This is a genomic window from Stenotrophomonas sp. 78350_Sma (assembly GCF_056482105.1).
The window spans coordinates 2,889,344-3,004,376 of the sequence record NZ_CM151182.1; the positions used below are offsets into that span (position 1 = coordinate 2,889,344).

A 115,033-nucleotide genomic window follows, 5' to 3' on the forward strand; every position below is an offset into this window, starting at 1 on the left:
TGCGCGTATTTCCTCCAGGCTGAAGCCGGCGCGCTGCGCACCGGTAATCAGCTCCAGCAGCAGCACCGCCTGCTCCGGGTAGTCGCGGTAGCCGTTGGCCTGCCGTTGGACCACCAGCAACCCGGCCTCCTCGTAAAAGCGGATGCGCGACGCTGCCAGGCCCGTGCGGCGGGCGAGCTCACCGATTTTCATCTGCCTGAATCCTCGACATCGGAACCTGTTGACCTTCAATCAAGCTTGAAGGTTAGCGTAGCGCCATTCCCCTGTCCTGGAGCTGTCCGATGTCGCTGTTCTCGCCCCTGGCACTACCCTCCGGTGCCGTCATCCGCAACCGCATCGCCAAGGCGGCGATGGAGGAAAACATGGCCGACGCCGACCACGCGCCCTCCGAAGCATTGCTGCAGTTGTACCAGCGCTGGGCCGACGGCGGCGCCGGACTGATCATCACCGGCAACGTGATGGTCGATGGACGCGCCATGACCGGGCCGGGCGGCGTGGTGCTGGAGGACGACCGCCACCTCGACCGCTTCACGGCCTGGGCGGACACTGCCCGCTCGCGGGGCGCGCAGATGTGGATGCAGATCAATCACCCGGGGCGGCAGATGCCGGCCGCACTTGGCCAACCTGCGCTCGCGCCGTCAGCCGTCGCGCTGCAGATGGGCGCGCTGTCCAAGCAGTTCGCACCACCGAAGGCGATGACCGGGGACGACATTGACGCGGTGATCGCGCGCTTCATCCGCAGTGCCGAGCTGGCCGAACGCGCCGGATTCAGTGGCGTGGAGATCCATGCCGCACATGGCTACCTGCTCAGCCAGTTCCTGTCGCCGCTGTCGAACCACCGCGACGACCGCTGGGGTGGCAGCCTGCAGAACCGTGCGCGCCTGCTGCTGGAGATCGTGCAGGGTGTACGCGCGGCGGTGGCGCCCACGTTCGTGGTGGCGGTGAAGCTCAACTCCGCCGACTTCCAGCGGGGTGGCTTCTCGCCCGAGGACGCGCGCGAAGTGGTGGAGATGCTGGCGCCCCTCGGCGTGGATCTGGTCGAACTGTCCGGCGGCAGCTATGAAGCACCGGCCATGACCGGCGCCGCACGCGACGAACGCAGCGTGGCCCGCGAAGCGTACTTCCTCGAATTCGCACGTGAGATCGCCACGGTGGCAACAATGCCGCTGATGGTCACCGGCGGCATCCGCCGCCGCGAAGTGGCAGAGCAGGTGCTGGCCAGCGGCGTAGCCATGGTCGGCATCGCCACCGCACTGGCAATCGAGCCGGATCTGCCGCAGCACTGGCAGCAGGGCCGCGACCCGGTGCCGACACTGCGCGACATCAACTGGCGCAGCAAGCCGCTGGCGGCCAGCGCGCACATGGCCGCAGTGAAGTATCAGCTGGGCCGCCTGAGCCGGCGCCGCCCCACCGCACCGACGGTCTCACCGGTATGGGCACTGCTGCTGGCACAGGCGGCCGCAAAGTGTCGGACCCGCCGCTACCGGCGCTGGATCGGCGCCCGCGCCATCGCACGTTGAGCCGCGCGGTCTTCTCATCGCCGCAGCGATGCTCCACCATCTGCAGGATCGGCGGCAGCTCCGCCGCCGGTCGCAGCATGGAGATGGAACCCACGTGGCAGCAGGATCGACCAAGAACCGCGAGAAGCTGCTCGACGACCTGCTCTCGCTGGGCCGCAACTGGGCACTTGCCATCGCCATCGCCGGTGCCGGCGCGGCCGTCCACTACAACGAATCGGTCTACGAGGCCGGGCTCTGGCGCGGCCTGCTGCCTACACTCTGTTTCCTGGTCGCAATCATCTGGATCGTGCTCAGCATCATCCGTTTCGACCTGACCATCCAGCAACACTTCGAGCGCAAGCTGTCACGCTGGCTCAGCCGCCTGCTCTATGTCGTGCTGCTCGGTACCGGCATCACCGCCGTGTTCTTCGTCACCGAGCTGGCAGAGAACAACCATATTGCGCGGATGTGCGACTCGGTAGCCAACGAACCCGGCAGCCGCATCCACAGGTCGGCCGAATGCCAGCGCCTGTATCAGCACCGCGCTGCCTACCGGCAACGGCTGGAATCGGCCGAGGGCGAATTCGACTGAGGCCTGCGCCGGCTGCGCATCGCGTGCGCGAAAAACACATGGCGTGGATATGCGGTCGGGCACAGTGGCTACGCGTCCCTTGCAACGAACGAACGCCGCCGACATGCACCACCCGCCCACCCCTGCCCGTCACGATGCCATCGCCCTGCAGGCAGGCGTGCTCGGCAGTGTGCTGGGCGTGACGTTGTTCAAGGCGATCGCACTGTCCGCACTGGCGAGTGGATCCTTGATGGTGATCGGGTTGTGGCTGCTGGCCTGCGCGCTGCTGGCCATCTGGGCACTGGCAGCCTGCCTGGCCTGCCTTGCGCTGAGCCGGCGCGTATTCGTGCTGATGCTGGCGCTCAGCATGATGCTGATGATCTGCGTCGCCTGACAGCAGGAGGCGCCGGACTATCGCGCATTCGTTACATAATAACAAGTGCGATTGGTCGGATTGTCTGCGCCAGGTGTCACGGATTTGAATTCCATGGCCAGCCCGGCACCACCCGAGACCTCCCCATGAACCTGCAGCCCCTGCTCCGCGCTTCCCTCACCGCCGTTGCCCTGGCCTCGCTCAGCGCCTGTGCCACCTATGACGACAGCAACATGCATCAGGCCTGCCAGGAGTCGCCGCATCTGAAGGACCTGCCGCGCGAAGTCGCTGCCCGCGAGAGCCGCTGCAACAAGAGCATGGAAGTGTGGTCGAGCGAGCGCAAGGGCAGTGACAGGCCGATCGACCGGAGCGGCAAGAAGAAGGACCTGTAACCGCACCCGGCGCAGCCCACATCGGCTGCGCCTCCACCCTGTGCGTCAGCCTGCTTCCGGCAGCCCGAACCCGCGCTGCAACGCTTGGCGCAACCCAGCCTGATCGCCTCCCGCATCGCAGGCCCACGCAACAACTCCATCAGGCCTCACCAACACCGCTCCCAAGCCCAGCGCATCGTCCGTCGCCGAGGCAATGCGGGTAATCGGCTGCCGCCAACGGTCGACGGGGTCGTACGAAGCGCCGTTCTCATCGAGCACAAGCAACACCCCCTGACCGTTCCTCAGCACCTGCCCCATGCGGCGACCATCGGCCAGCAGGAAGTCCGGCACGCTGCGACCGACCAGTGGATGGCCATCGCCAAGATCGAGCTGCTGCGACACGCCCCAGACCCGTTCGGCCAGATAGGTAGCGCCATCGCGGGTGCCGGCCAGATCGGCCATCACCGCCGTCAACGCGCGCGAACCGGCGCCAGGACGCATCAATGCAACCTGCGCGCGCGACCAGTCCAATACTCTGGCGCCAACCGGATGCCGTTCCGCGTGATAACTGTCCAGCAGCGCCACGCCAGCGTCACCGCGTACCACACTGGCCAGTTTCCAGCCCAGGTTCATCGCATCGCCGATGCCCAGATTCAGGCCCTGCCCTCCCAACGGGGAATGCACATGTGCAGCGTCGCCCGCCAGCAGCACGCGGCCGTTGCGATAGGCGCTGGCCTGGCGCGCGCCATCGGTCCAGGTGCTGTGCAGATGCAGCACGGTGATGGTCACGTCGCGGGCAGACACACGCCGCAGCAGCGACTGCGCTTCGTCCAGCGCGAGAGGCTTTCGATGCCCGGCACCGCCATCGAAATCGGCAAGCGCGAGCACACCGGGTGGATTGAAATTGCACATGCCCTGCGCGGTGTACTGACGGCCCGGGGTCAGCACGCCGGGATCCTCCAGATCGACCAGTAGCGAATGACCGGTGAATTCGGGATCGGTGCCGATGAAACTGAAACCGCATTGCTTGCGGACCGTGCTACGGCCTCCGTCGCAACCTACCAGCCAGCGACCACGTACCACTCCGTCAGCGGTCTCTATCTCCACTTCGGTTGCACCGGCGCGCACCGCCTGTACCGCACGCCCGCGTTCGATGCGCACGCCCAGCCTGGTCGCACGTTCGGCCAGCACCGTTTCCAGGGCCTGCAGCTCCACCGCCATCTGGGTGCCCACCGGCGTCGGCAGGCGCCAGGTCCAGCGCGTGCGGTCGACGTCGTTCAACGCAAACGGAATGCCGGCGAAGTGGCCACCCAGCGCCCGCGGTTGCGCCAGCCAATGGGCGGTGCCGGGCGGCGGCGCGCCCTTGTCGGGCTTGAGGACCTGTGTCGCGGCGACCGCGTCCAACAGGCCGCGCCGATCCAGTGCCTCCAGCGTGGGGGCGTTCAGGCCGCGCAGCCCGAATGGCAGCCGCTTCAACGGCGAATCAGCGGATCCGGCCTGTTCCAGCACCAGCACCGAACACCCAGCCTGGGCCAGTTCGCAGGACAGGAACAAGCCAACCGGGCCAGCACCGGCAATGACAACGTCGTACAGCATGGAGATTCCCTGTGAGCACCGGGTCGGCGCTCTGGCCGGCCAAATGTTACACTCGGTGCACGTTTTCACAAGTGAACCGCCCATGACCTCGCCCCCTGGTCGTCGCGAACAACGCAAGGCCGAGACCCGACAAGCGATTTCGGACGTCGCCACCGAGCTGATCATCCGGCGCGGCTTCGAGGCCGTCTCCATGTCCGAGATCGCCGAAGCCGCGGGCGTCTCACGCAAGACGGTCTTCAACTACTTCGCCAGCAAGGAAGACCTGGTGTTCGATCGCGATGAGGAGGCGCGCATGCTGCTGCGCGAGGGCATGATGGCGCGCGGCGGCATGACCCCGCTCGCGGCCTTCCAGTCACTCGTTCGTGAGTTGCTGGAGGCCGGCCATCCGCTGCTGCGCATCAATACCGGCGCTGCCGCCTTCTGGGGCACCGTGGCAGAGAGCCCGGTACTGGTCGCGCACGCGCGACGGCTGCAGGCGCAGTTGACTGACGATCTGGCGCGATTGATGGCCGACGCTGTCGGCCGGCCTGCACATGACGCCGAAGCGCGATTGGGCGCGGCCATGCTGCTGGCGTCGATGGTGGCGGCCTATGAGAAAGGACTGGCAAGCCAGCTTCAGCACGAGGACCCGCGCGAGGCCATGCTGCAGCTGATCGTGCGCGGTGCCACCGGGGTACTGGTGGCCCTGGCGGGCACCCCGTATACGGATCCCGGCGCGCGTCCATAGCGCATTCGGGGGATAGGTTTCGAAGTGTTGCAAATGCTAATCTTTCTCATTTGCAGACACATGACCTTCCCCCAATGCCCCTTTCCACGCCCCTGCAGCGCACCCTGTGCCTGGCACTGACCCTGCCCCTGGCCGCCCTTGCCCATGCTGCCGAGCCCTCGACTACCGCGCCCAAGGACCTGGACAAGGTCGAGGTCCGCGGACGTGCACAGACGCTGTATCGGGTAGACGATGCCGCGGTCGGTACCCGCACGGATACGCCGCTGGAACTGGTCCCGCAGTCGATCCAGGTCATCCCGCGTGAACTGATCGACGACCAGGCTGCGCGTCAGGTGACCGACCTCTATCGCAGCATCAGCGGCATCAGCTATTTCAGCTATGCCGGGGTGACCCTGCGCGGCTTCCGCCAGGAGAACGTGCTGTATGACGGTCTGCGCGGTGACCCGTATGCAGGATTTTCGGTGCCGCAGCTGTTCAACATCGAGCGCGTGGAAGTGCTGAAGGGGCCGGCAGGTGCACTGTATGGCGGGGGTGATGCGGGCGGTGTCATCAACTACGTGACCCGCAAACCGAAAGCCAGCGCCGAACGCCGCATCGAGGTCCAGCTGGGCGACAAGGACTTCCGTGCCGGATCGATCGAGGGTACCGGGCCATTGAATGCCGCCGGCAGCGTGCGCTATCGCGCCGGGCTCTATGCCGACAGTGAAAAGGGCGTGCGCTGGAACACCGACAGCGAGAGTGTGATCGGCGACGCCTCGCTGGCCTTCGACGTCGGCCAGACCGGCGAACTGGTGCTCCAGTTCACCGACATCACCCAGAACCTTGGCGGCAACCGCCTGCGCGGCGTGCCGGTCAACGATGCAGGCGCGTTCCTGACCGACCGGCGCTGGAACCACAACGAGGCCAGCGACTTCCTCGACATGCGCGCCAAGGTGGCGCTGGCGCAGTACCGTTTCGCGCCGAGCGACACTCTGGACCTGGACTTCGCCGCCCGCTGGTTCAGCAACAACGAGCACCAGATGTACCACGAGCCGATGGGTCTGATCGATCGTGACCGCGATGGCGTGGCCGAATGGATGACCCGCCAGCTGCGCAACCAGATCCGTGACAACGAAGCATTCACTGCCAACGGCAATGCAGTCTGGCGGGTGACCACCGGCGCAGTTGAGCACAAGGTGCTGTTCGGCGCCGATGTGTACCAGCTGGATGCGGATTTCACCGCACAGACCGCCAACAGCGCTGACCTTGCGCGTGGTGCCGGGCCGGTGCGCGGCATCGACCTGTTCAATCCCGTGTACGGCGCCAGTACCTGGCACGACTACAACCTGGCTGCCCTGCCCTGGCGCAGCACGTCCACCCGCAGCAAGCGCTATGGCGGCTACCTGCAGGACGAACTGGCACTGGGCCCGCGCTGGCATGTGCTGGCCGGGCTGCGCTGGGATGGCTTCAAGGATGAGGATCGCATCACTGGCACGAGTGTGGATGGCAACGATCTCAGCTGGCGGCTGGGCAGCACGTTTACCGTGCGCGAGGGCCTGAATGTCTACGCCAACGTCGCCAGTGGTTTCGTGCCGCAGAGTGCCGCCAACCAGAACCCAGCCGCCGGCGGACCGTTCGATGCCGAACGCAGCAAGCAGTGGGAGGTGGGCCTGAAGTCCCTGCTGGCCGACCGTGTGACCTTGAACATGGCGGCCTACCGGATCGACCGCAGCAACATCGTGCAGGCCACCGGCGAGGTGATTGGTGGCGTGAACCAGTTGGCCGCGCTGGGCCTGGTACGCAGTACCGGCATGGAGCTGGACCTGTTGGCCGATCTCACCGAGCGCTGGGTGCTGAACCTGACCTACGCCTACAACGATGCGCGGGTGAAGGACGCCGGCCCGAATGGCATCACCAACGCCTCCGGCGACCGCTTCGCCAATGCGCCGCGCAACAAGCTGGGCCTATGGACCCGCTACGACCTGCCGGCAATCAACTCCGCCATCGGCTTCGGAGCAGACCATGTGGGCGAGCGTGTCAGCCTGGACGGGCAGACCGTCAAGGCCTACACCGTGTTCGACATGAGCTGGAAGACCACGTGGAAGCAGTGGCAGTTCCAGGCCAACGTCAAGAACCTGTTCGACAAGGTGTACGCGGCCAGTGGCTTCATCGAACGCAACGGGCACTTCCCTGGCGAGCCCCGGCGGGTGTATGTGCAGGCGGCTTACAGCTTCTGAGGCAGGGCTGCGAACCATGATGACAGGGGGAGGTGGCAACCCACCTCCCCTCCCGGCGTCAGTGCGAGCAGGCCACCAGCATCGAGCGGGTCGCCATCTGGGTGGAGGTGAAGCCGTTCTTGTTGCCCACCGCGATGGCATTGCCGTCGTCGCCATCCTTGCTGAAGACCACATAGCCGCCTGGGCACATCTGCCCGGCCTTTTCGTAGCAGCCACTCCAGGAGCTGGAGCCACTGCAGTCGATGGAGACGCCGCGCCGGCCATCGGGGGTAACGGTCATCCTGGCGGTGGTACAGCCACTCAGCGCGGCCACGAACAACAACGGAACAAACAACTTCATGGGTACTCCAAGGGGTTGGGGATCAGCGGAAGGGCGCCAAGGCTGGAGTGCCCGGATTGCGCGAACCTTGCGCCCATGCCCTCTTTCATGCGGCATCAGGGGCCTACGGGGCATCCGGACGGCACGCCATGTTCACGCAATGTTCCTGTAATACGGTGCCGGCGCGTGCCGAACCGCCCTGCCACGCCCCCTTCCTGCGCAAGCCCTGCCGATGCACATCCTGCTGATTGAAGACGAGGCCGAACTGGCCGCCACCCTGAAGTCCGCCCTGCAGCGCGAGCGCTACGTGGTGGATCTGGCCAACACGCTGGCGCTGGCCCGCGAAGCAGCCCTGTACGGATCGCACGACCTGGTATTGCTGGACCGCACCCTGCCCGACGGCGATGGCTTGGGATTGATTTCGCTATTGCGTGAGCGCAACCCCGGGGTGCCGATCATCGTGCTGAGCGCGCTGGGGCAGCTGCCGGACCGCATCGCCGGCCTGGATGAGGGCGCGGACGACTATCTGGCCAAGCCCTTCGCACTCGAAGAGCTGTTCGCCCGCATCCGCGCTGCCGGGCGCCGCCCGAGCGGCATGCAGGTGGAACTGGTGAGCATCGGCCGGTTGGTGTTCGATCCGGCATCGGGCGAGGCCAGCGTGGGCGGGCAACGGCTGGAGCTGCCGCGCCGTGAGATACGTGTACTGGCCGCGTTGGCCCGGCGGCTGGGCCGCACCGTGCTGCGCGAGTCGATTGAAATGGCGGTGTATGGATTCGATGACGGCATCCATTCCAACACGCTCGATTCACATGTCTCGCGCCTTCGCCGCAAGCTGGCCGATGCCGATGCCGGAGTAGAGATACACGCCATCCGCGGCGTCGGCTATCTGATGCGGGAAGCCAAGTAATGGCGCGTCGTCCATCGCTGAAGCGCCCGTTGATCGTCAAAACGCTGATCTATCAGCTGCTGGCGTTGCTGGTGGCGTTCTTCGCGCTGCTGATGGTGCTGATACGTGCCGACAGCGGTGGCTACTACACCATCCAGACCTTCGCGCCGGTGGCTGCCGACGCGGTGCACCGCGACCGCAATGGCGAACTGTACGTGCAGAACACGCCGGAACTGGCCGAACTGCTGAAGATCGTTCCCGGTGCATGGTTCATCGCCGAAGATGAGCACGGCCACCACGTAACGTTCGGGCCTGTGCCGCCGGCCTATGCCTCGCTGGTAGGCGCACTGGATGGCATTCCCTTTGGCGACCTGCGCGGGCGCGACCGCAGCGATGGCCTGGCCGTCGTGGTCCGCCAGCACAGCGGCCCGGCCGGCAAGCTGACCATCATGGCCCACGGCGAAACCGATACGCTGACCTGGCAGATGGCGCTGGCGGCACACATCATCACCCTGCCGATCTTCCTGCTGCTGGGCCTGGCCACCATCGTCCTGACGCCGGTCATCGTAAGACGAGCCCTGGCCGGGGTGGAGCGCATCGCGCAGGAAGCCCGCAACATCTCCGCCAGCCGCCGCGGTGTCCGCCTGACGGAAACCGCTGTACCGGTAGAGATCGCTCCGTTGGTGACAGCGGTGAATGAGGCGCTGGACCGGCTGGACGAGGGACATGAACGGCAACGCCGCTTCATTGCCGCCGCCGCACATGAGCTGCGCACACCCATCGCGATTCTGGGGGTAAAGGTCGATGCGGCCGACGATGCCACCTCGCGCAGCCTGGCCGTGGAAGTGGCACGGTTGGCGACGCTGGCAGAGCAGCTGCTGGATCTGCACCGCATGGACGAGGACGGACCGAAGGAAACCATCAACCTGGCGCGGGTGGCCAAACGGGTGGCCGCTGATCTGGCGCCGCTGTTGATCCAGTCGGACAAGGCGGTAGCCGTGGCGGTGGAACCCCACTTCCCGGTGCTCGGCGAGACCGGCGCGGTGGAACGTGTGATCTCCAACCTGGTACTCAATGCTGCCGAACATGGCGGACGCCAGGTCGTCGTGCGCGTCCAGGGCAGCTGCCTGGAGGTTGAGGACGACGGCCCCGGCATACCCCTCGACCAGCGCGAACGCGTCTTCGAACCCTTCCAGCGGCTGAGACCGAGGCAGACCGGCGCGGGCCTGGGGCTGAACTTGGTGCGCCAGGTGATCGACCGCCACGGTGGCCGCGTCACGATTCTGGATGCGCCTGGCGGTGGTGCACTGATCCGTGTTGAGTTTCCTTTGCATCCAGGCGTGACCAGCGCGCCACCGCTGGAGCACTGAACACATCGCATGCACCTGTGTAACCGGCTCCTGTCCATGCGTGGCCAGCAGCGAGGACAGGCAAGGTTGCGGCAATGTTCGCTGGACAGCATCGGGGGGTGGCACCTGCCGTGCCACCGCGTTCCGATCTGACAGGAAGCCTGCATGTGACCCAGGGAGCTCCTCCACCGTCCTCTTCCAGGCGCACTGTGCCACCACGGAGTTCGCCGGGACTTACCGCTGCCGCATGGAATCGCCGCCCGCGCGATGGCCGCGCGCCCGGCCTGCAACATTGGCCGCGTTGGCTGCGGGCAGTTCCTGATACCGAGCGCGCTGGCGTGTTGATACGGCTGTTCGGCGCTTTGTTCCTGCTGCTGCCCGGCATTGCGCTTGCGGCTTCAACGTATCGGCATGCGAGCACAGCGGCGGCGGCGGCCGTGCTGTTGTTCGTTGGCTTGCACGCTGCGCTGCACGGGTTGGCGGCATGGCGCGCGGCAACCTCGCGCCCGACGCCACCATTGCTACGCGTCCTGGATGGACATGCCGCTGGGATAATGATTGCCAGTGCGCTCCTGATCACCATCGTTGCAGGGATGACGAATCTGCCTGCTCCAACGTTCTTCTGGTTGGTGGCCGGCGCGGCGAGTCAACTCTGCGGTGCGCGAATGGCAGGTCACCGGCTGCGCAATGCACTGCTGGTTCTCGGTAGCGCCCTGCAGTTCATCGCCGTGGCACTGCTCGCCCTTCTTGCCGCCCGCTGACACAACGACAGTCCCGCAAGGTTCGCGCAACCCAACGCATCGAGACTCGACGGCCAACCACGTCTGCCACGACAGACGTGCGTCTCTTCTGCCGCGAGGACCCCGATGACCTGTCTCTTCTGGATGCTGCACCGATGAGCGCCGTACCGCGCAAGCGCCGTCGTGCACTCATCATTGCTGCCACCGTGCTGTGCAGCGCGCTGACGCTGCTTGCATGGCTGCGGCCCACGCCACCGCCGCAACTCCAGGTTGCGCCGGTCGTTCGCGGCAACATCGAACAGGTGGTGGAAGCCACTGGCACGCTGAAGCCCTCGCGACTGGTAAGCGTTGGTGCGCAGGTTTCCGGCCGCATCGAGACCCTGCATGTGAAGCTGGGCGACAAGGTGAAGGCTGGCGATCCCATCGCCGATATCGACTCGCGAACACAGCGCAATGCACTGCTGAGCGCGCAGGCTGCACAGCGCACTGCGCGCGCCAACCGCGATGCACTGGCCAGCGACCTGCGCCAGTTCGAGCTGGCACTGCATCGCCAGCAGCAACTGGTGGCCACGCAACTGGTGGCCCGCGCCGACTTCGATGCGGCCAAGGCCAAGGTCGATGCCACCCGGGAACAGATCACCGCGCTGGAAGGAGAGATCGTGCAGCGGCAGACCGACGTGGATATCGCACAGACCAACCTGGAGTTCACCCGCATCACCGCGCCCACCGACGGCACCGTGCTGGCCGTGGTGGCACGCCAGGGGCAGACCGTGAACGCGGTACAGAGCGCACCGACCATCGTGATGCTGGGCAACCAGGACGTGATGACGGTATATGCTGAAATTTCCGAGGCCGATGTTGTGCACACGTCGGTTGGCCAGGAAGCGTTCTTCACCATCCTGGGAGACAGTGGCCGACGCTACAGCAGCAGGCTGCGCGACATCGCACCGGCACCCGAATCGATCACCCGGGAAGATGCCTCCGGCCTGGCTTCTCCCGCGACCGCCGGTGGCAGCCGCACGGCCATGTACTACAACGGGCAGTTCGACGTGTCCAATGCAGATGGCCGCCTGCGCAGCTACATGACCGCACAGGTGCGCATCGTGCTGGGGCATGCGAAAGGCGTACTGATCATTCCTTCGGCAGCACTGGGTGCACGTGCCGCCGATGGCCGCTACAGCGTGCAGGTTCGCGGCAAGGATGGCCACCCAGCCCCACGGAGCATCACCACCGGGCTGGACGACCAGATCAACGTGGAAGTGCGTAGCGGCCTGCAGGAAGGCGAGCAGGTGGTGCTGGCCCAGACCGGCGATGCTGCCGCCTCAGTTCCCGCACAGCCATGACGGGCAAAGAAATGGACGCACCGCTGCTGCGCGTTCGCGGCATCCGCCGCGAGTTCGCGGCCGGCGAACAGACCCTGGTCGTGCTCGATGGCATCGACCTGGATATCCGTGCCGGTGAGCTGGTGGCCATCGTCGGCCAGTCCGGCTCGGGCAAGTCCACGCTGATGAACATTCTCGGCTGCCTGGATCGCCCTTCTGCGGGCCAGTACCAGATCGGCGGGCGCGAAACCGCACGGATGTCGCCCGATGAACTCGCCGAACTACGCCGCGAGCACTTCGGCTTCATCTTCCAGCGCTACCACCTGCTGACCGATCTGACCGCACTGGGCAATGTGGAAGTGCCCGCGATCTATGCGGGGATGCCGGCCAACGCGCGCCACGCCCGGGCGGGCGAACTGCTGGCGCGGCTGGGCCTGGGTGAGCGCCTGCGACATCTGCCGGGCGAACTGTCAGGCGGCCAGCAGCAGCGCGTTTCGATTGCGCGCGCACTGATGAACGGCGGCGCTGTGATATTCGCCGATGAACCCACGGGTGCACTGGACACACACTCCGGCAAGGAGGTGATGAAGATCCTCGGCGAACTGCATGCCGAGGGCCATACCGTAGTGCTGGTAACGCATGACATGGCCGTGGCCGAGCATGCCCAGCGCATCATCGAAATCCGCGACGGCCGGATTGTCGATGATCGTGCCACGGGCAGGGGCCCGGCCACAGAAGCGCCAGTAGAGGCCCTGCCGCTGCGCGGCCATGGCAGCAGCCTCCAGGCGATGCGTGACCGCTTCGCAGAGGCGTTCCGGATGGCCCTGCGCGCAATGAATGCGCACCGCATGCGCACCTTCCTGACCATGCTCGGCATCATCATCGGCATTGCGTCGGTCGTGTCGGTCGTGGCGCTGGGCACCGGGGCGCGGCAGGCCATCCTGTCCAACATCTCATCGCTGGGCACCAACACCATCGAGATCTATCCCGGATCCGGTTTTGGCGACCTGCATTCGGCACGCGTGGAAACCCTCACCCCCGGCGACAGCGTGGCTCTGGCCCGGCAGCCGTTCGTGGACAGTGCCACGCCCGGAGTGGCTACCAGCGGAACCGCCCTGCGCGCCAACCGCTCGGCCAGCGTGCAGGTGCAGGGCGTCAGCGAGCAGTACTTCCGCGTACATGGCCTGAAGCTTGGCGAAGGCGCCTTCTTCGGGCCACCCGCCGTGGCCGGCTACCAGCAGGTGGTGGTGATCGACGCCAATACCCGCGCCCGCTTCTTCGCTGCGGCGGACAATCCCATCGGCCAGAGCCTGCTGCTGGGCAACGTGCCGGTACGCGTGGTGGGCGTGGTGAAGAAGGACGCCGGTGCGGCCGGCGATGCCTCGCTACTGCGGGTGTGGCTGCCCTACACCACCACCATGGCGCGCATGCTCGGGCAGCGGCATGTTTCCAGCATCACCGTGCGCGTCTCCGATGCGATCAGCATGCAAGCGGCCGAGCAGGCCATCGCACGGTTGCTGACGCGGCGCCACGGCAGCACCGACTTCTACATGAGCAACAACGCGCAGATCCGTGAATCCATCGAACAGACCACCGGCATCCTGACCATGATGATCAGCTCCATCGCCGCCATCGCACTGGTGGTGGGCGGGATCGGCGTGATGAACATCATGCTGGTCTCGGTGACCGAGCGCACCCGCGAGATCGGCGTACGCATGGCGGTGGGCGCGCGTCGCAGTGACATCCTGCAGCAGTTCCTGATCGAATCGGTGCTGGTGTGCCTGCTCGGTGGCGTGCTCGGCATCGGCGTGGCCCTGGCGCTGGGTGCCGCATTGGCGTTGGTCAACGTGGGCTTCAGCCTGGTGTTCTCCGTCCACTCGATTCTGGCCGCCTTCGCCTGTTCCAGCCTGATTGGTATTGGCTTCGGCTTCCTGCCCGCACGCCGCGCCGCCCAGCTGGATCCAGTGGAGGCTCTGGTTCGATAGCCACAGCATCTGCCAGCAGTGACCGCAGGTTCGCGCAATGTCTGCGCGGTCTACTGCAGCTACCCACAATGTCTGCACAGGAGCCGGACGATGTTTCTGAAACCAGGAAGAACCGCATTACTGCTGGCAGCAACCGTACAACTGGTTGTGCTGTTGCCCTACTCCGGCGACGCCCATGCGCAGCGAGGCGATCGCTACGCCCCGCAGTGGAACCAGGACTACCGTGATCGCGATCGTGATGCCTGGGAGCGGCGCGAACGTGAGCGGGAACGCGAGCGCCGGCACGACGCCAAGACCGCCGGCGTGGTGGTGGGCGTGGTTGGTGCAGCAGTGGTGGCCGGCGTGATTGCCGCTGCTGCCAAGCGCGAACGGGAAGTCCGCGAGCGCGCCGACTACTGCATGAACCGCTATGGCAACTACGACCGCCGCAACGATACCTATCGCGGCGCCGACGGCTACACCTATCCCTGCCGCTGATTGACCCTCAACAAGGACAAACACCCCATGACCAGAACTGCTCTGTTGATTGCCCTGTGCGCTGCCCCATTGCTTGCCGGGGCCGCACCGGCCGACCCGAAACAGGCCTACATCGATTCCACGTTCACCGCGATGGATACCAACAACGACGGACGCGTCGACAAGGCCGAGTACACGAGGTTCCAGCAGGGACGCTTCAGCAAGCAGGCCGATTCGATCGACGCCGCGTTCACTGCCATGGACAAGAACAAAGACGGCAGGATCAGCAAGGAGGAAGCCACCGTGGTGCCGGAGATCGCGAAGTACTTTGCGGGCCTGGACACCGATGGTGACGGCTATCTGTCGCTGAAGGAGATGCAGCAGGCCATGGTTGCCGCACAGACTGCAGATACGCCAACAAAGTAGATCCAGGGCCAGGCACTGAAGATGGATGCTGATCCGGGCGCGGTGCGGGTTGAATGCACCCTCTTCCCGCGTTAGCCTCCGAGGTGCCCAAGGAGGGCTATCAACGGAGTGAAGCATGAAGATTGGATTCAAGCTGTCTGTTGCTATTGCGGCTGCTGCACTGACCCTGGGAATCGGCAGTGCCTCCGCGCAGTCCCGCTGTACCCCGTGCTACACCGCCTACGATGCATGCCTGGCGGCGGGCAATGGCGAAAACGTCTGTTACCCGGCGTTCGCCCGTTGCCTGAGAAACAGCGGCTGCACCATCCCGTAAGTCACGCGTTGCCGTGACGTGTGCCGGCCCCCATCCGGGGGCTGGCATTGGCATGCGCCAGATTCGATGCCCAGTCCGCAATCAACTCAGGAAGAACGCTGGAAACCGCGATAGGTTTCACCCCACTCGCGCATGGCCAGCAGCACCGGAACCAGCGTGCGCCCGAACTCGGAAAGCTCGTACTCCACCTTCGGTGGCACCTCTGCATAGACATGGCGGATCACCACGCCGTCAGCCTCCAGTTCCCGCAACTGGCTGGTCAGCATGGACTGTGTGGCGTTGGGCACACGCCGCGTCAGCTCCATGAAGCGTCGCTTGCCTGTCATCAGGTGAAACAGAATGATCGGCTTCCACACGCCGCCCATGACCGACAGCGTGACTTCCACCGCGCAACCGCTCTTGCCGTCCCAACGCCTGCTACGCATGCATACTCCGGAAAACCATAGTACCTACGGAAAATCATCGTTCTTGTTGCGATAGTGGTGCGAGCCTAGCATGGGCTCATCCACTGAACGTGAGACCGCACCATGAGTTTCAAGGCACTGCTGACCCGCAAGACCCACGCCGGCGTTTCCACGGAGCTGGTCGATTTCGACGAGGCCAACCTGATGGATGGCGACGTGCTGGTGCAGGTCGAGTATTCCACGCTGAACTACAAGGACGCGCTGGCCCTCACCGGCACGCGCCCAGTGATCCGGACGTTCCCATTGATTCCTGGCATCGACCTGGCTGGTGTAGTGCTGGACTCCAGCAGCGTCGACTTCAAACCCGGTGACCGCGTTGTGCTCAACGGCTGGGATCTCAGCATGGGCCACCACGGCGGCCTCGCCCAGCGTGCGCGCGTGCGTGGCGAATGGCTCAACAGGATTCCCGACAACCTGAGCACCCGCGACGCCATGGCCATCGGCACCGCCGGCTACACCGCGATGCTGTGCGTGCTGGCACTGGAAGACGCCGGCGTGACGCCTGACAAGGGCGATGTGCTGGTCACCGGCGCCAACGGTGGCGTCGGCTCGATTGCGGTAGCGATCCTTTCAAGGCTGGGCTATCGCGTGGTGGCCGCAACCGGGCGCCCCGAACACGCCGGGTATCTGCACAGCCTGGGCGCCGCCGAGATCATCGACCGCGCGCAGCTTTCAGAACCGCGCGAGCGGCCGGTGAGTGCCGAGCGCTGGGCCGGTGTGATCGATGTGGCAGGCGGCCCCACCCTCGTCAACGCCATTGCCGAAACGAAGTACCGCGGCGCGGTGGCCGCCTGCGGGCTGGCGCAGAGTGATGAGCTGCATGGCTCGGTGCTGCCCTTCATTCTCCGCAACGTAACGCTTGCCGGCGTGGATTCGGTGAATGCGCCGCAGGCCGTCCGCCAGCGTGCATGGGACCGGCTTGCCACCGACCTGGACCCGCAGAAGCTGGAAAGCACCGTACAGTTGATCGGGCTTGCCGGGGTGCTGGACGTCTACGACCAGATCATTCCGGGCAAGGTGCGCGGGCGGATTGTGGTGGATGTGAATGCGTGAGCGGATCGTCTGGATCAACTGCAGTTGATGCAGCTCCCATGCTGCGGCGAATGGTGAACACGCGGTGAAACGACGCGGGCGGCGGTGACCTCAAGCCAACGCCGCTCGCATACGCTCGGGTTCCCATCGCCGCCTGGACACCCGACATGCCAATGACCGCGTTCGCACTTGCCGCTGCGCTTTCGGGCCTGCCCGACATCACCTGGGAGCGCGAGCGCGCCAAGGATGCGCACCAGCTCACGCTGTGCCAGATCCATCGTGATGCGCTGAAGCAGAACGAGGGCAAGGACGATGCCTATCCGCGTGCCAAGGCGGTCTGCGATCTGCTGGCACGCGAGTACAAGGACAAGTGGGATTTCGATGCACAGGATGCCCTGGCCGCTTCGGCGGTGGATCTGGATGAGCTGATCCGGCGCGGAGATGTAGTCGAAGTACCGCCCACGAAGCAGGATCGCGCCTACGAGTGACGCCGTGCCTGCAGGCAAGGCCGCACGCATCGTCAAGGGCCCTTATCATGTGGGCTTGGGGGCCCAATACGCCCTATTGACGCTTGCAAGGCAGTATCTGGATGTCTATGGAATGGTGCCCCTCGGGCTGGGGCCGACGCGTGACCCGTTCGCCTCATTGGTCGCTGCGGCTTGATGGCGAGCATGTTGAACTCAGTGTCTCCGGCCAGCAGTACCGGCTGCGCGTGGATGATGATCAGCGGGTGCAGATCCATCCAGGGATCTTCTGGTCACGGGTCGAGCTGCAGACCGGCGATGCTGCTGGGCTGTGCGTAGACGGGCTCCCCAATGGACAAGCGTCCCGGCTTGCGGCTGAGCTGCAACACGTGCTCTTTGTGCGCACCACGCGAGGGCGCAAGGCCCTGTTCGACACGATTCTGGAGCAGGTCCAGTCGTGGCTGAACGACGCGGACGCCCTCATTGACCGAGGCAATGCCGGCCGCCGCTGGATCACCCACGAACAGCAGCAGGCGCTGCTGGCTGAGCGTTGCGCCCTGCCCCTGCAGCCGCCGGAGCTGGAGCAGCTGTTCCGCGATGAAAACGTGCATGAAGACCTGCGCGCGGACAGCCATCGTGCAGCGCTGGACGCCCTGCGCGACTGGAACCTGGATTGGTCCGCTGCCTGGGCCGAAGCCAATGAAGCCATGACCCAGCGCGAGCTGGCGTTGGCCAAGGACTTCCTGGACCGGGTCGAGAGCAAGCCGCTCACCGAAGAACAGGCCCGCGCCGTCATCTGCCTCGACAACCGGGTGCAGGTCGTAGCCGCGGCCGGTTCCGGCAAGACCTCCACCATGGTCGCCAAGGCCGCTTATGCCATTGATCGGGGCTTTGTCGAACCCGAACGCATCGTGATGCTCGCCTTCAACAAGGACGCTGCCAAGGAGCTGGAGGAGCGCGCGCAGCGATCCTTCGATCGGCTCGGCATGGGCGACACCGTGGTTGAGGCGCGGACCTTCCACGCCCTGGGCCTGGCCATCATCGCCAAAGCCACCGGGCGCAAGCCCGATATCCCGGAATGGACCACTGACGCCACATTGGGCTTCAACAAGCTGGCCGAACTGGTGGACGACCTGAAGGACCGCTCGACCTACTTCCGCACCCAATGGGACATGTTCCGCCTGGTGTTCGGGCGCGACTTGCCGCCACTCGGTGCGGAAATGGAGGCCGACGGCTACGACCGCGATGGCACGCCCTACATCCGCGCCCTGCAGGGTGAGCGGGTGAAGAGCCTGGAAGAGTGCGTCATCGCTGACTGGCTGTTCTACAACGGCGTGACGTACGACTACGAGCGGCGCTACGAATTCGATACGGCCACCGACACCCATCGCCAGTATCGCCCCGACTTCTATTACCCGGACGCCGGGCTGTATCACGAACACTTTGCGCTGGATGCCGATGGCCAGCCGCCGGCGCATTTCGCCCATTACGCCGAGGGCATGCACTGGAAGCGCCAGCAGCATGCGGCACGCGGCACCGCCCTTGTCGAGACCACCTCGTTTGGTCTTCGCAGTGGATACGCCCTGCAGGATCTTGCGGAGAGGCTTGGCGGGTCGGGTGTCGAACTCGACCCCAACCCCGACCGCGAGCTACCCGAGCAGGGCGCAAAGCCGATGCCGGACGCGGACCTGATCGGGCTGATGCGCACATTCATTGCCCACGCAAAGAGCAATTGCCTGACGCTGGATGACATGGCCGAGCGCCTGCGGCAGACGCCCGAAGATCAGTTCAAGGAACGGCATCGGCGCTTCCTGGAAATCGCCAGCCCTGTTTTCCAGGCTTGGGACAACGCACTGGCTGACGAGCACGGCATCGATTTCGAAGACATGCTCAACATGGCGGCCGGACTGCTGGAGCAGGGCCGCTATGAATCGCCCTACGAACTGGTGATGGCCGACGAATTCCAGGATGCCTCGCGTGCCCGCGCCCGGCTCTGCCGCGCCTTGGTCAGCAAACCAGGGCGCTACCTGTTTGCGGTAGGCGATGACTGGCAGTCGATCAATCGCTTCGCCGGCGCCGACGTCTCAGTGATGACCGGATTCCGCGAATGGATGGGCCAGGGCCAGGTGCTGAAGCTGGAGCAGACATTCCGCTGCCCGCAGGCGCTCTGCGATGCGTCCAGCCGCTTCATCAGCCGGAATCCAGCGCAGATTGCCAAGGCGGTTCATTCGGCTGCACCGGCGCTGGGCCCGGTGTTGCAGGCGTTCCAGATGAACCGACGCGAAGAAATGCAGGATGGTGTTCGCCAGTACCTCGCCAGACTGCATCAGCAGTTGTTGTCCGGGGCCTTGCCGCAGGGACGCAACGGACGCGTGACGGTGTTTATCCTGGGGCGCTACCGCGCGGATCGCAGCACAGTACCTTCAGACTGGAAGACTGCGTTCGGCAGCACGATGGACGTCGAGTTCCTGACCGCACATCGATCGAAGGGGCGCGAGGCGGACTATGTGATCCTGCCTGGCATGGTCAATCGCGGCTTCCCGAGCCTGCGCTCGGATGACCCGGTGCTTTCCCTGGCAATGCCGGATGGAGACAGCTACCCATTGAGCGAAGAGCGGCGGTTGTTCTATGTGGCGCTGACGCGTGCGCGACGGTCGGTAGCCATGTTCACCCTGCAGGGCAAGCACTCGCCGTTCCTGGATGAGCTGGTGAAGGACCGGGCAGTGGAAGTTACCGCTATTTCAGGCGTGGCCATCCATGAAGAGCGCTGCCCGGTGTGCAAGGTGGGCGTGTTCGTGGACCGCAATGGACCGCATGGAGTGTTCCGGTCGTGCTCGAGCTACCCGTTGTGCCATAACAAGCCGAAGGGTGCGCGTCGGGGATGAATGCATTCCGCTCCCTCCACATGTGCCTGCCTGTATCAGGGCGCACAGGCACCGCCTCGGTTTGGTCCCCGGCATGATGCGCGCCATGGCGTTTCCGGAAACGAAAAAGCCCCGGCAGGACCGAGGCTTTTGTCTGGATGGTGGCAAGGTTGCAGGGTATCGCAAGGTCCCCACACGTCCCCGCCGCGCCCTGCTACGGGATAATGCAGCCGTTCAGACGCAAGCATTGCATATAGTTCCGGGTACAGATGCTCAAGTCTGTACCCGACGCCTCGCATGCAATGTATTGGACCTCGCAGACGGAACAAGGGCCGGGGGCTTTCGCCGTGGCGCTGCCGATTCCAAAGGTCAACGCACAGGCCGCAACAGCAACAGAAAGCTTGAATCCAATCTTCATGCCATGACTCCGTTGGTCGCCCTCCTTGGGCATCCGAAGCCTAGCGCGGGTGTCTGGCACATTCAAATTTCCTGCCGCCAGCGTCAGCGCTTGGGTACCTGGAACGATTACCGTCCTTGAATGAAGCAATTCCCTGCAGCCAGAGGAATGCACCGGTTTATTTTTTCACCTGACCCTCGTGACCGGATGGCTGGCCCGCAAGAGCTGTAGAAACAGAAAAGCCCCTGTTTCCAGGGACTCTTCTGAACTTCTTGGCTGAAAAAGTGGGATTCGAACCCCTCAGATTTCACGCAGCTGCAGTTGATGCCCCTCCATCCTGCAAAGAGCGGTGAACGCGCAGCGATGCGCCACGGGCGGCGGCGACCTCAAGCCACCACCACGCTCATGCGTCGGGTTCCCATCGCTGCCGGAACACCCGAGCTGTCAATGACTGCATTCGCATTTGCCGCCGTGCTTTCAGCGCCTGCCCAGCATCAACCAGGAGCGCGATCGCGCAGAGGATGCGCACCAGGCCATGCTGCGAGGAACCCATTGCGATGCGCTGAAGCAAAATGTGGAGAAAAACGATGCCCGTCCTCATGCCAGGGCGGTCGGCGATCTGCTTGCGCGAGGGCGCAAGAACAAGCGGGAGTTCGATGCGTAGGTTGGGCGCACTGCATCAACAGTCGATATGAACGAGCTGATCCAACCTGGCGCGCCGGTGGAAGTGCCGCCGACGAACCACGATGGCACCTACGTGCAATGGCGCGCCATCCTGACTCCGTGATCATCTCAGGCTGCCCTGAGCTGCGGAGTGACGAGCACGCCCCAGTACCCACACCTCATCCACCTTGAACCCTCCCTGGCATCCCGCTCTCGATCTGCTCGACCAGCTCATTGAAGATGGGTCTCCTCTTCATTATCTCCAGCACCGAATCGCCCACCTCATCCAAGATCATGGGGTCCGCACCACAGGAAAGAAGATAGACAACGGCCTCGAAACCTTCATTAATCACCGCGTTCGCCATCGGCGTCAGCCCAATATCTCCGAGCACGTCAATATTGGTCACGAACGGCATCAGCTCCTTGAGCAGCTCCACGTCATTGTTGAACGCCGCTATATGCAGTGGCGTATCGTCGTCGATTCCATGGCTTTCAGGACACGTCAACTCGCAGCCTTCGAAGGCGTGGTAATCATCGAACCTCGCAAGCAGCCTCTTCAGTTCCGGATCAGTTGCACTCATCGGGACACTCCCTACGAAGTCTCTCTTCAAGGATCTTCAGCTCCGCCCAATCTCTGGCGTTCACCGCAGCGTGGCGACCCCCAGGGTACTTTGGCGTCATCCACCGCATGTCCCATGAGTGCCTCGCTAATGCGAGCTTTTTCATGTACTCGATTCTATTCCTAAGATTCTTGCATGGATCCTCATCCCGCTTATATCCCTGCTGATTCAACTCTTTGTACTTACGGTACTCGAGGTCCCTTCGTTCCTTATCGGTCAACCACGCCGAATTCATCAGCGCCCCCAACAGCGACGCGTTGCCGCTTGTCGGATCGAGCCACGCACCGAGATCCATGAACTGCGCTGCCGTTGCACTCGATGCCACAACGCCTGCGGCATCCATCTCCGAGCTCCGCCCTGTATCGGCCAGCTGTCCAGCCAAGCGCTGCAGCTCGCGAAGACCCTTTGGGTCAACGCGCTGGACAGGCCGAGCACTTACATAACTGAATGTTGAAATACCCCCAGCGAGCCCAATCGGATCGCTTTGGGAGTAGCGCCCCACTGCTGGGTCATACTCACGTTGATAGTTGTAGAACAACCCGGTCGCTTCCGTCGCCTGCTGCCCCGGGAAACGAAGTGAAAGGTCAAATTTAACGCCGTCACCGTCAGGATCCGGGTTCGGCATCTGATTACCGAATACTTCGCTCCTGCTGCTCCATTCCCATATGGCAGTGTCTCGAACAGGATCGACCACGACGCGCGGCGTTCCGAGGTGATCGGGCTGGATGTAGACCAACTCCGGAGAACCAGCGTCTGCTGAGCTGATCAATGCCACTGGATAGTCATCAAGCCAGATCGCCTGCTGCGACCGCCCTGATTCAAAGTGGTCGCCCAGCCATTGCCCGGCTTCGTCATAGAGCGTGATCTGCTTATCACCGCCGAACGGAACGCGAAGAATGCGTTCCCCTAAGTGATTGTACGCGTAGCCCTCAAGCACATTCCCGTCCTGCTTCACCGCTGCCATGCGATTGGCGTCGTTATACTCGTATTCCTTGCCTTCCATGCGGACGGTGTTGCCGGAGGCATCATGATCGCGCCCCACACCATCCACGGCCGTCAGGTGATGACTCGTCGCGGGATAGGTGTAGAGCGAGAGGCCACCCGCGGTCTTCAGCGACGTGCGATTGCCGGTGGAATCGTATGCATAGGTTTCGATGGGCGTTGCGGTGAGCCCATCCTGAGTCTGCGTGAGGCGCCCCAGGGCATCATAGGCATAGCGGGCCATCACCTGCGAGCCACTGCCATTCTTCAGCGCAACGATGGAGCCGACGGGATCGTAGCTGTAGCTCTGGGAGAGCCCCCCGGGGGTCGGATCATTCACAGCCTGTGCGCGATAGTCGAGATCCAGAGGACGATCCAGCCGCCGACCATTGCCATACGTCCAGCCGATCACCGGACCGAAGGCGGCGTAGGCTACGTCGTTCACCACGACCTGCCGGGCCTGACCAGGCCGGGTCAGGCCGATTTGATTCACACGATCAAAGCCATCCCGGACGTAGTCGACGATGCTCCCGTCCGGGTACACCAGTGTCGCAAGGTTTCCGGATGGACTATAGGAGTATCGCACTGTCCGTGTCAGACCATTGATGGTCTGCACCTTCCGGGTGATCTGGCCAAGGCGACCGTAGCAATACAGCGTACTGCCACCAGCATGCTGCACCTGGCCGAGCCTCCCCTTTGCAAATCGCTCGTCGGCAGGGCACGACTCTGGCGCCAGGTCATAGCTGTAGCTCACGTCAAGACCGGCATCCGGGTAGGCAATTCCAATCACCCGATCCAGAGCATCGTACTGATACGAAGCAGTAACGCCACGGGCGTCGGTGAACGTCCGACGGTTCCCGCCAGAGTCAACCGTGTACTGACTGGCACCGCTGTCTGGACTGACTTGCCCAGTCAGGTCGCCAAAGGCGTTGTAGGAATAGGTTGTAGACAGCCCCTTGGGATCAGTTACCCGGATCACCTGGTCCATGGCGTTGTAGTGCGTACGGACTTCCACATCCAAACCGCCAACGTCCTGAAGGGACAGCACAAGGCGATTCAATGGATCGTATTGCTGCCGGCTCTTGCGACCCAGAGCATCGGTCCTGGAAGCGATGTTACCGTTGGCGTCGTAGGAATAATCGGTGGGGTTGGCGCCGGAATCTGCCTCTGTGGTCAATTGCCCGAACTGGTTGTAGATCCGGCTGAGCGCCCGCTTCAGCACGCCATTGACGTCCCGCGTCTCTTCCACGACTCGATTCCCTGCATTGTCCAGGACGAATGTGATTGAGTTTCCTTGGCTATCGGAAATCGCCGTCAATCGGTGGGCTACGTCGTAGGAGTAGGAAACAGAGGATCCATCTGGCTGCGTTACCCGCTTGACGAGGCCTGTGGGCCAGTAGTCGAGGCGAGTGGTGCGTGCGCCAGCGCCGGATGCCGAATCAAATCTGACAATGGTTGGCCGGCCACGTGGATGGTACGCAATCTCGGTAACGATGCCATTGGGGTCTTTGACAGACGTCGGTCTTCCAGCCCCGTCATAGGCGAGCAGCTCGGAGATGTGACCCGCTGCATTGATGACCTTCCAGAGGTCGCCTTTCCTGTAGAGGCATGAGCCGGAGCCCGTGGCGCAGCCTGCATCACTGCTGGGATAGTAGATATAGGACGTCGTGTCAGTGACATCCAATCGGGGTCCGTCGACCTGGGTAAGCAGACCGAGCAATGGGCACCGCCCTGCCGCCACATCGTCCGCTTCGCAGTAGGTGCTCGTTGTGGTTCGCGCCTCGCCCGTCGCCGGATCGACCTGCGTAGCAGCGAGCGCTTGCCCCCGTGCGTTATAGGTCCAGGTGGACCTGGATACCAATACGTTCGCCGCATCAAGAATGCGGCGCTCGACCGGCACCCTCAAACTTGGATGCCAGTCGGTCTGCACGATTCGCCGCAGACCCGTTGCATCGTTGGCAGCTTCGACACGCTGGACTTCGAGCAGGCGCGCGTTGTGACTGAATGTTGTCTCGTTACCGGCAAAGTCCACCGATGACTGCACCATGCCATTCCCATCATAGGTCTTGGCCCTGGCGGTGTTGCTGCACCCCAGACACAGCTCATCGAGGGACGCGAGCCGGGCGACACGATGCTTCACATCGAAGCCATAGTGGCGCACCTTCCCCAAGCTGTCGGTGACAGTCGTCGTGCCATCGTCATTGAACGCTAGCAAGGTTCTATCGATGGTACCCGTCGCGTAGTCACCGTGGACACTCAAAACACCACGCCGATAGCCATCGTAACCCCAGCTCGCGTAGCGCTGACCACTTTCATCGGTGATGCCCGTCAACGCGTGGGGCTGGGAAACACCAGTCGTCTGATCCAATTCGTTGTAGTGGTAGCGACGGACGGACTCACCGGCTGGCGCTTCCGGATAGGAAACGCTGACCAGATCCCCATCGGCGTAGCCATATCGGATAATACGCCCGGTTGGCAACGTGACCGATGCGACCATTTGATCCTTGTACGTGAAGACCAGACTTCGCCCTTCGGGGTCGGTTACCTTCTCCAGCCTCTTGATGCCATCCGCATAAGCATTGGACAGTACCTGTCGATGACCGCCAAGATCGGTGATCGATGTGAGCAGACCATCACGATCATAGGTTTCTACAGTGCCGTCGCCGCGCGAATAGGTGAACGAGCTGAGTGCCCCTTCACTCATGAAAACACTGATCCTACCTGCAACATCTGCATCGCTCAGCCACTCATCGCCAACGCGAGTGAAGCTCTGCCGCGCTCCATTTGAGCGCCGCGCAATGATCCGATACATCACATAGTTGCCATCCGTCACCGGATAAAGGCGTGCTGAGTACGAATGCGTCCAACCCGCCCCCATCGGCAGAGGATCACCTTCAAGCGCCCGACCGCTGTTGTATGTCCTCTCCAGGCTCAGCGGGAAGACGCCCGCACCAACAAAGTCGACTTCATGCTGCCGCTTGTTGCCGGTGGCGCTGTCAATGGGATTGCTTCCGTTGCCTCCCGCAATGAGACAATTGCTGTCGCATTTCGGTGAGCCGTACTCGCCAGTTTCAGGATCCTCGAGACCGGGAAGCGGATACTCGGGTGGGCCGTCTTTCTGAACGCATCGCCCTGCGCGCCTGCTCCATTTCTCCTCGGAAGGACACCCAAACCCCCAAGCTGCCACATGCAATCGTGACTGCCCCACAGGACGCATGAAAGCGTGAGGTCCAGGCGGGTTTCCGATCCAACCGACCCCATATCCAGGTGCGCAATAGTTGTGCCCAGCGTATGCAGGCAGTGTTGCCTGGCATGTAGCCATTGCCTGCTGCATAGACGTGTATGCACGCGCTGCAGGGGACATCGCACAGCCCGCCACAAAGAGAAGCGTAATCATCAGCCGAGCGGCAAGCCAGCTGATACCTGCTTCAGAAAGAAATGTACCCGGACTTCCCCGTCGGATCTTCCTCATGACCTTACCTCTTCCTTGAAATTGCCGATCGAACTTGCCTAGCAACAGCATTTCGCAGCGGGTACGGAGGCTTCGACATGTACATAGGACCATATCGATGCAGCGCTGCCCGTCGCTCCGATCCAACTGTGCTGCTATCCATTGCCAACCATCAGCCGATGCTTCCAGTCGGCAGGCGGGGCAACAAGCATCTTGAGGAAGCTACACGATGCCCGCATCAATGACATTGCCCATAAGCGTCAACTGAGACAATTGGCAGCGAATCTGGGCATAGCCGAACGAGATCGACCCACCAGCTTCGCGCAGCAACATCCGGCACAACCGGAGTCAGACTGATGACACGAGCCCTCAACTGACGGCATTCGCCCAAGGGATCCGTCTCGCACTGCTCGGAAAAACAGAAGAGCCCCTGCTTCCAGGGGCTCTTCTGAACATCTTGGCGGAGAGAGTGGGATTCGAACCCACGGAAGGTTTGACCCTTCGCCGGTTTTCAAGACCGGTGCCTTAAACCGCTCGGCCATCTCTCCAATCAGGTCCCGGTCGCCCGGGCAGCGCCGTATTCTCGCACGTGAAGGGCATTTGCCCAAGACCACCCTTGCCCCCGCCCTTCGCATCCGGCACGGTGGGGCCTCCACTGCAATCGGAGCCCCCATGGCCCATCTCGATCTGGCCAACCTGCGCACCACCCTGCTGGACGACACCCAGCTGGCCGCAGTGGCCCTGCACCGTACGTTCGCCGGGCACCTGCCGGTCAGCAGTGGGCATCTGGTGGTCTGCGATCCACTGGTCCAGGCCGAGGCGCCTGCGCTGGCCGACTACACCGCCCCGCTGGGCCGGCATCCGGTCGAGATCATCGTGCACAGCGGCCGCCCGGCGCTGGCCGTGGTCTGGTTCAAGCCTCGCGAATCCCTCACTGCGTCTGCCCTGCACTGGCAGATGGCGCGCTGGACCACGCAGGACCTGACCGGATTGGATGAGGACAGCTTCATCGGCTACCCGGTCGACGCCGGCATCGGCTGCTTCATGGATACCGGCACCCAGCAGGCACTGCTGGCCCTGATCGAACAGGCCAATGGCGACGAAGACAGCGCGTGGTCTGATGCACTGATCGACCATGACGGCCTGGATGAGGGCGCCGAATACCGCCCCTGGGGCGAGGACTCACCACACGGCCTGGTCGTGTTCACCAGCGGCTGGGGCGACGGCGTCTATCCCAGCTACTGGGCGCTGGATACGTCCGGCATTCCGGTCGCTCTGGTCACCGATTTCCTGTGCATCCAGGGCGGTGATGGGCGCGACGAGCGCGAGATCGCCGACCAGGCCTATCGCGACGGTCTTCCGCCCGAAGAAGCCGAAGCACTGGCACGACTGGTAGCGGCGGTGGAACGCGATGACGCGAACGTACTGCGCGACCTGCTGAAGGATGCGCCACAGCGTGCCAACCAGATCGAGCCCGGATGCGGCGGCACCGCCGTGTTCGAGGCGATCCGTCTGGACCGCCCAGAGGCATTGCGGGTGCTGCTGCAGGGCGGCGCGTTGCCGGCAATGCCCGAGCGCCTGCACATGAGCAAGGTGACCAGTTACCTGGACTACGCGCGCTTCCTGAAGAAGCCACGCAGCGCGGAACTGATGGCGGTGCTGGAAGCACCGGTCATTGCCGAGCCCACACCGGCCGCACCGCTGCGGCGCGGCTTCTGGGACCGGCTGTTCGGCCGGAACTGACCGGGGCCGGAAAGCAGCAACGCCGGGCATGGCCCGGCGCTGCCGTTTCACAGATTGGCAGTGCAGGTGCGGGGAGGTGCCTCAGCCCGCATCCACTGCCAACGCGCCCAATGCACTGGCCTTGATCCGCTCCTTGGCCTTCTCACAGGCACCATCGCAATGCAGGCGCGAGGCCTCCAGCTGCGGCGGCAGGTGCTCGGCCAGGAAGTCGATGAACACGCGCACCGCCGGCAGCAGGCCACGGCGCGAGGCGAACACGGCATGGCACACGCCCTGCGGCAGCGACCAGTCCGGCAACACCACTTCCAGCTCGCCATTGCGCACGGCATCGGCGCACACGGTTTCCGGCAGCATGGTGATGCCGAAGCCGTCCTTCACCATGCTCTGCAGCAACGGGAAGTCGAAACCGGCCACGCGCGGCTGCAGGTCGACCCGGCGCACTTCGCCTTCGGGGCCGTGCAGCTCCCAGCGCTGGCGGGCTTCGTCTTCGCTGATGCTGAGGGTGACATGCTGGGTCAGCTCTTCCGGGTCCTTCGGCCGACCGGCGCGGTCCAGGTACTTCGGGCTGGCCACCAGCAGTTCCTGCACCTGGCCGAAGCTGCGCATCACCAGGCTGCCATCGTCGTCCAGGCGCGAACGCACGCGCAGGGCCACATCGTAGCCTTCGTTGATGATGTCCACGCGGCGGTTGCTGATGTTCAGCTGCAGGCGCACCTTCGGGTACTGCTCAAGGAACTTGGGCAGCAGCTTGGGCAGCTGCATCTGCGCCAGCGACACCGGCACGCTGGCACGCACCACGCCGCGCGGTTCCGCGCTGAGGCGGTCCACCACTTCACGTGCGGCCTGTGCCTCGGCCAGCATCGTCTGCGCGTGGCGGTGCACGCTGGTGCCGACATCGGTAACCGCGAAACGACGCGTGGAGCGCTGCAGCAGGCGTACGCCCAGGTCGGTTTCCAGCTGGCTGATGCGGCGGCTCAGGCGCGACTTGGGGATACCCAGTGCGCGCTCGGCGGCGGCGAACCCGCCGTGGTCGACCACCATCGCGAAGTAGTACAGATCATTCAGGTCATGCATGCCCGAGTTCCATATCTAGAACAATACGTGGCATTCAACCACCTTTATTCCGTCTTTGCAACAACCTATCGTTCTCTCCGTCGGCGGCAAGCCCGCCACCTCTCCCGAACATAGGTACTGCCATGAAGCTTCTGCACATCGACGCCAGCGTGCTTGGCGACAACTCCGTCTCCCGCCACCTGACCGCCGCCGTGGTGGCCCAGTTCACGCAGCAGATCGACGGCCTGCAGGTTGATTATCGCGATCTTGACGCCAATCCGGTACCGCATCTGCGCAGCGGATCGCTTGCCAAGACCGACGCTGCCGAAGCCGCCGATGCTGAACAGGTACTCGAGCAGTTCCTGGCGGCCGACATCGTGGTGATCGGCGCGCCGATGTACAACTTCAGCATTCCGTCCACCCTGAAAGCCTGGATCGACCGTGTGGCCGTGGCCGGGCGCACCTTCAAGTACACCGAGAACGGCCCGATCGGCCTGGCCGGTGGCAAGCGGGTGATCATCGCCAGCAGCCGTGGCGGCATCTACACCGATTCGCCCGCGGACTTCCAGGAGCCGTTCCTGCGCCAGACGTTTGCCTTCTGGGGCATCAACGATGTCGAGTTCGTACGCGCCGAAGGCATTGCCTACTCGCCGCAGCACCGCGAAGACGCCATTGCTGGCGCACTGGCTGCGCTGCCGTCGCACGAAGCGGCCGAAGCCGCCGCTGCATAAGCGTTCCAGCGTTCGGCGCCGCTCTCTCCTCGTCGAGGCGCTGAACGCGGGCCGGGATCCCCTCCCCCATCCCGGCCCACCCTGGCGGCCCCGCTTTGCGGGGCCGTTTTTTCTATGGGGTATGGCGTGGCTGCTGCGCCATCCACGCATGGCGTGGATCTACTGTCCGTTCGCGTGGATTCCGTGCCATGCGCGACGCTCACCAGGGCGTTAGGCTGAGTCATGAACTACATCGTGACCGCTGCACACCGCAGCGAATTTCCGCACCCGATCACCCTGAGCCGTGGCCAGGCACTGGTGGTGGGCGAACGCTATGAAGGCCCCGAGGGCTGGGAAGACTGGTTCCTGTGCGAAGCCGAAGGGCAGCAGCCTGGATTCGTACCGGCGCCGGTAATCGGCCGCGACGCGCAGGGTGGCGCATTTGCCACGGAGGACTACTGCGCGCGGGAACTGGATGTGGATCCCGGGCAGCTGCTGCGCGGTGAGCGCACGCTCAATGGCTGGGCGTGGTGCGTACCGGCGGCGGGCGAACCGGGATGGGTGCCGTTGGAGAAGCTGCGCGCTGTGGAGTGATCACGGTGGTTCATCCACGCATGGCGTGGATCTACTGGGGCATCGGTGAATTCATGCCGGGCGCGTGCAACATCCTCCAGTAGATCCACGCCATGCGTGGATTCGGTGCGCCATGCGTGGATTCGGTGCCATGCAAGCATGGCACCCGCCCGATCAGGGAATCAGGCGATGGTTTCCAGGCCGCCCATGTACGGGCGCAGGGCCTCCGGCACGGTGATGCTGCCGTCGGCGTTCTGGTAGTTCTCCATCACCGCGATCATCGCGCGGCCAACCGCCACGCCCGAGCCGTTCAGCGTGTGCGCCAGTTCCGGCTTGCCCGTGGCGGGGTTACGCCAGCGCGCCTGCATGCGGCGGGCCTGGAAATCACAACAGTTCGAGCACGAGGAAATCTCGCGGTAGGTCTCCTGCGACGGCAGCCAGACTTCCAGGTCGTAGGTCTTCACCGCCGAGAAGCCCATGTCGCCGGTGCACAACAGCACCTTGCGGTACGGCAGGCCCAGCTTTTCCAGCACCACTTCGGCGCAGCGGGTCATGCGCTGGTGCTCGGCGTCGCTGTCTTCCGGGCGGCTGATCGAGACCAGCTCGACCTTCTCGAACTGGTGCTGGCGGATCATGCCGCGTACGTCGCGGCCACCGCTGCCAGCCTCGGCACGGAAGCACATCGAGTGGGCGGTCATGCGCAGCGGCAGGCGCTCGGCATCGACGATCTCGTCACGCACGATGTTGGTCAGCGGCACTTCCGAAGTCGGGATCAGGTAGCGCGTGGAGTCGCCCACGGCGGTCTTGAACAGGTCGTCCTCGAACTTCGGCAGCTGGCTGGTGCCGCGCAGCGAATCGGCGTTGACCAGCAGCGGCACGTTGGTTTCCTCGTAGCCGTGCTCACCGGTGTGCAGGTCAACCATGAACTGGGCCAGCGCACGGTGCAGGCGCGCGATCGGGCCGCGCAGCACGGTGAAGCGCGAGCCGGACAGCTTGGCGGCAGTCTCGCCGTCCAGCCAGCCGTTGCGGGCGCCCAGTTCGACGTGGTCCAGCACCTTGAAGTCGAACTGGCGCGGGGTACCCCAACGCGCCTGCTCGACGTTGTCGTTCTCGTCGGCACCGGCCGGCACGTCATCGGCCGGCAGGTTCGGTATGCCCATCGAGATCGCTTCGATCTTCTCGCGCAGTTCGTCCAGCGCCACTTCCGAGGCCTTCAGCTCGTCGGCGAAGGCGGCAACCTCGGCCATGATGGCCGAAACGTCCTCGCCCTTGGCCTTGGCCTGGCCGATGGCCTTGGAACGGCTGTTGCGCAGGCTCTGCAGCTCCTGGGTACGCACCTGGATGCGCTTGCGATCGGCCTCCAGGGACTCCAGGGCAGACACGTCGAGCTCGAAGCCACGGCTGGTGCGCAGGCGTTCGGCGAGGTCGGCGGGCTGGTGGCGGAGCAGGGCTGGATCAAGCATGGCAGGTGTCGTGGTGGGTATCAGGGATGGGATTATCGCTTGTTATACGGATTTCTGCCGCCCGGTTCATTCCCGCCGTGGCAGAATCGAGCCATTCCGTACTGGTCCGGTCCATGTCTGCACCCCGCTCGTCGTCCGCCAAGTCGTTCACTGTGCATATCCCGCGCAATGCCCTGAAGATCGCCGGTATCGCCTTCGGGGTGGGCGTGCTGCTGTTCGTGCTGGTCTGGCTGACCGGTCGCGACAAGGAGTTCTTCCGCGCCGATCCTGCCGCCCAGACGCCGCAGGAAACCGCCCAGATCGAGCCCCTGCCGGAGCCGTTGGCCGCTGCGGCCGGTTCCAGCGACATGCCCGATGCCAAGCCGGCCCCGGTCGAGGAAGAAGCGCCGAAGCTGGTCGAAACCGCTCCCCCGCCGCCCGCCCCCGTGGCTGAAGCAGCCCCGGCTGCGCCGGGCCCTGCACCTGCGGCCACCGGCAACAGCCAGCCGATGCCGATTGCCGGTCAGTCGCCGCCACCGGCCTACCCGGCCGCCGCGCTCCGCGCCGGCGAGACCGGCACCGTGGTGGTGCGGGTGGACGTGGACGCCACTGGCTACCCGAACAACGCCACCGTGATCCAGCGCAGTGGCTCACGCGAGCTCGACCGTGCTGCCACCGACGCCGTGCGTCGCTGGCGCTTCACTCCGGCGCAGAGCAACGGCCAGGCCGTACCCGGCAGCATCGAAGTGCCGTTCGACTTCAAGACGCAGTAACTGAACGCTTCCCGGCAGGCAAACTGAACCCTGCCGGTGGCGTTGACGCAACGCTGACACTTCTCGTCCGTGGCTCGCGCAACACTTCCTACGTCGTCCATTGACGGAAGGAGTTAGCGATGACTGCCACCATCCACGAAGACCTTCATTCGCCGCATCTGCAGGAGGATTCCAGCCTGCAGCACAAACCCACGTCGCCCTGGATGTGGATCGCGCTGATCGTAGCGATGTTTGCTGCCGCCCTGCTTTGGCTGCGTCATTCGAACCAGGAAGACGTGGCACCGGCGCCGGTCGGTGAGCGCATGCTTCCAGCCCCCGAGCAGGCAGTGGTGACAGATGCGGCGGCTCCTGCCGCGCGCCAGGCAGCCCCGGCTACAGCTTCGCGGAAGGCCGCGCCGGCAGTGCGCAATCGTGAGGCCCGCCCGCTCGCCAGCAACCGCATGCCCACCTACCCCGCCGCCGCGCTGCGTAGTGGCGTGCAGGGCAGCGTGATCGCCAGCCTGAGTGTCGATACCCGCGGCAACGTCGCCAATGCTGCGATCATTTCGCGCAGCGGCGAGCGCAGTCGCGATCTGGACCGCGCGGTGCTGGGCACTGTGCAGAACTGGAAGTTCCAGCCGGCGATGCACGAAGGCCGTGCCGTCGCCAGCGTGGTGCGGGTCCCGGTGGATTTCCGTACCGAGCAGCGTTGATCGCGGACGAGGGGTTCGTGATGTTTAGACGGAGGCTTCGGCCTCCGTCCTTTTATGCGGAAAAGCGTGCCAACCAAGGTTGGCACCTACCGGGAGAAGTGAGCGTGCCGACCAAGGACGGCACCTACCGGGTGATGTGAGTGTGCCGACCAAGGTCGGCACCTACCAAGACGCGCGATCCGCTGGGCATGGCCCGGCGGACGCGGTGACGATCAGGCCAGGTTGAACCCGGCGCTGCGCGCCAAGCCGTCGAAATCCGGAAAGGACGTGGCGACGTTGGCGATATCGTTGATGCGTACTTCGCCGTCGCTGATCTGGCCGGCGATGGCAAACGCCATGGCGATGCGATGGTCTCCGTGGCTTTCGATGGTGCCGCTGCCCAGGCGCACGCCGCCATGCAGGGTGGCACCGTCTTCGGTTTCGTCCACCTGCATGCCCAGCGCACGCAGGCCGGTGGCCATCGCCGCAAGGCGGTCGGATTCCTTCACCCGCAGCTCGGCCGCACCGCTCACCACGGTCTGCCCTTCGGCGGCGGCAGCGGCCACGAACAGCGCCGGGAACTCATCGATCATGTCCGGCACCAGTTCTTCCGGAATACGTGCGCCCTTCAGCGGTGCATAACGCACCACCAGGTCCGCCACCGGCTCACCGCCCTGCTCGGCCGGATTCTCTTCGGTGATGTCCGCGCCCATCAGGCGCAACGCATGCAGCAGGCCGGTGCGGCGTGGATTCAGGCCGACCTGCTTCAGGCGCAGGGCAGAACCGGGAATGATGCTGGCGGCGACCAGATAGAACGCCGCAGACGAGAAGTCGGCCGGCACCACGATATCCGTGGCGCGCAGGCGCTGGCCACCGCGCAGGCGGGCCTTGCCCGGCGAGAATTCGATGTCCACGCCGAACGCCGACAGCATGCGCTCGGTGTAGTCACGGGTCGGATGCGGTTCGGTCACCCGGGTTTCACCCTGCGCGTACAGGCCGGCCAGCAGCACCGCCGACTTGATCTGCGCGCTGGCCACCGGCGAGGCGAAGTCGATGCCCTGCAGCGACTGGCCGCCATGCACGTGCAGCGGGGGCGTGCCGTCATCCTGGGTATCAATCTTCGCGCCCATCTGCGACAGCGGGCCGGTGACGCGGCGCATCGGGCGGCCGGACAGCGATTCATCGCCGATCAGTGTGCAGTCGAACGCCTGGCCCGCCAGCAGGCCGGCCAGCAGGCGCATGCCGGTACCGGCGTTGCCGCAGTCCAGCGGTGCCTCCGGCGCTTTCAGGCCGTCGATGCCGACGCCATGCACGACGCGCTGCGACGGGCTGGGCGTTTCGATGCGCACGCCGAGCTGGCTGAAGATGCGCGCAGTGGCTCGGGTGTCTTCGCCTTCCAGGAAGCCTTCGATATGCGAGGTACCATCGGCCAGCGCGGCGAACATCACCGAGCGGTGCGAGACCGACTTGTCGCCGGGAATGGTCAGGCTGCCCTGCAGCGGCTGGCCCTTGCGGGCGATCCAGTGTTGCGCGTTGCTCATCGTTCGATCATTCCGTAAACGCCGGCAGCGCCGGCGATGCATCAGGGAGCGGCGGCCAGGGCCGCCGCAGCAGCACTCAGGGCACGGCCACCGGATAGGAGCCCAGCACCTTGATCTGCGCCGAGTGCGCTTCCAGTTCGGCCAGCGCGGCCTGCATCGGCGCATCGTCGATGTGGCCGGCCAGGTCGATGAAGAAGCCGTACTCCCACTTGCCGTGGTGCGACGGCCGCGACTCGATGCGGTTCATGCTGATGCCGTGGCGGGCGAACGGGCTGAGCACGTCGAACAGCGCACCGGGCTTGTCGTGGATGAATACCAGCACCGAGGTGCGATCGTGGCCGGAGGTCGGGAAGATGTTGCGGCCCACCACCAGGAAGCGGGTGGTGTTGTCGGCATCGTTCTGGATCGGCTTGGTGACCACCTTCTTCAGGCCGTACACATGGCCGGCGCTCTCGCCGCCGATGGCCGCCGCGTCGTCGGCGTTGCGCGCACGGCGTGCACCTTCGGCATTGCTGGATACCGGAATTTTCTCGGCCTTCGGCAGGTTGGCGCGCAGCCACGCCGAGGTCTGCATGAACGACTGCGGGTGTGCGTAGATGCGCTCGATATCCTCGATGCGGCCGCTGCGCGACATCAGGTACTGCTGCACACGCAGCTCCACTTCGCCACAGATCTTCAGGTTCGAGGTCAGGAACATGTCCAGGGTGATCTGGATGGTGCCCTGCCCCGAATTCTCCACCGGCACCACGCCGAAATCGGCGTTGCCCGCTTCCACTTCCTGGAACGCTTCCTCGATGCTGGCCATCGGCAGGCCCAGCGCGGAGCGGCCGAAGTGCTTGAGCACGGCCTGCTGGCTGAAGGTGCCTTCCGGGCCGAGGTAGCCGATCTTCAGCGGCTCCTGCTGGGCCAGGCAGGCCGACATGATCTCGCGGTAGACGTGCACCAGCAGCTCGTCGCTGAGCGGGCCTTCGTTGCGGTCCACCACCATGCGCAGCACCTGCGCTTCGCGCTCGGGGCGGTAGTAGTCCACGGCGGCAGCCAGCTTGCCCTTGGCCTTGCCGACCTGGTGGGCGAAGCGCGCGCGCTCGGCGATCAGGTTCTGGATGTCGCGGTCGATCTGGTCGATCTTCGAGCGCACATCGGCCAGCGCCAGCGGCGCCAGGGTGGGCGCCGGGTTCGACGCGGCCTTGGACGTGCTCTTGCCCTTGGCCTTGGTGGAGGCGCTGTCCTTGGCCGGTTCGGCCTTCTTCGGCGCCTTCTTGCTGGATTTGCTGCTTGCCATCGGAATTCCCTGTTGCGGGGCACGCACCCGACGGTGCGCGCCGTTCATTGCTCAACCGTGACGCTTCTGGAAATCGGCCATGAAGGCGACCAGCGCCTCGGCCCCCGCCAGCGGCATGGCGTTGTACAGCGAGGCCCGGATGCCGCCGACCACCTTGTGGCCCTTCAGCGCCAGCAGGCCGGCGGCCTTGGCTTCGGCGACGAAGCGGGCATCGAGCTCGGCATCGGGCAGGAAGAACGGGATGTTCATCCGCGAACGGGCCGCGTGTGCGACCTCGTTGCGGTAGAAGCCGCCGGAGCCGTCGATGGCGCCGTACACCAGTGCTGCCTTGGCGGCATTGCGCTTGGCGAACTCGGCCACGCCGCCTTCGGCCAGCATCCACTTGAACACCAGGCCGGCCAGGTACCAGTTCCAGGTCGGTGGCGTGTTGAGCATCGAATCGCGGGCGACGTGCGAGCGGTAGTCGAAGATGTCCGCGCGCGGCTGGCCACTGCGCTCGAGCAGGTCGCGGCGGATGATCATCACCGCGATGCCGACCGGGCCGAGGTTCTTCTGCGCGCCGGCGTAGATCACGCCATAGCGGCGCACGTCCAGCGGCTCGCTGGCGATGGACGAGCTGAAATCGGCGATCAGCGGGACGTTGCCGGTGTCGGGTACATCACGGAACTCGACACCGTGGATGGTCTCGTTGGCGGTGATGTGCACGTAGGCGGCATCGGGAGACAGCTGCCAGTCGGCACGCGCCGGCAACTCGCGGTAGCCGTTGGCCTCGCTGCTGGCGGCAATGTTCACGTCTGCATAGACGCCAGCCTGCTTGACCGCGGTCTTGCCCCAGTGGCCACTGACCACGTAGTCGGCGCGCTGGCCGGGGGCTGCGAAGTTCAGCGGGATCAGCGCCTGCTGGGTGGTGGCACCACCGGACAGGAACAGCACCGCATAGTCGTCGGGGATATCGAGCAGGCGACGCAGATCGGCCTCGGCCTCGGCGGCCACGGACATGAATTCCGCGCCTCGATGGCTCATTTCCACGATCGAGGCGCCGGACCCGTGCCAGTCCAGCATTTCCGCCTGCGCCTGGCGCAGGACCGATTCCGGCAAGGTCGCAGGGCCGGCACTGAAGTTGAACGCGCGCGTCATGTCACACCTGTGGGGCAAGACCCCTAGTATGCCGCAGTGCACCAGCCTTGCGGCCTTGTGGCGCAAGGGAAATTTGGTTTCATTGGAATCCATTGGCCGCGCGCACAGCACCGGTAGCCGCCAACCTTGGTTGGCGTACGCCGCAAGGCGTCATGCGCGGGTGGAGCCTGCCAACCAAGGTTGGCATCTACCACAGCGAAGGCCCGTAGCGCCGGGCCATGCCCGGCGGAAGCAGATCAGCGCGCGCCGAACCAGAGCAGCAGGCTGAGCAGCGCGGCCAGCAGCAGCGCACTGACCAGCAGCCACGGCCAGCGCCGGACCTTGCGCGGCACGGCCGGCAGCACAGGCGCCTGTTCCGCGTCCTCGCTGGACTCGTCCTCGGCTGGCAGCGGCCGCCGACGTGGGTCATGCGGCACTTCCAGCACGAACCGGTGCTGGCCATCGAACACCACCTGGTCGCCCGCCTGCAGCCAGCAGTGGCGCACGGCCACACCGTTGACCCGGGTGCCGTCGGCACTGCCCAGGTCACGCAGCAGCACGCGCTCGCCATGCACTTCCACACGGGCGTGCTGTTCGGCGAAGGCCGGTTCATTGATCTCGATGTCGGCGTCGCCGCCGCGACCGACCAAGCGGGTTCGCGACAGGGTAAAGCTGCGGCCATGGTGCAGTCCGCCGACGCCGCGCAGCAGACGCTGCTGCTCATCGGAGCCATCGTCATTCTTCGGTGCAGGCGCCTGCAGCAGGCTCTCCACCTCACCCTGCAGGACCATCTCCACGCCATCCACGTACACCGCATCGCCTGCACGCAGCAGCGCCATGCGCCGCACCGGGCGGCCGTTCACGTGGATGCCGCGGATGCCGTTGCCGACCTGCAGCCAGAGACCGCGATCGTCCATGCAGAACTGCGCCAGCAGCAGGGCACCGTTGCCGGCATCGCCGAGCCGCACACTGCCGTTGGCCTGGCGCACGATGCGTTGCACCCCGGGCCTCAGCGGCTGGTCGGGCTGTTGTTGTTGACTGAAGTGAACAAGCAGGTTCTGCACGCGGCGCAGCCTAGCAGGTTGGCCGCCAACGAAGAAGAACCTGCGATGAGTGCTTGGCGCGACGGCCCTCGATGCGCACAATGCTCGCCCTCATTGACCATCCCCGCCCTGCGCCAGGAGCCCGTATGTCCACCATCGATGTCCGCCACGCCCACGCCCTGCCCGACGCACAGGCGCGCGCCGCGATCGAACAGGTTGCCGCCAAGTTGTCCGAGCGCTTCGGCCTGAAGTCGTCCTGGACCGCCGACGTGCTGAACTTCTCCGGCAGCGGCGTGGATGGTGCGATCGAGCTGCAGCCGGGCGCCGTGCGCGTGACCGCCAAGCTGGGTTTCCTGCTGTCGGCGATGAAAGGCATGGTCGAAGGCGAGATCCAGCGCGTGCTGAAGGAAAAGCTGGGCTGAACCCCGGCGGCGGCCGTCACGGCCGTGCAACGCCAACGCGCGCTACTCTCGGGACAGGCCCAACTCCCACGGGAAGTGCGATGAACCAGTACGAAAACGATGACCGCCGCAACGACGACGCCTCGTTCGGTGACCAGGCCGAGCGCTTCTCGCGCAAGCTGAGTGACTCGGCGCAGCAGGTCTGGCTGGCCGGCCTGGGTGCCCTGGGCCGCGCACAGGCCGAAGGCAGCCGCTTCTTCGATGGCCTGGTGAAGGAAGGCGAAGCCTGGGAAGCCCGCCGCCGTGAGCGCAATGGTGAACAGGGTCCGGGCTGGCGCGACAACGTGGAAACCTCACTGGATGAGGCCCGCGAGAAGGCCTCCGGCACCTGGACCAAGGTTGAAAAGGCCTTTGATGACCAGGTGCAGGGCGTGCTCAAGCGCCTGCACGTGCCCACTGCCGACGAGGTGACCGCGCTGGAAGCCCGTATCGACGCCCTGCACGCGCGCCTGGCCAAGCTGGAGAATCGCGACGCCTCGGGCACTGATGCACCTCCACCGGGCAGCCATCAGTCGCCAGGCAGCGTGCCCTGACCGGGCATATGTTGCAATGCAATAAATTTTGATTGACAATCGCGAGCAACCCGCCAATCGCTTCGGCTGCCGTTTGTTCCCTCCCCTCACGGCTTCAGGATTGGCGGGTTTTTCGTGCCCGCGGTATTCCGAACTGCGTGCTCCATCACGCTTCCTGTCAGGAACGTCCTGACCCAGCCGGATAGTGCGACCTTTACACTGTCGTCTTCCGCATTCGCCCCTTCCGCGCACCTCCTGCATGCTCCCTTGGATCCTGGCCCTGCTGTCGGCCCTGCTTACCTGTTCCCTGGCCGTTGTCTATCTGTGGTGGATCAAGCGGCGGCAGAAGGAGATGCAACTGGGCCTGCAGGCGCTGGCTGGCATGCATTGGCGCGAGTTCTCGGTGCTGGTCAAGCGCATGCTGCGCGAACAGCGCGGCCTGCGCGAACTGGACGACCCGGGCGAGGAATCCCGTGAGCCCAGCAGCGACTTCCTGCTCAGCGATGGCCCCAACAGCTGGCTGGTGTCATGCAAGCATGGCCTGGCCTACCGTATCGGCACCGCTGCAGTGAACGAACTGGGTGCGGCCGCGCGCCTGGCCGGCGCCAAGGGCGGCGTGCTGCTGACCGAAGGCCGGATGGAACGCGACGGCCGCAGCGCCGCCGAGAAGCAGGCGGTCGAGGTGCTGGACGGTCCGCGTCTGTGGCCACTGCTGCAGCCCTATCTGCCGGCGGAAATCGAAACCCGTGTGCGCGCCAGCGCCCGCCATGAGGCCCTGCGCCGGATCGCCATTGCCGCGCTCGGCGCGGTCACGCTGGGCCTGCTGGTGGGATTGAGCCTGCAAGGGCTGCATGTGCAGGACACCCGGCCTGTTGCCGAGGTGGCGGACGCCCCTGCGCCGGTTGCGCCTGCGGTTGAAGCGGCGCCCGAACCGGCACTGCCCCCCGCCACCATGCCGCCGACCGCTACGCCCGCACCGGCCACGCCCTCAACCGATGCACGCAGCAACCCCAACCCGGATGCCGCCACCCTGGAGCGCTTCCAGGCCGATCTGTCCCGCGCCTTGGCCGGCAAGCCCGGCATCGCCAGCGGTGTCTGGCTGACCCGGCAGACACTGGCGATCAACCGCACCGGCGAGCTGGAAAAGGTCTGGCCGCAGGTCTGTGAGGAAGTGCTGCACTATCCCGCCCTGCGCAACGTGCGCATCCAGCTCAATGCCCGCCCCGGTGTGGATGAGCCGGTACGCTGGCGGCAGTGCGCCACGTATTGATTGGGACCAACATCCACGCATGGCGTGGATCTACTGAATCCCGGTTGCGATCATGCGATGCGCGCGAACCCCTGGTAGATCCACGCCATGCGTGGATGCCTTTGCAGAGTCGAGCATGGGCTCGGCTCTACAAGGCGCCTGCTCAGCCCAATGCCGCAAGATGGGCGATGTAACTGGAGCGCGATTCACCCGCCGCTCTGGCCTGCGCATCCAGCCTCGCCAGGATCCGACGCGGCAGACTGATGTTGACCCGCTCGATGGTGTCGTCCAGCAACGCCGGATCAATGCAGATGTACGCAAGAATCCAGCGGATGTCCTTGGATGCCTCGGCCGCGATTTTCTGTGGCGCAGAAGGTGCCGGAATCGAGCGCCCCTCATCCAGGGCCGCATCAATCCAGGCAAGCGCAGCCTCCTCGGCAGCGCTGAGCGCATCTTCTAGCGTGTCGGCCGCCGAGAAGCACCCTGGCAGATCTGGAACGACCACACCCCATGCAGTGCGCTCATCGCCTGCCTCGATCAAGACTGGATATCGCATGGGCCCTCCTACGTCAGTCCTGCGAGCTTCCGCAACGCCTGCACCAGCCCTTTCCCCAGATCCTTCCTTGGATGAGGCACGGTGAGGATGTGAGGGTGCTGCGGGTGCACGAATACATGATGGGATCCGCGAATCCGGCAACAGGTCCAACCTGCCGCTTCCAGATCCCGGATGAGGTCCCTGCTCTTCATGCAGGGACGATACACATCGTACACACGCCCCGACAGAGTTCAAGGCGACAGCCGTTCCGGCCCAGTAGATCCACGCCATGCGTGGATGGAATCCCTACCTTGCCCCAGGCGCGAAGCGCGCAACCAGGTCCCAGGCATCGCCGAGGAACACCTGGCGCACGCGGGTGATCGGCTGTTCGCCGCGCCAGGTCAAGCGCTCGATCACCAGACAGGCGGTTCCGGGCTTCACGTCCAGCAGCTTGGCGGTGGCGGTATCCGCGCCCCAGGCACTGATGCGGTGCTGGGCACGGGTCCACGACACGTTCTGCAGCAGCCAGCTGCCCGGCGCGGTGGTACTGAAATCGACCTCCAGCACCTCGGGTACGCCCACCGGGCTGATCAGCCGATGCTCCAGTGCCAGCGGGCGACCATCGGCCAGGTGCAGGCAGCGCATTGCCAGCAGGTTCTCCTGCCCTGCCAGCTCGACTTCACCGGCATTGCCGGCATCGGCAAGGCGCAGGTCGCGCTGCAGCAGGCGATAGGCGTACTGGTGGCCGCGCGAGCCGACCTCCATCGCGATATCCGGAATCTCCAGCGCCACCTGCTCCAGGTGCGGCGGCTGCCGCGCCACGAAGGAACCGGCGCGACGGCGGCGTTCGATCATGCCGCTCTCGGCCAGCGCGGTCAGCACCTTGTTCACCGTCATCCGCGAGCAGCCGTACTGTTCCATCAGCTCGTGCTCGTAGGGAATACGGAAGCCCGGCGCCCACTCTCCGCTGAGGATGCGGCTTTCCAGATCGCTGCGGATACGCTGGTTGAGCGTGGCGGACTTGCTGGCCTTCACGTAATGGGGTCTCGGTAGCGGGAGGCGATCAGCCCAGCACGCCACGCAGGGCGGCGGCGAAGGCGGTGGTGATCGCCTCGCGCTGCAGGTGGCGGCCCTCGGCCACACATTGGCGGCCATGGCGCCAGACCGATCGCAGCGCGCCATTACGTGCGGCGAACACCCAGCTGTCAAGCCATGCGTCATCCTGCCGCGCCTGCAGCGCCGGGTGTGCGCCATCCAGTTCAACCAGATCGGCACTGGCGCCGACCTGCAGGCCAGCGGCCACGCCCAGCGCCTGTGCGCCACCCTGCAATGCACCTTCAAACAGGAAACGACCGGTGCTGCGGGTGGCATCCGGCGCCAGCACGTTGCGCCCGCGCAGGGTGAGCCGCTGACCGTACTCGAGCAGGCGCAGCTCTTCGGCCGCATCGATCAACACATTGGAATCGGAGCCGACGCCGAAGTGCCCGCCCTCGCGCGCGAACGCCTGCATCGGGAACAGGCCGTCACCCAGGTTGGCTTCGGTGATCGGGCACAGCCCGGCCACGGCCTGGCTGGCCACGATGGCCGCACGCTCGTCATCGGTGATGTGGGTGGCATGCACCAGGCACCAGCGCGCATCGACCGGTGCATGGTCGTACAGCCACTGCACCGGGCGCTGTCCGCTCCAGGCCAGGCAGGCTTCGACTTCACGCACCTGCTCGGCGATATGGATGTGCACCGGGCCGTCGGTAAGCGGCAGCAACGCACTCAGTTCCTCGCCGGTGACTGCACGCAGGCTGTGTGGCGCGATGCCGAGCACTGCATCCGGCAGCGCGGCCAGCGCCGGCTTCGCGGCGTCCAGCAGCTGTGCGAAACCGTCCACATCGTGGATCAGGCGACGCTGCGCCGGATTCGGCGCTGCCCCGCCGAAATCGGCATGCGCGTAGAACACCGGCAGCAGGGTCAGGCCGATGCCGGTCTGATCGGCCGCAGCGGCAATCCGCGCACTCATTTCGGCGCGGTTGGCATAGGCATGGCCATCGGCGTCGTGGTGCAGGTAATGGAATTCGCCGACGCGGGTGAAGCCGCTTTCCAGCATTTCCATGTAGGCCTGGGCGGCGATGGCCTGCACCGCGTCCGGGCGCAGATGGGCCAGGAAGCGGTACATCAGTTCGCGCCAGCTCCAGAAGCTGTCACCGTCGCCGCCGCCGATCTCGGTCAGGCCGGCCATGCCGCGCTGGAACGCGTGGCTGTGCAGGTTGGGCAGGCCCGGCACCAGGATGCCGACGCGGGTGTCACCGTCCCGCGCGCCCTGCCCTGTGCTGATCGCCGTGATGCGGCCGTCCTGGACCTGCAGCCGGACATCGCGGGCCCAGCCCTGGGCCAGCAAGGCGTGGGTGGCATGGAAACTGAGCTGGGAACGCGAATCGGACATGGCTGGACAACCCGAAATGGACGCCTATATTGTATAGACATATAAGCACAGCCGCGTTGTGGATGCCATGCACGTCGATACCCTCTGGTCCAACGTTCACCTGATCACCCTCGATGGCGAAGGGCTGGGTGTCATCCGCGATGGCGTACTGGCCTGCGCGGACGGGCGCATCGTCCACGTCGGTGCCGCCGGCAGCGATACCCACCTGCGGCCGACCACCCGCATCGACGGCGAAGGCCGCTGGATCTCGCCGGGCCTGATCGACTGCCACACCCACCTGGTCTACGCCGGCAACCGCGCCAACGAATTCGAGCAACGCCTGCAGGGCGTCAGCTACGCCGACATCGCCCGCGCCGGCGGCGGCATCGTCTCCACCGTGCGCGCCACCCGCGCCGCCACGCCCGAGCAGCTGGCCAGCGAAAGCCGCCCGCGCCTGCTGGCGATGCGCGCCGAAGGCGTGACCACGATCGAGATCAAGTCCGGCTACGGCCTGACCCTGGCCGACGAGCGCAAGCAGCTGCAGGTCGCGCGCGCCCTGGGCGAGGAATGCCGGGTCAATGTGGTCACCACCTTCCTCGGCGCGCACGCGATTCCGCCGGGCCGCGAGGCGCAGGAATACACCGACGAGGTGTGCAGCGTGATGATTCCGGCCATCGCCGCCGAAGGCCTGGCCGAAGCGGTGGATGTGTTCTGCGAGAACATCGCGTTTTCCCCGGCGCAGGCGCGGCAGGTGTTCGAGGCTGCGCGTGCGAACGGGCTGGCCGTGAAGATCCACGCCGAACAGCTGAGCAACCAGCACGGCGCCGAACTGGCCGCCGGTTTCGGCGCGCTGTCGGCCGACCATATCGAACATCTGGATGACGCCGGCATCGCCGCGATGGCCGCCGCCGGCACCGTCGCCGTGCTGCTGCCGGGCGCCTTCTATTTCACCCGCGATACCACCCTGCCGCCGATCGCTGCATTGCGCGCGGCCGGCGTGTCGCTGGCATTGGCCACCGACAGCAACCCGGGCACCTCGCCGCTGACCAGCCCGCTGCTGGCGATGAACATGGGTGCCACCCTGTTCCGCCTGACCGTGGATGAATGCATCGCCGGCTTCACCCGTGAAGCGGCGCGCGCGCTTGGCCATGGCGAGCGCATTGGCCGCCTCGCCGTCGGCCTGGACTGCGACCTGGCGATCTGGGACATCAATGCCCCCGCCGACCTGGTCTATCGCATTGGATTCAACCCGCTGCACGCGCGCGTGGTGCGCGGACAGCCCGACCTGCCTGCCTCCTGGAGCAACACATGAGCAACACCCTGGTTCTTCGCCCCGGCCATGTCACTCTCGCCCAGTGGCGGCAGGTCTATCGCGGTGCGCCGCTTGCACTGGACCCGGCTGCACTGCCGGTGGTGCGCGCCAGTGCTGCGGCGGTGGCCGCCATCGTCGCCAAGGGCGCGCCGGTGTATGGCATCAACACCGGCTTCGGCAAGCTGGCCAGCGTGCGCATCGAGCGCGAGGACCTGGCCACCCTGCAGCGCAATATCGTGCTCTCGCACGCTGCCGGCGTGGGCGAACCGATGCCGGCCAGCGTGGTGCGGCTGATGATGGCGCTGAAGCTGGTCAGCCTCGCGCAGGGCGCTTCGGGCATCCGCGAGGAAACCCTGCTGCTGCTGGAAGCGATGCTGGTCAAGGGCGTGCTGCCGGTGGTACCGGCGCAGGGCTCGGTCGGCGCGTCGGGCGACCTCGCGCCGCTCTCGCATCTGGCCAGCGTGATGCTGGGCGTCGGCGAAGCCTTCATGGGTGACCAGCGTCTGCCGGCAACCGACGCACTGGCCCGTGCCGGCCTGCAGCCGATCGAGCTGGGCGCAAAGGAAGGCCTGGCCCTGCTCAACGGCACCCAGTTCTCCACCGCCTATGCACTGGCCGGCCTGTTCGAGATCGAGACCGTGTTCCAGGCCGCACTGGTGACCGGCGCGCTGTCGGTGGAAGCAGCCAAGGGTTCCGACACACCGTTCGACCCGCGCATCCATGCCATCCGCGGCCAGCGCGGGCAGATCGCCACTGCCGCCACCCTGCGCTCGCTGATGCAGGGCTCGGACATCCGCGAATCGCACCGCGACAACGATGTGCGCGTGCAGGACCCGTACTGCCTGCGCTGCCAGCCGCAGGTGATGGGCGCGGCGCTGGACATCCTGCGCCAGGCCGCGACCACGCTGGAAATCGAAGCCAACGGCGTGTCCGACAATCCGCTGGTGTTCACCGATACCGGCGAAGCGCTGTCCGGCGGCAACTTCCACGCCGAGCCGGTGGCCTTCGCGGCCGACATGCTGGCGATGGCGGTGTGCGAGATCGGCTCGATCAGCGAGCGCCGCCTGGCGATGCTGGTGGACCCCGCACTGTCCGGCCTGCCGGCGTTCCTGACCCCGCGCCCTGGCCTGAATTCCGGCTTCATGATTCCGCAGGTGACCGCCGCCGCGCTGGTTTCGGAAAACAAGCAGCGCGCCTACCCGGCCAGTGTTGATTCGATCCCGACCTCGGCCAACCAGGAAGACCATGTGTCGATGGCCGCGCATGGCGCGCGCCGCCTGATGCAGATGGCCGAGAACGCCGCCAACGTGATCGGCATCGAACTGCTGGCCGCTGCGCAGGGCTGCGACTTCCACGCCCCGCTGCGCTCCAGCACGGCGCTGGAAAGCGTGCGTGCCACCCTGCGTGCACAGGTGCCGACACTGGAAGAAGACCGCTACTTCCATCCGGACATGGTGACCGCCACCAATCTGGTGCGCAGTGGCGCGCTGGCGCAGGGCATGGCCGACCTGCTGCCAACCGTGGAACCGCAGGTATGAACGCCCATCCCGAATGGCTGACGGTGCACGAGGGCGATGCCCCCTTGATCGTCAGCTTCCCGCATACCGGCAGCGAGCTGCCGCACGAGCTGATCGGCGACTACCACTCGCCGTGGCTGGCACGCCGCGATGCCGACTGGTGGGTACACGAACTGTACGATTTCGTGCGTGGCATGGGCGCGACCACGGTGCGCTCGGCGATCTCACGTTCGGTGATCGACCTCAACCGCGATCCCAGCGGCGTGTCGCTGTACCCGGGCCAGAACACCACCGGCCTGTGCCCGCTGACGACCTTCGACAACCAGCCGCTGTACCACGCCGGGCGCGAACCGGACGAAGCAGAAATCGCCCGTCGCCGCGACACGTATTTCCTGCCTTACCACGATGCGCTGGCCGCACAGATCACGCGCCTGCGCGCGAAGTTCGGCACGGTCGTGGTGTATGACGCACACTCCATCCGCTCGCACATCCCGCACCTGTTCGAAGGCGAGCTGCCGCAGTTCAACCTTGGTACCGCCGGCCCCTCCGGTGCGCCGGATACCTCCTGCGACAACGCGTTGAGCGATGTGGTAGAGAACCTGCTGAAGATCAGTGGCATGAGCCAGGTGCGCAACGGCCGCTTCAAGGGCGGCTGGATCACCCGCCACTACAGCAACGTCGCCGGCGGCGTGCACAGCCTGCAGATGGAGCTGGCCTGCCGCGGCTATATGCACGAACCCTTGCCGGACCAGGTGGACGAACACAGCTGGCCCACCCCGCTCGACCCCGACCACGCCGCACCGCTGCGCCACACCCTGGCGCAGGTGCTCAACGCCTGCCTTGAATTCGCTACGAACCGGAGCGCCGCATGACCCGCAACGACCCGTCCCGCACCATCGCCGCGCCGACCGGCACCACGCTGAACGCCAAGAGCTGGCTGACCGAAGCGCCGCTGCGCATGCTGATGAACAACCTGCACCCGGACGTGGCCGAGCGCCCACAGGAACTGGTGGTGTACGGCGGCATCGGCCGCGCCGCGCGCGACTGGGAGAGCTTCGATGCCATCGTCGAAACGCTCAAGCGCCTGGACGACGACCAGACCCTGCTGGTGCAGTCGGGCAAGCCGGTGGGCGTGTTCCGCACCCACGCCGATGCGCCGCGCGTGCTGATCGCCAACTCCAACCTGGTGCCGCGCTGGGCCAACTGGGACCACTTCAACGAACTGGATAGGAAGGGCCTGGCCATGTACGGCCAGATGACCGCCGGCAGCTGGATCTACATCGGCGCGCAGGGCATCGTGCAGGGCACCTACGAGACCTTCGTGGAAATGGGCCGCCAGCACTTCGGTGGCGACCTGACCGGGAAATGGCTGTTCACCGGTGGCCTCGGTGGCATGGGTGGCGCACAGCCGCTGGCTGCCGTGATGGCCGGTGCCTCCTGCCTGGCCGTCGAATGCCGCAAGAGCAGCATCGACATGCGACTGCGCACCGGCTACCTGGATACCTGGACCGACAATCTTGACGAAGCGCTGCGCCTGATCGACGAATCGTGCAAGGCCGGTACGCCGAAGTCGGTGGGCCTGCTCGGCAACGTCGCCGATGTACTGGCTGAACTGCTCAAGCGCGGCGTCAAGCCGGATTTGCTGACCGACCAGACCTCCGCGCACGATCCGGTGAACGGCTATCTGCCGCAGGGCTGGACGGTCGAGCAGTGGGATGAGAAGCGCGTTTCCACCCCCAAGGAAGTGGAGAAGGCCGCGCGCGCATCGATGGCCAACCACATCCGCGCCATGCTCGGCTTCCACGCGTTGGGCGTACCGACCGTGGACTACGGCAACAACCTGCGGCAGATGGCGCTGGAAGAAGGCGTAGAAAACGCGTTCGACTTCCCCGGTTTCGTGCCGGCCTACATCCGCCCGCTGTTCTGCCGTGGCATCGGCCCGTTCCGCTGGGCGGCACTGAGCGGTGATCCGGAAGACATCGCCAAGACCGATGCCAAGGTGAAGGAACTGATTCCGGACAACCCGCACCTGCACCGCTGGCTGGACATGGCCGCCGAGAAGATCAAGTTCCAGGGCCTGCCGGCACGCATCTGCTGGGTCGGCCTGGGTGATCGTGATCGACTGGGCCTGGCCTTCAACGAGATGGTCGCCAACGGTGAACTGAAGGCGCCGGTTGTGATCGGCCGCGACCACCTGGACAGCGGCAGCGTTGCCTCGCCGAACCGCGAAACCGAAGCAATGGCCGACGGCTCCGATGCGGTCTCCGACTGGCCACTGCTGAACGCCCTGCTCAACACCGCCAGCGGCGCGACCTGGGTGTCGCTGCATCACGGTGGCGGCGTCGGCATGGGCTTCTCGCAGCACGCCGGCATGGTGATCGTCTGCGACGGCACCGAGGCAGCGGCCAAGCGCATTGGCCGCGTGCTGTGGAACGACCCGGCCACCGGCGTGATGCGCCATGCCGATGCGGGGTATGAGATCGCGGTGGAATGCGCGAAGGAGAAGGGGCTGGATCTGCCGGGAATTCTGGGCTAATGCGGGGTTGCCGGCCAGCGGCCGGCACGCACATCATCCCGTGCCATCAGGGCAATGCGCGGCAGTGTCCCCGATCCGCCGGCGTGCATGCCATGGAAGAGGCTTGCGCCAGCTTCAGTGGCATCGCACCTAAAGTTGCGCGGTGCCCTGCCGATACCGGAGATCAACAAGGAATGTTGCCCTCCGGCCTGTTTACTCGGGCCAGCGCCCCTGTGGGCTCATTCCTTTCTGATGAACTCTTCTGCTGAAAGGAATCCACTGTATGGCTCACGAAATCACCATGGATCTTGCCACCAAGTTCGTACTGCACAAGGACGTCGAACTTGCCGTCAGGAAAGATGGAAAGCTGCTCGGTACCGCTCTGATCAGCAAAGGCAACATCGAATGGGTGCCCGCAGGCAATTCGGTGAACAAGAAGCGGCTGAGCTGGGCCAGGTTTGCTGAGCTGATGCAGGACCAGGGCAAGGATGTGAAGATCAAGTAGATCGATCGCGGATTGCCACATCGCCCTGCGACGGAGTCTCAGTGCCAGGACTTCGTCTGAATCCCGTTCTGCACCATCGAGATGTTCTCTCCAATGAGCGTTCTTCAACGTCTGCTACTTGTCGCCACCTGCATTGCGGTCACCGGGCCTGCGAGCGCAGCAAACCAGATCAGCACAAAGCTCCCATACGAGACCCGGATCAGCCCGCTCGTTATTCTGGATGCGAACAATGAGGGTTCCTGCGCACTGCCCTCGCCGGATGGGCGTCGCCGCACTCCCTACTTCCCTGATCTCAGGCAGCGTTGCAGCATCCTTGCACAAGCCCTGTTTGCGTCACTCACTACCCGCGGCTTCGACGCAAAAATGGAATCCTTCACGCCTGATGCACCCATCGGCTACAAGGAGTATTACGCCGCGTTCGCTGAGTGGAAGCGAGGCGTAATTGAAAAGTACCCCGATCGGTACGTGCTGACTTACCACGGACTGGTGGACGAGAGAAAGCAAAGCTACCTGGTGATGAATCTGTCCGGACCAGGCGACGGCGAACGCCCGCTGCTTGGCACGATTGAGCTCAGCAAGGACCAGATGTGGACCGTTACCAAGCTCGGCGATATGAACTTCATTGGCCCGACCCCGTTGCCGCGCCTCATCGAGCTGCTGAGCAACACCCTGGAGGAGCGCTGTCCGACCCGCGGGTTCATGCGTAACTGCTATGGCCGTGGCTGGCTCATGGACAAGAGCCCCAGGTAAGGCCTCAGCCACAATCGATAGGGTGTCGGCCACCGGCCGGCATCACCGCCATCAGGAAATACAGGAAACCACGCACAGCACGCCTTTCATGACCGCTACGGACCTGCGTGCAACGCTCGACTGCCGCCACGCCTTCTATCCGGGCATACCCGCATGATCCCGTGTGGCACGAAGCCCATCCGCTCATGCATGCGTGATCCATCGAACAGGGCCCGCTTGACCCCACCTGCAGCCGTGACCAACATGCGCCATCTCCGCTGACGGATCACCGCGATGTACCGCACCCTTGCTGCTGCATTGCTCTGCGCCCTGTTCGCTGCTCCACCCGCTTCTGCGCGTGGGCTTCCCGTCGGCCTCTCTTCACAGCTCGAAGCCCAACTGCAGACCAACCGCGAGCGTTACGGCATCGCCGGGCAAGCGGTGCTGGTCGCCCACAGCGGTCAGGTGCTCTACCAGGGCGCCAGCGGCGAGCGTGACCCGGCCACCCACGCGCCGGCTACCATCGATTCCATTTTCACAGCGCAGTCGATGGCCAAGCTGCTGACCAGCACGCTGGTGATGCAGTTGGTCGACCAGGGCAAGGTGGATCTGGATGCACCGGCCAGCCGTTATGTACCAGACCTGCCGGCCGCCTGGCGGACGATCCCGGTGCGCGACTTCCTCAACCACAGTTCGGGCATCGGCGAGTACTACGACCGTGTCGACAACCGTTGGATCAGCAAGGGCTACAGTGGCGTCGCGCCGGATCTTGCGGCAGCCCTGAAGGTCGCCGCGGCCGCGCCGATGCAGTTCGCCACCGGCAGCCGTGTGCAGTACACGCAGGCCAACTACCTGGTGCTGACGGCGTTGCTGGAAGCGCACTATCGCAAGCCCTTCCCGGCCATCGCGCGCGAGCGCATCCTGCGGCCGCTGAAGATGGCCAGCACCTCGTGGGGCGTGGCCAGCGTGCCGGCGCAGCGTGCGGCGGTGGCCTACATCGGCAAGGACGGCACCTTGCAGCCGGCCAACGAAGATCCGTGGCCGCACTACGGCTGGGGCCATGCCGACCTGCAGACCACCGTAGGCGACATGAACCGCTTCCTGCAGGCACTGGCCACCGGCAAGCTGCTGCGCACGGCCACCCTGGAAAAGCTCTGGCAGCCGCAGACGCTGAGCGGCGGCGGCCGCAATTACTACTCCACCGGTTGGGATACTGTGCGCAGTGACGGCTACACCCAGGTTGGCCACGATGGCGGCACCCGCGTACGTGCGCGGCTGGCCTACAAGGACACCCTGGACAGTGGCTACTGGGTGTTCGTGTACCTGACCAATGGCAGTGCGCGCAATGTGTGGTCGAGCACGCTGGTGGAAAGCACGATGGCGGTGGCCGCGCCGAAGGAATTCCCGCACGCGGTGTTGTCCGAACGCTTGATTGCCTATGCGCTGGATGATGATGCGGGCGCTGCACCAGCTCTGCGCGCATGGTTGCGCGACAGCAGCAGCATTGCGACCGATGAACTGGAGCGTGCGATCAATGCCGATGGCTATGCCATCCGCGAGAGCCTCGGCGCGCGCAGCGCATTGAAGGTGTTCGCCATCAACACCGAGCTGTATCCCGATTCCGCCAATGCGTGGGACAGCCTGGCGGAGTGCCATGCGGCGCTGGGCGAGAAGGAGATCGCTGAGCGGCTTTACGCAAAGTCGAAGGCGCTGGCGAAGCCTTCGCCGTAAACCCTGCTGTAGAACCGAGCCCATGCTCGGCTGCGCTTCGTGGCGATCGCAGAGAACCCGCGCTGCGCGCGATAGTCGAGCGTGGGTTCTGCTGTACAGGGACACCGCAGGTGGCCATACGCAGGTGGAGGGTGACGTGGGGCCACCGAACTGTTAACTTTCGCGCCACTTTTGTGGTTTACAGCATTTCCGCATGTCGCTCTCGCCGTACCGCCCCACCCCTTCGCTGCTGTTCCTGGCCGTTTCCCTCGGCCTTTCTTCCACCGCCGCTGCGGCCCCACAGGCCACCACGCTGGATGCTGTGCAGGTCACCGCTGCCGCCGATGCCAGCGCGCAGGCGCGCGAGGCGCTGAAGCGCGTGCCGGGAGCCAGCAACGTCATCAACGTGGCCAAGGCCGATAGCCGCCTGTCCTCCAGCGCCGATGTGCTGGCCTACCAGCCGGGTATCAGCGCGCAGTCGCCGGGGAACGAAGGCACCAAGATCTCGATCCGTGGCTCGGGCATCAACCGGGGCCCGGGTGCGCACGCCTCGGGCATCGCCGTGTCGATCGACGGTCTGCCACTGACCGGCCCGGGTGGCACGCCCTACGAGCTGCTGGAACCGCTGTGGCTGTCGCGCGTGGAAGTCCTGCGCGGCGCCAACGGCTTCGAGCGCGGCGCGCTGGCGCTGGGCGGTGCCATCGACTACGTCAGCCGCAGCGGCCGTGATTCGGCTGGCGTGCAATTGCATTACGAGGCCGGCAGCCGTGGCTACCAGAAGCGCGGTCTCAGCTGGGGCGGCGTCAGCGGCGACGTCGATTACTTCCTGGCCTACACCGATACCGAATTCGACGGCTACCAGCGCCATGCGCGCGGCGACGGTAAAGGCGCGATGGCGAACATCGGCTGGCAGATCACGCCCGACCTGCAGACGCGCTTCTTCGTGCGCTATCGCGAAACCAACCACGAAACACCCGGACGCCTGACCCGCGACCAGATCCGCAATGACCCGCACGCGGCGAACGCAGCCAACCTGGCCATCGATGCGCGCCGCCCGCAACCCGGCAGCACCTGGGTGGGCAATGTCACCACGCTGCAGATCGATGAGGACTCCTCATTGCAGGCCGGGCTGGTCTATCACAAGTACCCGATGGACTTGAACGAGAGCCTGTACCGCCAGCAACTGGACTACGCCAACCTCAACGCCACGCTGGACTATCGCCACCGCCACCGGCTGTTCGGGCTGGACAGTGAAACCACCGTCGGCCTGCGCGTCACCCACGACCTGGACGCCGACGTGCGCGAGTCGCTGCGCTTTGCCAGCAACGGCTATGCCGCCGGCACGCGCACGCGTGATTTCCGCCACCACGGCACCGACAGCACGCTGCACGTCGGCAATACCCTCACCTTCAATGACCGCCTGCGCTTGCAGACCGGGCTGGCACTGATCAACACCCGCCGCGACGTGCAGGTGACCTGGCCAAGCAGCGGCGGCCGACTGCGCGATCATGACTGGGACTACGCGCCGCGGCTGGGCTTCACCTGGCAGCACAGTGCGCAGACGCAATGGTTCGGTAACCTCAGCCGCTCGGTGGAAGCACCGCATCCGTGGTCGATGATCTGGGGCTCGAACCAGTACTTCGGACCGGGCAATGGCCCGTCCAGCGGTCGCCAGCGCGCGCCGGTGCCGATGCAGAACCAGACCGCCACCACGCTGGAACTGGGTGCACGCGGTGACACGGCGCTGGGGCGCTGGGAACTGACCGGCTACTACGCGCATGTGAACCACGAACTGCTGAGCGTCGAACTGCAACCGGTGCCGAACCTGTTCATCGCCGAGAACAACGCCAGCCCCACCGTGCACCGTGGCATCGAAGCCGGATTGGACAGCACGCTGTGGCAGGCTGCGCCGGGACGCCTGTCGCTGCGTCAGGCCTATACCTTCAGCGATTTCCGCTACCGCCACGACGCGCGCTTCGGCAGCAACCTCCTGCCAGGCCTGCCGCGCCACAGCTACCAGGCCGAGCTGCGCTTCGATCATGCCTCCGGCCTGTACGCCGCGCTGAACACCGAATACGCCTCGCGCATCGCCGTGGACTATGCCAACAGCTACTGGGCCGACAGCCATGTGATCTTCGGCAGCCGCATCGGCTACGACGCACCCGGCGGTCGTTGGCAGGCCTGGGCGGAGATGCGCAACATCGGCAACCGCCACTACGCCGCCACGGTCACGCCGGGCTACGACGATGCCGGCAGGGATGTCGCGCGCTCGACGCCGGGCGAAGGGCGTGGTGTCTATGCGGGCCTGCGCTGGCGATTTGACTGATTGCCGCAGGCGGCGCCGGGGGAGCTCCGGCGCCGTCGCTCCAGGGTCAGCCGATACGCCAGGCCGGCAGGCGCTCGCTGCGCTTCCAGATGGAGGGCGCGAAACCAATCAACACCATTGCCGCCAGCCACTTCGGTGAGGTGCTGAGCAGTGTCGAGGTGAGCGAGCCATCGACGGGGGCGGCCATTTCCTGCCACGGGTTGTAACCCAGGTAGACGACGCTGCCTGCCCACCACAGCAACGCTACACTGATGCCCACGAGCAGCAGGGCCAGCGTGCGGCAGGTCCAGCGTTGCGAGGTGGTACCCCACTCGCGGGATACCGCGATCAGCAGCCCCACCACCAGCAGCGATACCAGGGCCACCAGGGCGACATCGACCTTGTGCCCGATACGCTCATAGCTGCAGGCGCGGCATTGCGCCTCTTCCGCGGCAGTAGCGGCTTCGGCGCGATCGACCTGCCCGGCTGCGGGCTGCGCCAGTGCTGCAAACGGCATCAGTACTGCCAGCAGCGTTACCATGATCCAACGAAACAACATCCTGTTGCGGTGTGTAGCGACGTCCATGCGCTCTTCCTCGTCAGTGGTTGTACATCCAGGGCCGCAGTACGCGGCCGTCCCATGCGCCGCCCAGACCTCGTTCCGGGGGGGCGGCCATCCAGCGTCCTTGTTCCCGATGCAGTACGACAAGCTCCCGGTAGACGAAATCGTCGGAACACGAATCCCAGGCGACCGCGATCATAGCCCACTGCCCGTCGACGCTGAAAACGGGCCGGGTCAGATAGGCGAAGTGGTCGTATGTCCGAGTCGGCCCATGCTCCGTTGCCCCGCATCCCTGCTCCCGCAGCGCTCGAAGCCCCGCGCTGTCCATCCGCTGCGCACCAGCCAATGCGGCGCTTGGCACTGACATGGAACGGCGATTGGCGGGAACCAGGTCCGCCTGCAGCTGCAACCGCAGCGCATGGATGTCAGGCGGCCACCGGTCGTCCAGCGGCAGGACCAGATCGTCCACCTCCTGGCAGGTGGAGGCACTGCTGCCCGGCCAGCAATAGGGCAAGGTCTGCTCCATCACGTAGATGTCCTCCCCCACCGCGTCGGTCAACTGCGGCTGCTCCTGCGGGCGCCATTGATCGACGCGCGTGGACGGCGTCTGCGGTGCGCTGGGCACCGCGCTCAGCGAGGTTGGCAGAACTGGCGTTGGCTGCGGCAATGCGGGTGGAAGGGGAAATGGCGGCCTCTGCCGGATCGCCAGCGCCATCGCCTCAGCCTGCATCTGCGCCGTTCCCAGGTTGACCGGTGGCGGACCGATCGCCTGCTGCCACCTCGGGCGCAGGCTGCAGATCCCGGCCATGAGAGCCAAAGCCGACAGCGCCGCCGCCAGCGATGCAATGCGCCGCCAGGCGATCCGTTGTTGGCAGTCACGGCCTGGCTTGAAAGACGTATCTGTCATCACGGCTCCGGCAACGCGGGCCACAGGCCGTGTCCAAAGCTCATATGGCGGACAGGCTCCACTCGAATGCGCTCCCATCCGCCCTTCCTGCGGTGCAGAAGGTAGAGGCCACGCATACCCGTTCCGCCGCTGCACAGATCCGAGGCGATCGATGCCATTGCCCAGTTCCCGTCCAGGCTGAACACAGGACGCTGAAGATAGACAACGCCCAGATCCGGATTGCCCGGTCCGCCCATGCATCCCTCGATACCGCGCGCGCGTCGTTGCTGAAGCTCGTCCCACGTCATCCGCTGCGCCCGCACGTGTGCAAGCTCAAACGCGAGGTCGGGTACCCGTACAGCCCGACGGTTCACAACCTGCAGCATCGACTCCAGATGCTGCTGCAGTTGAAAGGACGCTGCACTGTCATCATCGCGCCACTCGACGACGCTGTGGCGAACCTGGCAGACCTGGGCGGGTTCTCCTTCATGGCACGAAGGCACGGTCCATTCCATCACAGCGAATGGTATGTCGGGCTCCCAGCCGCGCGGCTCGAAGTGTGCTGCCGCCACGCTTTCCAGCCGCACCGCTGCGGTCGCGAACCCACTGTTATCGGCCAGCATCGGGGAGGAGACTCCCTTCATTGGAATCGGTGGAACCGGTGGCTTTCCTGGCGGTGTCGGTCGCAGGTCGATGAGCTCTGCCATCACTTCGGCCTGCATCCGTGCCGTTCCCAGATTGATCGGAGGCGGGCCGACATCCTGCCGCCACTGCGGGCGCACGCTGGCCATCAGCGCTAAGACTGCAACCATCGATAGAACGACCGTTGTGGCCAGGACGCGTTTCGGTGCAATGCGCTGTCGCATGAAGATCCTGGAAAAGTGAAGCACAGGGGGAAATCGCCCGGAACTGCAGTACTACCCGTCCAGCACTACCGCCATCGGGCAGCGCAGGCGCCGGTCAACGCGACGATCATGGCCACCCGCGTGCGCGGCCAGCCGCACGCACGACTTCACCGCCACGGCTCCTGGGCAGCTTCAATGCACTGATGGAAAAATGGCGCGAGTTCTTCATGCCGCCACCCGTCGGCGGGAGGCATCGCGGCCAGGGAGCTCAGAAACCTGATACTGCATGCGGACATCCTTGCCGGGCACGCGTAGGCGGTGGTGGGCGGATTCTAGCGCGATGGGGCCGCGGGTCCATCACCCACGGGCCGCACTGGCGCCGGCCTTGGACCCGCGCGCCGGCGGCTGGATTATGATTCTGCACCAGAAAAAGCAAGCGTCACGGCATGCACGCCTCCCAGTTCACCCGCGCCACCGCCCTCGCGATGTTCGTTCCAATGATTGGCCTCGCCGGTTGGGGTTCGTGGTTCGGTAGCCGCTGCTTCAGCGATGGCTGCCTCGGCATCCTGCTGGCATGGCTTGCCGCTATGGCCACCTTTGCGGTGCAGGCGTTGCTGGTGCTCCCGATGCATGCCTGGGCCCTCAAGCGGCAGGGAGCCCCCGCCTCTCGCAGCTACCTGCGTTGGTTTGGCGCGTCGGCCATCGCGGCCTTCCTGCCCATCGCGCTCGGCTGGAGCTACATGCTGATCTTCAGATGATCTGCTGCGCGTCTCCCGCACACGAATAGCCGGATCAAGGAGGCGCGGCGGCCTTCAGCAACTGCGCGGCCACCTGGTCGAACGGCGCGATGTCCTGCAGCGCACGGCTCATGGCCACGGAGCCTTCCACGCTGGCAATCACCAGGCTGGCCAGTCCATCCGCCGCCGCAGGTTCGTGGCCGTCGGCAATGAAGGCTGCGGCCAGATGCCCCTGCCAGCGCACGAACACCTCTGCGGCGGCCACGCGCGGTTGGCTGGTAACCGCCTCGACCGGTTCTTCGACGGCAGCGGCCAGCACCGGACAGCCCGCGCGGAACCCGGAACGCAGCAGACGCTCGCGCCACATCGCCAGGAACTGCTGCAGACCCTGCGCCGCTCCCTCCTTCAGCAACTGCACCAGCAGCGCCTCGACCTTGTCGCCAGCCATGTAAGTGGCACGCGCCAGCAGCTCCTGCTTGCCGCCGGGAAAGTGGTGGTAGGTCGAGCCCAGCGGCGCCTCGGCCAGCTTGGTCACTTCACGGATGCTGGTGGCATTGAGACCCACGCGCGCCAGCATCTGTGCCGCAGCATCAATCACGCGTTGTGGCGCATCAGAGGGGCGCGGGCTCATGGCAGGCTCCTTGCCAGGACAGTCGTCATAGATTAGCGTATCGGCGATTCTATAACAGTCGTCATAATCATGAATCTCTGGTTCCGCCTGCTCCATCTGCTGCTGTGCAGCCTGTTCCGGCCGAAGCTGGAGGCCCCGTTCGGGGTCTCGCGCCTGCAGTTCCGGGTGCTGCCCAATGATCTGGACAGCAACCTGCACATGACCAACGGCCGCTACTGGAACATCTTCGACCTGGGCCGGCTGGACCTGATCCTGCGCATGGGCCTGGGCCGGGTGGCGCTGCGGGAGAAGTGGGCACCGATCGTCGGCGCCGGCACCATCCAGTTCCGCCGCGAGCTCAAACCGTTCCAGCGTTTCACCCTGGAAACGCGCCTGGTGGGCTGGGTCGGCTCGCGCGGCATCATGGAGCAGCGCGTGCTGATCGGTGCCGAGCAGAAGATTGCCACGCGCGCGCTGCTGGTCACCGGCATCTACGACCGCCGCGCGCGCCAGTTCCTCGGCATGCCAAAGATGATGGAAGCGATCGGCGTGGCCGCCCCGCCGTCGCCGCCGCTCAGTGCGGCCGCCGAAGCGCTGCTGGCCGCCGATGCGGCGTTGAAGCTGGACGACGCCTGAGGCAGCTCAGCCGACCTTCGGCATGTTCTTGGTCACGCAATGGATGCCGCCACCACCACCGGCGATCGCATCGATATCCACCTGTTCGATCACCCGGCCCGGATACATGTCTTCCAGCAGTTCACGGCAGTAGCCATCGGCTGCGTCGTCACCGAACTGCGGCGCGACCACCGCGCCGTTGATCGGCAGGTAGTTGATGTAGCCCATGGCCAGATCGTCGTTGTCGCGGGTATGCACGTTGTCGCGCCCGTCCAGTGGCGGCGGCAGGGTGTGCACCTGCAGGCGACGGCCATCGGCATCGGTGGCCCCGCGCAGAATGTCCAGGTGCTCGCGGGTCAGATCGTAGTCATAGGACTCCGGATCATTGTCCAGGTTGGCGATCACCACGCCCGGCCGCACGAAACGCGCATAGAAATCCACGTGCGCATCGGTGATGTCTTCGCCGGCGATGCCGGGCAGCCAGATCACCTTGCGCAGGCCGAGGTGGTGCTTCAGCTCGGCTTCGATATCCGCGCGCGACCAGTCCGGATTGCGATTGCGGTTCACCCAGCAGCTTTCGGTGAGGATGGCCGTGCCGTGGCCATCGACTTCGATACCACCGCCCTCGCCCACCAGATCGCTTTCCAGCAGCGTGGCACCCGTCACCTGCGCCAGCCACGGCGCCACCGCGCCATCGTTGCGGGCGCTCTGCTTGCCACCCCAGCCATTGAAGTTGAAATCAACCAGGCCCAGCCCACCCTGGCCATCGGTGACGAAGCAGCCGCCGTAGTCGCGCACCCAGATGTCATCCAGCGGCACCTCGAGGAACTCGATGTTGTCGCGGCCGCAGCGATCCTGCGCCAGCTTCCGCTGCGCCGGACGGCACAGCACGCTGACCGGCTGGTGGCGAGCGATGGTGCGGGCCAGGCGGGCGACGGCGGTATTCACCGCGTCGGCCTGCGCACCCCACACCCGCGGTTGCGCGGCGAAGGCAAGGAAGACGCGCTCCTGCGGGCCGTGCTCGTCGGGCATCCGCCAGATACCCGCGCCCGGCCCCGCCGCAGCCACGCGGCCCGGCAACCCTGCCAGGCCGAGGGCGGCCAAGCCGCCAAGACCAGCGGCGCCGGCCAGTTGGGTGAGGAAGTGTCGACGGCTGTTCATGACAGGCTCCATGGCCGGTGTGGGATGGACACCATGCTGCGCTTGCAGACACATAAGAACAAACGATAGATTCAGCCGACAATTGAACAGCTCTCCTTATCAGCAATGCTCAAGCACTGGCCACCGCTGAACGCGCTGCGAGGTTTCGAGGCCGCCGCCCGCCTGGGTAGCTTCCACAGGGCGGCTGAGGAACTGCACCTGACCCAATCGGCCATCAGCCAGCAGATCCGTGGCCTGGAGGCCTCGCTGCAGCAACCGTTGTTCTTCCGGCAGGGCCGCAGCGTCACCCTCACCGACGCCGGCATCGACCTGCTGGAAACCACGCAGGCGCTGCTGCGGCAGCTGGCCAGTGGTATCCGCCGGCTCGATCAGTACCGCAAGCCGAATCAACTGATCGTCAACACCACCCCGGCCTTCGCCCGCCATTGGCTGGTGCCGCGCCTGGCCAGCTTCCACCGCCTGCACCCCGACGCCGACCTGTGGCTGCTGACCAGCGAGGAAGCACCGGATATGACCACGCAGACGCTGGACGTGGCGGTACGCGACGACCTGGACTCACAGGCCCAGTGCCAGCACCGCGTGCTGCTGCAGGATCGCCTCTTCCCGGCCTGCCATCCCGACCTGCTGGCCACGCCCATGCATGAGCGCCTGACCCTGCATGGCGAGCGCGAGATGGACTGGAGCCAATGGCAGGTCCAAGGCGGCGTCGATGTCGGTCAGCGCCGCGAAGGCATGAATTTCTCCGAGCCCGGGCAGCTGCTGGATGCCGCATGCCAGGGTCTCGGCATCGCGCTGGTCAGCGAACTGCTTGCCGCTCGTGCTTGCGATCAGGGCCTGCTGCAGCCGCTGGATGAGGCACGCGTGCGCGGCCCGCGCTGGAGCTGGCTGGTCCACCAGGACAGCGCTGCCGATCCGCTGGTGATCAGTTTCTGTGAGTGGTTGCTGGCGAGCCTGCCCGCTGCGGCTACCGCTGCTCCAGCGCGCGTGTGACCGCTGCCTCGGCCAACGGCGCCATCACCGCATACCCCTTCGTGGTGGGATGCACACCGTCTTCGGCCAGCTGCGGATCCAGGCCGCCGGCGGCATTGACCATCGGCGTGTAGTAGTCCAGATAGACCAGCTGCTTCGCCTCGGCGTAGCGCTTCAAGGCCGTATTCAATGCGCGCACCTTCGGCGCAGGCGTGATGCCCGGCATCCACGGGTACTCGCTCACCGGCAGCACGGAGGCCAGCACCACGGCGATGCCATGTGCACGGGCCAGCTCAACCATCGCGTGCAGGTTGTCTTCGATCATCCCCTGCGTGGATGGGCCGGTATTGCCGGCGATGTCGTTGGTGCCGGCCAGGATCACCACCACCTGCGGCTTGAGCGCCAGCACGTCCTGGGAAAACCGCACCAGCATCTGTGCCGTGGTCTGGCCGCTGATGCCACGATTGAGCCACCCCTTGCCGGGGAAGAATCCAGCGCTGCCTTCCCTGCCCCAGCCTTCGGTGATGGAATCGCCGAAGAACACTACGCGTGGCTGCCCGGATACTGTGGCAGGCAACTGTGCGTTGGCACCGCGATAGCGCTGCAGCTGCCCGAAATCCGCAACGGTTCGCTGCAGGTACTGCAGTTCGTCCTGGCTGAGTTGCTCGACGGGCGTGGCCAGCAGTCCCGATACCGCTGGAACCTCACCCGCCTCCACACTTGTGCAGACAACAAGCAAGCCGAACAGAAGGCTGCAACGCGTTGCACTTCGCATGTTTTTTTCCTTCAAAGTAGTGGCGGCCGGATCGGCAGGGGAACACGTCCGAGGCCCGCCCGCCCTGTATCCCGGCCGGACAGACCGACCCGGTGGGGAAACGCGTTTTCGGTATCCGTCTTCAATCCACCCCGGACGATGATCAGATCAAATGTCTTGGGGCCGGAGGCGAACTGCAGCGTACCGCCTCGCGGTCCTGGGGGGGTGCCATTGACACTGAATTGATTCACCGGCCCAGACCTGAGAATCAAGCGGGGCCGGCCGTTGGCGGCTTCGCGCCTCAGTATGCGATGGAGCAGGATCAGCAGGAACCTGTTCAGCGCGTATGCCTTGCTGAAGTGCCCCGAATGGGTGACCAGCATCACCTCGTCAACATCCTTGCGCAGCATCTTCAGTACGGCCTTGCTCACAGCCGAACCGACCTTCCTTGAATTCAGAAGCTTCCTGGCGACAAGGGCAAAGCGCCTGTCCAGACGTTTGTAGATCGTTGGCGAGGAACTCCAGGTGGCTGCCATCGTCGCGTGCATGTCCGCCGTTGCCAGCTCGCGCAGCGCCTGGCTGATCTCGACGGACCCGGCCACCTTCGACTTCGCAATGACACGGTTCCAAGCATCAAGCGGATGAGCAACCTTCAACAGGCAGCGTAGTGCATCCTGCAGAGCACCGTCGCCGGAACCCAGGATGGCCACACGTGGACGCCAGTGCTTGTTCCCCGCAGGAGGCGTGAACCCCAGACGAGGTTTCATGACCTCGTCGCAGTCCCAGAATCCCGTATTCGAGTAGGCCGATGGGCAGTCCAGACCCTCGGCATACTGGTTCTTCTCTTTCGCGTAGCCCATGGCGTAAATCACGAAGCGGAAGTGGTGCGCCTCGGTGTTCGATGCGGTGCTGATATACAGGGCAGGCAACGGGCGCGCTTTCAGTGGAATCGCGTGAACACTCGCCGGCCCGATTGTCATCTGCTTCAACCGTTCCTTGGATCGCTGCTCAAGCGTTGCTCCCCTGATGAAACAGGAATCACTCCGGATGTGAGATTGCGAACCCCAGTTCGCCGCATGCTGGATCCAGCCAGCCACCTCGGTTGCGTAGGCAGCATCGAGCACGCCACCCACCCCTGCCGCCGGCAGGGGCTTAGTCATATGAAGCTGCAGCCCCACACTCGCAGCGCCAAACGCGGCCGACCGCAGCGGGTAACGGTGGTCGGCATGATTGCTGTGCGGCCATTCGTACATGGCCGCACTGACATATCTGGCGGCGGGTGAACGCAGTACTCCTCCCACGCCAGCCTGTGAATCGGTGTCCATGAGAATGAAGCGCAACTTGAGCCGGTCGGCCTCAAGCGCCGCGGCCAGGCCCGCTGCCCCGGCACCGCAGATGAGCAGGTCGAAGGACGGGCCGGGATCTGTCTTCACTGCGTCGGCACCGACTGCACCCAGCGCGTGAAGTTGCTGGATCAGCATCTGCGCCCGCACGATCTGGTCGCGGATGCTGATGTTGGAGAACCGATAGCTCAGGTCGAACTGTCGCGGCGCGATCTTCAGCGCAAGCAGGGTCAGCACATCCAGTGCGTCGTCAGGTGCGGAAACTGGGATGACGGCGCTCATCACAGGTTCTCCAGGATATCGGCCAGCAACTGCGGATCGGCTGAAAACAGAACCGGGTGACCAAGCACTTCCATCACGCCGCCACGCCCCGGCCCATCGCGATCATCGGGGCCTCGTGGTCCTTCACCGTCTCCTCCGTCTCCGGAACCACCGTGGCGACCGCGACCGTCATTCGCCACAGCACCCGGTGGCTCGTTGCGATGCCGCAGCCATGCGTCATCGTCATCGTCATCGCAGGAGATGTCGCCCCAGTAGGCATCCCGCGCCTCGACGCCATCAAGCGGTGGAACGCGTCCCTCTGGGTCCACGATTGAATCCATTACATCGTACATCCACGCGCCGAAAGGCCACCGGTGCGGTTCGCGATCAACTTCACCATAGGGATCTTTGTCGCCAAACAACTCAATCAGGCTACGGACAAGTACGTCACGCCGGCCACTGAAAAGCTCGGTTACACCGTCCAAACCCACATGGACCAGGACCACCCGTGTGTCTTCCGGCACAAGACCAGACATCTGTTCACGGCGCATCGACCCGAGCATTTGGCGCAGGTATCCATCTTCATGATCCAGCACCACGCGAACACTGCAGCGCACGGGGCCGTCGTGCGATACATGCGCGTGTTTCAGGTAGCCGCCCTGATCCACGCCGTACAACCGCGACAGGAAAATCCGTGCAAGCGCACGGAACTGGGCAGGGGAGAATCGCCCCTTCACTGGAACTGAAGGGTGCCACCGATAGGAGAATCCGCGCCCCCGTGGGCCCAACAGGCGAAGCAGGTCCTCCACGAATGGATTTTCGTTTGGATCAAATCTGTACACGTCCGTGCTCCTTCCGCGTTGCTGCGATCATGGTTTCGTTCGTGTCGAACAGCTCAGCGCGCAGATGCACGCGCCGCCACACCGGTCACCTTCGCCGGCATCCACATGCCCGGCGTCCAGCCACTGTCGGCCAGGATCGCTTTCGGGTTGTCCTGCTGGATCAGCGCACGCACCGCATCACGCTTGTCCTTGGCCTGCAGGTAGTAGGCCTTGGCGATGCGGTAACCGACCCAGTAGCCCAGGTCGTTTGGATCCTGCGAGCCCGGCTTGTAGTTGTACAGCCACGGAGACAGATCGGTGCTGTCCAGATCCAGCGCGAATGCACTTTCGATATGCACTTCCCGGCCGCGTGTCCACGCCGCATGGCGTCCATTGCCGACGTTGCCGGAAATCAGTTCGGTGATGAACTCGGCGATGCCTTCGCCCAACGACACGCGCAGCACTGTCGCGCGCGGGTCACCCGGCTCGAAGTCGGTCAGGCCGGTCTGCTGGATATGCACGTATTCGTGTGCGATCACATGCACGAAGCGGTCCTGCACATTGGCATTCATGAAGTCGGCCGCGCACAGCGCTTCCAGACCGATGATCACCCCGCTCTTCGAGGTCAGCCCCACAGGACGGCCGCGGCCCACCGCGATGGTCACCGGCGGGAACCGGGTCTGCGGGTAGATGGCCTGCAGGTTGGCGAACACCTGTACCAGGCGCTGCTTCACCGCCGGCAGCTCGGCCAGGCAGTTCCGGCCCTGCGCGTACAGCTCCGGCTGGCTGGCGATGGACTCGGCAATACGCTCTGCGGTGACCCGGCGCGCCTTGGCCAGCTCCGCCAGACCAGCCGAGCCTTCGGCCATGTAGCCACGCAACTGCGCAACACTGGGTTTACCGCCGGCGCTGTCGTAAAGCGCATAGAAACGACTGACATCCTCGGTGAGGATCTGCGGCCCCGCCGGTACCGCTGCGGTCGCCACGCCCATCGCCCCGGCACAGGCCAGGGCCAACAGGCCGCGCAGGATCATGTACATCGCTCCGTCCTTGGTGGTGTGCATGCGAAGCGCGCAATCTATCACTCCGCCCGGCCCACTGCAGCAGGCGGATGCGGGCGCCCCGGCGCTGTGCCAGACTCGCTTCGGCACCTGCCATGGAAGATGGAGCACCGCACGATGATGATCGTTCCCGCGTACTGGGCCGAAGCCCGCCTTCAGGGCCGTTTCCGTGGCCGGCCAGTGGTCGTGCGCCGCTTCGGCTGGTCAGACGAGGGCCCTGCCGAGGCCCAGGGTCACGCCGACCGCCGTGCCAACGAAGCACTCAACGCCATCCTTGCCGGGCAGGCGCTGCCGCGCCGCGAAGTACGCAGCAATTACGGCGTGGAAGGTGTACCGATCCGCGAGCAGATCGTGCAGCGCGACGGCGATGTGATCATCACCCGCAACAGCTACGGTGCGCTGTGCCTGAACACACCGGACGTGCTGTTCGCCGACATCGACCATGCGCAGCCACCGGCAGGTTGCGTGATGCCTGCAATCATCGCGGCAGTGCTGCTGTTCGCCGGCGCCATCATTGGCACCCTGCTCTGGCACTGGCTGGTGGGACTGGTCCTGGGTGTGGCGGCCGTGGTGCTGGTGAACACCGCGATGCTGATGCAGCGCAAGCGACGCCTGGCCGCGGCCGGCGGCGCCGAAGGCGAGGCCCTGCAGCGGGTCGCGGCCTTCAGCGAACAGCACCCGGACTGGCATCTGCGCGCCTACCGCACGCCGGCCGGACTGCGCGTGCTGGCCATGCATGCCACCTTCTCACCCGAGGACGAGCAGCTGCAGGCGTTCTTCAAGGCACTGGGCACCGACGCCCTGTACGCGCGCATGTGCCGGTTGCAGCACTGCTTCCGTGCACGACTGACACCGAAACCGTGGCGCGTCGGCCTGAAATACCGCATCCGCCCACCGGTGGCGGCGTGGTCAGCCGAACAGGCCAACAACCCGGACCGCCTGGCCTGGATTGCCGAGTACGAAAAAAAGAGTGCTGGCTTTGCCGCCTGCGCTTATCTGCGCAGTTTCGGTGATACCACGCGCATCCATGCCAAGGCCGAGCACGTGCGCGAACTGCACGACCGGTTGGCACACGTGCAGGGGCGCCTGCCGCTGGCGTGAGGATGGCAGGCCTTCAGTCAGCGCCCTGCACGAAGGGCTGGCCTGCCAGGGTAGTGCCCAGCCGCACGGCAACCTGCTGTTCGCCCTTCTCGAAGGTCGTCGCGCACTGCTTCCCGCCCTTCTGGCACCCCACTTCCGGAAAGCCCTCCAGTGATTCCGGCGCGCCCTCCACCGGCTTCACCTGCCAACCGGCCGCGTCCAGCAGGCGCTTGGCCTTGGCGTAGGGCATGCCGGCGATGATCCCCAGCTGCGCCAGTTCGGCGGGCAGCGGCTGAGCACCCGCAGTTGAGACCAGGAACAACGACAACGTTGCAGCAAGAAGGATGGCTTTCATTGCACCGACCCGGGACGGACTTACAGGTTCAGCCTAGACCATTTGCATGGCACGCGAATGTGCCGGTAACACGTCGTTACCGAGTCTCCACAGTTGATTGCAGAGCACTTGCAGCTCTTTACAGGCGAACGGGCAGCCGAGCCTAGGCTCGGCACTGCAGCAGGATGCAGGAAGGCCACCCGGAGGTGGCCTTCCTGTTCCCTTACCTGGCGTTCTTCACATAGGTGTCGAACCAGTTCAGCATTTCCGATACCAGCTGCTCGTTCGACTCCAGCGCGGTGTACCAGTGCGGCTCGTTCGGCAGCATCACCAGGCGGGTGGTGCCGCCGTTGCCACGGATCGCCTGGTACAGCTTGCGCGACTGGAACGGCTCGGTGCCCGGATTGGCGTCGTCCTCACCGTGAACCAGCAGCAGCGGCAGCTTGATCTTGTCGGCGTAGAAGAACGGCGAGGCCTTCAGGTACACGTCCTGCGCCTGCCACACCGAGCGGCGTTCGTTCTGGAAGCCGAACGGGGTGAAGGTCTTGTTGTACGAACCACTGGTCGCCACGCCGGCCTTGAACAGCGTGGTGTGCGCGATCAGGTTGGCGGTCATCAGGCCGCCGTGGCTGTGGCCTGTCACGCCGATGCGGTTGCGGTCGACCACGCCCATGTCCACGGCCTTGTCCACCGCCGCCTTGGCGTCGGCTTCCAGCTGCTCCAGGTAGGTGTCGTACGCGTTCTTCGGGTCACCCACGATCGGGAACGAGGCGTTGTCGATGATCGCGTAGCCGGCCAGCAGCATCAGGCGGTACGGCTGCAGGCGGGTGAAGGTCTGCTGCGAACCGGACACCTGGCCGGCCTGAGCGGCGTTGGCGAAGTCGGCCGGGTACGCATACAGGATCGCCGGCACGCGCTGGCCTTCCTTGTAGCCCGGCGGCGTGTACAGAGTGAACGACAGGTCCACGCCGTCGGCGCGCTTGTAGGTCACCAGCTGCTTCTTGATCTGGCGCACTTCCGGGGTCGGGTCGACCAGCTTGGTCAGCGCGGTCGCGGTGGAGGCGAACTGCGCCTCGCCGGTCTTCGCATCGGCCACTGCCTCACCCTGCTGGCGGATGAAGGCATTCGGCGGATCGATGACCGACTGGTGCCAGGTCAGGTAGCGCCCCGGCGTGCTGCTGAAACCGAGGAACTGTTCGTAGGCGTCGGCACTGCTGCGGAACAGGCGCTCGCTCTTCAGCGTGCCCAGGTCCAGGCGGTCCAGGAACGGACGGTCGCCCTGCGGCGACGCGCCACGGCCGCTGAGGAACACATGGTTGCCCTCACGGCGCACGACCTGCGCGCCATTCGGAAGGCGGGTGAAGACCAGGTTGCCGGGGTTGCCGTACAGCTCATCGCTGGACATGTCCCACAGCAGGCGGCCTTCCTTCTTCGGCTGGTCCACATCGACGATGCGGGTCTGCATCCAGTGGCGGTTCTCGTCGTTCTCGTACTGGAACGCCACGGCCGGATCGGCGGTCCACGCAAAACCTTCAAAGCGCTGCATGGTGCGGGTGATTTCGGTCGGCTTGCCGTTGAACGGTGCCTTCAGCATCAGCACGCGGTCGCGATGCGGCACGCTCACCTTCCAGTCACCCTTGTCCAGCGCTTCGGCATAGACCAGGGTCGCCGGATCGGTGGCACGCCAGTCGAAACCGCGCGGGCCTTCCGGTACGCCGTGCACCGGCACGCGGTCCGCCAGCGGCAGGCTGGCAATCGGCGTGCTGCGGCCATTGCTCACGTCCAACACCGCCACGTCGTTGGCGAAGCGCTGGTAGGTCACCGCATGCGAGTACGGCGCCTTGATCGATTCGGTCAGCACGTGCACGCCATCGGGCGCGGCGCTGACTTCGTTGAACAGCGCCGGCTGCCCGACCGGACGCACGCTGTTGGCGGCGGTATCGACCACGGCCAGCTGCGAAGCGCCGTAATAGGCGAACAGCTTCTCGTCATGCACGCTGGTCAGGGTGTCGCGGGCTTCGTAGGTGCTGCTCTCGCCACTGCTGCCCAGCGACTCCTGCGCATCCGGACCGGTCGGCACGCCACCGTTGGACGGCGCCGGGCCCTGATTGGCCGGCACCAGCTTCACCAGCAGGTTCTGGCTGCCGCCCAGCCACTGCACGGTGTAACCGAAGATCGGGTTCAGCTGCACGTTCGGCACCTGCTTCACCTGACCGGTGGCGGCATCGCCCACCCATAGCTGCACGCTGGTATCGACTGCGTTCTGGAAGGCGAAGTGGCTGCCATCGGCCGACCACAGCGCGCCGGTGGCGCAGCCCTGCGGCAGGTTGACCTTGGTCTCCTTGCCGCTGCCGATGTCGACCAGGGTGAAGTCGGCCACGCAGGCCGGAATACCGTAGCCCCCGGGGGTGTCATGGCGGCTGCGGTTCTTCGGCTCCAGGCGCACGCCGGCCAGCTTGAGGTACGGCTGGGCAACGCGGCTGATCGACGGATAGGTCTGCGCAGTGGTCAGCAGCAGGCGCTGGCCGCCCGGGGCCACGTTCGGCGCCGGCGGTGGCGGTGCCTTCAGCACCTTGAGCAGGTGTTCCGGCGGCTTCGCGTAATCGGCAAGGGCCGGGCCAGCGGCCAACAGGCCGACGGTGGCAACGGCAACTGCCGCTGCCAGAGAGGTTCGACGGATCAGCATCCTTATCCCCTGGGGTGTGAATGGGTACCCGGAATAGGGCATGGACCCGAATCTAGCACCGCAGGGGTTGTCGTGAATGGGCCGGAAGGGCTAGTGGCCGGATGGGGCAAAGTGGGACGCACGCGGAGAGGCCGGCGATGGGCCGGCCCCTGCCAGGCGTGGCCTGTCATCACTGCTGGGCGTGCAGGTCCCAGGCCGTCAGGTAATCGGGGTCGACCACGATCATGCCACTGTTGCGCATGCGGTACTCGCCGGGCTCGGCCCGCTGGTACTGGTCGAGCATGGGTGGCAGGTAACGCTCATGACCATCGCCTTCGTCGGCCAGTACCACGCCTTCGTCGGCACTGATGCGCAGCACGGTGCCCGCGTACTGCTCCAGACCCTGCACCTGGCCGTCGCCACCATAGCGGGTGACACCGACCAGCACGACCTTGCCGATCATTTCCTCGGCCTTGGCATCGTCCAGTGGGGGCAGCAGGGGAATGGATTCGATCTTCATCATTGCACCTCCGAGCGTACTATGGGAAGCGACAACTAACACCAATCGTCGCGCTTACGCTGCGAATGTGTCTGAGTCAAAGCCTACTCAGACGACAGCGACAATGCGTCGAGCGACCACCCAGCTCCCGGACTTGTTCTTCACTTGCGGCATGAGTCTGGCCCACACCACGGAACGGTCGCGTGAATTTCAGAGTCGAAACAGTGTTCGCTGAGAAGTACATGAGGGGAAGTGAGGGGGGTAAGATTTATAAGATCTCCACGATCGCCCCCCCTGCCGCCACTAGACACACCAACTAGAGACCCTAATTGCCGCAAATCCATCACCCGCTAAGATTTAATCAGGGAACAGTAATTCTATTGTTAGAAATCATCAAGAACAGAAGGCGCGATCGCATCGATCCGCTTCTGCTCAGCCTCGGCAACGGCATCGAAGGTTGACCTAGATATACCCAACAGGCTTGCTGCAGCCTCAATGCACTCTATCGAGCCAACCTCAGCATGCAACTCAGCGAGCTCGCCCAATGATGGATTAATGTGCCTATTCTCCGCTCCGAGAAAACCAGCAAGCTTAGTAGCCGCAGCGCTATGTATGCTTGACTGCAAATAGAAAGGAAACATTTTTTTGTCAATAACAGGAAGCAATAGAAATTTTGGCCCAGGATCCTTCATTACACCAATGAACAGTGACTTAGATTTTGATCGACGATTCACAGCCATCCTCCTGCCTGCGACATCCAAACCAAAATATTTTCTCATCACCTGATTTGGCGATCCAGCATCATCATCGCCATCAACCCTAGAAATGTAATAAACGTCCACCGCAAAATGCAGCGAAGCCAACTTATAATCAAACCCTGCCGCGAACTCATCCAACTCCTTCAGGAGCGGAAAAATGCAAAGCTCCCGAATAAGCCCGACATCAAACTCGCCAAAGAATCTGAAAACCTCACGGTATCGACTCACCTCGGGACTCGAGAACATTCTCTCAATGATACTGGATCGCAAATCACCCATATCACTCAATATGCACTGAGATGCGAAGTATTCTTGAAATGATTTATGCGACCATCTAAATTCCAGACCGTCCTTCTGGAAGATTGGAACTGCCTTCAACACGTCCTGCAAAACCTTTCGAGGTTCGACAGAGAATCCAGATCTTCCCACAGCCTTATCAATAAAGGACATCAATTCGTCATGGCCGTACGACACCCGGCCGCACCTAAAGGTCTCAAAGCCTAGAGCCCGCAAAAGCTTGTGAAAATCCTCTGAATCCAAACCACACTCTTTCTTCCGGGAAAAGGCGTCACCCTTAGCCAAATCGTGGTCCTGAAAAAGCGCATCATAAACTTGCCTAAAAAATATCGTCCTCTTAGGCGGAACTGAATTCCGGTAATCAAAGGCCCTGTAAAGAAGCGTGACAAGAAGAGGATTCCCCAGGAAATCCGAAACATTAGCTTCATCAACCCTTGAGATAAGGATTTTAGCTATCCCCCGTTCAGCATCACATCGCTCAATAAGAGAATTAGCCTGATCCCTACTCAGCTTAACTATTTCAGCCTGCATAAATGCCGGGAACAATGAAACAGAATATTCCGGCCTCGAAGTCAACATAAAATAACAGAACTGAAATCGCGCCGAGATGGAATTAACCTCATCAACAACTGCCGGCCGCAACGACTCTTCAATCTCGTCGAACCCGTCCAATACGAAGATGAAGTTGCCCCTCTCAAATAAGCCAACAAGTGCCTCACCTTCTGCAGAGTTTACTGCCCCACCCGCCAACTCATCTGAAAGACAAGACATTATTGACTGCCCCGATCTAAGCCTGCGAAGCTCAATGAGTAGAGGGATGCCTTTTCGCTCAACAATAGCTCGGCGCACTATGTACTTGGCTAGCGTCGACTTTCCCATTCCCGCGTCATCAGTGAGCGCGATACAGCGACTCTCCCGAAACAGTTCGGACGGATATGAGTCAATCAAAAAATGTTTCTTCGTCTGACTAGGTCGAATCCTCAGCGGTTCATATAATTCGTCAAATGCAACCAAGCCCGAAGTGCTGGCAAAGGTGGAAACATATCTCGTTTTGTTCTCAATGATTTTTGCGTACTTTGACAGCCTAAACTTAAGCTGCGTCTCCGATCTTTTTGAGTTCATGCCACGAAGATATGGCGCCACGACCTCAGAAAGAAAGAGCTTCACTGCCGTTGACGTCCCCCCCTTCACTGCGGCCCCCGCCATCAGGACACCCAAACTCTCTCCAGCCATTTCCTCTCCCCCTTCATATTTTTCGAAAGACTCTAGCCCGCAAGGTGCTCGCTGTAAATCTATCGCTGACTGCAAGACCGCGGCGCAAACAATGAGAGCTGCAAGCGCAAGCATGCATCCAGTCAGACCCTCAGAATTCTCCGCATGTCACGAACAGTTAAATGTCCGCGGTAGAATGCATCCATGCGCACCGTACATGCCCTCCGCTACATCACCCCCTTGCGGGAAGGTGGCTCCCTGCCGGCCGTGGTCGAGACCGACGACGACGGCATGGCCGTGCTGAAGTTCCGAGGCGCCGGCCAGGGCCCGAAGGCACTGATCGCCGAGCTGATCGCTGGTGAAATGGCGCGCACGCTGGGCTTGCCGATTCCGGAAATCCTGTTCGTGGAGCTGGACCGCGAGTTCGCCCGCACCGAGCCGGACCCGGAGATCCAGGAACTGATCCGCGCCAGCGAAGGCTTGAACCTGGGCCTGGACTATCTGCCCGGCGCGATCAATTACGACCCGGCGGCGATGCCGGTGGATGCCGACCTGGCCTCGCGCATCGTCTGGTTCGATGCGTTCACCAGCAATGTCGATCGCACCACGCGCAATCCCAACCTGATGGTGTGGCATCGAAAGCTGTACCTGATCGACCACGGTGCGGCCATGTACTTCCATCACGACTGGGCCAACGCCGGCGATGCCTGCGAGAAGCCGTTCGTGCTGATCCGCGACCATGTGCTGCTGTCGTTCGCCAGCCACATCGCCGAGGTGGATGCCGAACTGGCCGCGCGCCTGACCGATGCCGAGATCGAGCGCATCGTCGGCCTGGTGCCGGACAGCTGGCTGGTGGACGAACCGGCGTTCGACAGCCCGCAGGCCTACCGGCAGGGCTATATCAACTACCTCAAGCACCGCCTGAAGGTGCGTGCGGTGTTCGTGCAGGAGGCCATCCGTGCCCACGCTGCACACGTATGACTATGCGGTCATCCGCGTGGTACCGCGGGTGGAACGCGAGGAGTTCATCAACGTCGGGGTGATCGTCTCCTGTCCTGGCGCGCGTCACCTGGAGGCGGCCATCGAGATCGATCCTGCGCGCCTGCGGGCCTTCGCGCCGGCGCTGGACCAGGAGGCGCTGCAGCCGTGGCTGGATGCGATCGTGTCCGTCTGCCGCGGCGACGCCAGCGCCGGACCAATCGCGCAACTGCCCGCACGTGCCCGCTTCCACTTCCTCACCGCCAAGCGCAGCTCGGTCGTGCAGATGTCGAGCACGCATGTGGGCCGCACGGCCGACCCGGCGGGTGTGGTGGAACACTTGATGACGAAGATGGTGCGGGTGCCGCGCTGATGCGCCGGCCTCTCACTTCCTGGCGCGCGCCCTGTGCCAGGCAATGAGTGCACAGGCTACCGCAGCGGCAATCAACACCCACCCGGCTGCCGCCTGTCCATGCAGGTAGCCTTGCGCATACGCCGCACTGGTACCTTCGCTGGCCATCGCCGGGACACCCTTGAGTATCACGTGCACCCCGCGCAGCAGGAGCACCATGCTGGCGACCAGACATACCACGGGAAGCAATCGGTTCATGGCCCGATTCTGGTCCGCCACCTGCCCCAGCGTCAACATCGCTGCAGCACAGTCGCTCGGGCCTACAGCGGCACTCTTCGCGCGATGTAGTTGACCACGTTGCCGATCGCATCCGGATCGACATTGGCCAGGCCAACGATCACATAGCCCTGCGCGGGCAGCACCACGATGGCGCTGTTCGATCCAGGCGCACCGCCTTCGTGACCGTACTGGTGTTCCCTGCCCTCGCCCTGCACCACGAAGCCGAATCCGTACCAGCCCTTGTGGTTCTGCGCCGTGGTGGCCTGCTGCAGCAACGCAGATGAGACCAGCTTCCCACTGCGCAAAGCCTCGGCAAACGTCACCATGTCGCTCACCGTGCTGTAGCCACCGCCGGCTGACATGCCGCGCCAGGGCAGCGACTTCGTTTCACGAACCCATTGCCCATCCTTCTTCGTGTAGGCGACGGCACGCTGCGGGACGCTCGCTGTTTCCGGCTCGAAGCCGGTGCCGGTCATACCGGCCGGGCGCAGGATGTGCTCATCCACATACGCGTAGTACGACTGCCCCGAAACCGCTTCGATGATGCGCCCCAATACGATGAAGCCATAGTTCGAATAGCTGTCCTGGCTGCCCGGCGTGAACTGCGGCGCATCCTTGGCAAAGCGCTGCACATAGTCATCCAGCGTCTTCAACGACGCGGAATACTGCTCGAAATCGTCGCCGAAGAAATCGCCCAGGCCACTGGTATGTGACAGCAGCTGGCGTACGGTCACACTGTTGGCGACCGCCCTGTTCGGATAGTCCGGCAAGTACTTGCCGATCGTGCCATCGAGATTGAGCTTGCCCTCCTGCACCAGCTGCAGGATGGCCACCGCGGTGAACATCTTGTTGGAGGATGCAAGGCGGAACTGCGTATCCACGGCCACTGCAATGCCAGCGGTGCGATCGGCATTGCCACCGCGCCAGTCCAGCAGCACCTTGCCGTTCTGTGCCACCTGCAATGCACCCGACAGCGCGTCCTGCGCCCGCAGCGCCTCCAGCCTTGCTGTGGCATCGGCCATCAGCGCAGGCAATGCAACCCGTGCCGGCTTGTACTTGTCCGGCGTTTCAGTGCCCTCGATCTGGAACTGCTTCACGTGCGACGGGTTGGCCGGGTCCATGACCGCCGTCACCCACATTGCACGTTCGCTCAGCTGGCCCCTCACCAGCAGCTTCGCCTGGCTGGGCGCGCTCTCGAGTGTTTCCAGCACACTCAGCGGGCCTGTGCTCTCGCGGAACTCGAGATAGTCCTTGGGAGTGCTGCCTTCCTGCTTCGCATATCTGTCGGCGAATGCCTGCAACGCCTCGAGGCTGCCTGCATTGAAGGCCGCAAGCCAGTCATCGATGGCATCCTGCGCACGTGGATGTTCGCGCTCGGAAGATGCTGCGCCAGCTGCCGGAAACGCCGATGTGGCCACAAGGACCAGACAGGCCAGCGCATTGCAGAGAAACAGGCGTCCAACAGCCCTCATGGCAGCTCCTTTGCGGGTATCCCTGGACGCATCCTAGACGATGGGTCCGCCCGCCGCACCCACGCTAGGGACGCTGCCGCAACACCTCGACGGTGACGTTGAATGCCTCGATGCGATGCCATTCGCCCCGTTCGTACGGCAGCGATTCCACGCCCATGCCGATCTGATACCGCACCGCATCCGGACCTTCGCGCCAATAATAGGGCGCACCGTTGCTCCAACCACAACAGACGTAGCGCAATGCGGGCAGGCCGAATCTCTCGCGCAGATAGGCTTCCACCTTCACTGCCTGGGCGCCTGCAACGCGGTAGTGGGCTTCCATGGGTTTGAAGTAGGACGCGTCATCCTGGCTGCAGCCTACATACTGCAGTCCCGGAGGCTTCCGGCCCATCGCCTGCAGGAAATCCTGGCATTCGATATCAGGTCGCGCCAGGCCATCCGCGCGCCCTTGCACCTCCCACTCGGCCAACGCCTGCGCAGGTGTCTGTTGCGCAAGCGCGCTGGCGCTGGAAAAGGACGCCAGGAGCAGGAAGCGGGTGGCATGCTGCGGCAACGGGAGAGACATCACGGGGCGAGTCCTTCGCATGGGAACATGGGGACGCTGATCGATGCCACGCTATCGCCTTGCCATCGTCTGCTCAGTAAATCGTGCCACGCAGAAGTCCAGGAAGCTGCGCAGCTTGGGGGTCAGCTGGCGATCGCGCGGGTATACCAGGTTGATCCAGGTCGATACCGGCACATGGTCCGGGAGCACTTCGACCAGCTCACCACGCGCCAGCGCGGCGGCAAGCATTTCGTAGGGCTGCAGGATCAATCCCAGACCACCCACGGCCGCCGTCAACAGCGGCTCGGCCTGATTGACCATGAAGCGGCTGGACACCGGCACGCTCAACACGCTGCCATCGGCATCGCGGAAGCTCCAGCGGGTGCGGATGATCGAATGCGCGAAGCCCAGGCACTCGTGCCGGCTCAGGTCACTCGGGTGGGTAATCGGCGGACGCGACACCAGGTAGGCCGGCGATGCGCACAGCACAAGCGGATACGGCCCCAATCGCCGTGCCACCAGCCCGCTGTCGGCCAGGTCACCGGTACGGAACACCAGGTCGTAGCCGTCCTCGACGATGTCCACCAGGCTGTTGGACAGGTTCAGATCGACCTGCACATCCGGGTACTGCTGCATGTAAGCCACCACTGCCGGGCCGAGCGCGTGCACGCCAAAGGTGACCGGCGCGCTGATGCGCAGGCGTCCCATCGGCCGTCCGCGCGCCACTTCCGCCAATTGCTCGGCGCCCTCCACTTCCTCCAGGATCACCCGTGCCCGTGCCAGATAGGCCTGGCCGAAGTCGGTCAGGCTCTGCTTGCGCGTGGTGCGGTTGAGCAGGCGCACGCCCAGATGCTGCTCCAGCGCCTGGATGTGCTTGCCGACCAGCTGCGGCGACAGGTCCAATGCCTCGGCAGCGGCGGCGAAAGAGCCGACCTCGGCTACCTTGGCGAAGGTCCGGAGCGGAACGATCAGGTCCATTGCAAACAAATGTTTTCCAATGAAACACCAGATTACCCCTTATTCTGGTTGCAGACTACGCGCACAGTAGTGCCCACCCTTTCGCCGGCGCCCTCGTCGGCCCTTCCTCGGAGTCCCCCATGAGCCAGGTTGTCCGCATCCACGAATATGGCACCGCCGATGTGCTGCGCATCGACGATATCGACGTTCCCGCCCCCGCGCCTGACGAAGTCCAGGTCCGGGTGAGGGCGATCGGCCTGAACCGCGCCGAGGTGATGTTCCGCAACGGCGCCTATCTGCAGGAAGCGCAGTTCCCCAGCCGGCTGGGCTACGAAGCGGCCGGCATTGTCGAAGCGGTCGGCAATGCGGTGAGCGGCTTCGCAGCAGGCGATGCGGTCAGCGTGGTACCGCCGCTGGACATCGCGCGCTGGGGCACCTACGGCGAGCTGGCCAATGTGCCGGCTCGACTGGCGGTCAAGCACCCGCAGGCGCTGGGCTTTGAAACGGCTGCTGCGGTGTGGATGCAGTACGTCACCGCCTGGGGCGCGCTGCTGGAGCAGGCGCACCTGTCCGCCGGAGATTTCGTCATCATCACCGCTGCCAGCAGCAGCGTTGGCCTGGCCGCGATCCAGATCGCCAATGCGGTGGGCGCCACGCCGATCGCGGTCACCCGTGGCCCGGGCAAGCGCCAGGCCCTGCTCGATGCCGGTGCCGCCCACGTCATCGCCACCCAGGAGCAGGATCTGGTGGCCGAAGTAGCGCGCATCACCGGTGGCGCCGGCGCCCGCGTGGTGTTCGATCCGATCGGTGGCCCGCAGTTCGTTCCGCTGACCGAAGCGATGGCACGTGGCGGCATCCTGCTGGAATACGGCGCGCTGAGCAGCGAACCCACGCCGTTCCCGCTGTTCAACGTGCTGGGCAAGTCGCTGACGCTGAAGGGCTACCTGTACTCGGAAATCGTCTCCGACGATGCCGCGCTGGCGCGTGCCAAAGCCTTCATCCTCGATGGCCTGGACAAGGGCGTGCTGGCGCCGATGATCGCCAAGGTGTTCCCGTTCGCGCAGATCCAGGAAGCACACCGTTACCTGGAATCGAACGAGCAGATCGGCAAGGTGGTGGTCACGGTGTAATCCCGTGTCGTGCAATGGGGGCGGCCCACCGCCCCCCTTGCGGTTACCTCGGCAATGCAAACGCAATCACGTAATCGCCGTTCGGGGTTTCCATGAAATGGTGGCCGCCGGCCATGATCACCACGTACTGGCGGCCACCCTGTTCGTACACCATCGGGTTGGCCTGCCCGCCCGCCGGCAGCTTGGCGTGCCACAGCTCCTTGCCGGTCTTCAGATCAATCGCGCGCAACAGGTCATCGGTGGCAGCGGCGATGAAGATCAGGCCGCTGCCGGTGACTACCGAACCGCCATTGTTCGGCGTGCCGATCTCGATCGGCAGGCCGGAACGGATGCCGAACGGTCCGTTGCCGCGCGCACTGCCGAACGGACGGTCCCACAGCAACTTGCCGGTGCGCAGGTCGATGGCACGGATACCGCCATAGGGGGGCTGCTTGCACAGCAGGCCGGTGAACGGCAGTCGCCAGCCAGCGTTGACCTGGATGCCATACGGCGTGCCCACCTGCGGGTCGCCCGCGCCTTCGGCACCCCTTTGTCGAACCGGATCTTCTCGCGTGGCAGCCAGCCCAACCGGTCAGCCTCGGCACGTGGCACCAGCCGGTTGTAGTTGGGCATGTCGTTGTAGTTGGCCACGATCACGCCGCGGCGCGTATCGATGGACACGCTGCCCCAGTCCGAGCCGCCGTTGTAGCCGGGGTACTCGATGGAATGGCGCTCGCTGCTCGGCGGCGTATAGAAACCCTCGTAGTACGCCTTGCGGAACTGGATGCGGCAGACCAGCTGGTCGATCGGGGTGATGCCCCACATGTCACGCTCGGTCAGGTCATGTTCGCGGCGCAGCGTGTGGTACAGCGAAAACAGCTGGGTGGGAGAACGCTGCTCGGGTTCGACGCCGCCGACCGGCACCTTGCGCTCTTCGGCGGCGGTCAGGAGCTGGCCGTTGCGGCGATCGAGGATGTACATGTCACCCTGCTTGGTCGGCAGCAGGATCGCCGGCACCTTGCCCGCCGCCGTCGGGTAGTCGATCAGGCTGGCCTGCGAACCCAGGTCGTAGTCCCACACATCCTTGCGCACCGCCTGGAAATGCCAGACCGGCTTGCCGGTGGCCACGTCGATCGCCACCAGCGAGGTCGCATAGCGATTCTGGTTCTCCGTGCGCGAGCCGCTCCAGTAGTCGCCGGCTGAATTGCCCAGCGGCAGGTAGACCAGGCCCAGCGCTTCATCACCGGTGGCGGTGGTCCACATGTTCGGCGTGCCGCGCGTATAGGTCTGCTCGCGCGGCGGCAGGCCGCTGCGCTCGGGCTGGTCCATGTCCCACGCCCAGCGCAGCTTGCCGGTGATGGCGTCGTACGCCTGGATCACGCCCGACGGCGCATCGCGGCGCTGCCCGTCCAGCACCTGATGACCGGTCACGATCACGCCGCGCACGATGGCCGGTGGCGAGGTGATCGACACGTAACCCGGTGGCACCTCGCCCATCCCCAATGTGATGTCGACCTGGCCGTTGTTGCCGAAGTTGGCGCAGGGATGGCCGCTGTCCGCGTCCACCGCGATGATGCGACCGTCCAGCGTGCCTTCAATGATGCGCGCCCAGCACGCCGGACGACTGCCCGGTGCAGCGCTGCGGGTGACGCTGGGCGGCGGTTCCGGCAGCGCCAGATCAGCGGCGACATCGGCCAGCACCGCATCGGCCACGGTCGGTGCGCTCGATTGTTCGTAATAACTCACACCACGACAGGCAGCGGTATAGGGAATCGAGGCATCCTTCACCTTTGGATCGAACCGCCACAGTTCCTTGCCGCTGGCAGCGTCAAGCGCGATCAGTCGGTTGCGCGCGGTGCACAGGTACAGCCGGTCGCCGATCTTCAGCGGGGTGGTTTCCGCGCCCCAGCGCTTCTTCGGCATATCGCCGGTGCGGAACTGCCAGGCCAGCTGCAACGTGGCCACATTGGCCGGGGTGATCTGCTGCAGCGGCGAATAGCGGGTGGCCGCATTGCTGCGGCCCCACGCCGGCCAGTCGCCCTCGGCGGGCTGGTCAGCCGGCTGCAGGCCCGTGGTATCGCGCGTAGGTTCCAGTCCGGCGCTGACTGCGCCTTCCGGGAACGGCAGGTGCCCGTCCACTTCACCATGCGGCGCAAAGGCCAGGCCGAAGGCGGCCACGAACACCAGCATCAGCACGCCCGCCACACTGCGCGACAAGCGCTTGGAGACCGGATCGTGCAGGGTGGGCGCCAGCAAGGCCAGCACGATGCCCAGCGCGGTCACCAGGCCCAGCCGCGGCACCCAGCGCCAGTAGTCGCTGCCCGACTCCCACCAGGTCCACAGCAGCGTACCGGTGAACACCAGCGCATACAGCAATGCACCGCTGCGGCGGTTGCCGAACAACAGGATGCCGCTGGCCAGCAGGCCGAATCCTGCGATGGTGTAGTACGCAGAGCCCCCAAGGCTGAGCAGCCACGCGCCGAGACCACCGATGACCAGGCCGAGCACGACCAGCAACAGCGACAGCACGGTGACGAGGGGATGGCGCGAGGCGCGGACGGGGACAGGAGCGGACTGCGGCGTGGCGGACATCGTCGATCTCCGGGGGCAGCATGCGCCCTTATCCCACCGCCTGCGTGAAGCGCGCGCGTATGTGCGGCATCCAGATACGACGACGCCGGCACGGGGCCGGCGTCGTCGGGTACCTCAGGCTCGCGGCAGGATCACTCCTGCGCGGCGTCCTCGCTGCTGGCAGCAGCCGGTGCGCCGTCGGTCGTGGCCGGGGCGGCAGCAGCCACCTCATCCTCGTCCTCGTCGATCGAGGCATCCATGCGCTCCACCGCCTGCAGCTTCTCGTCCTTGGACAGGCGGATCAGGGTCACGCCCTGGGTGTTGCGGCCGACGCGGCTGATTTCCGAGCCACGGGTACGCACCAGGGTGCCACCGTCGGAGATCAGCAGCACTTCGTCATCCGAACCCATCAGCACCGCGGCGACCAGCTTGCCGTTGCGCTCGGTGGTCTGGATGCCGATCACGCCCTGCGTGCCACGGCCCTTGCGCGGGTAATCAGGCAGCGGGGTGCGCTTGCCGTAGCCGTTCTCGGTCGCGGTGAGGATGTACTGCACGCTGGCGTCGTCGGCGCCGTCGATCACCGCATCGCCATTGGCGGCGGCTTCCTCGACACCGTTGTCGTCCTCGTTCTCGTCCTCGATGCCACCGGCACTTTCGGCCACGATCAGGCTGACCACTTCCTCGCCAGCCGGCATCTTGATGCCACGCACGCCGGTGGCGGTACGGCCCATCGAGCGGACCTTGTCCTCGCCGAAGCGCACGGTCTTGCCGTTGGAGGCGAACAGCAGGATGTCGCGCTCACCGTCGGTCAGGCCGACGCCGACCAGCGCATCGCCCTCGTCCAGGTTGATCGCGATCTTGCCGCGGGCCAGACGGAAGGCGAACTCGCCCAGCGGGGTCTTCTTGACCGTACCGTTCTTCGTAGCGAAGAACACGAACTGGCCATCGGCGTACTCGCGCACCGGCAGCACGGCCTGCACGCGTTCACCGGGCTCCAGCGGAATCCAGTTGATGATCGGACGGCCACGAGCGTTGGAACCGGCTTCGGGCAGCTGGTAGACCGGCAGCCAGAACACCTTGCCCGAACTGGTGAAGGTCAGCAGCGTGTCGTGCGTGTTGACCAGCCACAGCTGTTCGATGAAATCCTCTTCCTTGGTCGCCGCCGCACTGCGGCCACGGCCACCACGGCGCTGCGCGCGGTAAACGCTGACCGGCTGGCGCTTCACGTAACCGGCATGCGACACGGTGACCACCACGTCTTCCGGCGCGATCAGGTCGAGGATGTCCAGGTCTTCTTCGCTGTGGCGGATCTCGGTACGACGCTCGTCGCCGAACTCGGCCTTGACGCTGACCAGCTCTTCGCGGATCACCTGCAGCAGGCGGTCGGGATCTTCCAGGATGTGGATCAGCCCGGCGATCACTTCCAGCAGCTGCTTGTACTCGTCGGTCAAGCGGTCCTGCTCCAGCCCGGTCAGGCGGTGCAGGCGCATTTCCAGGATCTGGGTGGCCTGGATCTCGGTCAGCTGGTAGCCGCCCTCGATCAGGCCCACGCCCTTGGGCAGGTCTTCCGGGCGCGAGGCTTCGGCACCGGCAGCACCCAGCATGGCACCGACCAGGCCCGGCTCCCACACGCGTGCCAGCATGCGCTCGCGTGCTTCGTTCGGGTTCGGCGAGGTCTTGATCAGTTCGATCATCTCGTCGATGTTGGCCAGCGCGACGGTCAGGCCTTCCAGCACGTGGGCACGGGCGCGCGCCTTGCGCAGCTCGAACACAGTGCGGCGGGTGACCACTTCGCGACGGTGGCGGACGAACGCCTCCAGCATCTGCTTGAGGTTCATCAACTGCGGGCGGCCGTCGACCAGCGCCACCATGTTGATGCCGAACACCGATTCCATCTGCGTCTGCTGGTACAGGTTGTTCAGCACAACCTCGGCAGATTCACCGCGCTTGATCTCGATGTAGATGCGCATGCCGTCCTTGTCGGACTCATCGCGCAGCTCGCTGATGCCTTCGATCTTCTTTTCCTTGACCAGCTCGGCGATCTTCTCGATCAGACGCGCCTTGTTCACCTGGTAAGGAATTTCGGTGACGATGATCGATTCGCGGCCGTTGTCGGCCACTTCGATATCGGCCTTGGCACGGATGCGCACACGGCCGCGGCCGGTGCGATAGCCGGCGACGATGCCGGCGGTGCCATTGATGATGCCGGCAGTCGGGAAATCCGGGCCCGGGATGTACTCCATCAGGCCGTCGACGTCGATTTCCGGGTTGTCGATCAGCGCGATGCAGGCGTTGATCGATTCGCTCAGGTTGTGCGGCGGGATGTTGGTCGCCATGCCCACCGCGATACCGGCCGAACCATTGACCAGCAGGTTCGGGAACCGGGTCGGCATGACCGTCGGCTCCAGTTCCTTTTCGTCGTAGTTGGGCTGGAAATCGACGGTTTCCTTGTCGATGTCGGCCATCAGCTCATGCGCGAGGCGCGACATGCGCGCTTCGGTGTATCGCATCGCCGCGGCGGAGTCGCCATCGATGGAGCCGAAGTTACCCTGGCCATCGACCAGCATGTAGCGCAGCGAGAACGGCTGTGCCAGGCGCACCAGCGTGTCGTACACCGACTGGTCGCCATGCGGGTGGTACTTACCGATGACGTCACCGACGATACGCGCCGACTTGAAGTAGGGCTTGTTGCTGTGCGCGTTCAGTTCATTCATCGCGAACAGCACGCGGCGATGCACCGGCTTGAGGCCGTCGCGCGCATCCGGGAGCGCGCGGCCCACGATCACGCTCATGGCGTAATCGAGGTAGCTCTTGCGCATCTCGTCTTCCAGGTTGACCTGGATGATTTCCTTGGCGGTTTCTGCCATTCGGGTTCCGTTGTCTGGTAGCGGTCCAGTCCGGCGCAGCCCTCTGCGGGAGGGGGTCGCGCCGGAACCTCGATTCAACCTGTGGATACTACCACAACAGGCCGTTTTCCGCCTCCCTTTACGGGGATTTTACCTGCACAAATCAGGAACTTAGGGGGTTGCCGGCCAGCGGCCGGCACTACCGGGGCCGGGGTCGGAGCCCTTTCCTGCGGAAAGGGCTCCGACCCCGCTGTCCATCAGCCGCCGAAGGCGGCGCGCATGTTCCCGGCGGTCGGGTTCAGGATCACCCCGCGCTCGGTCACGATGGCGTCGATCAGCTCGCCCGGGGTGACGTCGAACACCGGGTTCCAGGCAGCGATGCCCTCGGCCACGGTGCGGGTGCCGCCCACACCGTACAGCTCGCCCGGATCGCGCTGCTCGATCTCGATCTGGCTGCCGTCAACAGTCTCCATGTCCACCGTCGAGGACGGCGCCACGACCATGAACTTCACGCCGTGATGGCGCGCAGCGATGGCCAGCTGGTAGGTTCCGATCTTGTTGGCGGTATCGCCGTTGGCGCAGATGCGGTCGGCACCGACGATCACCCACTGCACAGCACCGGTCTTCATCAGATGCGAGGCAGCCGAATCGGCGATCAGCGTGGCGTCAATGCCATCCTGCTGCAGCTCCCACACGGTCAGGCGCGCGCCCTGCAGCCACGGCCGGGTTTCGCCGGCGAACACGCGGGCGATGCGATGCTGGGCCATGCCGGCACGGATCACGCCCAGCGCGGTGCCGAAGCCGGCGGTGGCCAGCGAGCCGGTGTTGCAGTGGGTCAGCACGCCGCTGCCGGCTTCGATCAGGCCTGCGCCCAGCGCGCCCATGTGGCGGTTGGCGGCCAGGTCTTCCTCGGCGATGGCCTGCGCTTCCGCCTCCAGCTTCGCCTTCCAGTCAGCACCGGCGGCATTCAGGCAACGGCGCATGCGCGCCAGCGCCCAGGCCAGATTGACGGCGGTCGGACGCGAGGCGTTCAGGCGCTGCAGCGCCGGCTCCAGCTGCTGCAGGGCATGTGCACCGTCGGCGGCCTGCACTTCGCGCGCCGCCAGTACCACGCCCCAGGCGGCGGCGATGCCGATTGCCGGCGCACCACGCACGGTCAACGCGTGGATGGCCGCAGCCACTTCGTCACTGTCATGGCAGACCACATGCTCGACCACGAACGGCAGCTTGCGCTGGTCCAGCAGTTGCAGGGCATCGCCGGTCCACAGGATCGGGCGGATGTGGTCGTAACGGGCGTAGTCGATGTCGGAGGCAGTGTTCATGGGCCCATTGTAGGGCCACGCCCCCCGGGGTTGGAGCCCGCCCGGACTCAATTCACCGAGAATTCGGCGCGGCAGCCGCCGTCCACCCAGATGCCGTTGCGACTCCAGCCCCAGGTACTGCCTTCCTCGCACGGCGTGCTGGACAGCTGCTCGAACACGGCCGCGCCGACAGAGATGCTGGCACCGCAGAAGCGGCGCTTCTTCGACTTCGATTCACAGGTCAGCCGGCGTGGTACGTCGACGAATCGGCCATCCTCGTCAGCCACTTCGAAGTCCCCCTGGCAACCGCGGCTGGTCCAGACTTCATTGCGCTTGTAGCCCCAGCCCTGCCCTTCGCGGCATGGCAGCGCCGACAGCTGGCGCAGCAGGCGCACTGGCGCGCCATCCAGGCGCACCGGGCAACTCTGCGGGCGGCCATTGGATTCACAACGCACCACGCGACGGACCAGGCGCTTGCCCTCGCTGGCTGCGGGCGCGGCACCTGCAGCGCGGCGCGCGCGGAACTCGGCGCGGCAGCCCAGCGTGACCCACACCCCACTGCGGTCGGTGCCCCATTCGCTGCCACGGATGCAACTGCTGTTGGAGAGCTGGCGCACCAGGTCGATGCCGTTGCTGACATCGATATCGCAATGCACCCAGCCCATGTCGCGTGATTCACAGGTCACCACTTCACCGTCGTAGCCGGCCTGCTGGGCAGATGCCGATGACGGCAGCCAGGCACCCCAGAGCGCGATGGAGTACACCGGTGCAGCGACAACCGCAAACCACTTGACCAAAGCCTTCCCCAGCAGGAATGGATGAACTGCGTGCCAGTGTCCGGCATCTGCCGTGATAAGAGCATCATCCTGCTTACCGAAGCAAGCGCGGAAACACGGAATTCCGTTCAGTCTTCGACGTTCAGGAACGCACGTCGCTCATGCGTGGGCAAAGTCGTAGGCCAGCACGTCGGCGATGCGCGGCGTGCGGTTCATCGCCATCAGCAGGCGATCCACACCCACCGCAACGCCGGCGCAGGCCGGCATCGACGGCAATGCGGCCAGCAACGCTTCGTCCAGTGCCGGCTGCACCTGGCCGCGCTCGTGGCGCCGCTGCTGGTCACGCTGGAAACGCGCGCGCTGTTCGCCGGCGTCGTTCAGTTCGTGATAGCCGTTGGCCAGTTCCACCGCGCCCAGGTACAGCTCGAAACGCTCGGCCAGTGGCGGCGTGCCGGGGCGGATGCGCGCCAGTGCGGCCTGGCTGGCGGGCCAATCGTGGACCACGGTCATCACCGCGTCATCGAAGTGCGGCTGGATGCGATGGGTCATCAACAGGTCCAGCCAGTCGTCGCGGGTCAAGCCGACCGGATCGATGTGCACATCACCCAGCGCGGCACGCAGCGCGGCCTCATCGGCATCGAACGGATCCACGCCCACGTACTGCTGGAACAGCTCGCGGTAGCTGAGCACACGCAGCGTCGCACTGCGCCCGACCAGCGCCAGCGCCTGGCCCACCAGCTCGGCGGTTTCCTGCACCAGGCGGTGGTGGTCCCAACCGACCCGGTACCACTCCAGCATGGTGAATTCCGGGTTGTGGCGGCCGCCCGCCTCGCCATTGCGGAACACCCGGCCCAGTTCGTAACAGTCGCCCACACCTGCCGCCAGCAGGCGCTTGAGCGGATACTCCGGCGAGGTGCGCAGCCAGCGGCGGCGTCCGCCGGCATCGACATGGCCGGTGAAATCGGTATGGAAGCTGTCGATGTTCGGCTCGGTGTTGCCGGCCACCGACAGGATCGGCGTCTCCACCTCCAGCACATCGCGCTCAGCGAAGAAGCGGCGCACCAGCGCATTGAGCGCGGCACGCTGCTGCAGCGTGCGCAGCAGGGCCTCGCTCACAGGATGCCCTCCGGGCGCGGATGGTCCAGCGGCAGGGTCAGCAGGTCACGGGTGTCATCGATATAGCCGCTGGCCAGGTACAGGCGCCGTGCCAGTTCGTTGTGGTGGTTCACTTCCAGGCGCAGGCGGCTGACACCACGGCCACGCGCACGCTGTTCGCAGATCGCCAGCGCCTGCTTGCCGCGGCCACGACCGCGCGCACGGTGGGCCAGGTACAGCTCGTCCAGCAGCATGAAGTGGCCGCCCTGTTCCAGGCTGAAGCCCATCGCGATCACTGCGTAACCGACCACCTCGCCCGCCTCGTCCAGCCACAACAGCACTTCGCCGTTGCGTGGGTCGGCCAGCAGTGCATCCACGCCGCGACGCACGCGCGCGTCGTCGAAGTCGATCCTGTCTTCGGCGTAGAACTCGCGCATCAACGCGATCAGCAGCTCCTCGTCAGCACGGGTGGCCAGGCGGAAATCCAGCGGGGCGGTCTGCATCGGTGTTCCTTCGTGTTTCATGCCGGGTGCGGGAGCACCCGACGGGGTCATCATTCGTGTTCGGCAAGATAGGCCAGCAGGCGGTCCTCGTCCCACACCGGCACACCCAGCGACTGCGCCTTGTCCAGCTTGGAGCCTGCCTCTGTGCCGGCCACCACGAAACTGGTCTTCTTTGAAACGCTGCCGGACACCTTGGCACCGAGGGCCTCCAGGCGCTCCTTGGCCGCATCGCGGGTGAGCTGGGCCAGGGTGCCGGTCAGCACCACGGTCTGCCCGTCCAGCGGACCGGCCACGATCTCGGCCAGCGCCGGCGCCTTGGCCAGGATCTGCCGCATCGCGTTCTCGGCGGCCAACAGCATCGCACCGTGGCCATCGGCGTCCAGCCACTCGGCCAGCCCGCGCGCCGTGTCATCCGGCAACCCGGCGTTGACGAACTGGCCATGCTCGGCGTCGAGCACCGCCTGAGCACCAGGCAACACGGCGATCAGCTTTTCCGCGCGCAGGCGGGTGATGCCGGGGATCTCCGACTCGACCAGCAGCTGCGCCAGATCCAGGCCTTCGCGCAGCTTGGCGCTGGGCGCGTGCACATCGCTGATGCGCACCTGGCCGACCTGCAGCAGGTCATCGATGGCCTGCTGGTTGCCCTGCTGCTCGAAGAAGTGGCCGAGCGACCGCGCCACTTCGCCACCGATGTCCGGCACGCGCTTGAACAACGGCCACGGCAGGTGGCGGATCAGTTCCAGGTCACCGAACCACTGCGCCAGCGCCTTGGCCGTGCTTTCGCCCACATGTTCGATGCCGAGCGCGAACAGCAGGCGCTCCAGCGTGGCGGCTCGGCTGGCGTCGATCGCTGCGATCAGGTTGTCGGCCCACTTGGTGGCGATCTTCTTCGTGTTCCATTCGAAGCTGGCCGGCTGCGCCAGCGCCTGCGCGCGCCAGCCCGGATCGTTGCCGTCCAGCTTGAGCACCGCATTGAGCACCGCACCACTGCCCTCGGCGGGCAGGTGCAACTTCAGCGCAGCGGCCAGTGCCGACGGATCCTCGGCGTCCAGCACCAGCTTCAGGTGCAACAGCTGGTCACGGCTGAGGCGGTACAGATCGGCCACGCTCTTGACGATGCCGGCGTCGACCAGGGTTTCGATGTACTTGTCGCCGAGGCCGTCGATATCCATCGCGCGGCGCGAGGCAAAATGGGCGATGGCCTCCTTGCGCTGCGCAGGGCAGGACAGCTCACCCGAACAGCGCCATGCGGCTGCACCTTCCTCGCGCACGATTTCCGAGCCGCACACCGGGCAGCGCGTCGGCATCTGCCACGGCGTGGTGCCCTGCGGGCGCCGGTCGAGGATGACGCTGACCACTTCCGGGATCACGTCGCCCGCACGGCGCACGATCACGCTGTCACCGACGCGGACGTCCAGGCGTGCGATCTGATCGGCGTTGTGCAGCGTGGCGTTGGACACGATCACGCCGGCCACGGCCACCGGCGCCAGGCGCGCGACCGGGGTGGCGGCACCGGTGCGGCCGATCTGGATCTCGATCGCCTCCACCGTGGTGCTCTGTTCCTGCGCCGGGAACTTGTGCGCGATGGCCCAGCGCGGCGCTCGCGAAACGAAGCCCATCGCCTGCTGACCCGCACGGTCATCGAGCTTGTAGACCACGCCATCGATATCGAACGGCAGGCCATCGCGGCGCTCACCGATATCGCGGTAGTAACCCAGCAGGCCGTCGGTGCCTTCCACCACCATGCACAGCTCACTGACCGGGAAGCCCCAGGCACCGAGCTGGGCCAGGGTACCCGAATGGGTGTCGGGCAGCTCGCCGCCCTGCACTTCGCCAATGCCGTAGGCGAAGAAGCTCAGCCTGCGCTGCGCACTGATCTTCGGGTCGAGCTGGCGCAGCGAACCGGCCGCCGCGTTGCGCGGATTGGCCAGCACCTTGCCGCCCTGCAGGCGTGCACGTTCGTTGTAGGCCTCGAAGTCGGCACGGGCCATGTAGACCTCGCCGCGCACCTCCAGCACATCCGGCCAGTCCTTGCCGTGCAGGCGCTTGGGAATGTCACCGATCTCGCGCAGGTTGGCGGTCACGTCCTCGCCGGTACTGCCATCGCCACGGGTCGCGCCCAGCATGAAGTGCCCATCCTCGTAGCGCAGGCTGATCGCCAGGCCGTCCATCTTCGGCTCGGCCGAGAACTGCAGGCTGCGACGGCCTAGGCGCTCATCGATGCGGCGCACGAAATCGGCCACTTCCTCATCGCTGAAGGCGTTGGACAGCGACAACATCGGTACCGCGTGGCGCACTTCCGGGAAGCGGCCGGAGGGGCGCGCACCGACCTGCTGGGTCGGGCTGTCCGCACGGGCCAGTTCAGGATGTTCGCGCTCCAGCGCTTCCAGCTCGCGCACCATCCGGTCGTAGTCGACGTCGGGGATCTCCGGCGCGTCCAGCTCGTGGTAGGCGCGGTTGGCCTGGGCGATCTGCCGGCGAAGGTCTTCGGCGCGTTCGGCGGGGCTGGGGCTCATCGGGATCCGGTGGTTCTGGGATGGCCGGGGATTCTACCGCGCCCGGCCGTCAGGCCCTGTAACGCGCCCGCCTTTGTAGCGTCGAGCTTGCTCGACGGCCGCTCCCCCGCTCCGGTAGGTGCCAACGCTCGCCCCCGTTCCGGTGCCAACCTTCTCCTCCCGCTCCGGTAGGTGCCAACCTTGGTTGGCACGTCTGTAGTCGAGCATGGCTCGACGCTACAAAAAGCAGCTTGCCGCCCACCCTCACCGGCGCTAGCGTGCGACGGTCTGCCCTTCGGAATCCTGCCCGTGACCCTGCCCGCTTCCCGTCGACGCTTCCTGCAACTGGCCGGTGCTGGCCTCGCCGTCGCCGGCAGCGGGCTGCCGCAGCTCGGCCATGCCCAACCCGCGACAGCCGCCGCTCCTGCCCCCGCCGAAGGTGCAGTGCTGCTGAATTTCAACGAATGCCCCTACGGCCCCTCGCCCGCTGCCCAGCAGGCGGCGCGCGACAGCATCGCCGGTTGCGGCCGCTATCGTTTCGCGCTGGCCGGACAGGTGCGCGACGCCTTCATCGATCAGGCACGCATTCCGGCCGATCACGTGCGGCTCTATCCGGGCTCCAGCGAACCGCTGAACCGTGCCGCCGTGCTATGGACCGGCCCGCAGGCGGGACTGGTCGTCGCCGACCCGACCTTCGAGACGCTGGGCGAGGTCGCTGCCGCACACGGTGCGCACGTGCAGAAAGTGCCACTGCGCGACGACGGCGCACATGACCTGCGCGCAATGGTCGCCGCCGCACACGCACGCCCGACCGGGCTGCTGTATGTGTGCAACCCGAACAACCCGACCGGCTCGATCAGCCCGCCGGATGAGCTCGCCTGGCTGCTGGCCCACAAGCCAGCCTCCACCCGCGTGTTGTTGGACGAGGCCTACCTGCAGTACAGCGAACAGCCGAGCCTGATCGCTCAGGTGGCGCAGCGCGATGACCTGATCGTGTTGCGCACGTTCTCCAAGCTCTTTGGCATGGCCGGCCTGCGCCTGGGCGTGGCGGCCGCGCATCCCGACCGCCTGCGCGAACTGGCCAGCCTGGGCGACAACCCGCTGCCCGTGCCAGCGCTGGCCGCTGCACTGGCCAGCCTGCGCGATCCGCAGTTGATTCCGCAGCGCCGCCTGCAGAATGCCAAGGTGCGGCAGGCCACCATCGCGTGGCTGGGCAAGCGTGGTTTCAGCTGCGTGCCGTCGGAAGCGAACTGCTTCGTGGTCGACGTCCAGCGCGACGGCAGCGCGTTCGCCAAGGCAATGGCCGACAACGGCGTGGTGATCGGGCGAAGCTGGCCGATCTGGCCGCAGCGCGTGCGCGTAACGGTGGGCACCGAAGACGAAATGGCCGCGTTCCGCCGCGCATTCGCGAAGGTGGCCGGCGTACCGGCCTGACCCTGTTGGTGGGGGCGAACCTTGGTTCGCCCCATCCACGCATGGCGTGGATCTACTGTTGTGGGTGCCGACCGTTGGTCGGCACACCATAGCGCTTACCAGCGCGGAGTCTTGGTCAGCGGCGGGGCCTGGTGCTGGCGGTCGTAAGCGCGCAGCTCGTCACGGATGTGCGCGATACGCTGGCGACCCAGGGCGTTGCGGCTGTCATCCAGCACCACGCCATCCAGCAGTTCGGCCATGCGCTGAACGGTCGGCAGCATTTTCTCCCAGGCGTCCAGCGCGGTCAGCGGCGCCGGCAGGGTCAGGAAGAAAGCGATGGCCGGGGTTTCCATGGCGCGGATGTTGGCCATGTCGAAGCTGCCCGGCTTCATGATGCTGGCCATCGAGAAGATCGGGCCGCGCTCGGGGTGGCCTTCCACCAGCCGGTGGAACACGTTCATGTGGCCGAACACCAGGCCGGTCTTCTCGGCCGCCACCACGATGTCCTCACCACGCAGCTGTTCACCGGCGCGGGCGGCCACGAACAACGAGACGATCTTGTCGAAGTCCTGGGTGGCACGCTTGCCGAGGTCGCTGGCGCCCGGGTCGGTTTCGCCCAGGCCGAGTTCGGCCTGCTCGCCTTCCGCGCCCATGCCCGGTTCGACGCGGCCATCGGCCACGGTGACGCCGTCTTCGCCCAGCACCGGTTCGCGGCGCTCGCCGCTGGTCGGTTCCGCGCCTTCCACGCGGCGCCCCTGGGGCTTCTTTTTCGGACGGCCAAACAGGAAGATCGCGGCGATCAACAGCAGGCCGGCGGCCAGGATGCCGATGCGCAACAGTGCCGTGTCGGACATTCGATAGGTTCTCCGGCTAGTTCATTCAGGTAACTAGGATGGCACGTCAGGCCGCGCCCGCCAATCGCGCGGCTTCTTCCAGGTCCACGCTGACCAGGCGGCTGACGCCCGGCTCGCGCATGGTCACGCCCGACAGCTGGTGCGCCGCCTCCATCGTCGCCTTGTTGTGGCTGACGAACAGGAACTGCACCTTCTCGCTCATTTCCTTGACCATGTTGGCCAGGCGGCCGACGTTGGCTTCGTCCAGCGGCGCGTCCACCTCGTCCAGCAGGCAGAACGGCGCGGGATTCAGCTGGAAGATGGCGAACACCAGCGCCACTGCGGTCATCGCTTTCTCGCCGCCGGACAGCAGCGAGATGCTGGACACGCGCTTGCCCGGCGGGCGCGCCATGATGGTCACGCCGGTGTCGAGCAGGTCTTCACCGGTCAGCTCCAGGTAGGCGTGGCCGCCACCGAACAGGCGCGGGTACAGCGCCTGCACGCCAGCATTGACACGATCAAAGGTGTCCTTGAAGCGGCCGCGGGTCTCGCGGTCGATCTTGCGGATCGCATCTTCCAGGGTTTCCAGCGCCGTGGTCAGGTCGGTGTGCTGCGAATCCAGGTAATCCGAGCGCTGCGAGGCCTCGCCGTACTCGTGGATGGCAGCCAGGTTGACCGGCTCCAGCCGGCGCATGCGGCCATCGATCTGGTGCACGGCCTGCTCCCAGTCGCCCAGGCGGGCATCCTCGGGCAGTGCGTTGAGCACGTCCTGCAGCACGAAGCCGGCCTTCTCCACCGCGCCCTGCAGGGTGTCCGCACTGAGCACCAGCGCCTGCTGGTCCAGCTTGCGCTGCGAAATGCGCTCGCGCTGGGCCAGCGCCTGCTCGTCGCGCTGGTGGCGGGTCTGTTCGTAGTTGCGCAGCTCGGCGTCGATGCCGTCCAGCAGGGTGCGCGCCTCGGTCAGCACGCGATCGGCCCGCACGCGCTCTTCCAGCGCGTTCTGGTGCTCGGCCTGCAGCGACTCGACCGGCGAATCACCTTCATCCAGCTGCGAATGCAGTTCGCCCAGCCGCGAATCCAGCTGCCCGCGCTGGGTGCCCATGCGCTCCAATGCCTGGCTCAACGAGGCCAGCTGCGCCCGCTGCGATTCCAGGGTCAGCGCCAGCGAATGCGAGCGCTCACGCACCGCGCGTGCAGCATCGCGCGCCAGGTCGCGGGCCTCGGTCAGCTGGCGGCGCTCGCCCTCCAGTCGCTGCCGGGTCGATTCCAGGTCGCCCATGCTGCTGACCGCATTCTCCAACCGTGAGCGCGCTTCACGCGCCTGCTCGTTGTTGGCTTCCAGCGTTTCCTGCAACTGCTTCAGCTCACCTTCGATGCGGTCGATGCGGGCACGCGCCGCCTCCACCTTGCCCTGCTGGCCCTGCAACTGGCCCGCCAGCTCGGAGACCGCACGATGGGTCTGGTACAGCGCACGCTGCGCGTCTTCGCGCTGCTGCTCGGCGGCCTGCAGCTGCTCGCGGAAGCCTGCCAGCTGTTCTTCCAGCTCGGCTTCGCGGTCCTGCAGCTGCTCGATCTGCTCACGCAGTTCGTTGATCTCACGTTCGCGCAGCAGCGCGCCCTGCTGGGCCGCACCGGAACGCGACACACCCAGCCAGCCCTGGCCCAGGCGCTCGCCGCCTTGGGTGATGATCGAATCGCCTTCCGGCAGGCTGGCCTGCAGCGCCTTGGCCTCGGACAGATCCTTGGCACCGTGCAGGTGCGCCAGCAGGCGACGGATCGCTGCCGGGCCACGCACGCGGGCGGCCAGCGAGGTCGGGGCAACCTTGACGTCGGCACCCGCGTTGGCGACCAACGCAATGTGGCCCTCGCCAAGTTCGCCGAGGGCGTCGACCAGGCTGGCCGGGTCGTCGACCAGCACGCCTTCGATCAACTGGCCGAGCGCGCTTTCAACCGCGTTTTCCCAGCCCGCATCAACGTCCAGGCGTTCGCCGACACGCGCCGCCGAGTCCAACCCACGCGCCTTCAACCAGGCCACGGCCGCGCCCTGCTCCTGGCCCAGCGCGGCCTGCTGCAGGGTTTCCAGTGAGGCCAGCCTACCGCGCAGGCCGTTGGCCTGCTTGCGCAGTTCCGCCAGTTCGTTCTGGCCATTGCGCTGCTGTTCCTGCACCCCCACCACGCCCTGCTTGCGCAGCTCGACGTCTTCGCTCAATTCATCCAGCGCGGTCTTCTGCGTGTCGTGCTGCAGGTGCAGCTGCTCGAAGGCTTCTTCCAGCGCGTCCACGTCCAGGCCGGCGCGTTCGGCGGCCAGCGCTTCACGACGCCGGTCGGCGTCGAGGATCTGCTTGTCCAGGTAGTCCACGCGCGTGCGCTCGACGTCGCCGGCGCGCGAGGCCTCCGAACTCTGCGAGGTGTGCTGTTCCCAGCGCTGCTGCCAGCTGGCCAGCCGGTCTTCGGCCTCGCGCAGGCTTTCCTGCTTGATCTCGTTCTCTTCCTGCAGCTCCTCCAGCTGCGGGGTGGCAGCTTCCACCGCCTCGCGCAGCACCATCAGCTTGGCCTCGTCGCCGCTGATGTGCTGGCCCAGTTCGGCCAGCGCCTGGCGGGTCTCGTCGCGCGCCTTGTGCAGGCGCTGCGACAGTTCGCGCTGGTGCTGGATCTGCTGTTCGACGCGTGCCAGCGTGCTGCCGACCTGGTAGACCGCGGCCTGCGCGGTGTTCAGCGCATCGGCAGCCTCTTCGCGGCGCACGCGCGAAGTCTCGATGCGGGCCTCGGCGTCACGCTGGTCGGCGATCAGCTGCTGCAGCCTGGTCTCTTCCTGCGACAGGCCCTCGCGCAGCTTCGACAGGCGCCCGTCGAGCCCACGGAACTCCAGCGTCTTCCACTCGGCGTCCTTGACCCTGCGCTCTTCCTGCAGCGCCTGGTACTGCTCGGCCTGCTTGGCCTGGCGCTTGAGATGCTCGAGCTGCTTGCTGATCTCGTCGCGCAGGTCACCCAGCCGGTCCAGGTTCTCGCGGGTGTGGCGGATGCGGGTCTCGGTCTCCTTGCGGCGCTCCTTGTACTTGGAGATGCCAGCCGCCTCTTCCAGGTACACGCGCAGGTCTTCCGGGCGCGCCTCGATGATCTGGCTGATCATGCCCTGCTCGATGATCGAGTAGCTGCGCGGGCCCAGGCCGGTGCCGAGGAACAGATCGGTGATATCGCGGCGGCGGCACTTGGTGCCGTTGAGGTAATAGTTGCTGGTGCCGTCGCGGCTGACCGTGCGCTTCACCGAGATTTCGTTGAACGAGGCGTACTCGCCGGAAATCGTGTGGTCGGAGTTGTCGAAGATCAGCTCAACCGTGGCCTGCGACACCGGCTTGCGGGCGTTGGAGCCGGAGAAGATCACGTCAGTCAGCGAGTCGCCACGCAGGCGGCTGGCCGAACTTTCGCCCATGACCCAGCGCACGGCGTCGATGATGTTCGACTTGCCGCAGCCGTTGGGCCCCACCACGCCGGTCATGTTGGTCGGCAGGTGCAGGGTGGTCGGATCGACGAACGACTTGAAGCCGGACAGCTTGATCGTGGAAAGACGCATGGCGTGATTGGGTTCCAACAGGCGCCCAGAGGGCGTCCGTATTGTGGATGTCAGGTCAGCCAGCACCTCAAGCCATTGATTTCATAAGAATTCAATGAAGCCAAGGGTGACACAATGGAACGAGTATAACGGCGCGAATGTTCCACGGGCGGGATGACCGGCTCGGAGCGCGCTTGAAATGGGTCCAGATGTCGCTTTGCGCCCGGCGTGACGATTTCCCAAACCGCCGATCAAATCGCAAGTCATTGATATTTAGTGATTATTGAAGCGAGTCACAGCCCGGCACATTAGAAGCCATGCAGAATGGAGGGATGCATCGACCACTTTCATTTACCTACGCCGACGACGCGATGACCGCTCCTGTGCTCGGCGGGACCGCTTGGCTGGATGCCCGTACCCCTTGGCCAACCAGCATCCATGGACACGCACTGCTTCACCTGGCCAGTTTTCCGGCCGCATTCATTCGAAACCACGTCGCCGGACTGGACATCGCGCCTGGGCTGAGCATTTCGGTCTTCACGCCTTACGTCGCCTCGGGCGAGGATAGATTCGAAGAAGCCATGAACCATGGTGGCCGCGTAATTGCTCACTGCCCCGGGCATGAACCGACAGTCTCCCCCTGCGCGCCAATTGGACCACGCCGCATTTGCGCCGGGACGGCGGTGGCTGAGCGCGAAGCACTTCACGGAACTTCGCAAATTGGAGGACAGCCTTGCTGGCTGCAGGATGACGAATCAGAGGGCCAGGCGTTCGTCCTTCAGTTCGATGAATTCGATCTTGATAGGGCAGCACCGACGCATCGAGGAATCCTGGTCGGCGGAATGGGCTATCTGTTGCTTGATCGCAACATTCAAACAGCTTCGACGAACTGCGGTCGATTCGTCATCCAGACGACTTGAGAGACGGGCCGGGTCAGTTGCCCGACCTCGGCCGGCTATGACTCATCAGGCTGAAGAAGAACAGGTCATCACTGGCTCGCCCCTCAATACCGTCGGACTCATCCATGTATAGAGAACTTGTATTCGAGAGCCATGGCCAAGCTCAGGGCCGCGCTTTCCTGGGAGGCGCCCCGTATCTGTCTGCAGATATCCCCTGGCCGCGCGACGCAAATGGGAAGCCAATGCTCCATCTTGCGAGCCTGCCTGCGCCTTTCATTCAAACGCATGCCCCGAAGATCGCCATCAAAACGCATCTCTGCCTGTCGATCTTCACGCCTTATGACGTTCTTGATGATGCCTACATCGAAACCGCTCTACTGACTGGCGGACGTGTCATCGCTTACGCGCCCCACGAACCCGGCGCAGACAGCGCAGCGCCGCCTTTTGACCCGCGCCTGATCGCCACTGCCACCGCCTCCATCCCGGATGACGCCGAGAACGGAATCGCCAAGGTTGGCGGAATTCCCGCTTGGCTTCAGGACGATTGCACTGATGGACGGGAATTCATCCTCCAGATCAACGGTTCCCGATTGAACCGGGCAGCACCGACGCATCGAGGAATCCTGGTCGGAGGAATGGGCTATCTGTTGCTTGATCGCAACATTTCCTCACCTTCGATGGATTGCGGTCGATTCGTCATCCAGACGACCTGAGCAGCCAGTCGAGCATGGTTCGACTCCACATACCCTGCGATCGCCCCAAAAAAAACGGGCACCCTTGCGGGCGCCCGTTCTGCGATGATTCCAGGCCTTGCGGCGCGGGATCAGGCTTCGGCGACGACGACGACCTTGACGGTGGTCTCGACGTCGGCGTGCAGGTGGATCAGCACGTCGTATTCGCCGATGTTGCGGAAGGCGCCTTCGCCCAGGATGACTTCGCTCTTGCTGACCGGCAGGCCGGCAGCGGTGAAGGCATCGGCGATTTCGCGGGCGCCGACCGAGCCGTACAGCTTGCCTTCGGTCGAAGCGTTGGCCGGGATGGTCACGCTCGCGCCTTCCAGCTTCGCCTTGCGGGCGTCAGCGTCGGCGTGGATGGCCTGGGCCTTGGCTTCGTATTCGGCGCGCTTGGCTTCGAACTCGGCCTTGTTGCTCTCGGTGGCCGGAACGGCCTTGCCCTGCGGCACGAGGAAGTTACGGCCGTAGCCCGGCTTCACGTCGACCAGGTCGCCCAGGTTGCCGAGGTTGGTGACTTTCTGCAGGAGGATCAGCTGCATGGTATTGCTCCAGATGAGTTATTCGTTAGCGAGGCGATGCCCCGCAACAAAGGCTGTCCGAATAGCTGGCACAGCGGGGCGGCACCGGGCCGCCCCGCCGGGCATCAGACGTCGTGGTTGTCGGTGTACGGAATCAGGGCCAGGAAGCGAGCGCGCTTGACGGCGGTCGCCAGCTGGCGCTGGTACTTCGACTTGGTACCGGTGACGCGGCTCGGCACGATCTTGCCGTTCTCGGTCAGGTACTGGCGCAGGGTGTTGAGATCCTTGTAGTCGATCTCCTTCACACCTTCAGCAGTGAACTTGCAGAACTTGCGGCGACGGAAGAACTTGGACATGGGAAGGCTCCTTAGGCGGCGGAAGCGGCGTCGTCGCCGGCTTCGTTGTCAGCGGTGTTGTTGGACTCGCCTTCTTCGTCGTCACGACGACGGCGCTCACCGCGCTCCGGCTTGTCACCCTTCTCGTCCTTGCTCTTCATGATCAGCGACTGCTCGGTGTCAGCCTCGTCACGCTTGATGACCAGGTTGCGCAGCACGGCGTCGTTGAAGCGGAAGCTCTCGGTCAGTTCGTTCAGAACGGCCTGGTCGGCTTCGATGTTCATCAGCACGTAGTGGGCCTTCACCAGGTTCTGGATCGGGTACGCCAGCTGGCGGCGGCCCCAGTCTTCCAGACGGTGGATGGTGCCGTTGCCGTTCTCGACCAGCGACTTGTAGCGCTCGATCATGGCCGGGACCTGCTCGCTCTGGTCCGGGTGGACCATGAACACGATTTCGTAATGACGACTCATGTTTTTTTTCTACCTTTCGGATGTGGCCTTGCGGCCGGACAGCCCCCCGCCGTTGAGACCGCGGTGGGGCAAGGATTCCCGCCAGGGAGGCAGGAAGCCGCGCATTATGGCGCAGAAGGGGATGGCGGGCAACCGGGCGGCCACGGCACAACCTGAACCCGCCAGCGTATTCAGCCCAGATCGACGTGAAGGCGATGCTGGCCGCATTCCAGGCACTGGAACAGGCAGCCGACCATCATCCCGTCCCGGCTCAGGTGCGCCAGCACCCAATCGGCGTCGCGTGGATTGACCGCCGCCACATCGGGCCGGACCTGGTCGAGGATGGGCAGCAGGTCTTCGTTGCCGGCGAAGCCGAGGAAGGCGCAGGGCCGCTCACAGTGGCTCAGCCAGACCGACTGCTGCCAGGACGAGTAGCCCGGCGTGCGCTCGCAGATTTCCAGCAGCAGCTCGCGGGCGATGGTCGGCGGCGGGTCGGCCGGGTCCGGAGACACCCCTTCGATATCGCACCAGCCGGTGAATTCACCCTCGTAGCTGGCCGCCGCCCTGCCATCGGCGATACACCAGGGGCACAGGTAATCGGGGCTCAGAACGGAGTAGAACGGCCCCCGGTAGCGCAGTGCGCGCGGCTGACCGCAGCAGTCGCAGACCCCGACGACCTCTTCGAAGGAGAGGGTGTAGGCGTTGGGGTGATGAATGAAAAGCGGTCGTTCCATCCGTGGATCCCCTCCCTGCCGACCAAGGTCGGCATCTACCAGGGCAGCCCCCGGTAGCGCCGGGCCACGCCCGGCGCATGCCAGGACCAGCCTTCAGGCCTTGTCGGCGTCGGTGGTGAAGCTCTCGCCGCAACCACACTCGGCGGTGGCGTTGGGGTTGCTGAACGTGAACGTCTCGCTCAGGCCGTGCTTGCCGAAGTCGATCACGGTGCCGTCCACCAGCGCCAGGCTCTTGGCATCGACGTAGATCTTCACGCCGTCCTGGTCGAACACGGTATCGCCCTCGCGCTCGTCGCGGGCCAGGTCGGTGATGTGACCCCAGCCCGAGCAACCGGTCTTGGTCACGCCGAAACGCAGGCCCAGCGCGCCGGGGGTCTGGGCGACAAAGCGCTGCACGCGCTCGAAGGCAATGGGGGTCAGGCTGACGGCCATGGGGCTACTCCAGAGGTACGGGGACATTATAAGGAGCCGTTGCCGCGAAAAATGCCTCGCAAGCAGAACGCTGCAACCGGTAAACTCCCGTGTTCACAGATCGAGTCGATCAGCAGAGGATTCAAGTCATGACGGTGGTCAGCGTTGAACATGCGCTTGCCGGGAAGATCCCGGAAGGCGGCGAAGTCACGGTACGCGGATGGGTGCGCACGGTGCGCGGTTCAGCGAATCTGGCTTTCGTGAATGTGAGCGACGGCTCCTGCTTCGCCCCGATCCAGGTCGTGGCCGGCGACAGCCTGGCCAACTTCGACGAGATCAAGCGCCTGACCAGCGGCTGCTCGGTCATCGCCACCGGCACCCTGGTGAAGTCGCAGGGCAAGGGCCAGTCGTTCGAGATCCAGGCCAGCGCGCTGGAGGTGGTCGGCTGGGTCGAAGACCCGCTCACCTACCCGATCCAGCCCAAGCCGATGTCGCCGGAGTTCCTGCGCGAAGTGGCGCACCTGCGCCCGCGCACCAACCTGTTCGGTGCGGTCACCCGCATCCGCAACTGCCTGGCCCAGGCCGTGCACCGTTTCTTCCACGAGAACGGCTTCAACTGGATCAGCACCCCGATCATCACCACCTCCGACGCCGAAGGCGCCGGCCAGATGTTCCGCGTGTCCACCCTGGACATGGTGAACCTGCCGCGTGACGAGAAGGGCGCGATCGATTTCAGCCGCGACTTCTTCGGCAAGGAAACCTTCCTGACCGTGTCCGGCCAGCTGAATGTCGAGGCCTACTGCCTGGCGCTGAGCAAGGTCTACACCTTCGGCCCGACCTTCCGCGCCGAGAACAGCCACACCACCCGCCACCTGGCGGAGTTCTGGATGATCGAGCCGGAAATCGCCTTCGCCGACCTGGCCGAAGACGCACGCCTGGCCGAAGAGTTCCTGAAGTACCTGTTCCGCGCGGTGCTGAACGAGCGCAGCGACGACCTGGCCTTCATCGCCGAGCGCGTGGACAAGAACGCGATCACCAAGCTGGAAGATTTCATCAACGCACCGTTCGAGCGCATCGACTACACCGATGCGGTCAGCCTGCTGCAGAAGTCCGGCAAGAAGTTCGACTTCCCGGTCGAATGGGGCCTGGACCTGCAGACCGAGCACGAGCGCTGGCTGACCGAGGAACACGTCGGCCGCCCGGTGGTGGTGACCAACTATCCGGAGCACATCAAGGCCTTCTACATGCGCCTGAACGACGACGGCAGGACCGTTGCCGCGATGGACGTGCTGGCCCCGGGCATCGGCGAGATCATCGGCGGCAGCCAGCGCGAAGAGCGCCTGGACGTGCTGGACGCGCGCATGGCCCAGTTCGGCCTGGATCGTGAGCACTACAGCTGGTACCGCGATTTCCGCCGCTATGGTTCGGTGCCGCACGCCGGCTTCGGCCTGGGCTTCGAACGCCTGGTGGTATACGTCTGCGGCCTGTCCAACATCCGCGATGCGATCCCCTACCCGCGCGCCCCGGGCAGCGCGGACTTCTAAGCCCCATACGACCACGGAGGTACTGCCCCCATGACCCTGTTCTTCGCCCTCTGTTTCGTCGGCGTTGCAGTGGCCGGGTTCAGTGCCTTCGTGATCTTCTGGCCGCTGACCCTGGTGCATGTGCGCGACCGCCATCCGGCGCTCGCCGCGCGCTTCGGCAGCGGCGCCTTCCTCAAGCCCGATGCCCTGGCCTGGCTGCTGCGCCGTGACTATCGCCAGCAGCCGGACCGCTCGCTGTCCGGTCTGGCGACGCCGGCCTGGGTATCGCTGCTGACCCTGCTGGCCGGACTGGGCATGGCCGCCCTGCTCTGGCTGGCCTCGCTCTGGTAATACGCTCATGAATGACATCACCGCCTCGCGCGACAGCTGGTGGCTGGCCAGCCTCGGCAACACCCTGATCTGGGCGCGCCTGCGCGTGCGCCCGGCCGGCACCGCCGAAGTGCTCGACAGCGATGGCAACACGCTGAGCTATGACAGCGAAGACACCGCCCGTTCGCAGCTGTTCGACGCCGAGTTCGTCGAGTACGACGGCCTGGACGAGGAGGACGCGCTGGTGCGCGGCTTCAGCCTGCACGAAGTGCAGCCGCCGCAGGCCGACAGCGACGAGGGCCTGCGTGGCCGCATGATCCAGTCGCTGGGCGGGCGCGCCTGACCCCGGCATGTTCACCCCGCGCGCCTTCGCCGAGACCGACCTGCTCTGGCTGGATCGCCTGCTGGTGCGTGACCCGTTCGTCACCGTGCTCACCGTCGGCAGCGACGGCCTGCCCGAGCTGACCCGGATGCCGGTGCTGTACCACCGCGACGGCGAACACATCGAACTGCGCGGCCACTGGGCCCGCGCCAACCCGCAGTCGCGCCGAAGCGGCGCGGCCAAGGTACTGGTCGACGGCCCGCACGGCTATGTCTCAGCCAGCTGGTATCCGGACAAGGAGCCCGCCGCGCGGGTACCCACCTGGAACTACGCCGCCGCCGAGCTGCGTGGCCAGCTGCAGACCTTCGACGACACCGGTTCACTGGCCGAACTGGTCGGCGCGATCAGCGACCGCTTCGAGGCCAGCGTCGGCCAGGACTGGCAGTTCGATGCCACGCGTGCCGAGCATGGCCCCGAGCTGCGCGCCATCGTCGGCTTCCGTTTCCAGGTCGAGCAGGTGCAGCTGAAGCTCAAGCTGAGCCAGAACCATCCCGATGCCAACCAGCGCGCAGTGATCGCCGAGCTGGAACAGCTGGGCACTCCCTCTTCCACCGAGTTGGCGCAGTGGATGCGCTGGCATCGCGAACAGGCCGCCCGCAGCGACTGAACGCCCCAGATTCCCGCGATGACGCAGCCGGATGGCTGCGGCGCGCCCACACCCGACGCCAGGGACCCGAACATGAAAGACATCCACAAGCTGCTGCAGAACAACCGCGACTGGGCCGACCGCATCGAGAAGGAAGACCCTGAGTTCTTCCACCAGCTGGCCAAGCAGCAGCACCCCGAGTACCTGTGGATCGGCTGCTCCGATTCGCGCGTGCCGGCCAACCAGATCATCGGCATGGCCCCGGGTGAAGTGTTCGTGCACCGCAACGTCGCCAACGTGGTCGCCCACACCGACCTGAACTGCCTGAGCGTGGTGCAGTACGCGGTGGACCAGCTGAAAGTGAAGCACATCCTGATCGTCGGCCACTACGGCTGCGGCGGCGTGCATGCCTGCCTGCACAACACCCGCGTCGGCCTGGCCGACAACTGGCTGCGCCACGTGGGCGATGTGATGCAGAAGCACACCGGCATCCTCGATGCGATCGAGACCGATGAGCTCAAGCACGCACGCCTGTGCGAACTGAACGTGATCGAGCAGGTTGCCAACCTGTGCCGCTCGACCATCGTGCAGGACGCCTGGGCCCGCGGCCAGAAGCTGATGGTGCACGGCTGGGTCTACAGCCTGAAGGACGGGCGCGTGCGCGAGATGGGCATCGACGTCGGTTCGCAGGAAGAGCTGCAGCCGGCGTATGAAAAGGCCCTGTCCTACGTCCCGCGCAAGGGCAAGCGCGACTGATCCCTTACGGATGACCACCATGCTCGCTTCGCCGATCAACCTGCACGCCTGGATCGAAGAAAACCGCCACCTGCTGAAGCCACCGGTGGGCAACAAGATGATCGACAACGGCGACTTCATCGTGATGGTGGTGGGCGGGCCGAACTCGCGTACCGACTTCCACTACGACGAAGGCCCGGAGTGGTTCTACCAGCTCGAAGGCGAGATGGTGCTGAAGGTTCAGGAAGACGGCGCGGTGCGCGACATTCCGATCCGCGCCGGCGAGATCTTCCTGCTGCCGGCCAAGGTGCCGCATTCGCCGCGGCGCCCGCCCGGTGGCATCGGCCTGGTGGTCGAGCGCAAGCGCCTGCCGCACGAGAAGGACGGCGTGATCTGGCATTGCGAACGCTGCAACCACAAGCTGCACGAAGAGTATTTTCCGCTGCAGAACATCGAAACCGACCTGCCCAAGGTGTTCGCGCGCTACCACGCCAGCCTGGAGCTGCGCACCTGCAGCGAATGCGGGCATGTGGACCCGCTGCCGGTGCCAGCCGCGGGCTGAGCCAGAGAACGGTCGTTGCCCACCTTGGTGGGCGCTTGCTCGCTCCCGCTCTGGTAGATGCCCACCTTGGTGGGCGCTTGCTCGCTCCCGCTGTGGTAGATGCCCACCTTGGTGGGCGTTTGCTCGCTCCCGCTCTGGTAGATGCCCACCTTGGTGGGCGCTTGCTCGCACCCGCTCTGGTAGATGCCCACCTTGGTGGGCGTTTGCTCGCTCCCGCTGTGGCAGATGCCCACCTTGGTGGGCGCTTGCTCGCTCCCGCTGTGGTAGATGCCCACCTTGGTGGGCGTTTGCTCGCACGTGCGCCAACCAAGGTTGGCGACTACCGGGTCATGTGGCGCTGGCGTAAGGTTGGCAGCGCCCCGGCCAGGCCCCAGGCGCTACACTGGCAGCCCCGTTGCAGCCTGTTGCCCGACCATGTCCGACCTGCTCAGCCGCACCCACGCCATTGCCCTGGACGCCGCCGATCCGCTGCGCCCGCTGCGTAACGAATTCCTGATTCCGCGCCATGGCGGCGGCGAGCAGACCTACTTCGTCGGCAACTCGCTGGGCCTGCAGCCGCGTGGCGCTCAGGCCGCCGTGCAGGAAGTGATGAAGCAGTGGGGCGAGCTGGCGGTGGAAGGCCACTTCACCGGCCCGACGCAGTGGCTGTCCTACCACCGCCTGGTGAGCGCGCAGCTGGCCCGCGTGGTTGGTGCACTGCCCAGCGAAGTGGTGGCGATGAACACGCTGAGCGTGAACCTGCACCTGATGATGGTCAGCTTCTACCGGCCGACCGCGCAGCGCCCGGTGATCCTGATGGAAGCCGGTGCGTTCCCGACCGACCGCCACGCGGTGGAAGCGCAGATCCGTTTCCATGGGTTCGACCCGGCCGAGTGCCTGGTGGAAGTGCAACCGGACGAAGCCAGCGGAACGATCTCGCTCACCGCGATCGAGCGCGCCATCACCGAACACGGCCCGCGCCTGGCCCTGGTGTTGTGGCCCGGCGTGCAGTACCGCACCGGCCAGGCCTTCGACCTCGATGCAATCACCCGTGCTGCCCGCCTGCAGGGCGCGCGCATCGGCTTCGACCTGGCACATTCGGTCGGCAACCTGCCGCTGCGCCTGCATGACATCGCACCCGATTTCGCCGTGTGGTGCCACTACAAATACCTCAACAGCGGCCCGGGCGCCGTGGCCGGTGCCTTCGTGCACGAGCGCCATCACCGCGACACCACCCTGCCGCGCTTTGCCGGCTGGTGGGGCCATGAGGAATCCACCCGCTTCCAGATGGCACCGCAGTTCACCCCCGCCATCGGTGCCGAAGGCTGGCAGCTCAGCAATCCGCCGATCCTCGGCCTGGCGCCGCTGCGCGCGTCGCTGGACCTGTTCGAGCGCGCCGGCATGGAGGCGCTGCGCAGCAAGTCGCTGGCCCTGACAGGCATGCTCGAAGCGCTTGTACGCGCACGCCTGTCCGGCGTGCTCGACATCATCACCCCGGCCGAGCCGCAACGCCGTGGCTGCCAACTGTCATTGCGCGTGATCGGTGGCCGCGAGCGCGGCCGCGCGCTGTTCGAGCACCTGCGCGGCATCGGCGTGCTGGGCGACTGGCGCGAGCCGGACGTGATCCGCATCTCGCCCACCCCGCTCTACAACCGCTACCTGGACGTGCACCATTTCGTCGAGGAAGTGGAAGCCTGGGCCGGCCTCTGAGCCGGCCCCTCCCCTACTGCTGGACAGTTCGTTGATCGCACACGCCTCCCGCTCGTTGAGCATTATCGGTGCCGGCCTCGCCGGGTCCCTGCTGGCCATCCTGCTGTCACGCCAGGGCTGGCGCATCACCCTGTACGAACGCCGCGGCGATCCGCGCGTGGCCGACTACGAGAGCGGCCGCTCGATCAACCTGGCGCTGGCCGAGCGTGGGCGCAACGCGCTGCGCCAGGCCGGTGTGGAAGACGAGGTCATGGCGCGCGCGGTGATGATGCGCGGCCGCATGGTGCATCCGCGCGAAGGCGAACCTCAGTTGCAGCGCTATGGCCGCGACGACAGCGAAGTGATCTGGTCGATCCACCGCAGCGACCTGAACACCACGCTGCTGGAACTGGCCGAACAGGCTGGCGCGACCGTGCACTTCCACCGCCGCCTGCACACCGTCGATTTCGATGCCGGCTACGCACGCTTCATCGATGACCGCGACGACAGCCCGCACGACATCCGCTTCGACACCCTGATCGGCGCCGATGGTGCAGGCTCGGCGCTGCGCGCGGCGATGAACCGGCGGGCGCCGCTGGGTGAGGACATCGCCTTCCTCGACCACTCCTACAAGGAGCTGGAAATTCCGCCGGCCGCCGATGGCAGCTTCCGTATCGAGCGCAACGCGCTGCATATCTGGCCGCGCGGCCACTACATGTGCATCGCCCTGCCCAATCACGAAGGCACCTTCACCGTCACGCTGTTCCTGCCCAACCAGGGCGACCCCAGTTTTGCCACGATCAACACCGGCGCACAGGCCGAAGCATTGTTCGCGCGCGAATTCGCCGACACCCTGCCGCTGATCCCGAACCTGCGCGCGGACTGGGAACAGCACCCGCCGGGCCTGCTTGGCACGCTGACGCTCGATCGCTGGCACCAGCAGGGCCGTGCGGTACTGATCGGCGATGCCGCGCATGCGATGGTGCCGTTCCACGGACAGGGCATGAACTGCGCGTTCGAGGATTGCGTGGCTCTGGCCCGTCACCTGATGGAAGCGGATGATCTGGAGGGTGCGTTCGCCGCGTTCGAAGCCGAGCGCAAGCCGAACGCGCGTGCGATCCAGCAGATGGCGCTGGAGAACTACCTGGAAATGCGCGACCGCGTGGCCGATCCCGCCTTCCTGCTGCAGCGTGAGCTGGAGCAGGAACTGCAGCGGCGCTGGCCGACCCGCTTCGTGCCGCATTACACGATGGTCACCTTCCTGCATACGCCGTACGCGGAAGCCCTGCGCCGCACCGAGCTTCAACGCGACATGCTGGTGGCGGCCACGGCCGGCCTCGATTCACTGGACAACATCGACTGGGCGGCACTGGAAGCGCAGATCCATGCGCAGCTGCCGGTCCTGGAGGGCGCGCACTGATGGCTGACAGCTTCCTGTTCTACGACCTGGAAACCTTCGGACAGGACCCGCGGCGCACGCGCATCTCGCAGTATGCCGCGATCCGTACCGACGCCGATCTGAACGAGATCGACACCCCCGTCAGCTTCTTCGTGCGCCCGGCCGACGATCTGCTGCCCTCGCCGATGGCCACCCTGGTCACCGGCATCACCCCGCAGCAGGCACTGGCCGAGGGCATCAGCGAGGCCGAAGCCTTCGACCGCATCAACGAGCAGCTGTCGCGCCCCGGCACCTGCGCACTTGGCTACAACACGCTGCGCTTCGACGATGAATTCGTCCGCTACGGCCTGTTCCGCAACTTCCATGACCCGTACGAACGCGAGTGGCGCAACGGAAATTCGCGCTGGGACCTGCTGGACATGCTGCGGCTGATGCGCGCGATGCGTCCGGACGGCATCCAGTGGCCGCTGCGCGAGGACGGTGCCACCTCCTTCAAGCTCGAACACCTGGCCGAGGCCAACAACGTGCGCGAAGGCGATGCGCACGAAGCGCTGTCCGACGTGCGTGCCACGATCGGCATGGCGCGGCTGTTCAAGCAGTCGCAACCGCGCCTGTGGGACTACGCCCTGAAGCTGCGCGACAAGCGTTTTGTCGGCAGCCTGCTGGATGTAACCGCGATGAAGCCGGTGCTGCACATTTCCATGCGCTATCCAGCCAGCCGCCTGTGCGCGGCGCCGGTGCTGCCGTTGGCCATGCACCCAACGATCAGCAACCGGGTGATCGTGTTCGACCTGGACGGCGACATCGACGACCTGCTGGCACTGCCGGCCGACGTGATCGCACAGCGCCTGTACATGCGCGCCAGCGAGCTGCCCGAGGGCGTTGCACGGGTGCCGCTGAAGGAGGTGCACGTCAACAAGGTGCCGGCGCTGATCGCCTGGAACCACCTGCGTGCCGACGACCACGAGCGCCTGGGCCTGGACGTGGCGGCCATCGAAGCCAGGATCGAGCGCCTGCGCGAATTCGCCCCACAGCTGGCGGAGAAGGCGCGCCAGGTCTACAACCAGCCGCGCGTGGCCACCGTGGCCGATGTCGATGCATCGCTGTACGACGGATTCCTCGGCAACGGTGACAAGCCGTTGCTGGCCCTGGCCCGTACCACCGCGCCTGATCAGCTGGCCGCGCTGGAAGGCCGCTTCCGTGACCCGCGCCTGCCCGAACTGCTGTTCCGTTACCGTGCGCGCAACCATCCCGGCAGCCTCGCGCCGGCTGAACGCCAGCGCTGGCAGGATTACCGCCGCCAGCGCCTGCTCGGAGACGGCGGCCTGGGCGAACTCAACCTGTCCCAGTACCAGCAGCAGCTGGATGCACTGGCCGCCGAAGCGCCCGAGGACACCCGGCGCCAGGCCCTGCTGCAATCGCTGCGCGACTGGGGCCAGCACCTGCAGGAGACGCTGTGAGCACTTATTTCTCGGACGCCAGCTTCAAGTTCCTGCGCAGCCTTGCGCGGCACAACGACAAGGCCTGGTTCAACGATCACCGCCAGCAGTACGAAGACCACGTGCGGCAGCCGTTCCTGCGCCTGCTTGGCGACCTCCAGCCGGCGCTGGCCGAGGTCAGCGAACACTTCCGCGCCGATACCCGCGGCGTCGGTGGCTCGTTGTTCCGCATCCATCGTGACGCGCGTTTTTCCAACGACAAGTCGCCGTACAAGACCTGGCAGGGTGCACGCCTGTTCCATGAGCGCCGCCGCGAAGTGGCCGCGCCCTCGTTCTACGTGCACCTGCAGCCGGGCGAGAGCTTCGTCGGCGCTGGCCTGTGGCACCCAGAACCCGAGACGCAGCGCCGCGTGCGCCACTTCATTCTCGACAACCCGGGCAGCTGGAAGGCCGCCGCGCATGCTCCGGCGCTGCGCAAGCGCTTCGACTTCGAGGAGAGCGAGAAGCTGGTGCGCCCGCCACGTGGCTTCCCGGCCGACTTCGAATTCATTGACGACCTCAAGCACCGCAGCTGGGTGATGTGGCGCTCGCTGGACGATGCCACCATGACCGGCCCGCGCCTGTTGTCCACGCTGGGCAAGGACCTGGCTGGGCTCGGCCCGTTCGTCGACTACCTGTGCGCGGCGCTGGACCTGGAGTTCTGAGCCGCATCACCTGCCGTTCACCACTGGCTGCCTCACTTGCGGCAGTCTGGACAGCATGAAGAAGCTCACTGCACTGGCTGTGCTGCTGGTCCTGGCCTTGGCTGCGTGGTGGTTCGGTGGCCCGTACATGACCGTGCATGGCCTGTCCAAGGCCATCGAAGAACGTGACACGGCGCGACTGGAACGCTACGTCGATTTCCCGCGCGTGCGCAGCAGCCTGCGCGCGCAGCTCAATGACTATATGGTGCGCCAGGCCGGCCCGGATGTAGCGGCCAGCCCGTTCGGCGCCCTGCTCTACGGCCTGGGCGACCAGCTCGGCGGTGCTGCGGTGGACACCATGGTGACCCCGACCGGCATCGGCGCGATGCTGCAGGGCCACGTGCTGTGGAAGCGCGGTCGCAATGAACTGCAGGGCGGCGATGCCTTCGGCCCGACCGAACCGGCACGGCCGTTGAAAAACGCCGAGCATCACTTTGAAGCGCTGGACCGCTTCGTGATCGACGTTGATCGCGGCCCGGGCCAGCCGCCGTTGAAGGTGGTGCTGGAACCGCAGGGCCTGCGCTGGAAGGTGGTGGACCTGCAGTTGGGGATGTCAGGCAGCCCTTGATCGGACCCGTGGCCTGACGGCAATGCCAACCAGCTTTGGCAACTACCGGGACACAGCGCTCTGGTAGATGCCCACCTTGGTGGGCGCCGATGCATGGCAGTGCCAACCAACGGTTGGCACCCACCCGGCATGGTTTCACCCCTCGTTGGCGACGCCATGCGGCACATGGCCGGCGGCCACGTGTTCGCGCGCACTGTCGATGTTGTGCTGCGAATCGTCGAAGAAGATGTCGGCGCCGAAGGCCTGCAGGAAGGGGCCCTTGTGGCGCCCACCAAGGAACAGCGCCTCATCCAGGCGCACACCCCACTCCCGCAGGGTGCGGATCACCCGCTCATGGGCCGGCGCCGAACGCGCGGTCACCAGCGCGGTACGGATCGGCGCACTCTCGCCGGCCGGGAACACTTCCTGCAGCGTATGCAGCGCCGAAAGGAAGCCACGGAACGGTCCACCACTGAGCGGTTCGCGGGCACGTTCACGCTCGTGGCGGCCAAACGCCTCCACGCCCTGCTCGCGCGAGATGCGCTCGCTCTCGTCGCCGAAGATCACAGCGTCACCGTCGAAGGCGATGCGCAGCTGCCCGGCCGGGCGACCGGTATCGATCTGGTCGGCCGCTGCTGCTGCAGTCTCGCCGGGCGGCTTGGGCAGGATGGTGGCCGCGGCGATGCCATGACGCAGCGCACTGCGCACTGATTCGGGGTTGGCCGACAGGAACAGGTCGGTACCGAATGGCTTCACGTACGGCCAGGTCGGTTCACCGGCAGTGAACGTGGCGCGGATGATGCCCAGGCCGTAGTGCTGGATCGAATTGAAGATGCGCAGGCCGGTATCGGCCGAGTTGCGCGACAGCAGGATCACCTCGACCCGCGGGTTCTCCGGGCTGGCGCCCTGGTTCAGCGCCAGCAGCTTGCGCACCACCGGGAAGGCCACGCCGGGGCCGAGGATGTCGTCCTCGTGCTGGCGCTGGAATTCGGCGTACGCCGCCACGCCATCGCTCTCGAACAGCGCGTGGCTTTCCTCGAGGTCGAACAATGCGCGCGAGGTCACCGCAACGGTCAGCAAACGGGGAGAGTTGTCGCCCATCGGTGGGGGTCCTTCAAGCGGTCGGCGTGGCCGGCCGCCTATTGTCCTCAAAAAACGAACTGTTCGCTCAGGATCCTGTCTTCCAGGTTGTGCTCCGGGTCGAACAGCAGGGTCACGCGGCGGTCCTTCGACTCGCGGATGGTCACCTCGACCACGTCGCGGGTCTCGTGCGAATCGGCGGTCACGCTGACCGGGCGCTTGTACGGATCGAGCACCCGGAAGCGCACCTCGGTATCGGCCTTCAGGATCGCGCCGCGCCAGCGCCGCGGCCGGTACGGGGCCAACGGCGTCAGCGCGATGGTGTGCGAGCCCAGCGGCAGCACCGGACCATGCGCGGAATAGTTGTAGGCGGTGCTGCCGGCCGGGGTGGCCACCAGCACGCCGTCGCCGATCAGTTCGGCCACGCGCTCCTGGCCGTTCAGGTCGATGCCGATATGCGCGGCCTGCCGGGTCTGGCGCAGCAGCGAAACATCGTTGTAGGCAAGCGAACCGGTACTGGTACCGGACTCGGTCAGCGCCACCATTTCCAGCGGGCGTAGATGGGCCGGCTCGGCGCGGGCGATGCGGGCATGCACGTCTTCGTCGCCACGGTACTGGTTCATCAGGAAACCGACCGTGCCCAGCTTCATGCCGAACACCGGCTTGCCCAGATGCCCATGCCGGTGCAGGGTCTGCAGCATGAAGCCATCACCACCCAGCGGGCACAGCACGTCGGCCTGCTCGGGCGCGTAGTCGCCATAGCGCGACACCATGGCCGCGCGGGCCATCTGCGCGGGCTCGGTGGTGCTGGCCAGGAAAGCGATGCGGGGGGTGTCGCTCATCGGTGGATCCGGGTGGGTTTGATGGAGAGCATAACCGAGCGCCGGGAGTTGGACCCCGTGGGGCGGATGGCCGGCATATCCGCCGGGACACGCCGTAAACCCATCCCTGGGGGCTCGATCGCGCCATCATGGCGCTCACGGTCCCGACGGATATGCCGGTCATCCACCTGGCAGGTTCACGGCCGGCATCGGGTCAGGTGGTCGCAAAGGTCAAGGGCAGAAACAGAACGGCCCCGCTCTCGCGGGGCCGCTCTGTTTCAAGCATGCCGGGCAGCGCCCGGCACTACATCACTTACGCACCGTGTGCCGCCAGCTGGCCCAGGCGCTGCACCGCGACCGAGACGGTCGGGTAGTCCAGGGTCTTCTGCTCGGCCAGTTCGGCCAGCATCGCCAGGGTGAAGCGCAGGCTGTTGTCGTCACGGCCCATCCAGGCTGCGACCTTGGCCTCCGCGCTGCTGCCCTTGGTGCCCAGCACCTGGCCGGCCAGGTTGCGGTGGTTGGCCGCCAGTTCGTCACGCAGCACGCCACGTGCCACGGCGTGCCAACGACCGTTGACCTCCAGCGCGTCGACCTGCTCGAACAGCCACGGCAGCTGCAGGGCATCGCCCAGGCGGAAGTGGACCTTGGACACGTCCACCGGCTTCAGCTTGCGGGTGCGGGCCAGTTCGATGATGTCGAACGCCGGCTCCAGGAAGTGCAGTTCGGCCAGCTGCTGCGCCAGCGCGGACGGCAGGCCCTTTTCCTTCCACTCGGCCACCAGGGCTTCGTAGGTCGGACGCTGCGAATCCGGCAGCACACCCGAAGCAACGCGGATGTCGTTGAACGGGCCCTGGTAGCGGTTGACCGCTTCGGTGATGCCCGGCATCGCACCCGGGCGCGACAGCAGCCAACGCACGAACGAACGCTGCAGCTTCCAGATCACTTCCAGTGCATCGATCTGCACCGACTCCGGCACCTTGCCGTCGAGGGCATCGATCTGCGCCCACAGCGCGCGTGCATCCAGCGTTTCGCGGCTGATGGTGTAGGCCTTGGCGACCTCGGCGATGGAACGGCCGGTGTCTTCCTGCATGCGCATCAGGAAGGTGGCGCCCATGCGGTTGATGGTCTGGTTGGTCACGGCCGTGGCGATGATTTCGCGCTTCAGGCGGTGACGCTCCATCGCGTCGGCGTACTTCTTCTGCAGCGGGGTCGGGAAGTAGCGCTGCAGTTCCTTGGACAGGTACGGATCTTCCGGGATGTCCGAATCCAGCAGCTGGGCGAACGCCACCAGCTTGGAGTAGGACAGCAGCACCGACAGTTCCGGACGGGTCAGGCCCTGGCCGCGTGCCTTGCGCTGCGACAGCTCGGCGTCGGACGGCAGGAACTCGATCTGGCGATCGAGCAGGCCCTGCTGTTCCAGGGTACGGATGAAGTGCTGCTTGGAACCCAGGCGCTTGACCGCCATCCGCTCCATCAGGCTCAGCGCCTGGTTCTGGCGGTAGTTGTCGTTGAGCACCAGCTCGGCGACTTCATCGGTCATCGAGGCCAGCAGCTTGTTGCGCTGCTCGACGGTCAGCTTCTTGGCCCGCACCACATCGTTGAGCAGGATCTTGATGTTGACTTCGTGGTCGGAGGTGTCCACACCGGCCGAGTTGTCGATGAAGTCAGTGTTGAGCAGCACGCCGGCCTGGGCGGCCTCGATGCGGCCCAGCTGGGTCATGCCCAGGTTGCCGCCCTCGCCCACCACCTTGCAGCGCAGCTCGCCACCGTTCACGCGCAGGGCGTTGTTGGCGCGGTCGCCGACATCGCTGTGCTGCTCGCTGGCGGCCTTGACGTAGGTACCGATGCCGCCGTTCCACAACAGGTCGACCGGTGCCTTCAGGATCGCGCTCATCAGATCGTTCGGCGACAGCGCCTTGACGTTGTCGTCCAGGCCCAGCGCTTCACGCACCTGCGGGGTGATCTCGATCGACTTCAGGCTGCGCGGATAGATGCCGCCGCCCTTGCTGATCAGCTTGGCATCGTAGTCCGCCCAGCTCGAACGCGGCACGGTGAACAGGCGCTCACGTTCGACGAACGTGGTGGCCGCATCCGGGTTCGGGTCCAGGAAGATGTGGCGGTGATCGAAGGCAGCGACCAGGCGGATGTGGCGCGACAGCAGCATGCCGTTGCCGAACACGTCGCCGGACATGTCGCCGACGCCGACCGCGGTGAAGTCCTGGCTCTGGCTGTCACGGCCCAGCGCACGGAAGTGGCGCTTGACCGACTCCCACGCACCGCGTGCGGTGATGCCCATGCCCTTGTGGTCGTAACCGACCGAACCACCGGAGGCGAACGCATCGCCCATCCAGAAGCCGTGCGCGATGGCCAGGCCGTTGGCGATGTCGGAGAAGGTCGCGGTGCCCTTGTCGGCCGCCACCACCAGGTACGGATCGTCCATGTCGTGGCGCACGACATCCACCGGCGGCACGATCTTGTTGTTGACGATGTTGTCGGTGATGTCCAGCAGGCCCTGGATGAACAGCTTGTAGCAGGCCACGCCGTTGGCGAAGATCGCATCACGGTCGCCGTTCACCGGCGGGGTCTTGGCGAAGAAGCCGCCCTTCGCGCCGACCGGCACGATGACGGTGTTCTTGACCATCTGCGCCTTGACCAGGCCCAGCACTTCGGTACGGAAGTCTTCACGACGGTCCGACCAGCGCAGGCCGCCACGGGCAACGGCACCGAAGCGCAGGTGGGTACCTTCCACGCGCGGGCCGTAGACGAAGATTTCGCGGTATGGGCGCGGCTTCGGCAGGTCCGGCACCAGCGCCGAATCGAACTTGAAGCTGATGACGTGGCCGTGCTGGCCGTTGGCATCGGTCTGGTAGTAGCTGGTGCGCAGGGTCGCGTCGATCACGCCCATGAACGAGCGCAGGATGCGGTCCTCGTCCAGGCTGGACACGCGGTCCATCAGCTTCAGCAGCGCATCGCGCGCGGCCTGCATCTGTGCGTCGCGGTCACCCTTGCGGGCGTCGACCACGGTCTTGAGCACCTTCAGGGTGGCGTCGTCGCCTGCAGCCAGCACGTCGAGGTGGGCCTTCAGCTGGGCCTGGCCGGCAGCGATGTCTTCCTTGCTTTCATGGCCGGTGGCCGGATCGAAGCGCGCTTCGAACAGTTCCACCAGCAGGCGGGCCAGCAGCGGGTAGCGCGCGAAGGTGCCTTCCACGTAGGCCTGTGAGAACGGCACGCCGGTCTGCAGGAGGTACTTGCAGTAGCCACGCAGCATGGCGACCTGGCGCCAGTGCAGGCCGGCGGCCAGCACCAGGCGGTTGAAGCCATCGTTCTCGGCATCGCCGTGCCAGACGCGGGCGAAGGTCTCGCCGAAGGCTTCATCGACGCTGGCGGCATCAATCGCACCGGCGGTCGATTCGACCTCGAAGTCCTGCACGTACACCGGGGCGTTGTCGACCGACAGGCGGTACGGACGCTCCGCAATCACGCGCAGGCCCATGTTTTCCATCATCGGCAGCGCGTCCGACAACGGGATGTCGTCCAGCTGGCGGTACAGCTTCAGGCGCAGGCCGTCACCGCTTTCGCGCGGCACGGCCTGCAGGCTCAGGCGCAGGTCGTCCGGGCCGGTCAGGGCGTCGAGCTGGCTGACATCGTTGGCGGCAACGGCGGTGCTGTTGTCTTCGATGTAGCCGGCCGGCAGCGCCTTGCCGATACGGGCAGCGATGCGCAGGCCTTCGCTCTCGCCGTGGCGGGTGACCAGCGCTTCACGCAGGTCGTCCTGCCAGTTGCGCAGCACCTGGGCCAGCTTCTGCTCCAGTTCGGCGGTATCGACGTCGAGCATTTCACCCGGCTTCGGGCGCACGATCAGGTGCACCTGGGCCAGCGGCGATTCGCCCAGCACCACCGAGCTGTCCACGTACTCACCGTGCAGCGCTTCCTTCAGCATCGCTTCGATGCGCAGGCGAACGTCGGTGTTGAAGCGCTCGCGCGGCAGGTAGACCAGCGCGGAAATGAAACGGCTGTACTTGTCGCGGCGCAGGAACAGGCGGCTGCGCACGCGCTCCTGCAGGCCCAGCACGCCCATGGCGGTGCGGAACAGTTCGTCCTCGCTGGACTGGAACAGTTCTTCGCGCGGCAGGGTTTCCAGGATGTGGCGCAGCGCCTTGCCACTGTGGCTGGCCGGGGCCAGGCCCGACTGCTTCATCACGTGCTCGTGGCGCTGGCGCACCAGCGGGATTTCCCACGGGCGACGGTTGTAGGCGCTGGAGGTGAACAGGCCAAGGAAGCGCTGCTCGCCGATGATCTTGCCCTTGGCGTCGAACTCCAGCACGCCGATGTAGTCCATGTAGCCGGCGCGGTGCACGCGCGAACGGGCATTGGTCTTGGTCAGGATCAGCGCGTCCTTCAGGCCGGACGTGGCGTTCAGGCCCTGCGCGGCCAGGGTCTTGACCGGACGGGCGGCGGACTTGTCCTTGCCGCGCATCAGGCCCAGGCCAGTGTCGTTCAGCGGCGCCAGCACATCTTCCTTGCCCTGCTTCTCGACGCGGTACTCGCGGTAGCCGAAGAAGGTGAAGTGGTTGTCGGCAGCCCAGCGCAGGAATTCCTGTGCTTCCTTGCGCGAGGCGTCGTCGACCGGCAGCTGGCGCTTGCCCAGGTCGTCGGCCAGCGCCAGCGCCTTGTCCTTCATCGGCTGCCAGTCGCGCACGATCGCGCGCACTTCGTCCAGCGCCTTGTTGATGGCCTGTTCGATGGCGGCCATGGCTTCGGCCGGCTGGCGGTCGATCTCCAGCAGCATCACCGACTCG

103 protein-coding genes, 1 tRNA gene and 1 pseudogene (2 of these 105 cut by a window edge) are annotated in these 115,033 nt (G+C 65.3%); 54 read left to right on the forward strand and 51 right to left on the reverse strand.

Translation table 11 applies throughout. The features are described from left to right. Positions 1-192: the beginning of a MerR family transcriptional regulator gene (locus ACZK4H_RS13470; protein WP_099550988.1), read on the reverse strand. Its footprint begins 288 nt before the window's first position; 192 of the gene's 480 nt are visible here — the first part of the coding sequence; its start codon is at positions 190-192; the stop codon falls past the left edge of the window. Between the two features lie 89 nt (positions 193-281). On the opposite strand from ACZK4H_RS13470, the gene ACZK4H_RS13475 reads away from it, so the two are divergent. From ACZK4H_RS13475 to ACZK4H_RS13490, 4 genes are all read left to right on the forward strand, one after another. Next, positions 282-1,520, forward strand: a complete 1,239-nt coding sequence (locus ACZK4H_RS13475; RefSeq protein ID WP_099550987.1) for an NADH:flavin oxidoreductase/NADH oxidase family protein — start codon at positions 282-284, stop codon at positions 1,518-1,520. A gap of 94 nt (positions 1,521-1,614) precedes the next feature. Next, complete coding sequence (locus tag ACZK4H_RS13480; RefSeq protein ID WP_099550986.1) at positions 1,615-2,091, forward strand: hypothetical protein; 477 nt, start codon at positions 1,615-1,617, stop codon at positions 2,089-2,091. Positions 2,092-2,194: 103 nt separating this feature from the next. Beyond that, a complete protein-coding gene (locus ACZK4H_RS13485; protein WP_099550985.1) occupies positions 2,195-2,464 on the forward strand; it encodes a hypothetical protein in 270 nt (89 codons plus the stop codon). Between the two features lie 125 nt (positions 2,465-2,589). Next, complete coding sequence (locus ACZK4H_RS13490) at positions 2,590-2,835, forward strand: hypothetical protein (RefSeq protein ID WP_478472981.1); 246 nt, start codon at positions 2,590-2,592, stop codon at positions 2,833-2,835. 45 nt (positions 2,836-2,880) lie between these two features. On the opposite strand, the gene ACZK4H_RS13495 is transcribed toward ACZK4H_RS13490, so the two are convergent. Beyond that, on the reverse strand, positions 2,881-4,410 hold the full coding sequence (locus ACZK4H_RS13495) for an FAD-dependent monooxygenase (protein WP_099550984.1): 1,530 nt from the start codon (positions 4,408-4,410) through the stop codon (positions 2,881-2,883). An 82-nt stretch (positions 4,411-4,492) separates the two neighbouring features. Here ACZK4H_RS13495 and ACZK4H_RS13500 point away from each other — a divergent pair, with 82 nt between their 5' ends. Then, complete coding sequence (locus ACZK4H_RS13500) at positions 4,493-5,137, forward strand: TetR/AcrR family transcriptional regulator (protein WP_099550983.1); 645 nt, start codon at positions 4,493-4,495, stop codon at positions 5,135-5,137. Positions 5,138-5,211: 74 nt separating this feature from the next. Next, on the forward strand, positions 5,212-7,353 hold the full coding sequence (locus ACZK4H_RS13505; RefSeq protein WP_099550982.1) for a TonB-dependent siderophore receptor: 2,142 nt from the start codon (positions 5,212-5,214) through the stop codon (positions 7,351-7,353). Positions 7,354-7,411: 58 nt separating this feature from the next. On the opposite strand, the gene ACZK4H_RS13510 is transcribed toward ACZK4H_RS13505, so the two are convergent. After that, the gene (locus ACZK4H_RS13510; RefSeq protein WP_010484816.1) at positions 7,412-7,693 is read right to left on the reverse strand and encodes a hypothetical protein; all 282 of its coding nucleotides are present in this window, start codon (positions 7,691-7,693) and stop codon (positions 7,412-7,414) included. Between the two features lie 211 nt (positions 7,694-7,904). On the opposite strand from ACZK4H_RS13510, the gene ACZK4H_RS13515 reads away from it, so the two are divergent. The 8 genes from ACZK4H_RS13515 (at position 7,905) to ACZK4H_RS13550 (ending at position 15,149) form a co-directional block, all read left to right on the forward strand. After that, positions 7,905-8,579 (forward strand): response regulator transcription factor, encoded by a 675-nt coding sequence (locus ACZK4H_RS13515; RefSeq protein WP_099550981.1) that lies wholly within the window; start codon positions 7,905-7,907, stop codon positions 8,577-8,579. Then, complete coding sequence (locus tag ACZK4H_RS13520) at positions 8,579-9,928, forward strand: sensor histidine kinase (RefSeq protein ID WP_099550980.1); 1,350 nt, start codon at positions 8,579-8,581, stop codon at positions 9,926-9,928. Before ACZK4H_RS13515 ends, ACZK4H_RS13520 begins: the two co-directional genes overlap by 1 nt. A 317-nt stretch (positions 9,929-10,245) precedes the next feature. After that, positions 10,246-10,668, forward strand: coding sequence for a hypothetical protein (locus tag ACZK4H_RS13525; RefSeq protein WP_239503687.1), 423 nt, complete (start codon positions 10,246-10,248; stop codon positions 10,666-10,668). Positions 10,669-10,802: 134 nt separating this feature from the next. Continuing rightward, the gene (locus ACZK4H_RS13530; protein WP_099550979.1) at positions 10,803-11,990 is read left to right on the forward strand and encodes an efflux RND transporter periplasmic adaptor subunit; all 1,188 of its coding nucleotides are present in this window, start codon (positions 10,803-10,805) and stop codon (positions 11,988-11,990) included. Between the two features lie 11 nt (positions 11,991-12,001). Continuing rightward, positions 12,002-13,954 (forward strand): MacB family efflux pump subunit, encoded by a 1,953-nt coding sequence (locus ACZK4H_RS13535; RefSeq protein WP_099550978.1) that lies wholly within the window; start codon positions 12,002-12,004, stop codon positions 13,952-13,954. 90 nt (positions 13,955-14,044) lie between these two features. After that, entirely contained in the window at positions 14,045-14,431 is a 387-nt protein-coding gene (locus tag ACZK4H_RS13540) for a hypothetical protein (protein WP_099550977.1), read from the forward strand. Between the two features lie 27 nt (positions 14,432-14,458). Next, a complete protein-coding gene (locus ACZK4H_RS13545) occupies positions 14,459-14,836 on the forward strand; it encodes an EF-hand domain-containing protein (RefSeq protein ID WP_099550976.1) in 378 nt (125 codons plus the stop codon). Between the two features lie 115 nt (positions 14,837-14,951). Further along, positions 14,952-15,149, forward strand: a complete 198-nt coding sequence (locus ACZK4H_RS13550; protein WP_080355030.1) for a hypothetical protein — start codon at positions 14,952-14,954, stop codon at positions 15,147-15,149. A gap of 86 nt (positions 15,150-15,235) precedes the next feature. On the opposite strand, the gene ACZK4H_RS13555 is transcribed toward ACZK4H_RS13550, so the two are convergent. Beyond that, a complete protein-coding gene (locus ACZK4H_RS13555; protein ID WP_099550975.1) occupies positions 15,236-15,574 on the reverse strand; it encodes a winged helix-turn-helix transcriptional regulator in 339 nt (112 codons plus the stop codon). Between the two features lie 102 nt (positions 15,575-15,676). On the opposite strand from ACZK4H_RS13555, the gene acuI reads away from it, so the two are divergent. From acuI to ACZK4H_RS13570, 3 genes are all read left to right on the forward strand, one after another. Further along, the gene (gene acuI / locus ACZK4H_RS13560; RefSeq protein WP_099550974.1) at positions 15,677-16,666 is read left to right on the forward strand and encodes an acrylyl-CoA reductase (NADPH); all 990 of its coding nucleotides are present in this window, start codon (positions 15,677-15,679) and stop codon (positions 16,664-16,666) included. 146 nt (positions 16,667-16,812) lie between these two features. Then, positions 16,813-17,133, forward strand: a complete 321-nt coding sequence (locus tag ACZK4H_RS13565; RefSeq protein ID WP_099550973.1) for a hypothetical protein — start codon at positions 16,813-16,815, stop codon at positions 17,131-17,133. Positions 17,134-17,240: 107 nt separating this feature from the next. Continuing rightward, entirely contained in the window at positions 17,241-19,994 is a 2,754-nt protein-coding gene (locus ACZK4H_RS13570) for a UvrD-helicase domain-containing protein (RefSeq protein ID WP_099550972.1), read from the forward strand. Between the two features lie 1,218 nt (positions 19,995-21,212). Here the strand turns inward: ACZK4H_RS13570 and ACZK4H_RS13575 are convergent. The 3 genes from ACZK4H_RS13575 to ACZK4H_RS13585 form a co-directional block, all read right to left on the reverse strand. Then, the gene (locus ACZK4H_RS13575) at positions 21,213-21,614 is read right to left on the reverse strand and encodes an ankyrin repeat domain-containing protein (protein WP_099550971.1); all 402 of its coding nucleotides are present in this window, start codon (positions 21,612-21,614) and stop codon (positions 21,213-21,215) included. After that, positions 21,601-25,851 (reverse strand): RHS repeat-associated core domain-containing protein, encoded by a 4,251-nt coding sequence (locus tag ACZK4H_RS13580; RefSeq protein WP_158230197.1) that lies wholly within the window; start codon positions 25,849-25,851, stop codon positions 21,601-21,603. Before ACZK4H_RS13580 ends, ACZK4H_RS13575 begins: the two co-directional genes overlap by 14 nt. A gap of 692 nt (positions 25,852-26,543) precedes the next feature. Next, positions 26,544-26,633, reverse strand: a tRNA-Ser gene (locus ACZK4H_RS13585). A gap of 124 nt (positions 26,634-26,757) precedes the next feature. On the opposite strand from ACZK4H_RS13585, the gene ACZK4H_RS13590 reads away from it, so the two are divergent. After that, entirely contained in the window at positions 26,758-27,828 is a 1,071-nt protein-coding gene (locus ACZK4H_RS13590; protein ID WP_099552321.1) for a DUF4241 domain-containing protein, read from the forward strand. Positions 27,829-27,909: 81 nt separating this feature from the next. On the opposite strand, the gene ACZK4H_RS13595 is transcribed toward ACZK4H_RS13590, so the two are convergent. Next, complete coding sequence (locus ACZK4H_RS13595) at positions 27,910-28,902, reverse strand: LysR family transcriptional regulator (protein ID WP_049429058.1); 993 nt, start codon at positions 28,900-28,902, stop codon at positions 27,910-27,912. 122 nt (positions 28,903-29,024) lie between these two features. On the opposite strand from ACZK4H_RS13595, the gene ACZK4H_RS13600 reads away from it, so the two are divergent. Then, positions 29,025-29,612, forward strand: a complete 588-nt coding sequence (locus ACZK4H_RS13600; RefSeq protein WP_099552322.1) for an FMN-dependent NADH-azoreductase — start codon at positions 29,025-29,027, stop codon at positions 29,610-29,612. Between the two features lie 222 nt (positions 29,613-29,834). After that, positions 29,835-30,185 carry an SH3 domain-containing protein gene (locus ACZK4H_RS13605; protein WP_099552323.1) on the forward strand — a complete coding sequence of 117 codons (351 nt, stop codon included), beginning with the start codon at positions 29,835-29,837 and terminating at the stop codon, positions 30,183-30,185. Positions 30,186-30,346: 161 nt separating this feature from the next. Here ACZK4H_RS13605 and serS read toward each other — a convergent pair whose 3' ends face one another. Beyond that, positions 30,347-31,627: a serine--tRNA ligase gene (gene serS, locus ACZK4H_RS13610; protein WP_099552324.1), complete on the reverse strand. Its 1,281-nt coding sequence runs from the start codon at positions 31,625-31,627 to the stop codon at positions 30,347-30,349. Between the two features lie 113 nt (positions 31,628-31,740). Here serS and ACZK4H_RS13615 point away from each other — a divergent pair, with 113 nt between their 5' ends. Beyond that, complete coding sequence (locus ACZK4H_RS13615) at positions 31,741-32,379, forward strand: energy transducer TonB (RefSeq protein ID WP_099552325.1); 639 nt, start codon at positions 31,741-31,743, stop codon at positions 32,377-32,379. Positions 32,380-32,498: 119 nt separating this feature from the next. After that, the gene (locus tag ACZK4H_RS13620) at positions 32,499-33,071 is read left to right on the forward strand and encodes an energy transducer TonB (protein WP_099552326.1); all 573 of its coding nucleotides are present in this window, start codon (positions 32,499-32,501) and stop codon (positions 33,069-33,071) included. A 212-nt stretch (positions 33,072-33,283) separates the two neighbouring features. Here ACZK4H_RS13620 and aroA read toward each other — a convergent pair whose 3' ends face one another. From aroA to ACZK4H_RS13640, 4 genes are all read right to left on the reverse strand, one after another. Next, positions 33,284-34,591: a 3-phosphoshikimate 1-carboxyvinyltransferase gene (gene aroA, locus ACZK4H_RS13625; protein WP_099552327.1), complete on the reverse strand. Its 1,308-nt coding sequence runs from the start codon at positions 34,589-34,591 to the stop codon at positions 33,284-33,286. A gap of 76 nt (positions 34,592-34,667) precedes the next feature. Further along, a complete protein-coding gene (gene pheA / locus ACZK4H_RS13630; RefSeq protein WP_099552328.1) occupies positions 34,668-35,873 on the reverse strand; it encodes a prephenate dehydratase in 1,206 nt (401 codons plus the stop codon). Positions 35,874-35,924: 51 nt separating this feature from the next. Continuing rightward, on the reverse strand, positions 35,925-37,010 hold the full coding sequence (gene serC, locus ACZK4H_RS13635; RefSeq protein WP_099552329.1) for a 3-phosphoserine/phosphohydroxythreonine transaminase: 1,086 nt from the start codon (positions 37,008-37,010) through the stop codon (positions 35,925-35,927). 236 nt (positions 37,011-37,246) lie between these two features. Continuing rightward, positions 37,247-38,053, reverse strand: a complete 807-nt coding sequence (locus ACZK4H_RS13640) for an FHA domain-containing protein (protein ID WP_099552330.1) — start codon at positions 38,051-38,053, stop codon at positions 37,247-37,249. A gap of 125 nt (positions 38,054-38,178) precedes the next feature. Between ACZK4H_RS13640 and ACZK4H_RS13645 the strand changes: the two genes are divergently transcribed. From ACZK4H_RS13645 to ACZK4H_RS13655, 3 genes are all read left to right on the forward strand, one after another. Then, the gene (locus ACZK4H_RS13645) at positions 38,179-38,454 is read left to right on the forward strand and encodes a polyhydroxyalkanoic acid system family protein (RefSeq protein WP_005417302.1); all 276 of its coding nucleotides are present in this window, start codon (positions 38,179-38,181) and stop codon (positions 38,452-38,454) included. Between the two features lie 80 nt (positions 38,455-38,534). Beyond that, positions 38,535-39,026, forward strand: a complete 492-nt coding sequence (locus ACZK4H_RS13650) for a phasin family protein (RefSeq protein ID WP_099552331.1) — start codon at positions 38,535-38,537, stop codon at positions 39,024-39,026. Positions 39,027-39,264: 238 nt separating this feature from the next. After that, positions 39,265-40,275: a restriction endonuclease gene (locus tag ACZK4H_RS13655; RefSeq protein WP_099552332.1), complete on the forward strand. Its 1,011-nt coding sequence runs from the start codon at positions 39,265-39,267 to the stop codon at positions 40,273-40,275. Positions 40,276-40,417: 142 nt separating this feature from the next. On the opposite strand, the gene ACZK4H_RS13660 is transcribed toward ACZK4H_RS13655, so the two are convergent. From ACZK4H_RS13660 to ACZK4H_RS13675, 4 genes are all read right to left on the reverse strand, one after another. After that, a complete protein-coding gene (locus ACZK4H_RS13660) occupies positions 40,418-40,810 on the reverse strand; it encodes a type II toxin-antitoxin system HicB family antitoxin (protein WP_099552333.1) in 393 nt (130 codons plus the stop codon). Positions 40,811-40,818: 8 nt separating this feature from the next. Next, complete coding sequence (locus tag ACZK4H_RS13665) at positions 40,819-41,001, reverse strand: type II toxin-antitoxin system HicA family toxin (RefSeq protein WP_099552393.1); 183 nt, start codon at positions 40,999-41,001, stop codon at positions 40,819-40,821. Between the two features lie 94 nt (positions 41,002-41,095). Beyond that, entirely contained in the window at positions 41,096-41,824 is a 729-nt protein-coding gene (gene hutC, locus ACZK4H_RS13670; protein WP_062607337.1) for a histidine utilization repressor, read from the reverse strand. Positions 41,825-41,852: 28 nt separating this feature from the next. Further along, positions 41,853-43,223: a formimidoylglutamate deiminase gene (locus ACZK4H_RS13675; RefSeq protein ID WP_099552334.1), complete on the reverse strand. Its 1,371-nt coding sequence runs from the start codon at positions 43,221-43,223 to the stop codon at positions 41,853-41,855. A 67-nt stretch (positions 43,224-43,290) separates the two neighbouring features. Between ACZK4H_RS13675 and hutI the strand changes: the two genes are divergently transcribed. The 8 genes from hutI to ACZK4H_RS13715 all read left to right on the forward strand — a co-directional run bounded on the left by hutI (position 43,291) and on the right by ACZK4H_RS13715 (position 53,816). Continuing rightward, positions 43,291-44,514 carry an imidazolonepropionase gene (gene hutI / locus ACZK4H_RS13680; protein WP_099552394.1) on the forward strand — a complete coding sequence of 408 codons (1,224 nt, stop codon included), beginning with the start codon at positions 43,291-43,293 and terminating at the stop codon, positions 44,512-44,514. Continuing rightward, positions 44,511-46,052, forward strand: coding sequence for a histidine ammonia-lyase (hutH, locus tag ACZK4H_RS13685; RefSeq protein WP_099552335.1), 1,542 nt, complete (start codon positions 44,511-44,513; stop codon positions 46,050-46,052). Before hutI ends, hutH begins: the two co-directional genes overlap by 4 nt. Continuing rightward, positions 46,049-46,903, forward strand: a complete 855-nt coding sequence (gene hutG, locus ACZK4H_RS13690) for an N-formylglutamate deformylase (RefSeq protein ID WP_099552336.1) — start codon at positions 46,049-46,051, stop codon at positions 46,901-46,903. The genes hutH and hutG overlap by 4 nt, the downstream gene beginning before the upstream one ends. Beyond that, on the forward strand, positions 46,900-48,567 hold the full coding sequence (gene hutU / locus ACZK4H_RS13695) for a urocanate hydratase (RefSeq protein WP_099552337.1): 1,668 nt from the start codon (positions 46,900-46,902) through the stop codon (positions 48,565-48,567). Before hutG ends, hutU begins: the two co-directional genes overlap by 4 nt. Before the next feature lie 262 nt (positions 48,568-48,829). Continuing rightward, positions 48,830-49,051, forward strand: a complete 222-nt coding sequence (locus ACZK4H_RS13700) for a hypothetical protein (RefSeq protein WP_049443231.1) — start codon at positions 48,830-48,832, stop codon at positions 49,049-49,051. A gap of 93 nt (positions 49,052-49,144) precedes the next feature. After that, positions 49,145-49,801 (forward strand): hypothetical protein, encoded by a 657-nt coding sequence (locus ACZK4H_RS13705; RefSeq protein ID WP_143567601.1) that lies wholly within the window; start codon positions 49,145-49,147, stop codon positions 49,799-49,801. A gap of 273 nt (positions 49,802-50,074) precedes the next feature. Then, positions 50,075-51,511, forward strand: coding sequence for a serine hydrolase domain-containing protein (locus ACZK4H_RS13710; protein ID WP_099552339.1), 1,437 nt, complete (start codon positions 50,075-50,077; stop codon positions 51,509-51,511). A 193-nt stretch (positions 51,512-51,704) separates the two neighbouring features. Further along, entirely contained in the window at positions 51,705-53,816 is a 2,112-nt protein-coding gene (locus ACZK4H_RS13715) for a TonB-dependent receptor family protein (protein ID WP_099552340.1), read from the forward strand. A 46-nt stretch (positions 53,817-53,862) separates the two neighbouring features. On the opposite strand, the gene ACZK4H_RS13720 is transcribed toward ACZK4H_RS13715, so the two are convergent. Genes ACZK4H_RS13720 through ACZK4H_RS13730 form a run of 3 tightly spaced genes read right to left on the reverse strand, consistent with a single transcriptional unit; the run spans position 53,863 to position 56,109 of the window. Beyond that, positions 53,863-54,381 (reverse strand): hypothetical protein, encoded by a 519-nt coding sequence (locus ACZK4H_RS13720; protein ID WP_099552341.1) that lies wholly within the window; start codon positions 54,379-54,381, stop codon positions 53,863-53,865. A 13-nt stretch (positions 54,382-54,394) separates the two neighbouring features. Further along, positions 54,395-55,264, reverse strand: coding sequence for a hypothetical protein (locus ACZK4H_RS13725; protein ID WP_099552342.1), 870 nt, complete (start codon positions 55,262-55,264; stop codon positions 54,395-54,397). After that, on the reverse strand, positions 55,264-56,109 hold the full coding sequence (locus ACZK4H_RS13730) for an energy transducer TonB (protein WP_099552343.1): 846 nt from the start codon (positions 56,107-56,109) through the stop codon (positions 55,264-55,266). The genes ACZK4H_RS13725 and ACZK4H_RS13730 overlap by 1 nt, the downstream gene beginning before the upstream one ends. A gap of 425 nt (positions 56,110-56,534) precedes the next feature. Between ACZK4H_RS13730 and ACZK4H_RS13735 the strand changes: the two genes are divergently transcribed. Further along, positions 56,535-56,846, forward strand: coding sequence for a hypothetical protein (locus ACZK4H_RS13735; RefSeq protein ID WP_099552344.1), 312 nt, complete (start codon positions 56,535-56,537; stop codon positions 56,844-56,846). A gap of 34 nt (positions 56,847-56,880) precedes the next feature. Here the strand turns inward: ACZK4H_RS13735 and ACZK4H_RS13740 are convergent, their stop codons facing one another. Further along, entirely contained in the window at positions 56,881-57,456 is a 576-nt protein-coding gene (locus ACZK4H_RS13740; RefSeq protein WP_099552345.1) for a TetR/AcrR family transcriptional regulator, read from the reverse strand. A gap of 69 nt (positions 57,457-57,525) precedes the next feature. On the opposite strand from ACZK4H_RS13740, the gene ACZK4H_RS13745 reads away from it, so the two are divergent. Next, positions 57,526-58,071 carry a thioesterase family protein gene (locus tag ACZK4H_RS13745; RefSeq protein WP_099552346.1) on the forward strand — a complete coding sequence of 182 codons (546 nt, stop codon included), beginning with the start codon at positions 57,526-57,528 and terminating at the stop codon, positions 58,069-58,071. Positions 58,072-58,077: 6 nt separating this feature from the next. On the opposite strand, the gene ACZK4H_RS13750 is transcribed toward ACZK4H_RS13745, so the two are convergent. Continuing rightward, complete coding sequence (locus ACZK4H_RS13750) at positions 58,078-59,211, reverse strand: agmatine deiminase family protein (RefSeq protein WP_099552347.1); 1,134 nt, start codon at positions 59,209-59,211, stop codon at positions 58,078-58,080. Between the two features lie 105 nt (positions 59,212-59,316). Between ACZK4H_RS13750 and ACZK4H_RS13755 the strand changes: the two genes are divergently transcribed. After that, entirely contained in the window at positions 59,317-60,201 is an 885-nt protein-coding gene (locus ACZK4H_RS13755) for a LysR family transcriptional regulator (protein WP_099552348.1), read from the forward strand. Here ACZK4H_RS13755 and ACZK4H_RS13760 read toward each other — a convergent pair. From ACZK4H_RS13760 to ACZK4H_RS13775, 4 genes are read right to left on the reverse strand one after another with little or no spacing between them, the layout of a single operon-like run. Then, positions 60,176-60,955: an SGNH/GDSL hydrolase family protein gene (locus tag ACZK4H_RS13760; protein ID WP_099552349.1), complete on the reverse strand. Its 780-nt coding sequence runs from the start codon at positions 60,953-60,955 to the stop codon at positions 60,176-60,178. The two genes, ACZK4H_RS13755 and ACZK4H_RS13760, sit on opposite strands and share 26 nt — an antisense overlap. An 11-nt stretch (positions 60,956-60,966) precedes the next feature. After that, a complete protein-coding gene (locus ACZK4H_RS13765; RefSeq protein WP_099552350.1) occupies positions 60,967-62,559 on the reverse strand; it encodes an FAD-binding protein in 1,593 nt (530 codons plus the stop codon). Then, positions 62,559-63,380: a hypothetical protein gene (locus ACZK4H_RS13770; protein WP_143567603.1), complete on the reverse strand. Its 822-nt coding sequence runs from the start codon at positions 63,378-63,380 to the stop codon at positions 62,559-62,561. The genes ACZK4H_RS13765 and ACZK4H_RS13770 overlap by 1 nt, the downstream gene beginning before the upstream one ends. Before the next feature lie 53 nt (positions 63,381-63,433). Beyond that, positions 63,434-64,399, reverse strand: a complete 966-nt coding sequence (locus ACZK4H_RS13775; protein WP_099552352.1) for a DUF2268 domain-containing putative Zn-dependent protease — start codon at positions 64,397-64,399, stop codon at positions 63,434-63,436. 138 nt (positions 64,400-64,537) lie between these two features. On the opposite strand from ACZK4H_RS13775, the gene ACZK4H_RS13780 reads away from it, so the two are divergent. Next, on the forward strand, positions 64,538-65,521 hold the full coding sequence (locus ACZK4H_RS13780; RefSeq protein WP_099552395.1) for a hypothetical protein: 984 nt from the start codon (positions 64,538-64,540) through the stop codon (positions 65,519-65,521). A gap of 13 nt (positions 65,522-65,534) precedes the next feature. Here ACZK4H_RS13780 and ACZK4H_RS13785 read toward each other — a convergent pair whose 3' ends face one another. From ACZK4H_RS13785 to ACZK4H_RS13800, 4 genes are all read right to left on the reverse strand, one after another. After that, positions 65,535-65,855, reverse strand: coding sequence for a hypothetical protein (locus ACZK4H_RS13785; protein ID WP_099552353.1), 321 nt, complete (start codon positions 65,853-65,855; stop codon positions 65,535-65,537). Between the two features lie 202 nt (positions 65,856-66,057). Further along, the gene (locus tag ACZK4H_RS13790) at positions 66,058-68,520 is read right to left on the reverse strand and encodes a S9 family peptidase (protein ID WP_099552354.1); all 2,463 of its coding nucleotides are present in this window, start codon (positions 68,518-68,520) and stop codon (positions 66,058-66,060) included. A gap of 169 nt (positions 68,521-68,689) precedes the next feature. Next, complete coding sequence (locus ACZK4H_RS13795; protein ID WP_099552396.1) at positions 68,690-69,019, reverse strand: hypothetical protein; 330 nt, start codon at positions 69,017-69,019, stop codon at positions 68,690-68,692. A gap of 362 nt (positions 69,020-69,381) precedes the next feature. Beyond that, the gene (locus ACZK4H_RS13800; protein ID WP_143567605.1) at positions 69,382-71,400 is read right to left on the reverse strand and encodes an NACHT domain-containing protein; all 2,019 of its coding nucleotides are present in this window, start codon (positions 71,398-71,400) and stop codon (positions 69,382-69,384) included. A gap of 69 nt (positions 71,401-71,469) precedes the next feature. Here ACZK4H_RS13800 and ACZK4H_RS13805 point away from each other — a divergent pair, with 69 nt between their 5' ends. Further along, positions 71,470-72,246 carry a HipA family kinase gene (locus ACZK4H_RS13805; RefSeq protein ID WP_099552356.1) on the forward strand — a complete coding sequence of 259 codons (777 nt, stop codon included), beginning with the start codon at positions 71,470-71,472 and terminating at the stop codon, positions 72,244-72,246. Continuing rightward, positions 72,224-72,616, forward strand: a complete 393-nt coding sequence (locus tag ACZK4H_RS13810) for a DUF3037 domain-containing protein (protein ID WP_099552357.1) — start codon at positions 72,224-72,226, stop codon at positions 72,614-72,616. The genes ACZK4H_RS13805 and ACZK4H_RS13810 overlap by 23 nt, the downstream gene beginning before the upstream one ends. A gap of 12 nt (positions 72,617-72,628) precedes the next feature. Here the strand turns inward: ACZK4H_RS13810 and ACZK4H_RS13815 are convergent, their stop codons facing one another. From ACZK4H_RS13815 to ACZK4H_RS13830, 4 genes are all read right to left on the reverse strand, one after another. After that, the gene (locus ACZK4H_RS13815; protein ID WP_143567607.1) at positions 72,629-72,853 is read right to left on the reverse strand and encodes a hypothetical protein; all 225 of its coding nucleotides are present in this window, start codon (positions 72,851-72,853) and stop codon (positions 72,629-72,631) included. A 62-nt stretch (positions 72,854-72,915) separates the two neighbouring features. After that, positions 72,916-74,346, reverse strand: a complete 1,431-nt coding sequence (locus ACZK4H_RS13820) for a serine hydrolase domain-containing protein (RefSeq protein WP_099552359.1) — start codon at positions 74,344-74,346, stop codon at positions 72,916-72,918. Positions 74,347-74,410: 64 nt separating this feature from the next. Beyond that, positions 74,411-74,899 (reverse strand): DUF4952 domain-containing protein, encoded by a 489-nt coding sequence (locus ACZK4H_RS13825; RefSeq protein ID WP_239503690.1) that lies wholly within the window; start codon positions 74,897-74,899, stop codon positions 74,411-74,413. Between the two features lie 63 nt (positions 74,900-74,962). Further along, complete coding sequence (locus ACZK4H_RS13830; RefSeq protein WP_099552361.1) at positions 74,963-75,868, reverse strand: LysR family transcriptional regulator; 906 nt, start codon at positions 75,866-75,868, stop codon at positions 74,963-74,965. A gap of 119 nt (positions 75,869-75,987) precedes the next feature. Between ACZK4H_RS13830 and ACZK4H_RS13835 the strand changes: the two genes are divergently transcribed. Further along, positions 75,988-76,977 carry a zinc-dependent alcohol dehydrogenase family protein gene (locus ACZK4H_RS13835; RefSeq protein ID WP_099552362.1) on the forward strand — a complete coding sequence of 330 codons (990 nt, stop codon included), beginning with the start codon at positions 75,988-75,990 and terminating at the stop codon, positions 76,975-76,977. Positions 76,978-77,020: 43 nt separating this feature from the next. Here the strand turns inward: ACZK4H_RS13835 and ACZK4H_RS13840 are convergent. The 7 genes and pseudogenes from ACZK4H_RS13840 to ligA form a co-directional block, all read right to left on the reverse strand. Continuing rightward, a pseudogene (locus ACZK4H_RS13840) lies at positions 77,021-79,548 on the reverse strand (membrane-bound PQQ-dependent dehydrogenase, glucose/quinate/shikimate family). Between the two features lie 131 nt (positions 79,549-79,679). Continuing rightward, positions 79,680-82,394 carry a DNA gyrase subunit A gene (gene gyrA / locus ACZK4H_RS13845; RefSeq protein ID WP_099552363.1) on the reverse strand — a complete coding sequence of 905 codons (2,715 nt, stop codon included), beginning with the start codon at positions 82,392-82,394 and terminating at the stop codon, positions 79,680-79,682. A 236-nt stretch (positions 82,395-82,630) separates the two neighbouring features. Beyond that, the gene (gene mtnA, locus ACZK4H_RS13850) at positions 82,631-83,695 is read right to left on the reverse strand and encodes an S-methyl-5-thioribose-1-phosphate isomerase (RefSeq protein ID WP_099552364.1); all 1,065 of its coding nucleotides are present in this window, start codon (positions 83,693-83,695) and stop codon (positions 82,631-82,633) included. Between the two features lie 47 nt (positions 83,696-83,742). Then, the gene (locus ACZK4H_RS13855; RefSeq protein WP_099552365.1) at positions 83,743-84,471 is read right to left on the reverse strand and encodes a DUF3011 domain-containing protein; all 729 of its coding nucleotides are present in this window, start codon (positions 84,469-84,471) and stop codon (positions 83,743-83,745) included. 138 nt (positions 84,472-84,609) lie between these two features. Continuing rightward, positions 84,610-85,566, reverse strand: a complete 957-nt coding sequence (epmA, locus tag ACZK4H_RS13860; protein ID WP_099552366.1) for an EF-P lysine aminoacylase EpmA — start codon at positions 85,564-85,566, stop codon at positions 84,610-84,612. Beyond that, positions 85,563-86,048, reverse strand: a complete 486-nt coding sequence (locus ACZK4H_RS13865; protein ID WP_024957227.1) for a GNAT family N-acetyltransferase — start codon at positions 86,046-86,048, stop codon at positions 85,563-85,565. Before ACZK4H_RS13865 ends, epmA begins: the two co-directional genes overlap by 4 nt. A 50-nt stretch (positions 86,049-86,098) precedes the next feature. Then, on the reverse strand, positions 86,099-88,570 hold the full coding sequence (ligA, locus tag ACZK4H_RS13870; protein ID WP_197577843.1) for an NAD-dependent DNA ligase LigA: 2,472 nt from the start codon (positions 88,568-88,570) through the stop codon (positions 86,099-86,101). Between the two features lie 282 nt (positions 88,571-88,852). On the opposite strand from ligA, the gene ACZK4H_RS13875 reads away from it, so the two are divergent. Next, entirely contained in the window at positions 88,853-89,977 is a 1,125-nt protein-coding gene (locus tag ACZK4H_RS13875) for a pyridoxal phosphate-dependent aminotransferase (RefSeq protein ID WP_099552368.1), read from the forward strand. Positions 89,978-90,072: 95 nt separating this feature from the next. On the opposite strand, the gene zipA is transcribed toward ACZK4H_RS13875, so the two are convergent. Together zipA and smc are read right to left on the reverse strand one after the other, a co-directional pair. Then, on the reverse strand, positions 90,073-90,810 hold the full coding sequence (gene zipA / locus ACZK4H_RS13880; RefSeq protein WP_099552369.1) for a cell division protein ZipA: 738 nt from the start codon (positions 90,808-90,810) through the stop codon (positions 90,073-90,075). A 46-nt stretch (positions 90,811-90,856) separates the two neighbouring features. After that, a complete protein-coding gene (gene smc / locus ACZK4H_RS13885; RefSeq protein ID WP_099552370.1) occupies positions 90,857-94,360 on the reverse strand; it encodes a chromosome segregation protein SMC in 3,504 nt (1,167 codons plus the stop codon). A 311-nt stretch (positions 94,361-94,671) separates the two neighbouring features. Between smc and ACZK4H_RS13890 the strand changes: the two genes are divergently transcribed. Both ACZK4H_RS13890 and ACZK4H_RS13895 read left to right on the forward strand, forming a co-directional pair. Continuing rightward, on the forward strand, positions 94,672-95,259 hold the full coding sequence (locus ACZK4H_RS13890; protein WP_099552397.1) for a DUF1963 domain-containing protein: 588 nt from the start codon (positions 94,672-94,674) through the stop codon (positions 95,257-95,259). 104 nt (positions 95,260-95,363) lie between these two features. Further along, complete coding sequence (locus ACZK4H_RS13895; RefSeq protein WP_099552371.1) at positions 95,364-95,951, forward strand: YwqG family protein; 588 nt, start codon at positions 95,364-95,366, stop codon at positions 95,949-95,951. A gap of 110 nt (positions 95,952-96,061) precedes the next feature. Here ACZK4H_RS13895 and rplI read toward each other — a convergent pair whose 3' ends face one another. From rplI to ACZK4H_RS13920, 5 genes are all read right to left on the reverse strand, one after another. Further along, entirely contained in the window at positions 96,062-96,511 is a 450-nt protein-coding gene (gene rplI / locus ACZK4H_RS13900) for a 50S ribosomal protein L9 (RefSeq protein WP_049408589.1), read from the reverse strand. Positions 96,512-96,615: 104 nt separating this feature from the next. Then, positions 96,616-96,846 (reverse strand): 30S ribosomal protein S18, encoded by a 231-nt coding sequence (gene rpsR / locus ACZK4H_RS13905; protein WP_002804494.1) that lies wholly within the window; start codon positions 96,844-96,846, stop codon positions 96,616-96,618. A gap of 11 nt (positions 96,847-96,857) precedes the next feature. Further along, a complete protein-coding gene (rpsF, locus tag ACZK4H_RS13910) occupies positions 96,858-97,295 on the reverse strand; it encodes a 30S ribosomal protein S6 (RefSeq protein WP_005410228.1) in 438 nt (145 codons plus the stop codon). Positions 97,296-97,465: 170 nt separating this feature from the next. After that, a complete protein-coding gene (locus tag ACZK4H_RS13915; protein ID WP_099552372.1) occupies positions 97,466-98,008 on the reverse strand; it encodes a CbrC family protein in 543 nt (180 codons plus the stop codon). A gap of 93 nt (positions 98,009-98,101) precedes the next feature. After that, the gene (locus ACZK4H_RS13920) at positions 98,102-98,440 is read right to left on the reverse strand and encodes a HesB/IscA family protein (protein ID WP_006376495.1); all 339 of its coding nucleotides are present in this window, start codon (positions 98,438-98,440) and stop codon (positions 98,102-98,104) included. Between the two features lie 128 nt (positions 98,441-98,568). On the opposite strand from ACZK4H_RS13920, the gene asnS reads away from it, so the two are divergent. The 11 genes from asnS to ACZK4H_RS13975 all read left to right on the forward strand — a co-directional run bounded on the left by asnS (position 98,569) and on the right by ACZK4H_RS13975 (position 108,354). Next, entirely contained in the window at positions 98,569-99,963 is a 1,395-nt protein-coding gene (gene asnS, locus ACZK4H_RS13925) for an asparagine--tRNA ligase (RefSeq protein WP_099552373.1), read from the forward strand. 30 nt (positions 99,964-99,993) lie between these two features. Beyond that, positions 99,994-100,293 carry a hypothetical protein gene (locus ACZK4H_RS13930; RefSeq protein WP_005410232.1) on the forward strand — a complete coding sequence of 100 codons (300 nt, stop codon included), beginning with the start codon at positions 99,994-99,996 and terminating at the stop codon, positions 100,291-100,293. A gap of 7 nt (positions 100,294-100,300) precedes the next feature. Further along, positions 100,301-100,615: a hypothetical protein gene (locus ACZK4H_RS13935; RefSeq protein WP_006453002.1), complete on the forward strand. Its 315-nt coding sequence runs from the start codon at positions 100,301-100,303 to the stop codon at positions 100,613-100,615. 7 nt (positions 100,616-100,622) lie between these two features. Beyond that, positions 100,623-101,261, forward strand: a complete 639-nt coding sequence (locus tag ACZK4H_RS13940; RefSeq protein WP_099552374.1) for an FMN-binding negative transcriptional regulator — start codon at positions 100,623-100,625, stop codon at positions 101,259-101,261. Between the two features lie 72 nt (positions 101,262-101,333). Then, a complete protein-coding gene (gene can / locus ACZK4H_RS13945; RefSeq protein ID WP_014037740.1) occupies positions 101,334-101,996 on the forward strand; it encodes a carbonate dehydratase in 663 nt (220 codons plus the stop codon). A 19-nt stretch (positions 101,997-102,015) separates the two neighbouring features. Further along, on the forward strand, positions 102,016-102,537 hold the full coding sequence (locus ACZK4H_RS13950) for a 3-hydroxyanthranilate 3,4-dioxygenase (RefSeq protein ID WP_099552398.1): 522 nt from the start codon (positions 102,016-102,018) through the stop codon (positions 102,535-102,537). Between the two features lie 414 nt (positions 102,538-102,951). Beyond that, entirely contained in the window at positions 102,952-104,226 is a 1,275-nt protein-coding gene (kynU, locus tag ACZK4H_RS13955) for a kynureninase (RefSeq protein ID WP_099552375.1), read from the forward strand. A gap of 31 nt (positions 104,227-104,257) precedes the next feature. Further along, on the forward strand, positions 104,258-105,625 hold the full coding sequence (locus tag ACZK4H_RS13960; RefSeq protein ID WP_099552376.1) for an FAD-dependent oxidoreductase: 1,368 nt from the start codon (positions 104,258-104,260) through the stop codon (positions 105,623-105,625). Continuing rightward, the gene (sbcB, locus tag ACZK4H_RS13965) at positions 105,625-107,064 is read left to right on the forward strand and encodes an exodeoxyribonuclease I (protein WP_099552377.1); all 1,440 of its coding nucleotides are present in this window, start codon (positions 105,625-105,627) and stop codon (positions 107,062-107,064) included. The genes ACZK4H_RS13960 and sbcB overlap by 1 nt, the downstream gene beginning before the upstream one ends. Beyond that, positions 107,061-107,747, forward strand: a complete 687-nt coding sequence (locus ACZK4H_RS13970) for a DUF2461 domain-containing protein (RefSeq protein ID WP_099552378.1) — start codon at positions 107,061-107,063, stop codon at positions 107,745-107,747. The genes sbcB and ACZK4H_RS13970 overlap by 4 nt, the downstream gene beginning before the upstream one ends. A gap of 55 nt (positions 107,748-107,802) precedes the next feature. Continuing rightward, positions 107,803-108,354 carry a DUF2939 domain-containing protein gene (locus ACZK4H_RS13975; protein ID WP_099552379.1) on the forward strand — a complete coding sequence of 184 codons (552 nt, stop codon included), beginning with the start codon at positions 107,803-107,805 and terminating at the stop codon, positions 108,352-108,354. Between the two features lie 135 nt (positions 108,355-108,489). Here ACZK4H_RS13975 and ACZK4H_RS13980 read toward each other — a convergent pair whose 3' ends face one another. The 3 genes from ACZK4H_RS13980 to ACZK4H_RS13990 form a co-directional block, all read right to left on the reverse strand. After that, complete coding sequence (locus ACZK4H_RS13980) at positions 108,490-109,434, reverse strand: 5'-nucleotidase (protein ID WP_005410242.1); 945 nt, start codon at positions 109,432-109,434, stop codon at positions 108,490-108,492. A 47-nt stretch (positions 109,435-109,481) separates the two neighbouring features. After that, positions 109,482-110,255: an NAD kinase gene (locus tag ACZK4H_RS13985; protein WP_049428363.1), complete on the reverse strand. Its 774-nt coding sequence runs from the start codon at positions 110,253-110,255 to the stop codon at positions 109,482-109,484. A gap of 292 nt (positions 110,256-110,547) precedes the next feature. Beyond that, positions 110,548-115,033 carry the 3' portion of an NAD-glutamate dehydrogenase gene (locus tag ACZK4H_RS13990; RefSeq protein WP_099552380.1) on the reverse strand. Its footprint extends 491 nt past the window's final position, so only the last 4,486 of its 4,977 coding nucleotides appear in the window; the start codon falls outside the window, past its right edge; the stop codon is at positions 110,548-110,550.

Coding starts and splice junctions, on each gene's coding strand:
- ACZK4H_RS13475 (WP_099550987.1), top strand. CDS start 282: ATGTCGCTGTTCTCGCCCCTGGCACTACCCTCCGGTGCCGTCATCCGC.
- ACZK4H_RS13485 (WP_099550985.1), top strand. CDS start 2,195: ATGCACCACCCGCCCACCCCTGCCCGTCACGATGCCATCGCCCTGCAG.
- ACZK4H_RS13490 (WP_478472981.1), top strand. CDS start 2,590: ATGAACCTGCAGCCCCTGCTCCGCGCTTCCCTCACCGCCGTTGCCCTG.
- ACZK4H_RS13495 (WP_099550984.1), bottom strand. CDS start 4,410: ATGCTGTACGACGTTGTCATTGCCGGTGCTGGCCCGGTTGGCTTGTTC.
- ACZK4H_RS13500 (WP_099550983.1), top strand. CDS start 4,493: ATGACCTCGCCCCCTGGTCGTCGCGAACAACGCAAGGCCGAGACCCGA.
- ACZK4H_RS13505 (WP_099550982.1), top strand. CDS start 5,212: ATGCCCCTTTCCACGCCCCTGCAGCGCACCCTGTGCCTGGCACTGACC.
- ACZK4H_RS13510 (WP_010484816.1), bottom strand. CDS start 7,693: ATGAAGTTGTTTGTTCCGTTGTTGTTCGTGGCCGCGCTGAGTGGCTGT.
- ACZK4H_RS13515 (WP_099550981.1), top strand. CDS start 7,905: ATGCACATCCTGCTGATTGAAGACGAGGCCGAACTGGCCGCCACCCTG.
- ACZK4H_RS13520 (WP_099550980.1), top strand. CDS start 8,579: ATGGCGCGTCGTCCATCGCTGAAGCGCCCGTTGATCGTCAAAACGCTG.
- ACZK4H_RS13530 (WP_099550979.1), top strand. CDS start 10,803: ATGAGCGCCGTACCGCGCAAGCGCCGTCGTGCACTCATCATTGCTGCC.
- ACZK4H_RS13535 (WP_099550978.1), top strand. CDS start 12,002: ATGGACGCACCGCTGCTGCGCGTTCGCGGCATCCGCCGCGAGTTCGCG.
- ACZK4H_RS13540 (WP_099550977.1), top strand. CDS start 14,045: ATGTTTCTGAAACCAGGAAGAACCGCATTACTGCTGGCAGCAACCGTA.
- ACZK4H_RS13545 (WP_099550976.1), top strand. CDS start 14,459: ATGACCAGAACTGCTCTGTTGATTGCCCTGTGCGCTGCCCCATTGCTT.
- ACZK4H_RS13550 (WP_080355030.1), top strand. CDS start 14,952: ATGAAGATTGGATTCAAGCTGTCTGTTGCTATTGCGGCTGCTGCACTG.
- ACZK4H_RS13555 (WP_099550975.1), bottom strand. CDS start 15,574: ATGCGTAGCAGGCGTTGGGACGGCAAGAGCGGTTGCGCGGTGGAAGTC.
- acuI (WP_099550974.1), top strand. CDS start 15,677: ATGAGTTTCAAGGCACTGCTGACCCGCAAGACCCACGCCGGCGTTTCC.
- ACZK4H_RS13565 (WP_099550973.1), top strand. CDS start 16,813: ATGCCAATGACCGCGTTCGCACTTGCCGCTGCGCTTTCGGGCCTGCCC.
- ACZK4H_RS13570 (WP_099550972.1), top strand. CDS start 17,241: ATGGAATGGTGCCCCTCGGGCTGGGGCCGACGCGTGACCCGTTCGCCT.
- ACZK4H_RS13575 (WP_099550971.1), bottom strand. CDS start 21,614: ATGAGTGCAACTGATCCGGAACTGAAGAGGCTGCTTGCGAGGTTCGAT.
- ACZK4H_RS13580 (WP_158230197.1), bottom strand. CDS start 25,851: ATGCGTCCTGTGGGGCAGTCACGATTGCATGTGGCAGCTTGGGGGTTT.
- ACZK4H_RS13590 (WP_099552321.1), top strand. CDS start 26,758: ATGGCCCATCTCGATCTGGCCAACCTGCGCACCACCCTGCTGGACGAC.
- ACZK4H_RS13595 (WP_049429058.1), bottom strand. CDS start 28,902: ATGCATGACCTGAATGATCTGTACTACTTCGCGATGGTGGTCGACCAC.
- ACZK4H_RS13600 (WP_099552322.1), top strand. CDS start 29,025: ATGAAGCTTCTGCACATCGACGCCAGCGTGCTTGGCGACAACTCCGTC.
- ACZK4H_RS13605 (WP_099552323.1), top strand. CDS start 29,835: ATGAACTACATCGTGACCGCTGCACACCGCAGCGAATTTCCGCACCCG.
- serS (WP_099552324.1), bottom strand. CDS start 31,627: ATGCTTGATCCAGCCCTGCTCCGCCACCAGCCCGCCGACCTCGCCGAA.
- ACZK4H_RS13615 (WP_099552325.1), top strand. CDS start 31,741: ATGTCTGCACCCCGCTCGTCGTCCGCCAAGTCGTTCACTGTGCATATC.
- ACZK4H_RS13620 (WP_099552326.1), top strand. CDS start 32,499: ATGACTGCCACCATCCACGAAGACCTTCATTCGCCGCATCTGCAGGAG.
- aroA (WP_099552327.1), bottom strand. CDS start 34,591: ATGAGCAACGCGCAACACTGGATCGCCCGCAAGGGCCAGCCGCTGCAG.
- pheA (WP_099552328.1), bottom strand. CDS start 35,873: ATGGCAAGCAGCAAATCCAGCAAGAAGGCGCCGAAGAAGGCCGAACCG.
- serC (WP_099552329.1), bottom strand. CDS start 37,010: ATGACGCGCGCGTTCAACTTCAGTGCCGGCCCTGCGACCTTGCCGGAA.
- ACZK4H_RS13645 (WP_005417302.1), top strand. CDS start 38,179: ATGTCCACCATCGATGTCCGCCACGCCCACGCCCTGCCCGACGCACAG.
- ACZK4H_RS13650 (WP_099552331.1), top strand. CDS start 38,535: ATGAACCAGTACGAAAACGATGACCGCCGCAACGACGACGCCTCGTTC.
- ACZK4H_RS13655 (WP_099552332.1), top strand. CDS start 39,265: ATGCTCCCTTGGATCCTGGCCCTGCTGTCGGCCCTGCTTACCTGTTCC.
- ACZK4H_RS13660 (WP_099552333.1), bottom strand. CDS start 40,810: ATGCGATATCCAGTCTTGATCGAGGCAGGCGATGAGCGCACTGCATGG.
- ACZK4H_RS13665 (WP_099552393.1), bottom strand. CDS start 41,001: ATGAAGAGCAGGGACCTCATCCGGGATCTGGAAGCGGCAGGTTGGACC.
- ACZK4H_RS13675 (WP_099552334.1), bottom strand. CDS start 43,223: ATGTCCGATTCGCGTTCCCAGCTCAGTTTCCATGCCACCCACGCCTTG.
- hutI (WP_099552394.1), top strand. CDS start 43,291: ATGCACGTCGATACCCTCTGGTCCAACGTTCACCTGATCACCCTCGAT.
- hutH (WP_099552335.1), top strand. CDS start 44,511: ATGAGCAACACCCTGGTTCTTCGCCCCGGCCATGTCACTCTCGCCCAG.
- hutG (WP_099552336.1), top strand. CDS start 46,049: ATGAACGCCCATCCCGAATGGCTGACGGTGCACGAGGGCGATGCCCCC.
- hutU (WP_099552337.1), top strand. CDS start 46,900: ATGACCCGCAACGACCCGTCCCGCACCATCGCCGCGCCGACCGGCACC.
- ACZK4H_RS13700 (WP_049443231.1), top strand. CDS start 48,830: ATGGCTCACGAAATCACCATGGATCTTGCCACCAAGTTCGTACTGCAC.
- ACZK4H_RS13705 (WP_143567601.1), top strand. CDS start 49,145: ATGAGCGTTCTTCAACGTCTGCTACTTGTCGCCACCTGCATTGCGGTC.
- ACZK4H_RS13710 (WP_099552339.1), top strand. CDS start 50,075: ATGTACCGCACCCTTGCTGCTGCATTGCTCTGCGCCCTGTTCGCTGCT.
- ACZK4H_RS13715 (WP_099552340.1), top strand. CDS start 51,705: ATGTCGCTCTCGCCGTACCGCCCCACCCCTTCGCTGCTGTTCCTGGCC.
- ACZK4H_RS13720 (WP_099552341.1), bottom strand. CDS start 54,381: ATGGACGTCGCTACACACCGCAACAGGATGTTGTTTCGTTGGATCATG.
- ACZK4H_RS13725 (WP_099552342.1), bottom strand. CDS start 55,264: ATGACAGATACGTCTTTCAAGCCAGGCCGTGACTGCCAACAACGGATC.
- ACZK4H_RS13730 (WP_099552343.1), bottom strand. CDS start 56,109: ATGCGACAGCGCATTGCACCGAAACGCGTCCTGGCCACAACGGTCGTT.
- ACZK4H_RS13735 (WP_099552344.1), top strand. CDS start 56,535: ATGCACGCCTCCCAGTTCACCCGCGCCACCGCCCTCGCGATGTTCGTT.
- ACZK4H_RS13740 (WP_099552345.1), bottom strand. CDS start 57,456: ATGAGCCCGCGCCCCTCTGATGCGCCACAACGCGTGATTGATGCTGCG.
- ACZK4H_RS13745 (WP_099552346.1), top strand. CDS start 57,526: ATGAATCTCTGGTTCCGCCTGCTCCATCTGCTGCTGTGCAGCCTGTTC.
- ACZK4H_RS13750 (WP_099552347.1), bottom strand. CDS start 59,211: ATGAACAGCCGTCGACACTTCCTCACCCAACTGGCCGGCGCCGCTGGT.
- ACZK4H_RS13755 (WP_099552348.1), top strand. CDS start 59,317: ATGCTCAAGCACTGGCCACCGCTGAACGCGCTGCGAGGTTTCGAGGCC.
- ACZK4H_RS13760 (WP_099552349.1), bottom strand. CDS start 60,955: ATGCGAAGTGCAACGCGTTGCAGCCTTCTGTTCGGCTTGCTTGTTGTC.
- ACZK4H_RS13765 (WP_099552350.1), bottom strand. CDS start 62,559: ATGAGCGCCGTCATCCCAGTTTCCGCACCTGACGACGCACTGGATGTG.
- ACZK4H_RS13775 (WP_099552352.1), bottom strand. CDS start 64,399: ATGTACATGATCCTGCGCGGCCTGTTGGCCCTGGCCTGTGCCGGGGCG.
- ACZK4H_RS13780 (WP_099552395.1), top strand. CDS start 64,538: ATGATGATCGTTCCCGCGTACTGGGCCGAAGCCCGCCTTCAGGGCCGT.
- ACZK4H_RS13785 (WP_099552353.1), bottom strand. CDS start 65,855: ATGAAAGCCATCCTTCTTGCTGCAACGTTGTCGTTGTTCCTGGTCTCA.
- ACZK4H_RS13790 (WP_099552354.1), bottom strand. CDS start 68,520: ATGCTGATCCGTCGAACCTCTCTGGCAGCGGCAGTTGCCGTTGCCACC.
- ACZK4H_RS13795 (WP_099552396.1), bottom strand. CDS start 69,019: ATGAAGATCGAATCCATTCCCCTGCTGCCCCCACTGGACGATGCCAAG.
- ACZK4H_RS13800 (WP_143567605.1), bottom strand. CDS start 71,400: ATGCTTGCGCTTGCAGCTCTCATTGTTTGCGCCGCGGTCTTGCAGTCA.
- ACZK4H_RS13805 (WP_099552356.1), top strand. CDS start 71,470: ATGCGCACCGTACATGCCCTCCGCTACATCACCCCCTTGCGGGAAGGT.
- ACZK4H_RS13815 (WP_143567607.1), bottom strand. CDS start 72,853: ATGAACCGATTGCTTCCCGTGGTATGTCTGGTCGCCAGCATGGTGCTC.
- ACZK4H_RS13820 (WP_099552359.1), bottom strand. CDS start 74,346: ATGAGGGCTGTTGGACGCCTGTTTCTCTGCAATGCGCTGGCCTGTCTG.
- ACZK4H_RS13830 (WP_099552361.1), bottom strand. CDS start 75,868: ATGGACCTGATCGTTCCGCTCCGGACCTTCGCCAAGGTAGCCGAGGTC.
- ACZK4H_RS13835 (WP_099552362.1), top strand. CDS start 75,988: ATGAGCCAGGTTGTCCGCATCCACGAATATGGCACCGCCGATGTGCTG.
- gyrA (WP_099552363.1), bottom strand. CDS start 82,394: ATGGCAGAAACCGCCAAGGAAATCATCCAGGTCAACCTGGAAGACGAG.
- mtnA (WP_099552364.1), bottom strand. CDS start 83,695: ATGAACACTGCCTCCGACATCGACTACGCCCGTTACGACCACATCCGC.
- ACZK4H_RS13865 (WP_024957227.1), bottom strand. CDS start 86,048: ATGCAGACCGCCCCGCTGGATTTCCGCCTGGCCACCCGTGCTGACGAG.
- zipA (WP_099552369.1), bottom strand. CDS start 90,810: ATGTCCGACACGGCACTGTTGCGCATCGGCATCCTGGCCGCCGGCCTG.
- smc (WP_099552370.1), bottom strand. CDS start 94,360: ATGCGTCTTTCCACGATCAAGCTGTCCGGCTTCAAGTCGTTCGTCGAT.
- ACZK4H_RS13890 (WP_099552397.1), top strand. CDS start 94,672: ATGCATCGACCACTTTCATTTACCTACGCCGACGACGCGATGACCGCT.
- ACZK4H_RS13895 (WP_099552371.1), top strand. CDS start 95,364: ATGTATAGAGAACTTGTATTCGAGAGCCATGGCCAAGCTCAGGGCCGC.
- rplI (WP_049408589.1), bottom strand. CDS start 96,511: ATGCAGCTGATCCTCCTGCAGAAAGTCACCAACCTCGGCAACCTGGGC.
- rpsR (WP_002804494.1), bottom strand. CDS start 96,846: ATGTCCAAGTTCTTCCGTCGCCGCAAGTTCTGCAAGTTCACTGCTGAA.
- rpsF (WP_005410228.1), bottom strand. CDS start 97,295: ATGAGTCGTCATTACGAAATCGTGTTCATGGTCCACCCGGACCAGAGC.
- ACZK4H_RS13915 (WP_099552372.1), bottom strand. CDS start 98,008: ATGGAACGACCGCTTTTCATTCATCACCCCAACGCCTACACCCTCTCC.
- ACZK4H_RS13920 (WP_006376495.1), bottom strand. CDS start 98,440: ATGGCCGTCAGCCTGACCCCCATTGCCTTCGAGCGCGTGCAGCGCTTT.
- asnS (WP_099552373.1), top strand. CDS start 98,569: ATGACGGTGGTCAGCGTTGAACATGCGCTTGCCGGGAAGATCCCGGAA.
- ACZK4H_RS13930 (WP_005410232.1), top strand. CDS start 99,994: ATGACCCTGTTCTTCGCCCTCTGTTTCGTCGGCGTTGCAGTGGCCGGG.
- ACZK4H_RS13935 (WP_006453002.1), top strand. CDS start 100,301: ATGAATGACATCACCGCCTCGCGCGACAGCTGGTGGCTGGCCAGCCTC.
- ACZK4H_RS13940 (WP_099552374.1), top strand. CDS start 100,623: ATGTTCACCCCGCGCGCCTTCGCCGAGACCGACCTGCTCTGGCTGGAT.
- can (WP_014037740.1), top strand. CDS start 101,334: ATGAAAGACATCCACAAGCTGCTGCAGAACAACCGCGACTGGGCCGAC.
- ACZK4H_RS13950 (WP_099552398.1), top strand. CDS start 102,016: ATGCTCGCTTCGCCGATCAACCTGCACGCCTGGATCGAAGAAAACCGC.
- kynU (WP_099552375.1), top strand. CDS start 102,952: ATGTCCGACCTGCTCAGCCGCACCCACGCCATTGCCCTGGACGCCGCC.
- sbcB (WP_099552377.1), top strand. CDS start 105,625: ATGGCTGACAGCTTCCTGTTCTACGACCTGGAAACCTTCGGACAGGAC.
- ACZK4H_RS13975 (WP_099552379.1), top strand. CDS start 107,803: ATGAAGAAGCTCACTGCACTGGCTGTGCTGCTGGTCCTGGCCTTGGCT.
- ACZK4H_RS13980 (WP_005410242.1), bottom strand. CDS start 109,434: ATGGGCGACAACTCTCCCCGTTTGCTGACCGTTGCGGTGACCTCGCGC.
- ACZK4H_RS13985 (WP_049428363.1), bottom strand. CDS start 110,255: ATGAGCGACACCCCCCGCATCGCTTTCCTGGCCAGCACCACCGAGCCC.